Source organism: Mesorhizobium sp. CCNWLY176 (assembly GCF_037153935.1).
Taxonomy (GTDB): Bacteria; Pseudomonadota; Alphaproteobacteria; order Rhizobiales; family Rhizobiaceae; genus Mesorhizobium_M; species Mesorhizobium_M zhangyense.
The window spans coordinates 169,679-277,870 of the sequence record NZ_JBBBDZ010000005.1 but is presented as its reverse complement, the minus strand read 5'-3'; the positions used below and the strand labels follow the sequence as shown (position 1 = coordinate 277,870).

Genomic DNA, 108,192 nt, shown 5'->3' with positions numbered 1-108,192 from the left:
GACAAAACATCTGGTCGCAGGCTTCGCGCTTTTCGACGCCGGAAATCATGGAACGCGCCACCGGTGAGAAGCTGAATGCGGCGTATTTCACGAGCCATTTGAAGGAACGGTACGGGGCGTGAGGTAGACGGCGGAGGCTGGCATCCCACTGGAAGTTCCCCTCTCCGTCTCGGCTTCCCCGAGCCACCTCTCCCCGCAAGCGGGGCGAGGAACCCAAGTCCTGAGGCGTTGCTACCTTGCAGAACCTAGGTTCCTCGCCCCATGAAATGGGGAGAGGTGGCGCGCGAAGCGCGACGGAGAGGGGCCTCTTCCTTTTCCACCCCTTCCCCACCGTCACTCCCTCTCCCTGAATTTCCCCCTTGATCTCGAAAACCATTCCCCCAAACTGCCCACGGCAACAAGCTGCCTTGGGAGGGGAGCAGGATGGCAGAACAGGCAGATGCGATCATCGTCGGCGGCGGGCTGGCCGGGCTGGTGGCGGCAGCCGAACTCGCCGATGCCGGCAAGCGCACCATCATCCTCGAACAGGAAGGCGAAAACTCGCTTGGCGGGCAGGCCTTCTGGTCGCTCGGCGGGCTTTTCTTCGTCAACAGCCCCGAGCAGCGGCGGCTTCGCATCAGGGACAGCCACGACCTCGCCCTGCAGGACTGGCTCGGCTCGGCGCAGTTCGACCGCGCCGAGGATTTCTGGCCGCGAAAGGTCGCGGAAGCCTTTGTCGATTTCGCCGCCGGCGAGATGCGGCCATGGCTTCATGCGCAGGGCATGCGCTGGTTTCCGGTTGTCGGCTGGGCCGAGCGCGGCGGCGCGCTGGCGCATGGCCACGGCAACTCCGTGCCGCGCTTCCACATCACCTGGGGCACCGGCCCGGGCGTGCTGGAGCCTTTCGTGCGCCGCGTGCGCGAGCACGTTACCAGCGGCCGCATCGAACTGAAATTCCGCCATCAGGCAAGCCGGCTGATCAAGACCAAAGGCGCGGTTACTGGCGTGGCCGGCGAAATCCTCGAGCCCTCGACGGTCGAGCGCGGCCAGCAATCCGGGCGCGGCGTCATCGGCGAATTCGAGTTCAACGCCAATGCCGTCATCGTCACCTCCGGCGGCATCGGCGGCAATTTCGATCTGGTCAGGAAGAACTGGCCGAAGGATCGCCTCGGCCCGCCGCCGAAAAACATGATCGCCGGCGTACCGCATCACGTCGATGGCCGCATGGTCGCGATCACGCAAGATGCCGGCGGCGCGGTCATTAATGGCGACCGCATGTGGCACTACACCGAGGGCGTCAAGAACTGGGCGCCGATCTGGCCGAACCATGGCATCCGCATCCTGCCCGGCCCATCCTCTCTATGGTTCGACGCGAAAGGCAACCGCCTGCCGGCACCTTATCTGCCAGGCTTCGACACGCTTGGCACGCTGAAGCACATTCTTGGCACCGGCTACGACTTTTCCTGGTTCGTGTTGACCCAGAAAATCATCAAGAAGGAATTCGCCCTTTCCGGCTCCGAGCAGAACCCGGACTTCACCTCGAAGAGCTGGCGCGCCGTGCTGAAGAGCCGCCGCGCCAAGGGCGCGCCGCCGCCGGTCGAGGCCTTCAAGCAGCATGGCGAGGATTTCATCGTCAGGGACAATCTCGGCGATCTGGTCGAGGCCATGAACGCGCTGGCCGGCGAAAAACTGATCGACCACGACCATTTGCTGATGCAGATCGAGGCGCGCGACCGCGAGATCGACAACCCCTTCGCCAAGGACGCGCAGATCACCGCCATCAACGGCGCGCGCACCTATCTCGGCGACAAGCTGATCCGCACCGCCAAGCCGCACAAGATCCTCGACCCGGCCAACGGCCCGCTGATCGCCGTGCGGCTCAACGTGCTGACCCGCAAGACGCTGGGCGGCCTGCACACCAATCTCGACTCACAGGTGCTGGCCAAGAACGGCGAGCCGATCCCCGGCCTTTACGCGGCCGGCGAAGTCGCCGGCTTCGGCGGCGGCGGCTATCATGGCTACAACGCGCTCGAGGGGACTTTTCTTGGGGGGTGCATTTTTTCGGGCAGGAATGCTGGAAGGCATGCGGCAAGGTAGAGGTGCATAAAGGCCCCCTCTCCGTCTCGGCTTCGCCGAGCCACCTCTCCCCATTTCATGGGGCGAGGAACCCAAGTTCTGTTATGCCTCGATCTCGGAATTCTCGCGACATCTGCAAGTGCCGGTTCCTCGCCCCCGCTTGCGGGGGAGAGGTGGCGCCACGAAGCGGTGACGGAGAGGGGGAACTCACACGCGACTGCGCCCCGGCCCCTTTCGATCCCTCACCAAACCGCCCCATCCAGCGCATCCAGCGGAAACTTCAGATAGCGCTTGCCGTTGGCCTCAGGCTCCGGCAGGCGCGCGCCGTTGATGTTGACCTGCAGCGCGTGAAGAATGAGTTTGGGCATCGGCAGCGTCCTGTCGCGCGCCTCGCGCACGGCGACGAACTCGGCCTCGGTGCGATTCTGCGTCAGGTGGTTGTTCCCGCACTTCTGCTCCGCCACCGTGCTCTCCCAGCGCGGCTCGCGCCCGCCGGGCTGGTAGTCATGGCCGGTGAACAGCCGCGTGTCCTCCGGCAACGCCAGAATGGCCTGGATCGACTGCCACAGCCGGCTTGCGCTGCCGCCGGGAAAATCCGCCCGCGCCGAACCGCTGTCGGGCATGAACAGCGTGTCGTGGATGAAGGCGGCATCGCCGACGACATAGGTGATCGACGCCAGCGTGTGCCCCGGCGAATGCATGACGGAAACATCGAGATTGCCGATCTTGAACCGCTCTCCATCGGCAAAAAGCCGGTTCCATTGCGATCCGTCGACCGCCAGTTCCGGCCAATTATAAATGTCGCGCCACAGCTTCTGGACTTCGACGATTTTCGCGCCGATCGCTATCGGGGCGCCGGTCTTGGCCTTCAGATAGGAAGCCGCGGAAAAATGGTCGGCATGGGGATGGGTATCAAGTATCCACTCCAGCTCCAGCTTTTCCGCGGCGATATGATCCAGCAGCCGGTCGGCATTGCGGGTACCGGTCGCGCCGGACTTTTCGTCGAAATCCAGCACCGGGTCGATGATCGCGCATTTGCGCGTCTCGGGATCGGCCACGACATACTGGACCGAAAACGTGCGCTCATCGAAAAACGCCGCAACAAGAGGATTATTTTCCACGAATCTTCCCTGCTATGCAAAGCCATGCCAATTTTTACCCGGAATGAAGCATATCGGCCATGGAAAAGGCAATCGCCACGATCGACGCAGGGTCGTCTTGAAGGCGTAGGTTCTGGCCGCACCTAGGATGTGTTGAGATTCAGGTCAGGACGAGTCGAAAGCCGCCATTTGCAGGCCGTCATGGCCTGAATATCAACGTATCCTACTCGGCTGCCTGGAAAGCGGTCGCCCCCGTCTCGAACTGCAGCTTGGCAAGACCGGCATAGACGCCGCCCTTGCGCACGAGGCTGCGATGGGTGCCTTCCTCGACGATACGCCCGCCATCCATCACCAGAATGCGGTCGGCTTTCAGCACGGTCGCCAGCCGGTGCGCGACGACGATTGTGGTGCGGCCCTTCATCAGCCGTTCGAGCGCGGTCTGCACCAGCGTCTCGCTTTGCGCGTCGAGCGCCGAAGTCGCCTCGTCCAGCAGCAGGATCGGCGCGTCGCGCAGGATGGCGCGGGCGATCGCCACGCGCTGGCGCTGGCCGCCCGACAGCATGACGCCACGCTCGCCCACCTGCGTATCATAGCCGTTGCCAAGCTTTTCGATGAACTCGTCAGCCAGCGCATCCTTGGCCGCCGCCTCGATCTCGGCCTGCGCGGCGCCGGGTCTGCCGAAGCCGATATTCTCGCCCGCTGTCGCCGCAAAGATGGTGACGTCCTGCGGCACGATCGCCGTGCGGTCGCGCACTGCCTGCGGATCGGCCTTGGCGATGTCGACGCCGTCGATCAGGATGGAACCGGAAACGGGGTCGTAGAAGCGCAGCAGCAGCGCGAAGATCGTGCTCTTGCCGGCCCCTGACGGCCCGACGATGGCGACCGTCTCGCCCGGCTTGATGGTGAAGCTGACGTCGTGCAGCGTCGGCCGGTCTGGCCGCGCCGGATAGGCGAAAGAAACGTCGCGGAACTCGACGAGACCCCGCGCCGGCTTGGGCAGCGGCAGCGGGTTCGCAGGCGCTGCGATTGCCGGTTCTTCAGCCAGGATCTCGGTCAGCCGCTCAGCCGCACCTGCCGCCTGCGCCAGTTCGCCCCACACTTCCGACAGCGCGCCGAGCGCACCGGCAGCAAACACCGAATAAAGCAGGAACTGGCCGAGCGTGCCCGCCGACAGCGTGCCCGCAAGCACGTCGCGCGAGCCGAACCACAGCACAGCCACGACGGAAGCGAAGATGGTGAAGATGGCGAAGAAGGTGAGGAACGACCGCGCAAACACCGAAGACCGCGCCGCCTCGAAGGCAGTATCCACGGCCTTCGCAAACCGCCCGGTCACCAGCTTCTCGTTGGTGAAGGCCTGCAGGATGCGCATCGCGCCGATCTGCTCGCTGGCATAGGCGGTCGCTTCGGCCAGCGTGTCCTGTGCCGCGCGCGACTTGCGCCGCACCGAACGGCCGAAAGCGACCAGCGGCAGCACGATGACGGGGATGGCAACGAGCACGAGGCCCGAAAGCTTGGGGCTGGTCACCACCATCATGCCGACCGCGCCGAGGCCGAGAATGACGTTGCGCAGCGCAACCGACGCCGTTGCCCCGACCGCCGATTTCACCTGCGTCGTGTCCGCCGTCAGCCGCGAGATGATCTCGCCCGACTGTGCCGTGTCGAAGAAGGATGGCGAAAGCTTCGTCACATGGGCAAAAACGTCGCGGCGCACATCCGCCACCACCCGCTCGCCCAGCGTGATGACGAAGTAATAACGGCAGGCCGAGGCCAGCGCGAGCAGCGCCGCCATCACCACCAGCATCGAGAAATAATTGGCGATGAAGCCGGAATCGGAGGTCGAAAAACCGTGGTCGATCATGCGGCGCACGGCAATCGGCAAGGCCAGCGTCACGCCGGCAGCGGTTGCCAGCGAGACCAACGCACCGGCCACCATGCCGCGATAGCGCAAGATATAGGGCGAAAGCCGTCGCAGCGGCTGCAGCGAACGCCGGCGATCTTCCTCCGCGCTGCGCCCTGTCTCAGCCATGTTGCCATCCCTGTGCGACCGCATCTGGCAAAAGCGCCGAGTGCGGCCTTGTGATTCATTTTCGCCTGATGTATAGGCACCGCGACCGTTTTAGAAGCCGTGGCTCTTCAATAGCTGCGGCTTCGAGTTTTCAAAAGAGGCGCATCGCCGCAGGCGCAAGCCGTGAGTCGCAGCGCGACAGCCAGGAACAGACCGATGAAGACCGATATCCATCCCGACTACCACACCATCAAGGTCGTCATGACCGACGGCACCGAGTACCAGACCAAGTCGACCTGGGGCAAGGAAGGCGACACGATGAACCTCGACATCGACCCTTCGACCCACCCGGCCTGGACCGGTGGCCAGCAGACACTGCTCGACCGCGGCGGCCGTCTCTCGAAGTTCAAGAAGCGCTACGAAGGCCTCGGCATGTAAGCCTGAGTGCATTACGGATTTCGAAAAACCCCGCTTCGGCGGGGTTTTTTGTTTTGGGACGTCAGGTGAGGATAACAGCGATCTGGTTGGCCAATCCGCACAGGCAGGTGCTGCCCCTCACCCTTACCCTCTCCCCGTAAGGACGGGGAGAGGGAGGCGTCAGCGTCACAGCTTCCTCCTTCTCCCCGTCACTATACGGGGAGAAGGTCGCGGCAGCGGGATGAGGGGCAGCGCCTGCGTGGCCGAAGAAGCCTTTTTCCCCTCACCCCGCCTCCATCTCCCGAAGCACCATGCGCTTGTAATTCTCCACCAGCGCATCGCCCTCGGCACGCTCGACGGAAATCGCCAGCCGCATCGTCGATTCCCCCAGCGACATGATCAGGAAGGCCGAGCGATCGAGCTCTGCCTCGTCCGCATCGGGCCGCAGCCGCTTCAGCACGGCAGCAAGCAGCGCCCCGTTGAGCCGGCCGCTTTCGAGCTCGACATCGCGCAGGCCCTTGTCGGCCTGCATGCCGAACCAGATGTCGCGGATCACCGGCTCGGCCAGGAACAGCCCGTAATAGATGTCGATCAGCCGGCCGAAGGCCACGCGCATCCCTTCGAGGTCGCGCACGTCGGCAAGCTCGGCCTCGATGCATTCGCGCCCTTGCGCGTTGTAGCGCTCGGCCAGAGTGCGCAGGATCGCGCCCTTGTCAGGAAAATACTGGTACAGCGAGCCGATCGAAATCCCGGCATTTTCAGCCACTTCGCTCATGCGCATGGCATCGCTGCCGGTTGCCGCGATCAGTGCCGAGGCGACTTCGAGGATGCGCTCCACCCGCTCGCGGCTGCGCTGCTGCGTCGGCGCGCGGCGCGTGATAGTCGGCGTGTCTTCGGCAGGTGCTGGGGTCGGCTCCATGATGTCCTCGATGCGATTCCGGTTGACAGCCATAATATGAGGGTTTATCACATTTGCAAATGTGAGGATTACTCACATTATGGAGGAAGTGATGAACACGATCAATGACACCACCAAACCGACCCTCATTCTCGGCGGCACCGGCAAGACCGGAAGCCGCGTCGCCCAACGCCTGGCCGCCCGCGGCCTGCCGGTGCGCATCGGCTCGCGTTCCGGCCAGCCGCCCTTCGACTGGAACGACGAAAAGACCTGGAAGGCAGTGCTTGACGGCGTCGGCGCCGTCTACATCACCTATTATCCGGACATCGCCGTGCCGGGTGCCACTGAGGCTGTCGGCGCCTTCTCGCGGCTGGCGGTGGAAAGCGGCGTGAAGCGGCTGGTGCTGCTTTCCGGCCGTGGCGAGCCGGAGGCACAGCGCGCCGAAGAGGAACTCAAGGCCTCCGGCGCCGACTGGACCATCCTGCGCTGCTCTTGGTTCGCCCAGAATTTCAGCGAGGGTTTTCTGCTCGACTCCATCCTGGCCGGCGAGATCGCCCTGCCCGCCGGTGATGTGAAGGAACCCTTCATCGATGCCGACGACATTGCCGACGCCGCCGTCATCGCGCTGACCGAGCCCGGCCATGTCGGAGAACTCTACGAAATGACAGGCCCGCGCCTGCTGACCTTCGCCGAGGCCGCCGCTGAAATCGGCAAGGCGAGCGGGCGGAACATTCGCTATGAGCAGATTTCCCACGAAGTCTTCTTCGAGACACTGAGGCAGGCCGGCATACCGGCCGAGTTCTTCGGCCTTATGACGGAGCTGTTCACCGAAGTGCTCGACGGCCGCAACACCTACGTCACCGACGGTGCGCAGCGTATTCTGGGCCGCGCCCCGAGGGATTTTTCCGATTATGCTCGCGACACCGCCGCCACCGGCATCTGGGAGGAGAAAAAATGATCGCGCCGTTCTTCATCGTCCTCACCTTCGCCGCCGCGCTGGGCAGCGGCATCATGGCAGGGCTGTTCTTCGTCTTTTCGACCACCATCATGGCCGCACTCGCGCGCTTGCCCGCCGGCGACGGCGCGGCTGCGATGAACGCCATCAACGTCGTCATCATCAACCCGTTGTTCCTCACGGCCTTCATGGGGACGGCGCTGATCTGCGCGATCCTCGCCGTCAAGGCGATCATCGGCTGGAGCGAGATCGGCTCGGCCTGGCTGCTTGCCGGCAGCCTGCTCTACATCGTCGGCATTCTTCTGGTGACGATGATCTTCAACGTGCCGCTGAACGATGCGCTGGCTGCGGCCGGCCCCGAAACGGCCGAAGGCGCAAACCTTTGGACCCGCTACCTTGCCGAATGGGTGCCCTGGAACCATGTTCGCACGGTGAGCGGCATCGCTTCGCTCGCCTGCTTCATCATAGCGCTGCGGTAGACGGCCTGGCGCGTTCGATTGCGCATATCGTCTTTGGTCCGTGCGAGGGCAAATGATCGAATGGGCCGCTACTTGCGGTCCGAATGCCCGAGATCGCGTTCGGGATCGATGATATCGCGAACCCGCTGCTTCAGCACCTTGGCCTCGGGAAAACCCCCGTCGCGCTTGCGCTCCCAGATCAGTTCGCCATTGCAGGTGATCTCGAACACGCCGCCGGTGCCCGGCACCAACGCGACCTCGCCAAGCTCGGTGCCAAAGGTCGAAAGAAGCTCCTGCCCCAGCCACGCCGCGCGCAGCAGCCACATGCATTGGGTGCAGTAGGTGATTGCTACGCGGGCTTTTGGCGCGGCTTCGGTCATGCCGCGCTGAGCTTGGCCATCGTCTCTTCGTCGACCTCGAAATTGGCGTAGACGTTCTGCACGTCGTCGTCGTCTTCGAGGGTGGCGACGAGTTTCAGGATCGACTGGGCGCGGTCCTCGTCGACGGGAATGTTGTTCTGCGGCTTCCAGATCGCTTTCACAGATTCGGCTTCGCCGAGCGAGGCTTCGAGCGCCTTGGACACTTCGCCGAGATTCTCGAAGGCGCAGAGGATGGTGTGGCCGTCCTCGTCCGACTGCACGTCGTCGGCTCCCGCCTCGATTGCCGCATCCATCAGCTTGTCGGCGCTGCCGGCAGACACCGGATAGAAGATTTCGCCGACGCGGTCCCACATGAAGGACACCGAGCCGGTTTCGCCGAGCGCGCCGCCGGACTTGGTGAAGGCCGCGCGCACGTTGGATGCCGAGCGGTTGCGGTTGTCGGTCAGCACCTCGACGATGACGGCAACGCCGCCGGGGCCATAGCCCTCGTAGCGCACTTCATCATAGTTTTCCGCATCGCCCGCCGACGCCTTGTTGATGGCGCGCTGGATGTTGTCCTTCGGCATCGACACGGCCTTGGCGTTCTGCACGGCCAGGCGCAGGCGCGGGTTCATCGCCGGGTCGGGAACGCCGACCTTGGCGGCAACGGTGATTTCGCGCGCCAGCTTGGAAAACATTTTCGAGCGCACCGCGTCCTGACGGCCCTTGCGGTGCATGATGTTCTTGAATTGTGAATGGCCGGCCATGGGACCCCTTAGTCTTTACTCGGCTATCTGGAATGGGCCGGCTTATAAACCAGAATGACGGTGAACGTCCAGAAGTACCGGCGTTTGCCGCCCTCGCGAAAACGTGACTCCCGATAATGCCCTTTCGCCGGTCATATTGCATTGCCGCATCATTCATCGCCGCCTGCGACGGGAGCCTTGGAATGCCAGCTTTTCGCCTTGCCTTTCTGCTCGCCTTCCTGCTCTGGCCGCTGGCCGCATTCGCGCAGGAAGACCCGGTGCCGAGCCGCTGCATCGCCATCGCGCAGGCGCTGCCCGGCGTCACCTATGCCAATTTCACGCCGGCGCAGGCGAGAACCAGCGGCGAGGTGAAAATCACCTATGCCGGCCATTCCACCTATGTCATCGAGAGCCCTGCCGGCGTGCGCATCGCCACCGACTTCAGCGGCATCTATGGCAGCGACCCGCTGCCGCGCGTCGTCACCATGAACAAGGCGCACCGCACACACTACACGAACGCGCCCGATCCCGGCATCGAACATGTGCTGCGCGGCTGGAACCCGGAAGGCGGGCCGGCAAAGCACCGGATCGTGGTCGACGATGTCTATATCCGCAACGTGCCGACCGACATCCGCAGCTGGGGCGGCGAACTCGAACGCGATGGCAATTCGATCTTCATCTTCGAGGTCGCCGACCTGTGCATCGGCCACCTCGGCCACCTGCATACGCGCCTCAGCGACCAGCAATATGGCCAGATCGGCCGGCTCGACATCGTCATGGTGCCGATCGACGGCGGCCTGACCCAGTCCATCGGCTCGATCAGCGAGATCACGGAACGGCTCTATTCCTCCGTCGTTCTGCCCATGCACCGCCACGCGACGCCGCTTGACGAATTCCTCCGCCGCGTGGGCGAAGGCTTCGCCGTCGACTTCCGCGACAGCCCCTCGCTCACGGTGTCGCTGAAGACCCTGCCGCGCCAACCGACGATTGTGGTGCTGGAGGGGATTTGAGGGGGTCAGCGGCGGCCTGACGACCAGAATGCCAATGCTTTTGGAAAGTTCTTGCCCCTCATCTCCCTGCCGGGACCTTCTCCCCGTGAACGGGGGAGAAGGAGGAACCTCCAACGCTGGCGTCTCCCTCTCCCCGTCCTTACGGGGAGAGGGTAAGGGTGAGGGGCAATCTATCTGCCAGCGAAGTGGCTAAGCAGCGACCCGCCGCTCAAGCTCCGCCAACGTCACATGCCCCAGAAACCCGCCACTGCTGGTCGCCGGCTTCTCGTCCTCGATCGCATGGGCGAAGATCACACCGGAATCAGCCTCCAGCCTAGCTATATGCCTGTGAAGCTCCGGATACTCTTTCGCGATATCGAACAGCCCAAGGTCCTCACCCCAGCGCGCAATGCCGATGAAATAGGCGTCGGCGACGGTCTTCGTATCGCCCGCCAGCCATTCGCGATCCGCCATCATGTCCTGCAGATGGGCATAGCTCCGTGCAGCCTTCTCGCGCGCCAGCGCCCGCAGCACCTCGCGGTTGGGATCGTCCTCGGCCAGCTTGTAGGCCGTCCAGGCCGGCGAGAAGGCCGAATGGAACGTCGTGTGCAGATAGGCAAGCACGCTGTTCAGCCGGTCGAACTCTTCAGACCCTTGCCCAAACCTTCTGTCGCGGCCACGCGCCACGATGTTTTGCATGATGGCGAAACTCTCGACCAGCGGTCGGCCATCCTCCAGCAGCAGCGCCGGCGTCTCGCCGAGCGGGCTGACGCCGCCAAAGGTCTCGCTTTCCTTCTTGGCCAGCATGTCGACGCGGCAGAGGCGATAGGGCTGTCCGAGCCATTCGAGTGCGACGATCGAGCCGAACGAGCAGCCATACGGCACGCCGTAGAAGAGTACAGGTTCCATCTTGATTTCCTTTCGGGTTGGCTCACCGCACCGACCGGAAAGGCCAGCGCGACGCTGACCGGAACCTATGCAATACTTGACCATGAGCAAGTACCTACAATATCGTAAGGTACTAACCTGATAGTAAGTATTGAGGATTTCCATGGCAAAAAAACAGCCGGACAGCTGCGGGCTCGGCCCCGCATTCCAGGTTATCGGCGGAAAATGGAAGGCCCTGATCCTGTGGCTGATCCACACCGAGCCGCGCCGCTTCGGTGAATTGAAGCGGCTGGTGCCGGACATCAGCGAGAAGATGCTGATCCAGCAGTTGCGCGAAATGGAAGCCGACGGCCTCGTTCATCGCAAGATGTTTCACGAGGTCCCGCCGCGCGTCGAATATTCAGCGACCGCACTTGGCGTCTCGCTCGACGATGCGCTGATCCCGCTTGCCGAATGGGGCAAGACATATGGCGACGTGATCGCGGCCCGGCGCCAGGCCGCGGAATAGACCTCAGGCGAACAATAGACGATGGCGGGCGAAAGCCCGCCCCGCCATTACTCGCCGTGCCCTTTGACCTTGCGCTTTCTGGCCAGCATGTTGAGCCCCTCGACCAGCGCAGAAAAACCCATGGCGGCGTAGATGTAGCCCTTGGGCACATGGTAACCCATGCCGTCGGCGATCAGCGTCATGCCGATCATCAGCAGGAAGCCCAGCGCCAGCATGACAATGGTCGGGTTCTTGGCGATGAATTTCGCCAGCGGGTCGGCAGCCACCATCATCACCGTCACCGCCGCGATAACGGCGATATACATGATGACGATCTCGTCGGTCATGCCGACGGCGGTAATGATCGAGTCGACCGAGAAGACCAGGTCGAGCAGCAGGATCTGGAAGATCGCGGCACCCATCGAAAGCTTGACCGTGGCACCGACCATCGAATCCTTGTGATCTTCCGGATCGACCGTGTGATGGATTTCCTTGGTCGCCTTCCACACAAGGAACAGGCCACCCGCGATCAGGATGATGTCGCGCCAGGAAAAGCCATGGCCGAAGGCCGAGAAAACCGGCGTGGTCAATTGCACGATGAAGGAGATCGTCGCCAGAAGCACCAGCCGCATGATGAGTGCAGCACTTATGCCGAGCTTTCGCGCCCGCGACTGCTGCTCGGCCGGCAGCTTGTTGGTCAGGATCGAGATGAAGATCAGGTTGTCGATGCCGAGCACGATCTCGAGCACGACAAGCGTCACAAGCGCGACCCACGCCGTTGGATCATTCACGAAGGCGAAGTGCGGCGCCAGAAAGTCGATGATCGGCATCTGCTGAATGTCCCCTGACAATCTGAAAGAAAAATAGTCCGGCAGAAGTAGGTAGGCTACAGGCTCACTTCAACGTCAAGACCAGAAAGAAGGCACGGTTTCTTCTAGGCGCGGCCCGAGCCGCAACGGCGCAACCTTCTCGGCAAGCCCGGTACGGTCGGATATATCGACGCCGAGCCCGCAAATCGTCGCAGGGCCGTTCGCGGCCTCGAACCGTCCCTTCGGCACTTTCGAAAGAAACCGGTTCAGCGGTTCTTCCTTGTCCATGCCGAGCGAGGAATCATAATCGCCGCACATGCCGGCGTCGGTCAGGTAGGCGGTGCCGCCATTCAGAATCTGGTGGTCGGCGGTCGGCTGGTGCGTATGGGTGCCGACAACGAGACTGGCGCGCCCATCGACGAAATGCGCAAAGCACATTTTCTCGCTCGTCGCCTCGGCATGAAAATCGATAACCACCGCATCTGCCTGCTCGCCGAGTGGGCAGGCTGCAAGCTCGCGCTCCACCGCCTGAAAAGGATCGTCGAGTTCGGGATGCATGAACACCCGGCCCATGATGTTGGAAACGAACACCCGCGCGCCGTTCTTTGCGATATACACGCCCGAACCGCGGCCCGGCGTACCCTTCGGAAAATTGACCGGGCGCAGGAAGCGATCCTCGCGCGGCGCAAATGTCAGCGCCTCGCGCTGGTCCCAGACATGGTTGCCGGTTGTGACGACATCAGCGCCGGCATTCAGCGTCTCGCGAAAAATCTCTTCGGTTATGCCGAAGCCGCCGGCAGCGTTCTCGCCATTGACGATGACGAAATCGAGCTTGAAGTCGGAAATCAGCCCCGGCAGCTTTTGCCACACTGCCGTGCGGCCGGATTTACCCACCATGTCCCCGAGAAAAAGAAGTCTCATGCAGCGCGATCCAGCAGCCATCGTCGGCGTAAACAAAAAGAGCGTGACCTTGGGATAGGTCACGCTTCTGCGAACATCCTTCTACAGAGTAGAGGCAAACCGGCGCAAGCCGCTTTCGGTCAGGATTTCCGGGATGATCACGTCGTGCGGCTCGTCGGGCACCAACTGCACTTCCTGGCAGTCGAAGGCGATGCCGATCATGCGCGGGTCGAGGCCCTTGTCGTGCAGGCGCGAAATCGCCCGGTCGTAATAGCCGGCGCCATAGCCGATGCGATGGCCGCGCGCGTCGAAGGCGGCCAGCGGTATCAGCATCAGCGAAGGGTCTAGCACTTCTGCATCCTCGGGGGGACCGGCAGTGCCAAAACTCATCTGGACGAGTTCCGCACCACGCACCAGTTCGCGAAAGACGATCGTCGTCTTGTCGAGGATTGCCGGCAGGCAGAGCCGCGCGCCTTTTTCGCGCAGGGAAAACATCAGCGGTCGGATATCGACCTCGGAACGCATCGGCCAGAAAGCCGAGACTATCTGCCCCGGCTCGACCGGAATGGACCCGGCCATATCCGCCATCTGCAGCGACGCCTCGATGCGCCACACCACAGGCAGCGCGTCGCGGCGCGCCAGCGCTTCCAGGCGCAGTTGTTTCTTGAGTGCTTTTTCCATCATCGCGCCCCTTATGCCGGGGCAGGATAAAAAATGCCAGTTGGGGGATGCCATCGCGGAAGCGACGTTTTTGAAAAGCGCAGCGAAATCGGGGAAGTGACGATCCACACAACCGGTGGAGAGAGCGATCCCGGGAACCTACAAAGTAGGTGGGCGCCGTATGAAAAGACCCACGGGTCTTCCCAGGGACAGCTCCCTAAGGATCGTTAAGGCCCCGGGGAAAATGTTCTCCTGCCGGGAAGCACAGACCGTCATCGATGAATATAGGACGCATCGAGGGTGCACGCCAGAGAATTGCCGGCTTTGAAAAAATTTAGATGAAAGCGCCGCCCTACCTCCTCCCTCGCCCCGTTTACGGGGAGAGGGAAGGCGAAGCCCGGCTTGCCGGGCGAAGCAGGGTGAGGGGCAGCGCCAACGTTGATCGTTAGTGCTCGACGTTGGCGCCGCCCCTCATCCGCCCTTCGGGCACCTTCTCCCCGTAAACGGGGAGAAGGAAGAGGCGCCACCAACCCTTGCCCCCATGCCGCCCCGCCCCTACTGTCGCGGCCAACACCAATCTGGAGTTTGGAATGCGTTTTGAAGGCACCTCGGCCTATGTTGCCGAAAAGGATCTGATGGTCGCGGTCAATGCGGCGATCGCGCTGGAGCGGCCCTTGCTGGTCAAGGGCGAGCCCGGCACCGGCAAGACCGAGCTTGCCAAGCAGGTGGCATCCGCCCTTGGTCTCGACCTGATCGAATGGCACATCAAGTCGACCACCCGCGCCCAGCAGGGCCTTTACGAGTATGACGCCGTCTCGCGCCTGCGCGACAGCCAGCTCGGCGACGACCGCTTCAACGACATCAAGAACTACATCAAGCGCGGCAAGCTGTGGGAGGCCTTCGCCGCCGGCAGGAAGGTCGTGCTTTTGATCGACGAGATCGACAAGGCCGACATCGAGTTCCCCAACGATCTTTTGCAGGAACTCGATAAGATGGAATTCTTCGTCTACGAGACCGGCGAGACGATCCGCGCGGATGTGCGCCCCATCGTCATCATCACCTCCAACAACGAAAAGGAACTGCCCGACGCCTTCCTGCGTCGCTGCTTCTTCCACTACATCCGCTTCCCCGATGCCGATACGCTGACCAAGATCGTCGAGGTTCATTACCCCGGCATCAAGCAGAACCTGGTCCGCGCCGCCCTCACCCAGTTCTACGAAATCCGCGACGTGCCCGGCCTGAAGAAGAAGCCCTCGACCTCCGAGGCGCTCGACTGGATCAGGCTGCTGGTCGCCGACGACATCGATCCAGCCGATCTACGCGCCGACCCGAAGAACGCCCTGCCCAAGCTGCACGGCGCGCTTCTCAAGAACGAGCAGGATGTGCACCTGTTCGAGCGGCTGGCGTTCATGGCGAGACGGCAAGGGTAGAAATTTCCCCTCTCCGTCTCGGCTTCGCCGAGCCACCTCTCCCCTCAAGCGGGGCGAGGAACCGGCGCCCATTGAGGTCGCGGCTTTACAGAACTGGGGGGTTCCTCGCCCCATGAAATGGGGAGAGGTGGCTCGCGTAGCGAGACGGAGAGGGGTTCTTAAGCGCGGACAACGCTTTTCCAGCTCTGGACCGTTGGTAACAGCTTCGTACTCGGGCAGGTTGCCTTCGACACCAAGCGATCGATGAAAGCGAAAGCCAATGACCGAAGTCACCATCCGCCCGCTCGAACAGTCCGACCACGCCGAATGGCGCCGCCTCTGGACCGACTATCTGGTCTTCTACAAGGCGACGGTGCCGGAAGAGGTCTACCAGACCACCTGGAAGCGGCTGTTCACGCAAGGCGAGTACGAGCCCAAGGGTTTCATCGCGCTTCTCGACGGTAAACCGGTCGGCCTGACGCATTATATGTACCACCGCTCATGCTGGTCGGTGGTCAACAACTGCTATCTGCAGGATCTGTTCGCCGACCCTGACGTGCGCGGCAAGGGCGTGGGCGCGGCTCTCATCGAGGCAGTCAAGCAGGAAGCCGCCAAGATCGGCGTGTCGAACGTCTACTGGATGACGCACGAGACCAACGCCACCGCGCGCAAGCTTTACGACTACGTCGCGCGGCGCACCGGCTTTATTGAGTACGACCTGCTGTAGCCACCTCGGTCTGGCCGGTCACCCGGTCGACCCAGCGGTGCCAGTCGCTCTCGCTGCCGTGGAAGACGTTGAGGTCGATCTTCCCGGCAACGCCGTGCGAAAGCCCGGACCCAGAATACTGCCAGAACACCCACTTGCGGCCGGGATACACCTTGGACGGGTGCTGGGCGACGGCGCGGAGCCAGAACGGATAGTCAAGGAATTCGCCCCTGAGATTGTCGCGATAGAAATCCGGCGCGGTGTAGATGATCGGGCGCTGGCCGTAATGCCGCTCCAGCTTGTCCATGAAGACCTGCATTTTCTCCCGCACCTTGGCGGGCGACAGGCGGCGCTGGCATTTCGACTCGCCATTGTATTCGACATCGATGACCGGCGGCAGCGCGCCTTCCACCTTCGGCACGTTGCGGATGAACCAGTCGGCCTGTTCGCCGGCGGTGCGGCACCAGTAGAAGAAGTGATAGGCGCCGCGCTTCAGCCCGGCCTCCTGGGCACCGCGCCAATTCTTGCGGAACATCGGGTCGAGGTGGTCGCCGCCGTCGGTCGCCTTGATATAGGCGAAGTTCGCGCCCTGGCTGCGCAGTCTCTGCCAGTCGATGTCGGCCTGCCAGCGCGACACGTCAACACCGTGGACAGCCAGCGCCCTTGGCGAGGCCTTTCCGAAATTGATCGGCTTGGCATCGCGGAACTGGCGGCTGTAGACGCGGCTGCGTTCGCGGGGCACAGTTCTGCTGCCCGACGGGTCTGACGGCACCATCAGTGCGACCGGTTTCAGCTCGGGCACCGGCATTCCCGCCGACTTGGTTTCGACCGCAAGCGCCACCGCTGCCGGCGGGATCGGAGCGGCCGCAGCCAATGCCTGATGAGGCAGCGTTTGCTGGGGATCGGGACTGACGGCACCGACGCTTGCCGCAGGCACCGGACCGCTTGGCCTAACGACGGAACTCGTCGTTTCGAGCGATGGCTGCGCCAGAATGTCGCCCACGCCCGAACTGGATGTGCAGCCGGCCAAAGCCATGCAGGCGAAGAGAATTGCTGGAACCCCTGAAAAACGCATAAACACCCGCACGCAAGCAAACACGTCGATAGGCAAGAAAAACGCCATCGAACCCCACTGACGCAAATTCCTAACGACAAATTACCAAGAAAGGTTGAATCCCACTGTTAACCACGACGACTCGATAGAGGCTGGCACCAACTGCGCACCGGGCGATTTCATTGGATGCGATTTGCTGTAGCATCGGCCGGCTTTTGGCCGCGCAAGGCCCAGCGGCTTAATCGGAGGAATGCATGACTGAATTCACGCCGTTCTCGTCACTGATCGGCGGTGCCCTGATCGGCCTTTCCGCCGTGCTGCTGATGGCACTGGAAGGCCGGATCGCCGGAATCAGCGGCATAGCCACGCGCCTGCTGCCGCCCTATCGGGAAGGCGCCGGCAGCCTGTCCGCGCTCGCTTTCGTGGCAGGCCTGTTATGCGCTCCCTTCGTCGTGATGGCGGTGACTGGCCAGCCTGTCCTGCAGACGGTTTCATCGAACCTGCCCTTGATGGCCATAGCAGGCTTGCTGGTCGGCTTCGGCGCAAACCTCGGCGGCGGCTGCACCAGCGGGCACGCCGTCTGCGGCATCTCGCGTCTCTCGACACGCTCGATCGTCGCCACCGCCACCTTCATGGCCACCGCCTTCGTCACGGTCTTCGTCATGCGTCACATGGTCGGAGGCTGAGCCATGACATTCGTCGTCAATCTGCTGCTCGGCCTGCTCTTCGGCATCGGCCTTGTCGTCTCGGGCATGTCCGACCCCGCCAAGGTGCTCAATTTCCTCGATCTGGCCGGAACGTGGGACCCATCGCTCCTATTCGTCATGATCGGCGCCGTGCTCGTCACGTTTCTTGGCTACCGTATCGTGCTGAGACGTGACCGCCCGCTTCTGGCGAATATATTCCGGCTGCCAACGGCCAAGGACGTGGATGCGCGCCTGCTTTCGGGTGCTGCGATCTTCGGCGTCGGCTGGGGGCTTGGTGGCTTCTGTCCGGGCCCGGCGCTGACGGCACTTGGTCTTGCCGCGCCCGGAGCGCTGGTATTCCTGCCCGCAATGTTCGCAGGTTTATGGGCTGCCCGCATGTTGGCACTTGCCCGACCACCCCTGAAGGAGGCATGAAACAAGCCATGTTCATTCCCTTCTTTCTCGAACTCAAGGCCGCCAAAGTCCCCGTGTCCCTGCGGGAATATCTGTCCCTGCTCGAAGGGCTGGAAGCGGGGCTGGTCGACTACGACGTCGAGGGCTTTTACTATCTCGCCCGCGCGGCTCTGGTGAAGGACGAGCGCCATATCGACCGCTTCGACCAGGTCTTTGCGCACGTCTTTAGGGGCGTCGAGGCGCTGGCCGGCGAAGGCGCCATCGATGTCGAAAACCTGCCCGAGGAATGGCTGCGGCGGCTTGCCGAAAAGCACCTGAGCGACGACGAGAAAAAGCTGGTCGAGGCGCTGGGCGGCTTCGACAAGCTGATGGAGACGCTGAAGAAGCGCCTCGAAGAGCAGAAGGGCCGTCATCAGGGCGGCTCGAAATGGATCGGCACCGCCGGCACCTCGCCCTTCGGCGCCTATGGCTACAATCCCGAAGGCGTGCGCATCGGCCAGAACGAAAGCCGCCACCGCCGCGCGGTTAAGGTGTGGGACAAGCGCGAGTTCAAGAATTTCGACGATTCCGTCGAACTCGGCATCCGCAACATCAAGGTTGCGCTGAAGCGCCTGCGCCGCTGGGTGCGCGAGGGCGCGGACGAGGAATTCGACCTGCCCGGCACCATCCACGCCACCGCCGAGCACGGCTATCTCGACGTTCAGACCCGGCCGGAACGGCGCAACGCGGTGAAGCTGTTGATGTTCTTCGATGTCGGCGGCTCGATGGACGACCACATCAAGGTGGTGGAGGAGCTGTTTTCAGCCTCGCGCGCCGAATTCCGCCAGCTCGAATATTTTTACTTCCACAACTGCCTTTACGAAGGCGTCTGGAAGGACAATCGCCGCCGCCATTCCGAAGTCATCCCGACCCACGACGTGCTCCATAAATACGGCCACGACTACAAGGTCATCTTCGTCGGCGACGCCTCCATGAGCCCCTACGAGATCGCCTATGCCGGCGGTTCCGTCGAGCATTGGAACCCCGAGCCCGGGGCGGTCTGGCTGCAGCGCGTTATCGCGCAATGGCCCAATGCCATCTGGATCAATCCAACGCGCGAAAAGCACTGGAGCTACACCCATTCGATCAAGACGATCAACGACATTTTTTCCGGCCGCATGTACCCTCTGACGCTTTCGGGGCTGGAAAGCGCGACCAAGGAGCTTTCCAGGAAGCATTGAGGCACTTGGTAAACCCGGCTTTCAGTCTTACATTCGGCCGGAACAAAACTTCCCCTGGAGGCGGCCTCATGGACACCCACACCTATCCCGTCACCCGCACCGACGCAGAATGGCGCGCCAAGCTGACACCGGAACAATATGCGGTCATGCGCGGTCACGGCACCGAGCGGCCGGGAAGCTGCGCCCTGCTTTACGAGAAGCGCGCCGGCACCTTCACCTGCGTCGGCTGCGACCAGCCTTTGTTCGAAGCAAAGCTGAAGTTCGAGAGCGGCACCGGCTGGCCGAGCTTCAACGACCCGGTCGAGGGCTCGGTCGAAACAACCGTCGACCGCAGCTACGGCATGGTCCGTACGGAATGCCATTGCGCGCGCTGCGGCAGCCATCTCGGCCATGTCTTCGAAGACGGCCCGCCGCCGACCGGCCTGCGCTATTGCATCAACGGCGTGGCCCTGAACTTCCAGCCTGCCTGAGGCATGGCCGGCAAGATCCCGGCGGACAGGATCAGGCTCAAGCGGGCCTATGAGCCGCCGTCCGCCGATGACGGCGCTCGCATCCTGGTCGACCGGCTCTGGCCTCGCGGCGTGAGCAAGGCGGACGCCAGGCTCGATCAGTGGATGAAGGAAATCGCGCCGAGCACCGAACTGCGAAAATGGTTCGGGCACGATCCTGAAAGATGGCAGGAGTTCCGCAGGCGATACATTGCGGAACTCGAAACGCATCAAGAGCAGATCGAACATCTGCGCGAATTGGCCAAGACCGGCGTGGTGACGCTGGTCTATTCCGCCCGCGACGAAACGCACAATGATGCCGTTGTTCTACGTGAAGTGCTGCTTGGCTGAAGGTTAGCGCTCGCTGAGCAGTTCTGTCACGACGCGCTCAAAACGCGAGGCCTCGGTCACCAGCCAGTCGGCCATGGCCGGCCAGTTGTCTTCGGCAAAGCAATTCACCCGCCATGTGCAGCCGAGGCTTGTCCCATCGAAACGCTGCTCGGGCCTGATCTTCAGCCGTTCCTCGATAATGGCCTGGAAAGGCTTCAGCCGCGCTTGGGCATCGACCGCGCCAAGCTTCTCGTTGCGGCCGAAGAAGACGCCGACGAGATTTGGCTCCGGCGCCACATACATCGTGATGACGAGGCCGATCTCGGCCAGCCCGCGTTGCCAGAACCACGGCCCATGCCGCGCCCGGCGAGACTTTTCTTCGGGATGCCGCTCCTCGAACACTGCCCAGAAGGCCCGATGCCGGAATTCTGAAGCCCGGCGAGGTCCAAAATCAAATTCTTCCATCGCTCGCCGCTCCCTCAACACCTGCAAGCCCAAGGGCTATGAGCAGGCCGGGTTGAAGCACAGGATCAGTCCAACCCGAGAACAGTTGGGCTAGACAGCCGGCGGCAATCCGCCGGTGACAACAATAGGCGTGCCATCGGGAACCCGGTCATAGAGATCGATGATGTCCTGGTGCATTAGCCGCACGCACCCCGACGAGACCGACTTGCCGATCGACGCCCATTCCGGAGAGCCGTGGAGGCGATAGAGCGTATCCTTGTCGTTCTGGAAGATGTAGAGCGCGCGGGCTCCGAGCGGGTTGCTGACGCCGCCCTCCATGCCACCCTCCCAATCGTTCGTGCGGGGTATCTGCCGGGCTCGATATTTTTCCAGCTCGGGTTGGCGGTCGATCATTTCGTTCGGCGGAAACCAGCGTGGCCATTTCTGTTTCCACTGGATCACACCCTGGCCCGACCACTCGAAACCCTGACGGCCGAGGCCGACACCATAGCGGATTGCTTGCCCCATGTTGCCGACGAGAAAGAGGAAATGGTTTGCCGTGTCGACGACGACGGTTCCCGGCTGCTCTCCGGTCGGGTCAGGCACGACCTGTCGATAGAATTTCGGGTTGATCTTTTCGAAAGGCACGGCAGGAATGTCATGACCGTCGTCGGACATGGCGGCATACATCATGCGAGGATCGCCGAAGCTGGGACTGACGACGGGCTGTGGCAGCGGCTCCGGCAGCGGTTCTGCGGTTTGGACGAACCCTCCCGCCTGGCGTGGAGGACCACTCGTGCAAGCGGCCAGCGCGGTTGACGCGGCGCTCGTCGCAGCCATTACCAGGATTTTGCGGCGGTTGAATTTCGGCATGCGACTTTCTACCCATGTTCAGGGTGGAAGCAAAGCCGGGTTTCACAATTTCCCGTTCATCCCAACCCGATGCCGGGAGTCAGCCGCCCAGTGGCGGCCGAAGTCAAATTATTCCATCGTCCGCTCCCGGCTGCGTTTCACCGCTGAGCCGGGCGGGCGAAATGGCTCACTCCATGCCGAGGGCAGCCTTGTAGAGATCGAGGATCGCTTCCTCTTCCTGCCGCTCGGCCTGGTCCTTCTTGCGCAGGCGGATGATGGTGCGCACGGCCTTGGTATCGAAGCCCGTGCCCTTCATCTCGGCGAAGACGTCCTTGATGTCGTCGGCAATGGTCTGCTTCTCTTCCTCGAGGCGCTCGACGCGCTCGATGAAGGCGCGCAGCTGGCCCGCGGCAACGGTCTGGCTGGTTTCGGTGATGTCGTCGGCCATTTTTCCTGCTCCGAATGAAAGGCGGCGACTCGGGCCGCGGATGGGTCGCGTTCGATTGCCTTACCCAGCCGGAGGGGTCAAGGGCGGAAAAAGCAGCATATCGTCACTGTTGCCAAAGTTGAACGTCAGAGCATCGGACCGAAAAGTGGAATCCGGTTTCGGAATTTCCGATGCTCATTCCAAGTGCTGGATCGTCCTTCGTGCGTCCGAATGGACGCACGCGATCTAGTGGTCTTTCGGCCGACGCGCCTCGAATTCGGCCTTCTTGGCTTCAGAGGCCTCGGTCTGGTGCAGCGCCTGCCATTCGGCATAGGGCATGCCGTAGACGATTTCGCGCGATGCGTCCTTCGAAAGCGCCACCCCGTCCGCCTCGGCCGCCTCGCGATACCAATTGGACAGGCAGTTGCGGCAGAAACCGGCCAGGTTCATCAGGTCGATGTTCTGGACATCGCCACGCTCGCGCAGATGTTCGACCAGCCGGCGGAAGGCGGCCGCCTCGAAATCGCGTTTCTGGTCTTCGCTGAGATCGGTCATGGAAGGCTCCTTCATACTGGCCCCGTGCGCGAGCCGAATAGCTTGACCTCATGTATATCGGGGCGCGCATTGACCGCGTCAACGATAGGCGCGAGCCGGATTGCCCAATCCTCGGCAGTCGCATCGTCGGCGATCAGGTCCTGGCGGATCTCGATCAGCGCATGGGCATAGCCGTTGACGATGGCGTGCTTGAACATTGTGTCGCCGCGCAGCGCGCCATCATAAGGCTCGTTGTCGCCGACGGTCAGGGTACCATCCTCGGCCAGAAGCTCGATCAGCGGGCGCACGGCACGGTCGTCGCGATCCCACAGCAGGCCGACATGCCATGGCCGGACGTACCCTTGCATCACCGGCGTGAAGGAATGCACTGAAAACAGGAAAGGCGCCTTGCCGGATTCCCGCGCGACGGAGGAAACCATGGCGCCGACGGCATCATGATAGGGCCGGTAATAATTATCGAGCCGGCGTTCCCGCTCCTCCGGCGTCATCGGATAGTTTCCGGGCACGACGGTGCCGTCATAGAGCTGGCGAATCAGCGTCGGGTCATCCTCGCCGCGATTGGGATCGATCAGCAGCCGCGAGAAATTCGCCAGCACCGCCGGCGCGCCGAGAAGGGCCGCCAGCTTGCGCGTGACCTGCTCGACGCCGATGTCATAGGCGATGTGACGCTGGAATTCGGCCGGCGGCAGGCCAAGATCGCCATATTCATCCGGCAAAGCACGTTTCGCATGGTCCCCAAGCAGGACTATGCCGCGTTTGCGGTCTCCCTCGATGTTTTCATAGGGGGCAAAAACTGCGGATCGCGTCATGGGCTTGCAAACGTCCCGTCTGCCGGTGTTGATGGGGATAGGCCCGTCATTTCATGAAGTTAGGCTGGGTGCAATGTCGTTGTTTGGTCAATGTTCTGGCAGAAATCATGCGAGAGCGATCAAGGATGCGACATGAAGCCACTTAAATCGATTGGATTGACGTGCTTGGGCGCGTTGACATGCGCACGGACTTTTCCGAAAAGGGGCATCCAACAATGCTGACAGCAGACAAGAGGGGTTCGAGGATGGATTTCGCCGGGGCATCGCGCATGCGTTCTGCATGGACCGCGCTGCTTCTTTTCCTCGCCATCCCGGTATTTTCAATTGCCACCGCAAGCGATGCGCGCGCCGATTTCCGGGTCTGCAACGCCACGCAGAGCCTGATCGGCGTCGGCATCGGCTATCGCGCCAAGGCCGGCTGGGTCACCGAAGGCTGGTGGCATATCGAAGGTTCGACCTGCAAGACCCTGATCGAGGGTCCTTTGTCATCACGGTTTTACTATCTTTATGCAGAAGACGCCGAGCGCGGTGGGCGCTGGGACGGTCCGATCAACATGTGCGTCGCCGAAAAGGAATTCAAGATCGCGGGCGTGACCGATTGCGTCGCCCGCGGGTTCCAGCGCGCGGGCTTCCAGGAATATGACACGGGCGAGCAGGCAAGCTGGATGGTCCAGCTGACCGACGAGCCCGCAACGGGCGGCGCTGCAGCCGTCACGGGAACGAATTCTCCATGAGACGTAGCCGCAAGGTAAAAATCCTCGCAACGATCGGACCGGCCTCCTCTTCCGAGGAGATGATCCGAAAGCTTTTCGAGGCCGGCGCGGATGTCTTCCGCATCAATATGAGCCACACCGACCACCCGCTCATGCGCGAACTTGTCCGCCGCATTCGCGCGGTAGAGACCGAACTCGGCCGGCCGATCGGCATTCTGGCCGACCTGCAGGGTCCGAAGCTGCGCGTCGGCAAATTCGCCAACGGCAAGGAAACGCTTGAGCTCGGCCAGGAGTTCACGCTCGACGACAATCCCGCACCGGGCGACGCCAAGCGCGTCCACCTGCCTCACCCTGAGATTCTTGCTTCGGTCCAGCCCGGGCACCGCCTGCTGATCGACGACGGCAAGCTGGAACTGAAGGCCGTCAAATGCGATGGAAAGTCCATCGTCTGCACGGTGATTGCCGGCAAAGGCATCTCCGACCGCAAGGGCGTCAGCCTGCCCGACACCGAACTGCCGGTCGGCGCACTGACCGAGAAGGATCGTGCCGATCTCGACGCCGTCCTGGCGACCGGGGTCGACTGGGTCGCGCTGTCCTTTATCCAGCGGCCCGAGGATCTTGCCGAGGCACGCAAGATCGCTCGCGGCCGCGCTCTCCTGATGTCGAAGATCGAAAAGCCGCAGGCCGTGGCACGGCTGGCCGAGATCATTGAGCTTTCAGACGCGCTGATGGTGGCGCGTGGCGACCTCGGCGTGGAAATGCCGCTCGAATCCGTGCCCGGCATCCAGAAGCAGATCACGCGCGCAGCCCGCCGCGCCGGCAAGCCGGTGGTCGTCGCCACCCAGATGCTGGAATCGATGATCTCAGCCCCCGTCCCGACCCGCGCCGAAGTGTCCGACGTATCGATCGCCGTGTTCGAAGGCGCCGATGCAATCATGCTGTCAGCCGAATCCGCGGCGGGCGAATATCCAGTCGAAGCCGTGTCGATGATGAACCGCATCGCCGAGCGGGTCGAGCAGGACCCCACCTATCCCGGCATCATCAACGCCCAGCGCTCCGAGCCCGAAGCGACGGGAGCCGACGCCATTTCGCTGGCCTCGCGCCAGATCGCAGAAACGCTGAAGCTTTCGGCAATCATCACCTACACGGCCTCCGGCACGACCGGCCTGCGCGCCGCGCGTGAACGGCCGCAAGTGCCGATCATTGCTCTTTCGCCAGTGGTCGAAACCGCGCGCCGGCTTTCGCTGGTGTGGGGCACGCATTGCGTCGTCACCGAAGATGCCTTCGATCTCGACGACATGGTCGATCGCGCATGCCGCATCGCCTTCGAGGAAAATTTCGGCCGGCCGGGCGACCGCGTCATCATCACGGCAGGCGTGCCGCTGCGCACGCCGGGCGCGACCAACATGCTGCGCATCGCCTATATCGGCGCCGAGGGCCGCGGCGGCGCTTGAGCGCCACTCGCTGACCCTGTGGGCGCGCCGGTTACTCCGGCGCGAGCTCACTGTCCAGAACCGTCTCATCGATGCAGCCGGCGCCATAGGCGTCGCCGGCGATGCGTGCCTCCACAGCCCGCGCCGCGACCTGCACATCGACAGGCTTCCCCGCAAGCTTTTCGATAGCTGCAACCACCAGATCAGGAGCGATCCAGTCAGGCTTGTGGCCGAGATTGTGGACCCATACGAGTTCCGAATTCGGAATGTCGCGGGCGAGCCCGACGGAATGGATTTCCTCGTAAACCACCGTATCGCGATCGCCCGAGATCACGACCGTCGGCGCCTTGATCTCCCTGTAGCGCGGTGCGGTGGCCAGGGCGTAGCGATAGAGGCCCTCGACATCGATGGCATTGGCGCGGAAGGCGCTCGGACGCAGCACCAGCGGGATCGACGCCCTTTTCACATAATCGTCCGGCACCTTGTTGGGTGCGAAGACGCAGGTCGTGGCACCATTGAGCTGCATCAGCCCGGCTGGCGTGGTGACGGTTTCGGCAAACAGCCGGCCGATCACCGGAACCGATGTCAGGCTGTAGTACCAGGACGTTGCTCCACCCGGCCAGGGATGGGTCGCCGCCGACAGAAACACCAAGCCCCGCACCTTGTCCGGGTGTTCGAGGCCGAGTGCCGTGGTGGCGGCACCGCCGAAGGAATGGCCGACGATGATAGCGTCTTTGATGCCGAGCCGGTCTATCAGCTTTGCGATCGTATCGGCCTGCGCGCTCGGGCTCTCGTTGTTTCCCGACCCTCGGCTCGACCAGCCATGGCCGGGCCGGTCGAAAAACAGCATTTCGGCACGCCCTTCGAGCAACGGCCGCAGCGGCACCATCTGATCGTTCAGATTGGCGCTGGCACCATGAATGAAGACGATTGGCGGCAGGTCCGGTTTCTCTGGCCCCGGCACATGGACGTAATGGATGCGCGCGCCGTCGATGTCGACAAAACTTCCCACCGGCGGGTTTCGGCGCTCGATCAGCCACGAGCCCACGCGCGTGACGCCGACCATTATCAAGAGAAGCGCAAGCAGAAAGGCAGCGGCGGCGTAGAGCAGGTTCATTTCAGGATTGTTCGACGGGCGGCGTGGAAAACGGGTACCTGAAAATCAGCATCACCGGCGGGCCGATGCATCAGATGCCTTCACCGGCCAGCTCTTCCGAAAGGGTGGAAACCTCGTTCTGGGCGCTGCGCATCATCGGATAGATATCGAGCACGCGCTGCCAGGCGTTGAGCGCCAGCTGCTTGTTGCCCCGCTCCTTCATGATCTGCGCCATGCCGGCCAGCGCCCCGAAATGCCGCGGCTCCAGCCGCAAGGTCTGGTTGATGTCAGACATCGACTTGCCGAAGTTCTGCATCATGAAATGCACCGTCGCGCGGCGGTTCCAGCCTTCGGAATATGAGGGATCGAGCGTGACGACCTGATCGAGGAAATCGAGCGCGATGTCGAACTTCTGCTCTTCCATCGCCTTTTGCGACCACTGCATCATCAGGTCGATGGAGGCGCTGCCGGACCTGTTCCATTCCTCGCGGATACGCTGGGCGATACGCTGTGCGGCGCGCTCGTTGCGCTCGCGCTTCAACTCGCCGAACAGCGCGTCGAGCCGATCGGGCTTTGCGACAACCTGCGTGCTTGTCGCCGGTCCGGTCTGCTGTGCGTGAACCACCGGCACGAAGGCACCGGCCAGAGCAAAGGTAAGAAAAAACGCAAAAACGTTCCGCATGCGAGAGAATCTATCCCCTCGCATCGGAACGTCAAACTGAATTTCGCGTGAAGGCCTGAGCCTTAAACCGATCATCCCCGAAAAGCCTTGCTTCCGGGGGTCGGCCAATCAGCCCTGGCGAGCCTTGTAACGCGGGGCGGTCTTGTTGATGATATAGACGCGGCCCTTGCGGCGAACCAGCTGGTTGTCGCGGTGGCGGCCTTTCAGGGCCTTGAGCGAGTTCTTGATCTTCATGGTCTTGCCTGTCGAATGCGGCCCGAAGGCCTAATCAAAAAGCGCGCCAACAGCGCGCCTCAAATTTGTAGCTGGCTCTTAGACGAGATGGTTTGCCGATGTCAACCTCCGGCATGCACCAGTCCGGCAAATTTAGCGCATCAATCGCGTGAAATGACCCATCTTGCGGCCGGGGCGGGCTTCCGCCTTGCCGTAGAGGTGCAACACCACTTCCGGCTCGGCGAGCAGGCTCTCAGCGCGCTCGACCTCGTCGCCGATGAGGTTTTCCATCACGCAATCCGAATGCCGTGCGGCAGAACCGAGCGGCAGCCCGGCAATCGCGCGGATATGCTGCTCGAACTGCGAATTGGCGCAGGCTGCTTCCGTCCAGTGGCCGGAATTGTGGACGCGCGGCGCGATCTCGTTGACGAGCAGCGAGCCGTTTGGAAGCACGAAGAATTCGACGCCGATGACGCCGACATAGTCGAGCGCTTCGAGAATGGCGAAGGCAGCTTCTGTGGCACTCCGGGCGGTCTGTGGCGAAATCGTCGCCGGCACGGTTGAGCTGTGCAGGATGCCACTGCTGTGGACATTCTCGGCGGGGTCGTATGCCGAAAGCGCACCGTCACGACCGCGCGCGGCGATAACGGAAACCTCGCGGTCGAAACTCACAAACGCTTCCAGGATCAGCGGCACGCCGCCCATGGCGGTGTAAGCGCCGTCGGCGACTTCCGGTGCGGCATTGCGGAACAGGCGCTGGCCCTTGCCGTCATAGCCCATGCGGCGGGTTTTCAGCACGCCGGCGCCGCCGAAGGCACCCAGCGCAGCGCCAAGATCTTCGTCACTGTCGATGGCGCGAAAATCGGCGGTTGGAATGCCGATGCCGTTGAGAAAGCTCTTTTCCACGACGCGGTCCTGCGAGACCTCGAGGGCACGCGCCGGCGGGTAGACCGGGACCGAGCGCGCAAGAAACTCGGCAGCGGACACCGGCACGTTTTCGAACTCGTAGGTTACGACAGCACTTGTGCGGGCAAGCTCGGCAAGGGCTGAGCTGTCATCATAGGCAGCGACGATCTGGCTGTTGGCCACCTGCGATGCCGGGCAATCGGCCTGCGGCTCAAGGATCACCGTGCGATAGCCAAGGCGGGCGGCAGCCATCGCCAGCATGCGGCCGAGCTGGCCGCCACCGATAATGCCGATCGTCGAGCCGGCGGGCAGAGGTCCGCTCATGCCTCGTCCATGGGATGGTCCGCGACCTTGGCGGTCTGCTCGGCGCGCCAGGCATCCAGGCGCTCCGCGAGCTTGTCATCGCCAAGCGCGAGCACGGCAGCGGCCAGCAGGGCTGCATTGACCGCGCCGGACTTGCCGATGGCCAGCGTTCCGACCGGTATGCCGGCCGGCATCTGCACGATCGACAGAAGCGAGTCCTGTCCCGACAGCGCCTTCGATTCGACCGGCACGCCGAACACCGGCAGCGACGTCAAAGCAGCCGTCATGCCGGGAAGATGCGCTGCACCTCCAGCGCCTGCAATCACGATCTTGAAACCTTCCGCCTTTGCGCCCCTGGCGAAATCGTAGAGCCGCTGCGGCGTGCGATGGGCCGACACGATGCGCGTGTCATGCGCAATGCCGAGCGCTTCCAGCGTCTCGGCGGCGTGGCGCATGGTTGCCCAGTCGGACTGGCTTCCCATGATGATGGCGACGTCGGCGCGCACTGTGCTCAAATCTCTGGCCTCTGCTTTGCTGGAAACAGGCACGATAGAAAATTGCTGCCAGCCGATTAGCGAAATGAACGGCGTCCCGCAAGAAGCCTTGGCGAATGAGAAACGACTGCGCTGCCGCTAGGCGATGATGTCGGGAATCATTTTGTCTTCCAGCTGCGACAGCCGGTCTTTCAGCAGCAGCTTCTTCTTTTTCATGCGCTGAATCTGCAGCGGATCACAAGCCATCGCAATCATCGCGTTGATCGCCGCGTCGAAATCGGCGTGCTCCTGCTTTAGCTTTGCAAACTCGAGACGAATCTCGGTCTGTTCCTGATCTGACATGTCCACCGTCTGCAAAATTTCGGGTGCCCGAAAGCACCCAGAGGCAAGGCCGGACGTGCAATTCCCCCCGGCGCGAAGCCCATACCACATTTCAATCTTTCAGGAAATGCTACCACGCCACATTCGACATCCAGGCTATCTGGTGGCAGACTGTCATCGTGCCGTCACAGAGCGGGACCTGCGGAGGAACCGTGTGTGGCGTGCAATCGAGGAAACCATGAAAGGGAGCTCCAATCATGTCTCTTGCCAACCATCTTGAAGAGTTGCAGCGGAAGCACGGCGACATCGAGCGCGAAATCGACACAGCGCTGAACCATCCATCGGTGGACGACCTCGAAATCGTGAATCTGAAGCGGCGCAAGCTGGCACTCAAGGACGAGATTGAAAAACTGAAGGCAAACCCGACCACCCACTAAAATCAGTTTTGCATAGACGCGCGCTCTGCGCGTTCTTCCGCCGGCGGTGCGGTTAGCCGCCGGGTCAGTAGGTTTTTTTATCCCTGTCAGAAATCCAGAGCGGCCTGCGACCAGATGGAAGCACGGCCGCTCTGTTTCTCTGGAGCCTCCGAAAGACGCTTCATGCGTCGGAACCGTGACGATCCAGGGCTGAGATTTCCCCGCTATTCACAGCCCGATATCCACTAAGGCCGAAGCGGTGGCACATCGCGCGTCAAGTTTCCCAGAATTGGTCGAGCCAGACATTGAGCTGGAGGAAGCCACCGGCGCTGACGGCGTAGACCCGCCTTGTGCCTTCGGCCGTTGCGTTGACCAGGCCGGCATCGAGCAGGACTTTCAGATGTTGCGAGACGGCGGGGCGGGAGACGGGCAATCCCGAAGCCAGTTCGCCAACCGTCTTGGGGCCGCGCCGCAACTCCTCCAGGAGGTGACGCCGGTTGGGATCCGCAATGGCCAGGAACGCATCGGAAAGGATCATTCCCTATTTGTGCGGCAATCCGCCGCCAATCTCAACCGCCTTGTTATTCTGCTGGTTCTGGCGGCGTGCGCGGATCGAGCCTGCCGGCTTCCGGAGTCACGCCGCGCTCGGACGGCAGCGTCTTGAAGGCCTCGCGATCCTCCACCGGCACAGGCGCGCGGCGGCTGATGCGCAGCAGCGTGTAGCCGGCGAGCGAGAAATGCGCGAGCGCTGTCGCCAGGAACAGGCTTTCCGGGGTGAGATAGCCCATCAAAGCGGCGCCGATGATCGGGCCGATCATCGTGCCGAAGCCGTAGAGCAGCAGCAGGCCGCCCGACACCTTGACGAAATCCTCCGGCTTGGCGTGGTCGTTGGCATGCGCCACCGCCAACGAATAGAGCGTGTAGGCGAAAGCGCCGTAGGCAGCCGTCATGGTGATGACCAATACGCCCGAGCGTGGCCCGGTCAGGAAAATCAGCACGCCGACGATCGCACACGCGAAGCCCGCCGCCGCCAGCACGAAACGCCGGTCGGTCTTGTCGGAAATGCGGCCCATCGGCAGCTGCATCGCAGCACCCGCAACCACGACAATGCTCATCATCAGCGCGATCTCGGGTGTCGAAATGCCGATTCGCGCGCCATAGACCGCACCCAGCGTGCCCCAGGCGCCATTGGCGACGCCGGTGAGGAAACAGCCGACGCAGGACACCGGCGAGTTGGCGTAGAGCCCTTTCAGGTCGAGCGAGACATCCTGCAAGGGCTGCGGCGTCGACGCGGTCGAAACCGCGGTCGGGATCAAGGACAGGCAGAAGAAGATGCCGGCGACCATGAACAGCGAGGCCGATTTCACGTCGCCGAAGGCGACGATCATCTGGCCGGCCATGATCGAGGCATAGGTGACCATCATGTAGAGGCCGAAGACGGTGCCGCGATTCTCGTTGGTGGCTTTTTCGTTGAGCCAGCTTTCGATGACCATGAAGGCGCCGGCCATGGTGAAGCCGGTGAAGGCGCGCAGCAGGATCCAGATATACTCGTCGATCATCAGCCCGGTGAGCAGTGCGACGATCGCGCCCGATGCGGCAAAAGCCCCGAAGGCCCGCACATGCCCCGCCCGTCGGACGAGACGTGGCGCAAAGAAGCAGCCGGCGACGAACCCGCCGGCCCAGGCCGTGCCCATGAGGCCGAGGGCGGCGGTGGAAAAACCTTCTTCCTGGCCGCGCAACGGCAGGAGCAGGCCGTGAAGCCCCGATGCCGCCAGAAGAAACGCCGTGCCGCGCAGGAGCGAGAGGATCGGTCTGTAGGCTGCGAACATGCGTCTCCCCGGCTTTGCTTTCCGCCACCTGAAAATACCGATAATCGGGTTTTTCCACGGCGTGCTTACGACATCTTTCGACTATTTCAGCCGAAACAGTGCCTCCGCTGCATTCTTGGTGGCATCCTTCGTCTTCAGCTCTGCCTCCAGCCGCACTATCTCGGCCTGAAGCAGACTGATTCGCTCCGACAGGTCCGACACCGACAGCAGCGAAAGATCCTGCCCGAGCACATGCGCGCTCGCCGGCTTTTTCGGCTCGTCCTCGAAGATCGCCATGATTGCATCTCCCTGTTGCTTGATCCGAAAGCCCGACTTCTTCGGGCAGGATCATACGTCGGAACAAGAGCTTAGGGCAGCCGTGACGAATTGGAAGCCTCGGTTCGACGGTTTGCGCATTTGCCTGTCGTGGCGACACGCTCCATAAGGACGGGCAAGAACGTAGGCCGACACCACACCGGTGGGAAGGGAGACAAAAATGGCGAACAAGGCGGCAATTCCGGACAAGATGACGGCGGTGGCGATCTCGACGCCCGGCGGCCCGCTGGTGCTGAAACCCGAAAGGCGCGACGTGCCCAGGCCGGAAGCCGGCGAAATCCTGATCCGCGTCAAGGCTGCCGGCGTCAACCGGCCCGACGTGCAGCAGCGCAAGGGCGCCTATCCGCCGCCGCCCGGCGCCTCCGACCTGCCCGGCCTCGAAGTGGCGGGCGAAGTGGCGGCCCTTGGCGAGGGCGTGACGCGCTGGCGCGTCGGCGACCGCGTCTGCGCGCTGACGCCCGGCGGCGGCTATGCCGAATACGCCAAGGTTCACGAAACCAACACGCTGCCGGTGCCGGCCGGCTTCACCTTCTCGGAAGCGGCCGCCGTGCCCGAAACCTTCTTCACCGTCTGGCACAATGTGTTCGAGCGCGGCGGGCTGAAGGCCGGCGAGACGCTGCTGGTCCATGGTGGCTCCTCGGGCATCGGCACTACGGCGATCCAGCTTGCCTCGGCCTTTGGCGCCTATGTCATCACCACCGCCGGCAGCGCCGAGAAATGCGAGGCATGCCTGAAGCTCGGCGCCGACCGCGCCGTGAACTACCGCGAGGAGGATTTTGTTGAAGCGGTCAAGGAAGCGACCGAGGGGCGCGGCGCAAATGTCATCCTCGACATGGTCGGCGGCGACTATGTCGCCCGTAACTACAGTGCAGCGGCAATCGAAGGCCGCATAGTCCAGATCGCGACGCAGGGTGGAGCGGTGGCGAGCACCGACTTCTCCAAGCTGATGGTCAAGCGGCTCACTCATACCGGCTCGACTATGCGGCCCCGGCCGATCGAGGTGAAGGCGCAGATTGCAGCCGGGCTTGAAGCACAGGTCTGGCCGCTTCTCGCCAGCCGCCGCGTCGCCCCGGTGATGGACATGATCTTTCCACTGACCGACGCCTGGCGCGCCCATGAGCGCATGGAGGAAGGCGAGCATATCGGCAAGATCGTGTTGGATGTGGGGTAGGCGTTCGTCTGGAAAAAGGCTGGCGCCGCCCCTCACCCTTACCCTCTCCCCGTAAGAACGGGGAGAGGGGGCGCCAACGTTGCGGCCAGCCTCCTTCTCCCCGTCACTATACGGGGAGAAGGTCGCGGCAGCGGGATGAGGGGCAGCGCGGCATCGGACAGGATGCTTCGAAACAACGACGCCAAAACGCATCAAACTTTTCCACCCGACGGAAAGTTCGTCCAGCGATTTCCCCGTCAAATATTGATGGAAAACTTCGCAAATATTTTGAATCCTGGAAAAGTCGAAACCAGATTGAGGCATGTAAAGCCGCAATTAAACCTCAATTGACAACTAAGAAAATTACATCGATTTTTTGGGCCAGGTTTGGCTTTTGCGGGCGCAAAGATCTTCGGCGCGCCAATCTCTTCCAGATTTCCGATAGATATAAGCCGGCGATAATGATCGCCGCGCGGGTTTTTCTTTGCGAGGGCAGACCAATGGCCTCGACATGCACCAGGCATTCAATCGTGCACTTCTCGGCGCCTTTCGCGCCGCGGGGTCAGCCGGCCGTTCGAGCCGCTTGGCTGCCGATCGAATCCCGCCGAATGCGACGCTGCATTGCGCCAGGACAAGGAACAAACCTGAACGCTACCCGCATGCGCTTGGCGTGCGGCTGACAAAGAACGGGCTCGAACATGTCTAACCATCGTTTCGTTATCGACCAGCTGGTTCGCCTCAAGGGTGGGCTTGGCCTGTCACCGACGACTGCGGAGGTCTACCGCATTACCGGCACTCTGCCGGAAAGAAACAATTCGCCTCAATACCGCATTCGCAACGACGAAGAGCGTTACGAGCGCGTGACGACGGAAGACAGCATCGAGGCATGCGAAGCCGCTCCGGTTTCGCAGGAGCCCGTGCAATGAAAGGAGATTTTCGCCATGGCGAAACAGCAACGCAGTAATCGTGAAGCCAGGAAGCCCAAGAAGGAAAAAGTGACGGCGAAGGTGGAAACGTCATCCGGCTCGCAGGTCAAGGCTGCCACCAGCGATCTCCTGCGCAAGCCGCACAAGATGTGAGTGTCGCGAAAGTTCGGTTCCCTTCGACTGCTTCGCCTCAACGAAAGAAAGACAACGATGCCTGATGTGAACGCGATACCTGTCGTGAAGATGCCCGTCATGAAAACGAGGTTTCTGACGAAACTGCCGGAGCCGGGACAGAGAATGTCGGCCGAGCAGTGGAAGCGTTACGAAAAGGACGCGGCAGCCAGACGCAAGAGAGCCGACAGCGACGGCACGCTGCGGCGCATGCGGCAGCTCGTTGAGAACAGCCGATTACTTTAGGGTCCATTGCCATGGCATTGCAATTTCCCAACCGCAGCCGGAGCTATGACGACACCGCCCGGCGCATCCGCTTCAGCGGCTATGACGGCATGGCCGAGATTGCCTTCTTCATGGAAGCAGGCGCATTTTTCCCGCCGGCGGCAGCGGCCACCGAAAGCGAGCTTCTTGCGGCTTTCGACGAGGCCCGTACTTCCGTTTACGAGGCCGCTCAGAAGGCCTATGCCCGCGATCGCAAGAACCGGCACATATTGACGTCCGCCGATCTCAGATAGTCTCTTCCGTCTCAGCCGGCCGGCGCTGTCACCCCGATCTTGCGGGTTCCGGAAATCAGGCTGTTCCCCAATTCCCTATATGTTAGAGCATGTCGCGCAATGAAGTTCGACTGCGGGGATTCGCGTGACGACAGCTTTCCGTTTTTGCTTGCTGGCAGCAGGCCTCGCCGCATTGCCGACCCTTGCTCGCGCCGACTGGAAGGCGGTCGAAAAGGTGCAGACCTACGCCGTCACGGGCAAGACCGGGCCTGAGCTCTATGAATCGATCGGCCAGAACGGCCCCAAGGTCAGTGTCGGGCGCACCATTGCCCTTACCAATTTCAAGCTGACCTGGCGCAGGGATTACCGTCCGCAAAGCGACGGCAGCTGCATGCTGGCATCGGCGCAGCCAAACCTCGTGATCACCTACACATTGCCCAAACCGGCCGCAAAGCTCTCAAGCCCCATGAAGGAGCACTGGGACGTCTTCGCCGGGGGCCTGCGCAGGCACGAGCTGGTGCATGGCCAGCGCATCAAGGACATGGTGACGGAGATCGTCGCCTTCAGCGTCGGTTTTTCCGCACCCAACGACCCCGGCTGCAAGAAGATCAGGATCGAGCTGACGAAGCTGCTGGCGGCCGCTTCGCAGGCGCAACGCCAGCACAGCCGCGATTTCGACCGCGTCGAAATGAGCGATGGCGGCAATGTCCACCAGCTCATCCTGCGGCTGGTGAACGGGCAGTAGCGCGCCGGCCGCCGGCGCCGATCACATTTTCCGTGTTCTTTGACGCCTCACTTCACGATCTCGCGATTGGGCGCGTGAACGCTTGTTGGCGTGACGGCGTGGCCATAAGTTGGGCGTTGCAACCCAATTCGAATAACGCCGGTTCCCCCACCGGCGAAAATGCTACGCGATAGCCAGCTCAAACATAAGGAGAGCAAGCCATGGTCGCTTTCACACTCAATGGTGAAGCCAAAACGCTCGACGTCGATCCGGACATGCCTCTGCTCTGGGCGCTCCGCGACGTCATCGGGCTGACGGGAACGAAATTCGGCTGCGGCATGGCCCAATGCGGCGCCTGCACGATCCATATCGACGGCACCGCGACGCGCTCGTGCCAGACCAGCGTCAGCGACATCGAAGGCGCCTCGATCACCACCATCGAAGGCGTGTCCGGCAAGGTCGGCGAGACCGTCCAGGCCGTATGGGCCGAGATGGACGTGCCGCAATGCGGCTATTGCCAGTCCGGCCAGATCATGTCGGCCACCGCCCTTCTGGCCGAGACGCCAAAACCCACCGACGACGACATCGATTCGGCGATGAGCGGCAATCTCTGCCGCTGCGCCACCTATCACCGCATCCGCGCCGCGATCCACGAAGCCGCGCACCGGCTGGAGGCATGACCATGTTGCAATTTCGTATGAAGAAAGAAGCCGTTCAGACGACGCGCCGCCAGTTCCTCATCGGCACGGCGGCAGCTGCCGGTCTCGCCGTCGGCTACCGGCTGCTCGCCACTGAGCCGGCACTCGCGCAATCGGCACCCGCCGCTGCAGCGGCCAATCCGTTCCAGGCCTATGTCGAGGTCACGCCAGACAACAAGATCATCATCCACTCCTCGCAGTTCGAGATGGGGCAAGGTTCTTACTTCGGCATCGCCACGCTGGTGATGGAAGAGCTCGACGGCGACTGGGCGCAGGTCGATGTCATCGGCGGCGCCGGCAACACCGCGCTCTACGGCAACCTCGCCTGGGGCGGGGCCATGCAGGGCACCGGCGGCTCCACCTCCATGACTTCGTCATGGGAGCGCTACCGCAAGGCGGGCGCTGCAGCTCGGACCATGCTGGTGGCGGCTGCCGCCAAGAACTGGAACGTGCCGGCGGGTGAAATTACCGTCGCCGGCGGTGTCGTCTCGCACGGCACCGACAAGCGCGCCACCTTCGGCGAACTGGCGCAGGCGGCAGCTGCCTTGCCGGTCCCCGAAGTCGTCGAACTGAAGCCGCGTGAAAAATGGACCCAGATCGGCTCGGACAGCCTCAAGCGCTACGATTCGCACGGCAAGACCAACGGCACCCAGACCTACACGATCGACCTGAAGATGGATGGGCTGGTGACGGCCGTGATGATCCATCCGCCGAAATTCGGTGCCGAGGTCGAGAGCTTCGACGCCGCCAAGGCCAAGGCGCTCGACGGCGTCGTCGATGTGGTGCAGACGCCGCGCGGCATCGCCGTGGTCGGCACCAATATGTGGACCGCGATGAAGGGCCGCGATCTGGTCGAGGTGAAGTGGAACGAGGCCAAGGCCGAGAACCGCGGCACTGCCGAGATCATGGCCGAATACAACAAGACGGCCGACGGCCCGGGAAAAGCCACCGCCCGCAATGACGGCGACGTGGCGGGTGCGTTGGCAAGTGCGGCCAAGGTGATCGAGGGGCATTACGAATTCCCCTATCTCGTCCACGCCTCGATCGAGCCGCTCAACGCGGTCGCCCGCGTCAATGAGGACGGCACGATCGACGTCTGGGGCGGCCACCAGATGCCCGACATCTATCAGGCTGCCGCAGCGCAGGTCGGCGGCACGACGCCCGACAAGGTGAAGCTGCATGTGATGAAGACCGGCGGCAGCTTCGGCCGCCGTGCGGTCTCGGATGCCGACCTCGTGGTCGAGGCAGTCGCGACCGCAAAGGCACTCGGCCCCGGCAAACCGGTGAAGGTGCAGTGGACGCGCGAAAACGACATGCGCGGCGGGCGCTACCGTCCGGCCTATGTCCATGCCATCAAGGCCGGTCTCGACAAGGACGGCAAGATCGTTGCCATGCACGACCACATCGTCGGCCAGTCGATCCTGGGCGGTTCGCCCATGGCCGCGATGATCAAGGACGGCGTCGACGCCACCTCGGTCGAGGGCGCATCGAACCTGCCCTACACGATACCGAATATGAAGGTCGAACTGACGACGACGGATGTGAACATCCCGGTGCTGTGGTGGCGTTCGGTCGGCTCGACCCATACCGCCTATGTCATGGAAACCTTCATCGACGAACTCGCCGCCGCTGCCAACCGCGACCCGATCGAGTTCCGCCTGTCGATGCTGGGCGATCATCCGCGCCATGCCGCCGTGCTGAAACTGGCCGCCGAGAAGGCCGAATGGGACAAGCCGCTGCCGGAAGGCCGCTTCCGTGGCGTGGCGCTTCATGAAAGCTTCTCGACCTTCGTCGCCGAGGTGGTGGAGATCACCTACAAGGGCGGCAGCGACTTCACCGTCGACCGCGTCGTCTGCGCCGTCGACTGCGGCACCGCGATCAATCCGGACCAGATCCGCGCCCAGATGGAAGGCGGCATCGGCTTCGGGCTCGGCGCGATCCTGCAGGAAGAGCTGACGCTGACGGGTGGCGTCGTCGACCAGGAGAACTACGACACCTACACGCCGCTGCGCATCGACCAGATGCCGCGCATCGAGGTTCACATCGTGCCCTCGACCGAGCCGCCGACCGGCGTCGGCGAGCCCGGTGTGCCGCCGATCGGCCCGGCGGTCGGCAATGCGCTGCGCGCCGCGACCGGCAAGACCATCCGCAAGCTGCCGCTGATCAAGAACCTGTCGGCGTAGTTCGACGCAAGACATGCAAACGGCCGCGATGAGAATCGCGGCCGTTTTGGTTTGGATTAAGGCCCCTCTCCGTCTCGGCTTCGCCGAGCCACCTCTCCCCATTTCATGGGGCGAGGAACCTGGGTTCTGGGAGGCCGCAACACTTCAGGACTTGGGTTCCTCGCCCCTGCGAAGCGGGGGAGAGGTGGCTCGGCGAAGCCGAGACGGAGAGGGGGGTTATGCGCCGAGCACGAAAATGACGCCCCTCGCACCAGCAACGGACGCCCTACCCCGCCGCCGACCCGGCCGAAGGCGCACGCACGCCGGTGGGCATCGCCTCTTCGGCAACATCACCCATCACCCTGTCACGGCCGGCATCCTTGGCCATGTAGAGGCGCTTGTCGGCCACTGCGAAGAGTTCACCAAGGCTCGTCTTGCCGGCATCGACCGTCGCAACCCCGATGCTGACGGTGAGGCTGACGGGACCCGTTTCGCTTGCGGCGCGGATCGACTGGCGGATGTTTTCGCCAAGCAGGCGGGCGACATTGTGCGGCAGCGGGCACAGGATGGCGAACTCCTCGCCGCCGATGCGGAAGACATGATCCTGCACGCGCACCGCGCCGGTCAGGTTTTCGGCGATCCATTTAAGCACGCGGTCGCCCTCGGCATGGCCGAAGCGGTCATTGATGGATTTGAAGTGATCGACATCGACGATCAGCAGCGTCAGCGGCGTGCCGGTCTTGACGCTCACCGTCACGGCCTGCTCGCCCATGGTCTCGAAGCGGCCGCGGTGAAGAAGGCCGGTGAGGCTGTCGCGCCCGGCGAATTCGACCAGTTTTTCGTAGCGCTCGCGATAGGTCAGCGTCTCGAAAACGTCCGACAGACCGCGCTGGGGGCGCAGGCTCGGCCGCTCGAACCAGCGGAGATAGCCGACCGTCATGGCGCTGAAGACGAGGCCGGCGCCCATCTTGGCGATCCAGCCGCCAACCAGCACCGAGGGCGGCGCGCCGGTGACGATGTGCAGCACGGAATAGAAGCCGAGCTGATCGAAGGTGAGCACGAGGCAGACGCTGACGGCGATGCGCGCGAACAGATGCTGGCCCAGGCTGCGCCCGAGCCGCTCGTAAAGCAGGATGATGGCGATGGCGTCGATATAGAGCAGCGTCGTGCCCCAGACCATCAGCCAGCCCATCTCGTCGAGGAAACCGATGTCGGGCGACTGGCCGTTGGGGAGATCGACCACCTGATGCTGGCGCAGGATGAGGCCAAGGCCGACCATCAGGAAATTGCCGACGAGAAGGCCGTAGATCGGCTGCCTGACGGTGGCGGCGTCCTCCTTCATGTAGAGAAGCAGGAGCATCACCAGCTTGCCGGAGAACATCACGGTGGAGCCGGGCGAAACCATGCCGAAGGGCAATTCGATGTAGAAGACGCTGGCGAGATAGGTCTCAAGGAAATGCATGACGCCGAGCGCGCAGACGAACAGGCCGAGGCCGACGCGGGCGCGCAGGCGAAACAACGCTGCCATGACACCGAAATAAAGAACCGCCTCGGCCAGAAGCAAAAGACTATTCGCCACGTCCACCCACCCAACTCAAGACGCGGTCAGCGTCCAAACCACCATTCTTTGTGACGATTAATGGTTAATCCGCCCTTTCTTTGGTGCAAGGCAAATAAAAATGGCCGCAACCGAGTTTAGGGTCGAGACCTGTTACCAGAGATTTATGTTGCAATGCAATAAATGCATTCCCGCCATGCAAAAGCGTCTGTTCAAGTCGGATCGGGGCATTCCCATCTACAGGTTACCGAAACAATGGAGGCTACCATGAACCCGATCCGCACTTTCCGTAACTGGCGCCGCTACAGCGAAACCGTCCGCGAACTGAACCGTCTTACCGATCGCCAGCTTGGCGACCTGGGCATCAATCGCGGCAACATCGCAAGCATCGCCCGCACCTCGATCTAACGCGATCGAAAGCAGAGCCGGCCTAGTAGGGATTGTTCATCCCGCCGGTTCCGAGCCCGCCGGACCCTGTCCGGCGGGTTTTGTCGTTCTTGGCTTGGGCCGGCTTGGCGACATGAAAATTGTCACCGCGCACTTCTGCCGACCATTGCGACAATCGTCTCGAAAAGCTCGTCCTGCGCCTGCGCGGCGGTGATTTCTCCGGTAGCGGCAGCATTGGACAGCGCCTCGGCCGCCCCGAGCATCGCCCAGAGACCAGCCGACGCAACGGCACGACCGCCCGCGAACGGACTGAGCGCGACGCGGCATTTCTCGATGAATGCCGCCTGATAGTCGCGTTTGATCTTTTCGAGTTCTGGCGAACCCGCCAGCGCCGCGGTCACTCCAGGTATCTCGCGCCCCTGGAGAAGCACGCAGTCGACATAGGACGATGCGATAACCCCGGCCCTGCTCGCCAAATTCGGCTCGCTTGCCTGAAGTGCGGCGTCCATGAGCGCTGTTTGGCGTGCATCGTATTCCCGATAGAGCACCGCCAGCAGCCCGTTGCGCGTACCGAAATGATCGTACACGACCGGCTTCGTGACATTCGCCCGCTCGGCGAGCCACCCAAGCGTCAAGGCGTCCGTTCCCTCTTCCCGAACCACCCGCCATGCAACATCCAGAAGCTGGCGATGCCGATCCTCCCGCGACAGGCGACGACGCGGCGGCGAGTTGGAACCCTGTTCATTCGTTTTGGTGCTTGACATCGCTATATACCAAGAGTAACTTACTAAAAGTATATAAGCCTCATTCATCAACTGCAATCATTCAGCCGGAGCTTTCAACATGCACGCGCTCATCGTCGTCGCGCATCCCGATCCCAAATCGCTCACCCATAGCGTCGTCGCGCATGTCGCCGAGGGCTTGTCCCTGTCCGGCCCCGGCAATTCCTTCGAAATTGCCGACCTTTCGGCGGAAGCTTTCGATCCGAGGTTCAGCGCGACCGATATCGCGGTTCACCTCAGGCAGACGCCGATCTCTGCGGACATTGCCGCCGAGCAGGCGAGGATCGATCGCGCAGACGCACTTGTCCTGGTCTATCCGGTCTACTGGTGGTCGATGCCGGGGCTTCTCAAGGGATGGATCGACCGCGTGTTCACAAACGGCTGGGCCTACGACGAAGGCCCGGACACCAAGCCGGCAAAGAAGCTTCGCCATCTGAAAGTTCATCTGGTCGCCATCGGAGGCGCCAACCTGCGAACCTATGCGCGACATGGCTATTTCGGCGCGATGAAGACGCAGATCGATCATGGCATCTTCGACTATTGCGGCGCTAGGGTGGTAACGTCCGAACTCCTGCTGCCATCGGAAACGCAGGATATGAGTTCTCATCTGGACACGGCCCGCGCCATTGGCCGCAATCTCTTCGATGCATCAGGGCAACGCCTAATGGCCAACGTAGCATGAGCGCGTGGCCTGCCGTATCCAACAAAAACGGCCGCAGCTTTCGCCGCGGCCGTTTCGTTGCCGGCTAAGTTTCCGCAATCAGTTGATCGCCGCGATATTGCCCAGGCGCAGGAACAGGGTTTCGCCCGAGGAGTCGTCGACGCCGTCATTGTCGGTGACGACATAGGCGTCGCCATTGGCGTCGATGGCAAAACCTTCGACCTTGTCGACGACATAGCCGTTGGTGGCGGCCTTCAGGTCGGGCACGAGGTCGCGCACCAGCGTCTTTTCGACCAGCGGCAGCTCGCCGTCGAGCTTGGCCGGCTTGAAGGCGTCGAGCGAAATGGACTGGACGCTCTTCAGCCTGGCTTCCGCGCCGATCAGGTTGTCGCGCTCGATGATGTAGAGCTTGCCGTCATGGGCGGTGATTTCCGACAGGCCTACCCAGCCCTTTTCGGTCTTTTCGAGCGGGTAGCGCACGCCCGACCATTCCTTGGCCTTTGGCTTGTAGGCGAGCAGCTTGACCTGGTCTTTCGGATCGTCGGCCCATTCACGCTGCACGGCCATGACCAGTGTCAGGTCGTCGCCCTCGCCGATGGTGGTGATGCCTTCATAGCCGAAGCGGCCGTCCTTGCCGAGGAGTTCGGCCGGCAGCGGGATCTCCTGCTTGATCTCGCCCTTGGCGTTGACCTTGTAGATCGCGTTTGCCGTCAGCTTGGCGGCATCGCCTTCCGAGGCCAGCCAGAAACCGTCATCGCCGTCCGACGCGATACCTTCGATGTCGAGCTTCTGGGCCGGCGCGCCGTCGCGAGTGACGACCAGCTTGCTGGTGATCACGGCCGGCGTCTTGGTGGCATCGATGGTGAAGATCGACGGCTGCGAGCGGTAGACCGAGTCTGACACGGCATAGAGCTTGCCGGCCTCCTTGGGATCGGCGGCGAGGCCGGAGAGCGCGCCCCAGCCGATCGGCTTGCCGTCTTCGGCGGTGCTGGAAACGATCATCGGATAGGCGGCTGCGCCTTCGCCCATCTCATAGACCATGACATGCGAGCGCACGCCGCCGTCCTCGACCAGATCGGTCTCGTTGGCGGTGACGAGCAGGTTGCGCGAGGGGATCGCGACCAGACCTTCCGGACCGATGCCCGAGGGCAGGAGCTGGACGAATTCCGGCTCGGTGCCGGTGTCCTTGTAGACGGCGATCATCGAAGCGCGCTCACTGGCGATGAAGATGTACTGCGTGTCGCCGAACCTGGCGACTTCAGCGCCTTCCAGCTCGACGCCCTTCTTGTTGCGCTTTTCCGGGTAATGGCCGGCAGCGGCGATCTTCATTTCGAGCGACGGGCCGGATTCGTAGAGCACCTTGCCGGTCTTGTCGAAGATGGTGAAGGAGCGCGAACCGCCCTTGTAGTCGCCTTCATTGGCGATGACGAAGCGGTCGTTGTCGAGCCACTTGATCGCGTCGGGCTCGCGAGCCACGCCCTTCATACTGCCGGTGAAGTTCAGCGCGCCGTCGTTCTTGGTGTCGACGCCTTCGAGATCGACCGTGCCGGCGGAGAAATGCGCCGTGACCTTGCCGGTTTCGGCATCGACGATGGCGATGTGGTTGTTTTCCTGCAGCGTGACGGCGATTTCATTGGCGTCGTTGAAGTCGACGAATTCCGGCTCCGGGTCTTCCGGTGCGATTTCCGACAGGCCGGTCATGTCGACGGTCTTGATGGTGGCGCAGTCGGGCGTGCCATCCTTCAGCGAGACGATCTTCAGGAAGCCGGCCGGGAGCTGCGGCAGCTCGCCGTCGTTCAGCTCTTCGTCGCGTTCGTTTTCGATGGCGATGGCCGCGAACTTGCCGTCCTTGCTGACGGCGACGGAATCGGGCTGGCCGCCGAGATCGCAGGTGGCTTCGATCTTCCTGGTGGCGGCGTCGATGACGGTGAGGTTGCCCGATGGCTTGGCCTTGCTCTCCGACGTGTTGACGCCGGCCAGGACTTTCGTGCCGGCGAAGACGACGGAAGTCGGCTCACCCTCGATCTTGACGATGCCGCCGGCCTTGGGTGCCCTGGCGTCGGAAATGTCGATGAAACCGACCGCGCCGAGCGGGCTGTCGGAATAGACCAGCGTCTTGCCGTCTTCGCTCGCCTTGATGATTTCGGACGAGGTCGGCGTCTTCTGCTCGATGTCGGCGGGCAGGTTCGAGGCGACCGGGAAGGAGGCAACCCTGTTGAAGAAACTGTCGGCATGGGCCGGCAACGAGACCGAAGCGGCAAGTGCCGCCGTGAGTATCAAAAGGCGGGAGTGACGGGGCATCATGGACCTCTCCTGGTTGATGGTTTCCATGCTGCTTTGGGCGATCGATATTTCAGCGCGATGACGGACGGGTGACAGTTCGATGACAACGACAGGTCATCGAAGCCTGCTGCGAAGTTTTCTTGCTCCCAGCCGCGAACAAGGTTATATACGCCTCGAATTTCCCAATTCCGGTGGTCTGAACCACCGCCCGCGCACAAGGGACGCGGGCGAACGAGAGGATATTATCTGATGGCCAACACGCTTCTGATGCCCAAGGCGACCGCAGTCTGGCTGGTCGACAATACAGCGCTTTCCTTCGAGCAGATCGCCCAGTTCTGCGGCCTGCACCCGCTGGAAGTGAAGGCGATCGCCGACGGCGAGTCCGCGCAGGGCATCAAGGGCATGGACCCGATCATGACCGGCCAGCTCACCCGCGAGGAAATCGCGCGCGGCGAGAAGGACGGCAACCATCGCCTGAAGCTTTCCGAGCCGAAGGTGCGGGTGCCCGAGAGCAAGCGCAAGGGCCCGCGCTACACGCCGCTGTCCAAGCGCCAGGATCGCCCCAACGCCATTCTGTGGCTGGTGCGCAACCACCCCGAGCTGAAGGACGCACAGGTTTCGCGCCTCGTCGGCACGACCAAGGCGACCATCGAGCAGATCCGCGAGCGCAAGCACTGGAACTCCGCCAGCCTGCAGCCGATGGACCCGGTGACGCTGGGCCTGTGCTCGCAGATCGACCTCGACATCGAAGTGCAGCGCGCCTCCAGCGGCCGCCCGGCTGCCGCCCCGTCCGGCGACACGCTGCTGCCGGCTTCCATGACCGAAAGGCTGGAGCCGAAGATCGAAGCGGTTGCCGACGAGGACAAGGAACTCGACGCCAACGCCGTCTTCGCCAAGCTCTCGGCGCTGAAGTCCAAGACCCCCGACGAGGACGAAGACGACCGTCCCTGATTGCAAGGCATATCAGCCCGCAATCGATGGATTCAAAGGCCCCGCAAGCGGGGCCTTTTTCATGACAGGACCGGATACCGACCGCATGAGCGCAGCACTGTTCCGTTTTTTGCGAGGGCCACTTCTCCTCGCATGGCTGATGCTGGCATGCGTCACCGCCTTTGCAGCCGAAACGCCGCCTCAGAAAACGAAAATCCCGACGCCGGCAGGCAATGTCCTTGTCGAAAAATATGGCGCAGCCGGCGGATCGACGCGGCCTGCCATAATCATGCTCAGCGGAAGCCGGGGATTGGCGGCGCCTGCCTATGGCGAGATCGCGCACAAGTTCCAGGCGGCTGGGATGGATGTCTTTCTCTTGCACTATCTCACGCCGGAGGACATCGACGCGATCGAGCGGGCCGGAAGCGCATCGGCGCGCAAACGATATTATGACAAACGCCTTCCTCATTGGACCGCATCGGTTCGGGCGGTCGTGGCGACGTTGAAAAGAGAGCCGCTATACGGCGATAGAGTAGGACTGCTCGGCATATCGCTTGGCGCGAATGTTGCCGCAGCGAGTGCCGCAAATGCTTCCGGCGTAAGCGCCCTTGTGCTGGTCGATGGCGGTTTTCCCGAAAGCCATGCAGGCCAGGTGCGGTCGATCCCGCCGCTCCTGTTGATATGGGGGAGCGCCGATCAGGTGTTTCCGCTGTCGACCGGACGTAGCCTGCAAAGAACAGCCGCCGCCCTCGGCGGCACCGCCATCCTCGACATCTACGACGGCGCCCGGCACGATTTCTTCATTCGACCGGGCCATCAGGCGCAAACCGCCCGCGAGCGCGTCACGAGGTTCCTGCTGGAGCGTCTTGCCCCGAAACCTTAGAAGCCGCGTGCCCGCCTCTGCCGCTCACATTCGTTCGCCGGGCAACTGGCTGGCCTGCTTCACCCAGTCGGCGAACCGGGCCTCGTCGAACTGATCGTCCTCGTGGATGTCGAGATAGCGCACATCCTTCTGCTTGGAGGTGCCGGGCGGAAGAGGGTGCAGGGACGCGCCCTTGAAGAAGGCAACCTTGATGTACCTGGTCATGCAGTGAAAGCTGAGAAACCAGTTTCCGCTCTCGACGCCGTAGAAAGGCGAGTTCCATTTGACGGCCTTGCTGACGCCGGGGACGATGCGTTCGATGAGCGCGTCGAGACGCCGCCCAAGGTCGCTTTTCCAGCCCGGCATGGCCGCTATATAGGCCTGCACCGGGGCGTCTCCGTATCCCTTGGCGATCTGCGGGTTGCCGCCCGAGAGGAGCACGACCTTGCCGGGCTCCGGCTTAGGTGCTGGTTTTCGCGGCTTGCCGGGCGCGCTCAGTGATGTGCCGGACTTTTCATCGGCCATTGTATTCACGCCTCGCTGGCGGTGCTTTGCCCGTTACGCCACCTGGCGGCATAGGGCAGCGCAAACAAATACAGCCCGGTGAGCAGGAGCAACGCAAGCGGGAACAGCGGCAGGAAATACACCCACTGGACGGGCTCCTTCCCGGCGCCCAATGCGATGAAGATGGCGGCGACGATCACCGTAAAGATGATCGACGTCCAGCGGTGGAACTGCCGAATCCAAAAATTCCACTTCATGAGATCCTCCTTTCACATGGGTAAAGCTTGGCAGCGCGCTTCAATCGGGCCGTGCCAGGACCTGCTCCAGGGCTGCAAAGAACCTTTGCCAGCCAACCGTGGCGCCCCGGTAGTAAGGCTGCTGATCCGGCCGGAAGCCTGTCTGCTCCATGCGCAGGCGCGTCCCCGTGCTCGTCGGAATGAGCGACCATGTGACGACGCTTTCGAGATCCTTGGTCTCCCAGGTGTAGGACAGCTTCCTGTTCGGCTCGACTGCCTGCACCCGGCAGTCGACGGCGCCCCAGTCTGCGCTGAGATTGAAGCGGTGATCCACGACCGGCTTGAAATCGTTCTTCATAAGCCACTCCTCGATGAGGTGCGGCTGGGTTAGCGCGCGCCAAATCTTTTCCGGCGCAAAAGGAACCTCCCGTTCGACAATGACGGAGAGTGTTTCGGTCGCTGTATCGTTCATTGATCCATCCTTTTAAGCAGGTCTTCGAGGTCGTCGAACCGGCTTTGCCAAAACCCGCCCATCTGGTTTGTCCAGTCGATCAACGGGGCCAGGGCGCCGAGCTGCGCGCTGTAATGCGTCTGGCGGCCTTCGTGGCGGTCGTGCACCAGCCCGGCCCGCTTCAGAACCCCGAGATGCTTTGATACGGCAGGTTGCGAGACTCCGGCCTGGGCCGTCAGGGCGACCACCGTCTGGGCTCCGTCGCGGCACAGCCGCTCAAAGATGGCCCGCCGCGTCGGATCGGCGAGCGTTCTGAAAAGGACATCGTGGGGCTGCGTCATCGCCATCCATAACTCTCTGGCTATTGATTGAAATCAATAACCGCCGAGATATGGATGTGTCAAGGGATGCCTTTGAGCCTCGAACCGTTCAGGCTATCTGTTCGCACTTTCTCGGCGCGACGTTCTAGCGACGCGCCTCCAGCATGATCGGCATGCGGCCGCCGACATGCATGCCCTGGAAACCGCCTGTCGAAACGGCCGGGAACGCATGGCCGGGGAAACCCGGGCCATGATGATGCGGCGGTGGTGGCATGTGGTGGCAGCGCCAGCCGCAGCGGACTCCGCCGTCGAATGCAAAGCCGTCGTAGCCGTCATAGTAGCCCAGTGGCGCGTAGGCGGCGTAGCCGGGTCCGTAGACATCTTCCGTTACGCAGCCCGCCAGCGGTGCCAACAGGCCCAGTGAAAGTAGCAAGGCCATACGCATAGTCCTTACCTCCTGATGTAGGCAAAGATTGCGCCCCGATGGTGCTACAACTGTGATGATGACAGGGCCTGGGCAATCACGAACCGATCAAATTTGCGGTGTTGGAGCGTGTGGTTTCAGGGCCTTAAGCGGCTCGGGATTCGGCTCTGAGCTTGACATCGAGATACTAAACGTAACAATAAAAGTTACATGACTAGAAACGACGATCTCCCCTCCGTGCCCGAAAGAGAAGCAGCCGCTTTCAACGCCGCCCATGCGCGTTCCTATGCGGAGGGGCCGCCGCGTCAGGTGCCCGGCTTCGCCGGCCTGCATCGCATGACTTCGATGCTCCTTTCGGAGCGCGTCCCCTCGGACGGCCGGGTTCTGGTCCTCGGGGCGGGCGGCGGCCTCGAGCTGAAGGCTCTCGCCGACGCTCATCCCGGCTGGACGTTCGACGGCGTCGACCCGTCGGCCGAGATGCTCCGCGTGGCCGAGCAGATCGCGGGACCGCACGCCGAGCGCATGCGCCTTCACGAGGGCTACATCGATGCCGCGCCGGGAGGACCGTTCGACGGCGCCGCCTGCCTGCTGACGCTCCATTTCGTTCCCCGCGACCAGCGCATCGAGACGCTCCGGCAGATCCACCGCCGCCTGATGCCCGGTGCACCGTTCGTCGTCGCGCACATCAGCTTTCCGCAGACCGAGCCCGAGCGATCAATGTGGATAGACCGCCACATCGCATTCGCCGGAACCGACCCCGCCAACGCAGAGAACGCCCGGCGGGCGATCGGCAACAGGCTGTCCATTCTGTCGCCCGAGGAAGACGAGGCGATGTTGCGCAAGGCCGGGTTCTCGAACGTCAGCCTGTTCTATGCGGGGCTCAGCTTCAGGGGCTGGGTGGGCTACGCCTAGGCCAACCAGTCAGCCCCACGACCCGGCGATCTGCCGCGTCGTCACGTTGAGGCGGTTAAAGACGTTGGTGGTGGCGATCGACAGGATCAGCGCCGACAGCGCCCGCTCGTCATAGTGGCGGGCGGCCTCTTCCCAGACCTCGTCCGGCACCGGATCGGCGCGGTCACTGAGCCGCGTGACGGCTTCGGTGAGCGCGAGTGCTGCGCGCTCGGCATCGGTGAAATAGGGCGCGTCGCGCCAGGCTGCGACGGCAAACAGCCGCTCGTCCGTCTCGCCGGCCTTCTTGGCCGATTTCGCGCCCATGTCGACGCAGAGGCCGCAGCCATTGATCTGGCTGGCGCGCAGATGGGCGAGTTCCAGCGTCTTGGCCGGCACGTCGCCCTTTTCCGTCGCTGCCTTGAGCGCCAGAATGGCCTGCATGGCGTTGGGGATGATCGCTACCGGGTTCTTCATACGGGATTGCATTGTCGGTCTCCTCTAGTGTCTTTCAAGCTTCGATCTGACGGGCCCGGACCGTCTCGTCACATTGGCCGGGTTTCGTTCGTCATGGCTATGACGGACCGCAAGGAGGAAACGTGACAGATGACCGAAGAAAAATTTCTGGCTGATCGCTTCGAGGCAAATCGCGCCCATCTGCGGGCAGTTGCCTACCGCATGCTCGGCTCGCAGAACGAGGCCGACGACGCAGTGCAGGAAGCCTGGCTGCGGCTCAATCGCTCCGATGCCGGCGCGGTGGAAAATCTCGGCGGCTGGCTGACGACGGTGGTGGCGCGCATCTGCCTTGACATGCTGCGCTCGCGCAAATCGCGGCGCGAGGAACCGCTGGAGGTGGATGGCTCCGCGCCGATAGCCATACCGGACACTTCGGCCGATCCCGAACGCGAGGCGATCATGGCCGATTCGATCGGCATCGCACTTCTGGTGGTGCTGCAGACGCTGGCGCCGGCCGAGCGCGTCGCCTTCGTGCTGCACGACATGTTCGACCTGCCCTTCGACGAGATCGCGCCCATCGTCGGGCGCACGCCGGAAGCGTCGCGGCAACTGGCAAGCCGCGCCCGAAGGCGGGTGCAGGGCGCGGATGCCAAGGCTGAAACCGATCGCAGCCGGCAGCGCGAAATCGTCGATGCTTTTCTTGCCGCTTCGCGCGGCGGCGATTTCCAGGCACTGCTGACCATGCTTGCCCCCGATGTCATCTTCCGCGCCGACCCGACCGCTGCGCGCATGGGCTCGCAGGCCGAGATTCGCGGTGCGCAGGCCGTGGCCGCCACCTTCAATGGACGCGCCCAGGGCGCGCAGACGGCGCTGGTCGACGGCGGCGTCGGGGTTCAGGTCGTCGTCGGCGGACAGCTGCGCGTTGCGCTGCGCCTGACCATCGCAGACGGCAGGATCACAGCCATCGATGCCATCGCCGACCCGGACCATCTCGCCCGGCTCGGCGTGACATCGCTCGATTGAGGGCAACCGCCATCGTCACCGACGGGCGGTGGCGATGGCGCCGACGAAGTGCCTCAGGCCGTCCTCGACGAAATCAGCGACGCTGCCCTGTGGGTCGAAACCCCACCACAGCAGCGAGCCCTGCCATTGCGAGGCCATCAGCAGGCCGATGCCGGCGGGTGCATCGGGAACGCCGTCAAAGCAATCCTCAAGTGCGCCGGAAAGGGCCGCCTTCCACGCTGCACCGCGCGCCCGCAGTGCGGGATCGCGAAGGTCCTCGCGCAGCACCAGCAGGCCCTCGGCATAGGTTTCGATGCCGCCATAGTCCTGCGACAGCCCGACCAGCAGCGCGATGGCCCCGTCGGGCGTCTTCGGCGTGGTGGCGGCAAGCCGCGCGGTCTTGTCGTCCAGCCCGTCCCAGGCATGCAGCAGTGCCTTCTGCTTCAGCGCCGCCTTGGTGCCAAAACGCTGCACCAGTGTCGCCGGCGAAAGGCCGCAGGCGCGGCCGAGGCTATCGAAGGTCAGCGCCTCTGGTCCCCTCTCGTGAATGATTTTAAGCGCGGCTTCCAGCACCTGCTCGTCTGACAGCATCTTGCGGCGGGGCATCTTGACTTCCATTTATAAACGAATATTCACTTATAAATAATTCCGGCCGCGAAGGCCAGCGCTGATGGTGGTTGATCACAGGAGAGTTCGATGACGCTTGCCGGAAAAGTCGCTCTTGTCGCGGGTGCTACGCGCGGTGCCGGCCGGGGCATCGCGGTGGAACTGGGCGCGGCGGGCGCGACCGTCTATGTCACCGGGCGCACGACGCGCGAACGGCAGTCGGAATATGCCCGGCCCGAGACCATCGAGGAGACCGCCGAACTGGTCACCGCCGCCGGCGGCAAGGGCATCGCGGTGCGCGTCGACCATCTGGTTTCCGATGAGGTCCGCGATCTGGTCGCGCGCATCCGCACCGAGCAGGGCCGGCTCGACGTGCTGGTCAACGATGTCTGGGGCGGCGAAAAGCTGTTCGAATGGAACAAGCCGGTGTGGGACCACGATCTGGAAAACGGCCTGCGCATGCTGCGGCTGGCCGTCGACACCCATCTCATCACCGCGCACCACGCCCTGCCCCTGCTGATTGAGCGACCGGGCGGCCTGCTGGTCGAGGTGACGGACGGCACCGCCGAGTATAACGCCGAGCACTACCGGCTGTCGCCCTTCTACAACCTCTGCAAGGCCTCCGTGCTGCGCATGGCCTGGGCGCACGCCAAGGATCTTGCGCCGCACGGCGCGACGTCCGTTGCGATCACGCCCGGCTGGCTGCGCTCCGAAATGATGCTGGAAGCCTTTGGCGTGAAGGAGGAAAACTGGCGCGACGCCACCGCCAACATCCCCCACTTCATCATCTCCGAAACCCCGCGCTTCGTCGGCCGCGCCGTGGCAGCGCTCGCCGCCGACCCCGACCGCGCCCGCTGGAACGGCCAGTCACTGTCCAGCGGTGGCCTGGCGCAGGTCTACGGTTTTACAGACCTCGACGGCTCAAGGCCGGATGCCTGGCGCTATGTGCCGGAGGTGCAGGATGCGGGCAAGCCGGCGGATGCGACGGGGTATCGGTGAGGGGGTGGAGATATCTTCGCGCAGTGACCATGTTGCTAGCCACGAGGTCAGCGACGCCCCCTGCCGGGCCCCCCCGAATCCCCGCGTAGGCTGGAAGCGTTAAACCAAAGTCAAAAGGCATCGCCTATCTTAAATAGGTCACATGAGCTAAGAGGCATGGGCTATTCAAACTAGCCCCAGAATGAGGAGTAAGGGCTACTCCATGGAAATCGACCAACAGCAGATCGATGCTCTCGCGGCTAATCCGACAGAGTCCCTCAGTGTCGAGGTGAAGAGGTGGATCGATCCCAACACCGTACCGGGGCAAGCAAAGATCATCAAAGCCGCCTTGGCCTTGCGGAATCGCAACGGAGGATTCCTCGTGGTCGGGTTCGATGACAACGGGGCTCCGGATGTCGCCAACCAGCTTGCCGATCCGCGCGCAGGCTTCCACATAGATGTTATCCAAGGGTTGGTTTCGCGATATACTCAGGAATTCTTCGAGGTTGGCGTTGGCTTTTCGACGCGTGAGGGTTTTGAATATCCAATTATCGTAGTGCCGGCGGGTGTCCAAACTCCCGTAGCCGCTAAGCGCGTTTTGGATGGCCCCAACAATCGACTTATCAATCTTGGCGATGTCTACTTTAGAACGTTAGCCGCCAACGGCACGCCGAGCACCAGCGTAGCGAGGCCCGAGGACTGGCGCGAAATCATCGGAATCTGCTTCGATAATCGCGAAGCTGACGTCGGCCGATTTCTTCGCCGGCAACTGGCAGGTCAGGATCCCGCCGCACTAGCATCGGTGCTTTGGGGAATCACGGCGAGCGCACCAGCTGTCAGTGTCGGTTCGACTTTGGAGGAAAGAGCGAAGAGGCTGTTTGACGATGAGTGACGCGCGGTTTCGGGAAGCACTCAGGAGGGCGGGACTCGCCGACCACGACGTCGTTAGGAAGATGGCCGAGTCCCTCACCTGGGAAATTGCGCTCGTTGTTGATCCTGAATGGGAGGCGCGCGTGCCCGATAAGGACTTCCTTGCAAAGGTATTGGGCAGCAATCCTAATTACACTGGATGGCCAATCTGGCTTGACTCACGATCCTTCCGAGAAGCGAAGGACCGTCCCGTGGTTCATGATGGGGCTTGGGAGGCGATCATAGCGTCAACCGTCGAAGACTGGTCGGCCCACTTGGACTTCATGCGGCTCGACCCCCGCGGGAGGTTCTACCTTCGGCGAGCGTTGCAAGATGACCAAACGCCAAAGGTTGCCCCGGCGACCGCCTTAGACCCTATTCTAATGATCGTCCGCGTCGCCGAAGCGATAGCGGTGGGCATCGCCATCACCAAAACACTTATTGGCGAAGGAGCGCCACGTCGGCTGGGCTTTGCCTTCAAGTGGACGGGACTTGCCAATAGGATACTGAAGACTTGGGCAACTCCATCGGTCTTGATGATCGGCGAACGTCGCGCGCACGACAACGAGGTTTCAACCTATGTCGAGCTCCCTTCGGACACGCCTGTCAACGCCATCGCCCCAGCAGTACAAACCGCAACTCGCGGTCTCTTTGCTTTATTTGACGGAGAAGTGATCCCGTCGCACGTCATCGAAGATTGGTCAAACAGGCTAATCGAGCGGCGTTTGACATAGAGGCTGTCTGAGGAGCGATGAATAGCAGATCGCGTTGCCGTCAGCTTTGCTTGGATCGGACAGAGCGCCAGAACACCTCGATCACCCACTCCTTCACGGAGTTGAGTCGCACTCAGATTAAGCCCCCGCCGATCTCGCCCCACTCCCGTCATACTCATTCCTTTCCACCCGCCGATAAAAGTCCGCCAGTTGCTTGCCGCGTTCGTGGCGGAAGGGGCGGCCGGAGGGGGTGATTGCGCTGATGCGGTCTATGCGGAAGGCGCGGAAATCGTCGCGCATCTCGCACCAGGCGACCAGCGTCCAGACCTTGCCCCAGAACCACAGGCCGAGCGGGCGCACGTCGCGTGCGGTGGTGCGGCCGGCTTCGTCGCGATAGTCGAGCGTCAGCACGTCGCGCTTTTCGACGGAGCGCTCCAGAATGTCGATCGCCTTGCGGTCGGCGTCGCTGACCACCCACATCGGCGTGTGGATTTCCGTGCGGGCGATGCGGTCCTTCTCGGCGTCTGGCAGCACCGCGCCGATCTTGACCAGCGCCTCGTCTGCGGCCCGCGCCATGGTCGCGCCGCCGAAGGCCCTGACCATGCGCGCGCCGGCGACGAGTGCTACGATTTCATCTCTTGTGAACATGAGCGGCGGAAGGTCGAACCCTTCCCTCATTATGTAGCCGACGCCGGCCTCGCCATCGATCGGCACGCCCGTCGACTGAAGGTCGGCGATGTCGCGATAGATCGTGCGCTCCGACACTTCGAGCCACTGGCCAAGTTTCTGCGCGGTGACCAGCCGGCCGCCGCGGAAATGCTGAACGATCTGAAAAAGCCTGTCGGCGCGCCGCATGGTGTTATCCCGTCAATCCTTCGCGCTGCCGCTGCTCGGCAACGAAGCCCGCGCCGAAGGTCAGCCGCTTCGTCGTCGGTGTCTTTGCATCGAGCACCCGCCAGAACGGCGTGATGTCATTGAGGTCCGCGCCGCGCTCCAGCGCCTCATGTGCCGCCTCGGCCACCGTGCGCAGATGATAGCCTGTGTAGATCGGGCAGGTAACTTCCGCCTTGTGGGCCACAGCCAGCGTCTTGCGCATCGTCACCACGTCGACATGGTGGCCGGCGGGAATGGCGCGAATGAAATCGTCGACCAGCTTCGGCGTCGGCACCAGCATGACCTCGCCCTTGCGCATGCCGGCAATGTTCACCGGCGCGGGCTTGATCTCGACTTTCGCCGGCGCGTTGAGCCTGTCGGTCCAGCTTTTCATGTCGAGCATCCTCCACGATCCCGAAATGGCAACATGGCATGATCCTCCTGACAGCATAATGTCAGGAGCCTCGTCGGGATAGTCAGGAATATTCGCGCGCAAACAGCGAGCGCATTTCGCTGACCGTGTCCGCGCGCTCGGGATAGAGCGTGCGCAGGAACTCCAGCGCGAATGTGCCGGAAGCGGAACCGGCGGCAGAGACGACGCGGCCATCAACCACTGCGTGCGGCACGTCCTGGTAGTTTTCTCTGCCTGCATAGTCCGGCTCGTGCTGAAGGATCCAGTCGCGGCCGTTGCTGGTGTGCTTTGTGCCCTCGAACAGGCCGGCGCGGGCCAGTGCCAGCGTGCCGGCGCAGATGCCGCCGACCACGCCGCCGCGTTCCTCGACGGTGTGCAGCAGTGCCGAGACATCCGGCGCCTTTTTCGAGGCCCAGCCGTCGGACCCGATGACGGCAATGGCGTCAAGATCGGCATTTTCCGCGGGATCGGCGCCCCGGTCGGGCGTAAGACGGAAACCGCTCATCGATGTCACCGGCTCGCCGGTCGGGGTCAGCGACACGGCGCGCGCGCTGAACCACTCGACCGCCGAACCGGAAAGCAGGCCGTACTCCCAGTCGGCAAGACCCTCGATGAACAGGAACCCTATCGTTTTCCCTGCGGACATGAGCATCACCTTTTCCGCTCAACCGCGACGTGCGCGGAATGCACGGCGGGCGGCGTAGTTGTCCGGCCAGCCTATATCCTTCTGGATGCTGTGCGGAAGGGAATTGATGAGGCGCTCGGTGCGGATATCCTCGTGCAGGGTCTGGAACTTGCCAGCGTAGTGCCTGATGGTGTTGAAAATATCGGTGGTAAACATGACAGTTCTCCTTCGTTGATGGAGACACTATCCCACACCCGTACTGACAGCAGTCTGTCAGGAGGGTGGCAGCGTTGGTGGAAAGGTTTGTTGCGGTCGTTTCAGGCGATCAAATGCAGCCCCCTCTCCGTCTCGCTACGCGAGCCACCTCTCCCCATTTCATGGGGCGAGGAACCCAAGTCCTGAAATGTCTCGGCCTCTGCGGGTACCGGTTCCTCGCCCCGCTTGCGGGGAGAGGTGGCTCGGCGAAGCCGAGACGGAGAGGGGCCTTGCTTAAGCCTAAGCCCCCTTCACCGGCACCGTATAATTCAGCGGCAGGCGGCCGCCATCGGCGTAGATGGTCTGGCCGGTGATGTAGCTGGCGTCATCACCGGCAAGGAACGCCGCGATCGCGGCGATTTCCGAAGGCTCGCCGACGCGGCCCATCGGCGTACGCGACAGGATGCGGTTCTTCGCCTCCGCGTCGTTGTTCACGCTGGACAGCATGTCGGTCATGATCGAACCCGGCCCGATGGCGTTGACGCGGATGCCGTAGGGTGCCAGCGACAGCGCCATGACCCTGGTGAGTTGGTTCACGCCGCCCTTGGAGACGGAATAGGGCAGCTGGTTGGCGATGGCCAGCACGGCGTTGATCGACGACATGTTGACGATCGAACCAGGCGAACCGCCATTGCCGACCTTCTCGACCATATATTTCGCCACCGCCTGGCCGGCAAGGAATGAGCCTTTCAGATTGACCTGCAGGACGCGGTCGAAATCTTCTTCCTTGAGGTCGAGGAAATCGGCGCCGTGGACGATGCCGGCATTGTTGACGAGGATGTCGATGTCGCCGAAGGCATCGATGGTGGCGGCGACCAGATTGTGGATGTCGAGGCGCTTGCCGACATCGGCCTTGACGAACTGGACCTTGCCGAGCTTGGCGAGATCGCGTTCGGCCTTTTCGCCCTTCTCGTGATCGACATCGGCGATCATCACCCGGGCGCCGTCATGCAGGAAGCGCTGGGCAATCGCCAGCCCGATGCCACCCGCCGCACCCGTTACGATCGCTGTCTTGCCGGTAAGGGCCATGGAATTCTCCTGTCAGTCAGCCGTCCAGCGGCGCTTGTGACGGACACTTATCGCAAGGACAGACCCGGTCAACCGCTCGGCGTCAGATGACCGGCAGGGCAGAGTCCGCGGGCAGTCTCTCAGACGCCGATCCCGCGCGCGTTCAGCACCGCCTTGATCTCATCAAGGATGGCGGGATCGTCGATCGTGGCCGGCATCTTCCATTCTTCGCGGTCGGCGATCTTCTGCATGGTGGCGCGCAGGATTTTTCCCGACCGCGTCTTGGGCAGGCGCTTGATCGCCACCACGATGCGGAAGGCAGCGACCGGCCCGATGCGATCGCGCACCAGCGCCACCACTTCCTTTTCGATCTCGGCGGTGTCGCGGGAAACGCCGGCGTTGAGCACGACGAAGCCGCAGGGCACCTGCCCCTTCATGGCGTCGGCAATGCCGATGACGGCGCATTCGGCAACATCGGGATGCTCGGCCAGCACCTCCTCCATGCCGCCGGTGGAAAGCCGGTGGCCGGCGACGTTGATGATGTCGTCGGTGCGCGCCATGATGAAGAGGTAGTTCTCATCGTCGATATAGCCGGCATCGGCGGTTTTGTAATAGCCAGGGAATTCGATGAGATAGGCCTCGCGAAAGCGCTCGTCGGCGTTCCACAGCGTCGGCAGGCAGCCGGGCGGCAGCGGCAGCTTGACCACGACATTGCCGAGCGTGCCACGCTCCACCGGGTGGCCGGCATCGTCCAGTATCTGCACGTCATAGCCTGGCATCGGCACGCCGGGAGACCCGTATTTGACCGGCAGCTGCCCGAGCCCGACCGGATTCTGGCTGATCGGCCCACCGGTCTCGGTCTGCCACCAATGGTCGATGACGGGAACCTTGAGATTACGCTCGGCCCATTTGATCGTCTCCGGATCGGCGCGCTCGCCGGCCAGGAACAGCGTGCGGAACTTCGACAAATCGTATTTCGGCACGAACTCGCCCTTGGGGTCCTGCCCCTTGATGGCGCGGAAGGCGGTCGGCGCGGTGAACAGGGCAACGACGCCGTGCTCGGAAATCACCCGCCAGAAGGTGCCGGCATCGGGCGTGCCGACCGGCTTGCCCTCGAACAGGATGGTGGTGCAGCCGTGCAGCAGCGGCGCATAGACGATGTAGGAATGGCCGACCACCCAGCCGACATCGGAAGCGGCCCAGAACACTTCGCCGGGCTTGACGCCGTATTCGTTTTCCATAGACCATTTCAGCGCCACCATGTGCCCGCCATTGTCGCGCACGACGCCCTTGGGCTGGCCGGTGGTGCCGGAGGTGTAGAGCACATAGAGCGGATCGGTGGCAGCGACCGGCACGCAGGGGACCTCGCGGCCGGCGGCTTTCGCAGCTTTGACCGTCTCGGCGTAATCGACATCGCGGCCGGGGATCAGGTCGCAGGTCAGCTGCTCGCGCTGGAGGACGATGCAGGCGGACGGCTTGTGCCGCGCCAGCTCGATGGCGCCGTCGAGCAGCGGCTTGTAGGCAACGACGCGCCCCGGCTCGATGCCGCAGGAAGCGGATATGATCAGCTTCGGCGTCGCATCGTCCAGCCGGGTTGCAAGTTCGCGCGCGGCAAAGCCGCCGAACACCACCGAATGGACAGCCCCTATGCGGGCGCAGGCAAGCATGGCGAAGGCAGCTTCCGGCACCATCGGCATATAGATGATGACGCGGTCGCCTTTCTCCACGCCTTGATCCTGGAGCACGGCGGCGAGCGCTGTCACTTCCGCCAGAAGCTCGGCATAGGTGAATTTCTTCTGGGTGCCGGTGATCGGGCTGTCGTAAATCAGCGCGATCTGGTCGGCGCGTCCCCCGGCGACGTGACGGTCGACCGCGTTGAAGCAGGTGTTGCATTCGGCGCCTGAAAACCAGCGGCCATAGACGCCGGCGTCGGCGTCGAAGACCTTGTCCCACGGTTTTACCCAGTCGATGTCGCGCGCCGCCTCGGCCCAGAACGCCTCCGGGTCCTTTTCCCAGCTTTCGTAGACTTCATGATAACGCGAACGCATCGCAACACCTCCCAAGCGGCGACAGACTGTGGGCGTCTTAGATGAAGATCAGGGCCGGCGTCCATCTGACTAAGGGATAGATGTGAGATTTTTGACCCGTGGAATGCTCCACTTAAGGTCCCCTCTCCGTCTCGGCTTCGCCGAGCCACCTCTCCCCGCAAGCGGGGCGAGGAACCCAAGTCCTGAAGCGTTGCGGCCTCGCAGAACCTAGGTTCCTCGCCCCCATGAAATGGGGGAGAGGTGGCGCGCGAAGCGCGACGGAGAGGGGGAACTACGGCATCCGCCAGCGCACCACCTCTACTATTGCAATCCCCGCTTTGACAGCCACCCCCATTGCTGCTCAAACACGCGCATGTCCAAGGCGCTGTCGCTCGTCATCATAGCCATCATGGCAATCCAGCTCATCAAGCCGCTCGGCTTGCCGGGCCTGAGGCAGCGGCGCGATTTCTGGAAGCTGGCGGTGCTGGCGCTGGGCGCGATCGGGATCACTGTATTGCTGAGCCACGCCGTCTGAAGAACACGTTGCGAAAAATAAAACGCATCGCATTCGCGCGCCGCAAACACTAACTCATCCTTAACCATAACAGTTCATGAAGAAGATCGTTAGGAATGCGTCTTTTTTTAACGCCTTCCTTTGACCAAATTTCGCCCCGAAAAGGCCGGGTAACGGCGCATTTTGGGGCACTTCCGGAAGCTTCGCGCGAACGGACCACATGGGATGATGCGCAAGGGCGAGCCGCGAGCGGCGCCCGGAAATATTAAGGACTGTCTTATCATGGAAAATCTCGCACTCGCCGAACCGAGCGCACAACTGTCCATCTGGGCGCTTTTCTGGCAGGCCGGCTGGGTCGTCAAGCTGGTCATGCTCGGCCTGCTCGGCGCTTCCGTCTGGACCTGGGCGATCGTCGTCGACAAGCTCATCGCCTATAACCGGATGCGCGCGGCGCTGAACCGCTTCGAGCAGATATTCTGGTCGGGACAGTCGCTGGAAGAGCTTTACCGCACGCTGTCGGACCGCAAGACCACCGGCATGGGCGCGATTTTCGTCGCTGCCATGCGCGAGTGGAAGAAGAGTTTCGAGAAGGGCGCAAAGGCCCCACTCGGCCTTCAGACCCGCATCGACAAGGCGATGGACCTGGCGCTGACCCGCGAGATGGAGCGCATGGAAGGCCGGCTCGGCTTCCTCGCCACCATCGGTTCGGCAGCCCCCTTCATCGGCCTGTTCGGCACCGTGGTCGGCATCATGACCTCGTTCCAGGCCATCGCCGGATCGAAGTCGACCAACCTCGCCGTCGTCGCGCCCGGTATCGCCGAAGCGCTGCTGGCGACCGCTATCGGCCTGCTCGCCGCTATCCCGGCGGTCATCGCCTACAACAAGCTGTCATCGGACGCGAGCAAGATCGCGGTGCGCATGGAAGGGTTCGCGGATGAGTTCTCCGCCATACTCTCGCGCCAAATCGATGAAAAAGTCGCGGCCAAGGCCTGAGGTAGAGCAATCATGGGAATGTCTGTAGGAGCGGCGGGAGGCGGACGCGGAGGGCGCGGCCACAGGCGGCGCGGCCGCCATCACGGCCTGATGTCCGAAATCAACGTCACGCCCTTCGTCGACGTGATGCTGGTGCTGCTCATCATCTTCATGGTGGCGGCCCCACTGATGACGGTCGGCGTTCCGATCGACCTGCCGGAAACGCAGGCCAAGGCGCTGAATTCCGAAACCCAGCCGATCACCATCTCGATCAACCAGGCCGGCCAGATCCACATCCAGGAAACCGAGATCCCGATCGAGGAACTGGTGCCCAAGCTCGGCGCGATCGCGCAGGCCGGCTATGAGGAACGCATCTATGTGCGCGGCGACAAGACCGCCGACTACGGCACGGTGATGCGGGTGATGGCGCGCATCCAGGCGGCCGGCTACACCAAGATCGGCCTTGTGACGCTGCAGGAACAGGACCAGTAGAATCCGATGAAGGCCGGTCTCACCACATCGGTTATCATGCATGCCGCGGTCCTTACCTTCGGCCTGCTGACGCTGTCGGCACCGAGCGCCCTTGAGGTCGCCGATGTCGAGGCGTTTCCGGTCGACATCATTCCGATCGAGGAAATCACGCAGATCCAGCAGGGCGACAAGACCGCAGCGGTAAACGAAAAGCCTGCGCCCAAGCCGACGCAGCGCCCCGACATCGTGCCGGACGCGCAGAAGGTCGGCGAAAACACCGTCGACACCGACAAGAAGGTGACGCCGGAAGCCAAGCCCAAGCCGGTCGAAGCAGCCGACGCGCCGCCGCCCTCGCCCGAGCCGACCCCGAAGCCTGCGCCCGAGCAGCCCAAGCCCGAGCCGGTCAAGCAGGAAGAGCCCAAGCCGACGCCGGTGCCCGCCACGGAAGTGACGCCGCAGCCGCAGCCCAAGCAGGAAGTGAAGCCGGACCCGGTGGCCGAGACGATCGCGGCTGAAAAGCCCGACGCCGAGACGGTACAGTTGCCCAACACGGCGCCCTCGCCGGCCGCAAAGCCGCAGCCGCCGCAGGCCCAGACGGCAAAGACGCCCGACCGCAAGGAAGCGGAAAAGCCGGCCAAGGAAGCAGCCGCCAAGCCGAAATCGACGGAAAAGTCGTTCAACGCCGACGAGGTCGCAGCGCTCCTCAACAAGGACAAGGCTTCCGGCGGCGGCGCCAAGCGCTCGACCGAACAGGCATCGCTGGGCGGCGAAAAGACCACCGGCGGCTCGAAGCTGTCGATGAGCGAGATGGACGCGCTGCGCGGCCAGGTACAACGGTGCTGGAACATTCCGGCCGGCGCGCTCGACGGCGACACGCTGAAAGTTTCGGTCAAGTTCAAGCTCGACCGTTCCGGCGCGCTGGAAGGCAGCCCGGAGATCATTTCCGGCGGCGGCAGCTCCGGCGTCGAACGCGCAGCCGCTGAAGCCGCCCGCCGCGCCGTCTCGCGCTGCTCGCCCTACAATCTTCCCGCCGATAAGTATGACGCCTGGGCTGACGTCATCGTCAATTTCGACCCCAGCGAGATGTTCTGACCCACATCCGCGCATCTGGACCAAAGAGGCCGAACTTCATGAAGAATTTTTTCAAGACGATCATGCTGATGGGCGCGCTTGCCACGGGGCTGAGCGCGGTCGCCACTCTGCCGGCCCATGCGCTGGTCGAGATCGACGTCAACAAGGGCACCGTCGAGCCGCTGCCGGTCGCCATCACCGACTTCCTGTCGGGTGACGCCGTCGGCGCCGAGATTTCGGGCATCGTCGCAGCCGACCTCAAGCGTTCCGGCTTGTTTGCGCCGATCGACAAGGGCGCTTTCATCGAAAAGATCTCCAATCCCGACGCCGCCCCGCGCTTCGAGGACTGGAAGGTCATCAACGCGCAGGCGCTCGTCACCGGCCGGGTCACCCAGGAAGCGGACGGCAGGCTGAAGGCGGAATTCCGGCTGTGGGACACCTTCGCCGGCCAGCAGCTCATCGGCGAGCAGTTCTTCTCCTCGCGTGCCAATTCGCGCCGCGTCGCCCACATCATCGCCGACGCCATTTATGAGCGCCTGACCGGTGAGAAGGGTTATTTCGACACCCGCGTCGTATTCATCGACGAGTCGGGCGCCAAGAACCAGCGCAAGAAGCGCCTCGCCATCATGGACCAGGACGGCGCGAATATCCGCTATCTGTCCGATGGCCGCTCGATCGTGCTGACGCCGCGCTTCTCGCCGACGCGCCAGGAAATCACCTACATGTCCTATGAGAGCGGCCAGCCGCAGGTCTATCTGCTGCAGATCGAGACCGGCCAGCGCGAACTCGTCGGCAATTTCCCCGGCATGACCTTCGCCCCGCGCTTCTCGCCTGACGGCCAGAAGGTCATCATGAGCCTGCTGCGCGACGACGGCAATTCCAACGTCTTTGCCATGGACTTGCGTAGCCGCACCACCACGCGCCTGACCAATTCGAACTCGATCGACACCTCGCCGTCCTATTCGCCGGATGGCTCCAAGGTCGTCTTCACCTCCGACCGCGGCGGCCGTCCGCAGATCTACGTCATGGGCGCGGACGGCTCCGGCCAGACCCGCATCTCCTTCGGCGACGGCACCTATTCGACGCCGGTATGGTCGCCGCGCGGCGACCTGATCGCCTTCACCAAGCAGGCTGGCGGCCAGTTCCAGATCGGCGTGATGAAGACCGACGGTTCGGGCGAGCGTATTCTTTCCTCGGGCTTCCAGCAGGAAGGCCCGACCTGGGCGCCCAATGGCCGCGTGCTGATGTTCTTCCGCGATGCGGCAGGTGCCGGCGGACCGAAGCTCCACTCGATCGACCTGACGGGCCGCAACGAACAGGCCATTCCGACGGCGAATTTCGGCTCTGACCCGGCCTGGTCGCCGCTTCTCGAATAGGACGAAGGCATTCAGAACGCGGCGCTTCATAGGATCGCCGCGTTTCCGCCGCATTTCGGCCTACGGTGCGCGGGAAATGAAATGTGGGTCGTATGCCGAACGCGGACGGGCGTCGGCAACCAATCATTAACCCTGTTTCTTGACCGGCGGTTAACTGCGATGTGGTTACTGATCGATCAACGAAATCACTCGAATACGAAGGAGAGGCGGGATGCGCCGCATCGCTAAACTAGCAACCAACCCTGTGGTCATCGCCTTGATGATGTCGCTGGCTATCGCCGGCTGTGCTTCCAAGAAAACCCCTAACAGTGCTGCCGATCTCGGACTGGGCGGCGCGGGCGCTGCAACGCCTGGCTCGGCCCAGGACTTCACCGTCAATGTCGGCGACCGTATCTTCTTCGATACCGACTCCTCGTCGATCCGCGCCGACGCGCAGGGCATCCTGAGCCGTCAGGCACAGTGGCTTAACAAGTACGGCAACTACGCCATCGTCGTCGAAGGCCATGCCGACGAGCGCGGCACCCGCGAATACAACCTGGCGCTCGGTGCACGCCGCGCCGCCGCCGCCCGCGACTTCCTCGTCGCCCGTGGCGTCGCCTCGAACCGCCTGAAGACGATCTCCTACGGCAAGGAACGCCCGGTCGCCGTCTGCGACGACATCTCCTGCTGGTCGCAGAACCGTCGCGCCGTCACCACGCTCGGCGGTGCCGGCAGCTAAGCGCTTGATCCCGTAAAGTTGCAGACTTTACGAACAAGATCATGCGCAAGCAGAAAGCCTGATCTCCCGCTACACGCGGTAAATTAGCAACACCTGTTTTGGAAAGGCGGCTCAAGGGCCGCCTTTTTCATTGCCACATTTTGCAAACAAAATTTGGCCGAAGTCTCGCTCCCTGATAAAAGGCGGTGCGCAACCGCGCGATTTCCCGTTTTTCAATGGCGAGAGGCACATGTATTTTCGATCCATCCTGAGCGGCACACTTGCCGTGCTATTGCTTTCAGGCGCGGCTTTTGCGCGTGACGCTGGGCCGGGACACGGCCCGGGCAGAAGCGACGGCGCGGGTATTTCCTCGCCTTCGCCGAAGGCGGACCTGCCGGGCGTTTTCGGCAACCGCAGCAGCGGCACGTATCAGGTCGCACAAGCCGGCGACCCGCGCGTCAGCGGCCTTGAAGAGCAGATCCGTTCGCTGAACGGCAAGGTCGAGGAACTCAACTTCCAGATCCTGCAGATGCAGGAACAGATCCGCAAGATGCAGGAAGACAACGAGTTCCGCTTCCAGGAGCTGGAAGGCAAGAAGAAGTCGGACGCCGGCTCGGGCAAGACAAACAGAAGCGTCGCGGAGAACTCCGCGACGTCTTCCGACAAGCAGACGACCGCCGCCACCGGCGGTTCGTCATCACAGAGCGTCGAGCAGGTCATCGGCGAAAACGGCGGCAGCCCTACCCCACCCGGCAACGGAACGGGAAAGGCACCGTCGACCTTCGGCACGATCACCTTCGACGCTGACGGCAACGTCACCAGCGGCAGCGTCGGCGACCAGGCTTCGGTCGGCGGCAGCGACCTGGACGCGCCCGCCGACAACGACGCGGCACCTTCGAACGGCGCGGTCGTTGCAGCATTGCCCGCGACCGACGATCCGGACGAAGTCTACCGCAACTCCTACCAGTTCATTCTTTCGGGCGACTACAGCACGGCGGAATCCGGCTTCCGCGATCACATCGCGCGTTTCCCGGCCGACCCCAAGACGGCTGATTCGCGCTACTGGCTCGGCGAAGCCCTGCTCGGGCAGCAGAAATATCGCGATGCGGCTGAAATCTTCCTCGCCGCCAACAAGGAATTCCCCAAGGCCAAGAAAGCGCCCGACATGCTGTTCAAGCTCGGTGTCTCGCTGGTCGGCCTGCATCAGCGCGACGTTGCCTGCGCCACCTTCGGCGAGATCGGCAAGCGCTACCCCGAAGTTTCCGGCGCACTCAGGGAGCGCATCAAGCAGGAACAGGCGCTTGCCGCGTGCTGACCGCTCCGGTGGGCATCGACCCACTTCAGCTCTTCTCGAATTTTGATGTCGCGCCGCGCCCCGCGCTGATCGCAGCGGTTTCCGGCGGCAGCGACTCCCTCGCCCTCCTTCTCCTGGCAAAATCCTTTCTCGACCGGACCGCCCCCGCAACCCGGCTGGTGGCGGTGACCGTCGATCACGCCTTGCGGCCGGGCTCGGCAGACGAGGCCATTGCTGTGGCACAGCTTGCTGCCCGCCACGGCATCGCCCACCGCACCATGACATGGACGGGCGAAAAACCCGCAACCGGCATTCCCGCCGCCGCCCGCGAGGCGCGCTATAGGCTGCTGGCGCAGGCAGCAGCGCTCGAAGGCACAGACCTGATCCTCACCGGCCACACCGCCGACGACCAGGCCGAGACGGTGCTGATGCGCAAGGCGCGCCAAGACGACGGTCGCGGGCTGGCCGGCATGGCGCCCGCGACCCTGTTCGATTGCCACGTCTGGATCGCCCGGCCCCTGCTCGCCACACGCCGCGAAGCCTTGCGCGATTTTCTGCGCGCGCAAGGTCTTGCGTGGCTGGACGACCCGACCAACACCAACGAGACCTTCGAGCGCCCGCGCATGCGGGCAGAGCTCCGGCAGGACGGCGAGCGGGTGGCCGAAGCACTGGCGAGCGCCACGGACGCTGCCGGCAAGCGTATGCGGCTGGGAGCCGAAGCAGCCGCCCTGATCGGTGCCTTTGCCAGCCGGCCAGCACCCGGACTGCTCCGGCTCGACCGCGACTTCGCGGCCCCCAAAAATCGCGACGCCGCCGTCTATGCACTGCGCACCCTGCTTGCAGTCGTCGGCGGCACGCCTTTCCTGCCCGACGAAGCGCGATCCGCCGAACTTTTCAGCCATCTTGCGCGGGACACTTTTTGCGCCACATTGTCGCGGACGGTGATCGACAAGCGGCGGATCGGCATTTTTCTCCACCGCGAGGCGCGCGGACTGCCTGCCCCATCGACGCCCGAGGACGGGATGATCTGGGACGGCCGCTACCGCATCTCGGGCGCCCCTTCGATCGGCGGCATCAACGTCGCACCTCTCGGCTCATCACCGGCCAAGTCCTTGGCAACGCAGCCGGAAAATGCGCCGGCAAGCCTTGTCCGTTCTGCCCTGGCCGCCGAGCCGGCGCTGTGGCAGGGCGAGGAATGCCTCGGCCGGATTGCGGCCGACGCCTCCTTGCGAGGGCTCAAGGCGACGCCCGTTGCGGCTCCGTGGGCGCGTTTTCTGCCAGCTTTCGATCTTGAACCGGCACGCGCCGTGGTTGCGCTGCTGGGTGCAACACCCCTGCCCGCTTCGCCATGGCTAGGCCACAAAGCTAAAGCTTAACCGATCCGTGCTCTTCTGCTTGGCATTGGCCGAGACGGTGCCTATGTTAGAGCCAAGCTTTTCACCAACAATGCGTGTCCGCTTGCGGGCACGAACAGGATAATCGATGAATCCGAATTATCGTAATCTCGCGCTCTGGGCGATCATCGCCGTTCTTCTGATCGCGTTGTTCAATCTGTTCCAGACGCCGCAGACGCGGGGCGCATCGAGCGATGTCGCCTATTCGGATTTCCTGAAGGAGGTCGAGGCTGGCCGCGTCAAGACGGTGACGATTGCCGGTGACCGCATTTCGGGCACCTATAACGACAGCGCGACCGCCTTCCAGACCTATTCTCCGGGCGACGCGACGCTGGTGCAGCGCCTGCAGGACAAGAACGTCACCATCCAGGCACGTCCTGAAAACGACGGTTCCGGCTCGCTGTTCTCGATGCTGCTTTCGTGGCTGCCGATGATCCTCATCCTCGGCGTGTGGATATTCTTCATGCGCCAGATGCAGTCCGGCTCCGGCCGCGCCATGGGTTTTGGCAAGTCCAAGGCCAAGCTTCTGACCGAGGCGCATGGCCGCGTCACCTTCGGCGATGTCGCCGGCGTCGATGAGGCCAAGGAAGACCTCGAGGAGATCGTCGAGTTCCTGCGCGACCCGCAGAAGTTCCAGCGGCTGGGCGGCAAGATCCCGCGCGGCGTGCTGCTCGTCGGCCCTCCCGGCACCGGCAAGACGCTGCTCGCCCGCTCGGTTGCGGGTGAGGCGAATGTGCCCTTCTTCACCATTTCGGGTTCGGACTTCGTCGAAATGTTCGTCGGCGTCGGCGCCAGCCGCGTGCGTGACATGTTCGAGCAGGCCAAGAAGAACGCGCCCTGCATCATCTTCATCGACGAAATCGACGCCGTCGGCCGCCATCGTGGCGCCGGCCTCGGCGGCGGCAATGACGAGCGCGAACAGACGCTGAACCAGCTTCTGGTCGAGATGGACGGTTTCGAGGCCAATGAATCGATCATCCTGATCGCCGCCACCAACCGCCCCGACGTTCTCGATCCCGCGCTGCTGCGTCCGGGCCGCTTCGACCGTCAGGTCGTGGTGCCCAACCCCGACATCGTCGGCCGCGAGAAGATCCTGAAGGTGCATGTGCGCAACGTGCCGCTGGCTCCTAATGTCGACCTCAAGGTCGTCGCGCGCGGAACCCCGGGCTTCTCGGGCGCTGATCTGGCCAACCTCGTCAACGAGAGCGCCCTGATGGCGGCACGCCGCAACAAGCGTCTGGTCACCATGGCGGAGTTCGAGGACGCCAAGGACAAGATCATGATGGGTGCGGAGCGCCGCTCCTCGGCCATGACGCAGGAAGAAAAGACCAACACCGCCTATCACGAGGCTGGTCACGCCGTCGTCGCGCTGAACGTGCCGAAGGCTGACCCGCTGCACAAGGCCACCATCATTCCGCGTGGCCGCGCGCTGGGCATGGTCATGCAGCTGCCGGAAGGCGACCGCTACTCGGTGACCTACACCTGGATGATCTCACGCCTTGCGATCATGATGGGCGGACGCGTCGCCGAGGAACTGAAGTTCGGCAAGGAGAACATCACTTCCGGTGCTTCCTCCGACATCCAGCAGGCGACCAAGCTGGCGCGCTCGATGGTGACCCAGTGGGGTTATTCCGACAAGCTCGGCCGCGTCGCCTATGGCGACAACCAGGAAGAGGTTTTCCTTGGCCACTCGGTAGCCCGCACGCAGAACGTCTCGGAAGAGACCGCACAGATCATCGACGCCGAAGTGCGCCGCCTGATCGACGAGGCCTATGCCGAAGCGATGCGGATCATGACCAAGAAGAAGAAGGAATGGATCGCGATTGCCGAAGGCCTGCTCGAATACGAGACGCTGAGCGGCGAAGAGATCAAGCAGCTGATGGCCGGCAAGAAGCCGTCGCGCGATCTCGGCGACGACACGCCCCCGAGCCGCGGCTCAGCCGTGCCGAAAGCCGGCTCCACCGGCGGCCGCCGCAAGAAGGGCGAGGAGCCCGAAGGCGGCATGGAGCCTCAGCCGCAGGGGTGAGCAGCCGGTTTCGAGCGTAGCGAGAAAATCATGATGCCAGTGGCATCGTGATAGGCCAGCGAACGCCGGGACGCTGCCGTAGGCAGCGGGAACCCGGCCGGGATACGGTCGACCACACCCGGAGCCCTAGCGAAGGGCAGTATTGAAGATTGAAGCGCCGCTGGATGAAAGTTCGGCGGCGTTTTTCGTTTGGACGCTCCCCTCTCCGTCGCGCTTCGCGCGCCACCTCTCCCCCCGCTTCGCAGGGGCGAGGAACCCAAGTTCTGAAATGTCGAGGCTTCGCAGAACCCAGGTTCCTCGCCCCCATGAAATGGGGGAGAGGTGGCTCGGCGAAGCCGAGACGGAGAGGGGGAGCCTCACCAGAAACTAAGCGTTCGCCTCTTCCAGAAACTCCTGCACGACATGGTCGTTGGCGTGGATGCAGACGATCTCCAGTCGACCCTTGCCGACATTGACGAATTTGTGCGGGATGTTGGCGGCGCCCACGACGATATCGCCGGCGGTGGCGCGGGTTTTTTCCCGCCCGACGGTGAATTCGGCCTCACCCGAGCGCACGACCCAGGTTTCCGTATAGGGATGGACATGCAGCCCCGGCCCCTGCCCCGGATCGTTGTCGACCAGAAAGAACGATACCTGCGAACCGTGCTCGTTGCCCTGGAAGAGAACGGTGCGGCTTGCGCCGGGCTTCGGTTCGGTGCGGCGAATGACTTCGTACATCCTGCTTCTCCCGGTTGGTTCGTATTGCTGCAAAACTATCTTGACGTGAAGATATCTAGTCAAAAAATATCTTCACGTCAAGATATAATGCGCCTATAGGCTTTCCATGGAGAAAAGCATGAGCGACAAGCCGAAACCCGACCATGTCGACCGCCTGCGCGGCCAGTGGGCCCGCGAAGCGCCCGACATCGACACAACGCCGATGACGATCCTCGGGCGAGCCTACCGTCTGTCGAACCTCATCCGCCCGAGTATCGAGGCGACCTTCGCCGGCTTCGGGCTCGACCGCGGCGAGTTCGACGTCATCAGCACCCTGCGCCGTTCCGGCCCGCCCTACAGGCTGACGCCGACCGACCTCTACACATCGCTGATGATCTCATCGGGCGGGCTGACCCATCGGCTGGGAAGGCTGGAAAAAGCAGGGCTCGTCACCCGCGAAAAATCACCCGAGGACGGCCGCAGCTTCTTCGTGGCGCTGACCCTGGAGGGCCAGAAGCGGGCGGAAGAAGCGTTCCGCGCCGACATGGCGAGCGAGATGCAATTCCTCGAAAAACTCAGCCCGGAAAAGCGCGCAGCGCTCGCCGATCTGCTGCGCGAACTGGTGCGGGGGGTGGAGGAGGGCGATGCGACGCCTTCCTCATGAGAGAGCTACCGCAGGCAAACGAACACGACGTCCGAGCAGTTATCGCCATTCGTCCAAACCTGAATATGGGTTCGCCGGCTGGGAACCTTTCACTGCCGAACCCGAACCGATTCCTGCCACCGTCGGGCGGTAACGGCTTTCTAGCCAACGCTTACGGCTCTCCCCAACCGATGATAATTCTTTCGGGCCACTTGGGATGGCTGAGCCAAATCTGAACAGATGTCAGGGCAGCCTGTACAGAGGCCTTGAGAATGACCCGCCCATCGACCGTAGTGACCACCAAATGCCTGGTCGGCGTCTCGAGAAATCCGCTGAAGTCGGGCGAACCATCCGGACTGGCCTCGTCCACAGGTCCCATGACAATTTCCGTTGCACCCTCGATTTCCGGAAAGGTTCCAACGGAAATACATGATTGCGTTGCGAGAATTAGGGTGCCTTTTACGGGATACGGCGCATCACCCCCATCGACATCGGAAATGAAGATGAGTGAATTGACAGGCTTTACTCTCTTTTTGAGAAGCATTTCTTCCTTTGCATTAACTGGCGGGTCGAACCCAAGACGATGCGCCCAACAAAAAGCCCGCGAACCTCTCAGTCCGCGGGCTTTTCACTTCTCCTGAAACGGTCGGCGCTTATCCGGACACGCTGGCCTTCAGGCGGGCGTTGCAGAGGCTGTAGTAGCCGCCACCCTTCTGGATCCAGCGTAGGCCGGCCAGCGAATCGCTGTCCTTGTTGTCGTAATACTGCTCGAGGCAGGTGTGCATGCGTGCCTTGCCGGGGGTTTCGGTGGCGAACTTCTTCGACACGGCCTTCGGGAAGCTTACGCCGCGCGGCGCGGTGACGGTTGGCTGGTCCGGCTCGCCATCGTAGGTCGCCTGGTCGAGGTTCGGTACGCTGTCGTCGTCAGCTGCCGATGCACTGCAGGACGACTTGCGGAACTGGTTCCAGCTCTGGCCGCCGAGCGAATTGGCGTCCTTGGCGGCGCTGTACTTGGCGCTGCATTCCTTCATCGTCAGGCCCTTGCCGCCGGTGTCGGCAGCAGCCGTGTCGGACTTCGAGGCTTTCGCCGGCTTTGCCGCCATGGTGGCGCTGGCGCCGGGGCCGCACTGGGCCTTGCGGAAGTCGTTCCACTTCATGCCGTTCAGCGCATTCGCGTCCTTGGCGGCATTGTACTTGGTGCTGCATTCCTGCATCGACAGGCCCTTGCCGTCGTCGTCGGAAGCAGCCGCTGGCTTGGCCGCCATCGTGGCGCTGGCGCCCGGGCCGCATTCAGCCTTGCGGAAATCGTTCCACTTCATGCCGTTCAGCGCGTCGCCATCCTTGGCGGCATTGTACTTGGCGCTGCATTCCTTCATCGACAGGCCCTTGGCCTCGTCACCGGCAGCTGCCGTGTCGGACGACTTGGAAGCCTTTGCAGGCTTGGCGGCGACGGTAGTGCTGGCGCCCGGGCCGCACTGGGCCTTGCGGAAGTCGTTCCACTTCATGCCGTTCAGCGCATCGGCGTCCTTGGCCGCATTGTATTTGGCGCTGCATTCCTTCATCGACAGGCCCTTGGCCTCGTCATCGGAGGCAGCCGTGTCAGAAGCCTTCTTGGTCGTCTTTGCAGCCTTCTTCGTGTCGGCCTTGGCCGGCGCGGTTGCAGCGCTGTCGTCGGCAGCGCATTCGGCCTTGCGGAACTGGTTCCAGGTCTGCCCACTGAGCGACCCGGCGTCCTTGGCGGCGTTATATTTGGCGCTGCATTCCTTCATGGTCAGAGCGCTGGCTGGCGACGCCATGAACAGGGCGAGGGTCGCGAAGCCCGATAGGGTGACTAGTTTGTTGAATAGCATGGCAATTCTCCGTAAATGCTGCCCACAAAACGTCCCTGAGCAAATCTTTACCCTGCAACGGACAGTTGCGCCAGATACTATCTATTTTGGACGTTGTTATGACTAAAACTTCGCCAGCACGATTGCGCCCGCTTTTCAGCCGGAAAGACGCTCGAGCGCCAGCAGCATATGCGCCTCTATCTCTTCGCGCAGCCTTGTCCGATCCGAAGTGTCCGGTGTCACCAGATAGAGATCGACCAGCGTTCCCATCAGCACGCTGAGGAAATGCAGACGGGAGGGATCGGCTGCTAGGCTCCCGTCCGAAAACTTCTGCAGAAACGGCGCCACGATAGCGCCGACGATGCTGGCCTCGTTGCCGCCGCCCTGGTCGGCTTCGATCGGTCGCAGCGCCCGCATGGCGGCCAGAAGACCGGAATGCGCCGGAATAGTCTCGGCCGTATCGAGATAGAGCCCAAGCAGTTGCTTTGCTGCTACCGCCATCGGCATCTCTGCATCGAGATCGCCAAGGGCTTCGCCGCATGTTTCGACGATGCGCGCGACGGTGCCGTCATAGGCGGCGAGCAGCAACTGGTCGCGATCGGAAAAATAACGGTAGATCGTGCCGACCGACACGCCGGTGATCTCGGCGAGCCGCGTCGTCGTCACCGCGTCCGCCCCGTCAGTTGCGACAAGCGCCTCCACCGCAGCCAGCAGGGCCGTGCGCGTGCGCTGCGCCCGCTTCTGGCGCGGCACCACCGGGCCGGTCGCGGGTGCGCCGGTTTCCGATTTCGGCAAAAGCTGAAACTGTTTCATCTTTATTGACTTTGATGGATCACGGGAGCATCGTCAATGCAAAGAGGGAGGATTTTCATGCGTTCATTGTCGCCGCGCGCGGCCTTTCTTGCCGTGCTTTTGACCTCTGCCGCCTGCGGCCCGCTTCTGGCCGCGGAGATCCCTGTCGAAGCCGGAGACGGCGCCGCCGAGCGCCTGACCGAAGCGCTGATCATGGCCAAGCCCGGTGACACGATCGCCATTGGTGCCGGCAAGTTCGAACTCACCGAGGGCCTGTCGCTCGACGTCGACGACGTGCTGGTCAAGGGCGCGGGGCCTGATGCCACCATCCTCTCCTTCAAGGGCCAGACCGGCTCGGGCGAAGGCCTGCTGGTCACCTCGAACCGTGTGGTGCTGGAGGATTTCGCGGTCGAGGATTCCAAGGGCGACGGCGTCAAGGCCAAGGGCTCGGACCAGATAACCTTCCGCAACCTGCGCGTCGAATGGACCAACGGCCCGGACGCCAACAACGGCGCCTACGGCGTCTACCCGGTCACCTCGAAGAATATCCTGGTTGACGGCGTGACGGTGAAGGGGGCGGCGGATGCCGGCATCTATGTCGGCCAGAGCGAGAACATCGTGGTGCGCAATTCGCGCGCCGAATACAATGTCGCCGGCATCGAGATCGAAAATTCGATGAAGGCCGACGTCTACAAGAACACCGCCACCCACAACACCGGCGGCATTCTCATCTTCGACCTGCCCAATCTGCCGGTGCAGGGCGGCCACGACATCCGCGTCTTCGACAATGACGTGGTCGACAACGACACGCCCAATTTCGCGCCCAAGGGCAACACCGTCGCCATGGTGCCGAAGGGTATGGGCATCATGGTCATGGCCAACCGCAACGTCCACGTCTTCGGCAACCGCCTGTCGGGCAACGCCACCACCCATGTGCTGATCGCCGCCTATCCCAACGAATATGACGACGACAACTACATGTTCGTGCCGCGCGGCGTCTTCGTCCACGGCAACACCTATGGCGAGGGCGGCAACGCGCCGGACGGCGAGGTCGGCAAGACCATCTCCGATGTCTCCGGCACGCCTGTGCCGAGCATCATCTGGGACGGCGTCACCCGCATTCCCGAATATCTCACCTGGGTCTCAGCCGCCGACCGCATCTATATCGACGAGGCCGAGGGCACGACATTCGCCAATCTCAAGATGATCTCGCAGTTGATGCTGCCGTGGTCGACATCGCCGGATAAGGATATTTCGGCCTATAAAGGCAACCTGCCGGAGCCGGCGGCGGTGAAGCTGCCGCAGGAGAATGGGGCTTGAAATGGGCCCCGAGACGCAGCGGCGGTGACCACTGATCGGCGAGATATGCACTCTACGTTGCCCCCCTCTGTCCTGCCGGACATCTCCCCCACAGGTGGGGAGATCAGGCCTTCATCAAAACTTTCGCCAATCTCCAATGGTGCAGGAGATGAGCCGGCATCGCCGCTGCTAATCTCCCCACCCGTGGGGGAGATGTCCGGCAGGACAGAGGGGGGCAACGTAGGGCTCCGTCTCTGGTCGCATTTTCTCGTTCAGATATTCGCGCTGGTGACAGCGTTCTGCACGGCCTCCTCCCCCGCCCTCGCCGTCTCCCCCGACGCCGTCCTCGCCGACACTCCGCCAAAGCTCCTCTCCGAATTCGGCTTCTTCACCGATATCGCGAAGCAAACACCTGCCGAGAACGTCATCCCCTTCGCGCCGATCACGCCGCTCTTCTCCGACAACGCCCTGAAATACCGCTTCGTCTACGTTCCCGAAGTCCAGTCAGCGCAGTACAACGACACCGAAGCCTTCGACTTCCCCGTAGGCACCGCGCTCATAAAAACCTTCGCCTTTCCCGCCGATTTCCGCGCGCCCGACAAAAATGTCCGCCTGATCGAAACCCGCGTGCTGCTGAAGCATGAAACCGGCTGGCAGGCATGGGCCTATCTGTGGAACGACGAGCAGACCGAGGCGACGCTGAAGATAACCGGCGCCAAGGTCGACATAGCGACAGTAAAGGCCGATGGCACGCCGCTGACCTTCACCTATGCCGTGCCCAACAAGAACCAGTGCAAAGGCTGCCATGCCTTCAACGGCGAAATCGTGCCGCTGGGCCCCAAGGCGCGCAACCTCAACGGCGATTTTCCCTATGCCTCAGGCCCGCAGAACCAGCTGGCACACTGGGCCGAGGCCAAAATCCTGTCGGGCCTGCCGGCGTCGTTACCCGCCGTGCCGAACTGGCGCGATGCATCGGCCCCGCTCGATGCCCGCGCCCGCGCCTGGCTCGACGTCAATTGCGCCCATTGCCACCGTGCGGAAGGGGCGGCCAGCAATTCAGGGTTGTTCCTGACCTATGGCGAGAAGGACAGAGTGCGCTACGGCGTCGGCAAGCGGCCGGTGGCTGCCGGCAAGGGTTCGGGCGACCGATCCTTCGACATCAAGCCCGGCGATCCCGACGGCTCGATCCTGCCCTACCGCGTCGAAAGCACCGAGCCCGGCGTCATGATGCCGGAACTTGGCCGCCATGTCGCAGACCCGGAAGCGGTAGCCTTGTTGCGCGACTGGATTGCCTCGATGCGTTAGCCCATCCCCCGAAAATCGGAATCGATTTCCCGGCCGGATCATGCGCCAATGCAAGTGTCGGAGCACCCTCGCGCATTCGAATGGAGATGTGGCACTCCGGCGATGAAGGGTCTATGCAATCAAAGTCACTGAAAATGAAAGAATTTCGAAGGATTCATGACAGATAATCACATAATGTGATATCGGGCGGCCGGCTTGTTATGGCAAGAGCAGCGCCGGGACATGAGTTCTCGGCCGGGGATAGTAGAGTATGAGCAGACGATATTTCGGAACCGACGGAATCCGCGGACGCGCCAACAAATTTCCGATGACTGCCGAGATCGCCATGAAAGTCGGCATGGCAGCCGGCCTTTCCTTCCAGCGCGGCAATCATCGCCATCGCGTCGTTCTCGGCAAGGACACGCGCCTTTCTGGCTACATGATCGAAAACGCCATGGTAGCCGGCTTCTGCGCCGCCGGCATGGATGTGTTCCTGCTCGGCCCGGTGCCGACACCGGCGGTCGCCATGCTGGCGCGCTCGCTGCGCGCCGACATCGGCGTCATGATCTCGGCCTCGCACAACCCTTATTACGACAACGGCATCAAGCTGTTCGGCCCGGACGGCTACAAGCTTTCCGACGAGATCGAGATGCGCATCGAGGCGATGCTCGATCAGGACATTGACCTCGCCCTTGCCGATGCAGACGCGCTCGGCCGGGCCAAGCGCATCGACGGCGTGCATGACCGCTACATCGAGTTCGCCAAGCGCACCTTGCCGCGTTCCATGTCGCTGGCGGGCCTGCGGGTCGTGATCGACTGCGCCAATGGCGCTGCCTACAAGGTAGCACCCGCAGCTCTGTGGGAACTCGGCGCCGAGGTCATCGCCATCCACGACAGCCCCAACGGCTTCAACATCAATGAGGACTGCGGCTCGACCCATCCGGAGAGCCTTGCCAGGAAGGTGCATGAAGTTCGCGCCGACATCGGCATCGCGCTCGATGGCGACGCCGACCGCATGATCATCGTCGACGAGAACGGCACGGTGGTGGACGGCGACCAGATCATGGCGCTGGTGGCCGAATCCTGGAACCAGAACGACCGCCTCGTCGGTGGCGGCGTCGTTGCCACAGTCATGTCCAATCTCGGGTTGGAGCGTTTCCTCGGCGATATCGGCCTGCAGCTTCACCGCACCCAGGTCGGCGACCGCTACGTCGTCGAGCATATGCGCGCCCACGGCCTCAACATCGGCGGCGAGCAGTCCGGCCATATCGTGCTTTCGGATTTCTCCACCACCGGCGACGGCCTCGTCTCGGCCCTGCAGGTGCTGGCCTGCATCAAGCGCCAGAACAAGCCGGTGAGCGAGCTGTGCCGGAAGTTCGAGCCCGTGCCGCAGCTTCTCAAGAATGTCCGCTTCTCCGGCGGCAAGCCGCTGGAAGCCGCGCCCGTCAAGGCGGCGATCGAGGACGCGCGCAACCGCCTCGGCAAGTCCGGGCGGCTCGTCATCCGCCCTTCCGGCACCGAGCCGCTGATCCGCGTCATGGCGGAGGGCGACGATCCCAAGCTGGTCGAGACCGTGGTCAACGACATTGTCGGCGTGATTTCGGACCTCAAGACGGCTGCCTGATCTGGAGTAGCAATGCCTTTGAAAAGCCCGCCTCCGGCGGGCTTTTTCCGTTCGGGAAACGCCTGCCGGTTGCTCGCCATGGTTAAGGAACAGGGTTAAGCACAACTTAACCTTTGGACTCCATTATCCACGTCGAATTCAACCGATCTCGCCCCGGTGGGGGTGCGAGGGATTCGCAGGGGTAATGAAAATGCTCAACATTTCCAAGCGGGTGTTTGCCGCGCTGCTGGTGACCGGCTTTGCCGCGCCCGCGGTCGCTGCCGACATGTATGAACCGGTGGTCGAGCCGCAGCCGCAAGTCGTCTACCAGCCGGTCGAGACGGGCGGATGGTATCTGCGCGGCGACCTCGGCTACCGCTGGTCGAAATTCCGCGGCGCCGACTACATCACCTACGGCGTCTGCGACGCGGGCTGCGGACCTGTTCCGGTTCCCGGTTCGAAATCATTCGATTTCGGCGACCTGAAGGGCGCAATGTCGTTCGGCGGCGGCGTCGGCTACCAGGTCAACAACTACTTCCGCACCGATGTGACGGCCGATTACTGGTTCAAGTCGAAATTCAACGGCCAGACCTCGGACGGCGTCAACGTCTCGACCGACACTTCGTCCTACAGCGCACTTCTGCTGCTCGCCAACGCCTATGTCGACCTCGGCACCTGGCACCGCGTGACGCCTTATGTCGGCGCCGGTATCGGCGGCGCCTATGTGAAGTGGGACAATCTGCGCAACCAGTTCCCGGGCGTCGACGACAGCCATAAGGGCGGCAAGGAATGGCGCTTCGCCTATGCGCTCATGGCCGGTGCTTCCTACTGCATCACCAAGAACCTGCAATTCGACGCCGGCTATCGCTTCACCCGCGTCAACGGCGGCAAGATGTTCGACTATGTCGACTCCTCGGCCGGCGGCCCGGGCGCTGGCCCAGGCTACGACAAGGGCTTCAACGTGCATGAAGTGCGCGGCGGCCTGCGCTACCAGTTCGGCGGCGGCAAGGCCGATTGCGCCGAGCCGGAGCCGGTGGCCTACGAGCCACCCCCGGTCGAGCCCGTCTACAAGTAATTACCCTGCCCACCACATTTGACCGCCCGGCCTTAGCCGGGCGGTTTTTTCTTGGTCGAAACAACGATCAATGGCCTGCCCAAACCTTAACAGGGCCGCCAAAACGACAAATCCGCTAACCATCCATTAGCCTTAACCGCAACTTAACCCCTATGGTTAACAATGCTCTCGGGTGGCGGTTGCACGACAGTCGGTCGTGCCGCATTTGCGGGAGTTTGGCGTGATGAAATCGCATGGCATTTTGATCTTTTCGCTTGCCGTAGCGGCGGCGCTAGCGGGCAACGCGGCAAATGCCGCCGACTACGATCCTCCGATCTTCGTCGACAACGCGCCCGAATATGTCCCCGTGGAAGTCGGCTCCGGCTGGTATCTGCGCGGCGACCTCGGCTACAACTTCAACAAGCCGTTCAAGAACACCGAGATCGGGCCGAGCCCGATCTACTCCTTCGACCAGGACAACACGGCTCTCGCGGGAAGCATCGGTGCCGGCTATCACTTCAACGATTTCCTGCGCGGCGAAATCAACCTCGGCTTCCTGTCGAAGAACGACTCGTCGCTGGACTACCTGATTGCCAACGATGCCGACGTCGTCATTTCCGAAGTGGGCGTCAACGCCAAGAATGAAGCCTGGAGTGGCATGGTCAACGCCTATGCCGATCTCGGCACCTATGTCGGCCTGACGCCCTATATCGGCGCCGGTGTCGGCGCAGTCTATTCGAAGAGAAGCTACACGCTGAAAGAGGACATTCGCGATCCGGCCTTCGTCGACGTCGACTTCGCCGACAAGAAGAGCCAGGTCAGCTTCGCCTATTCGCTGAACGCCGGCGTCGCGTATCAGCTGTCGAAGAATATCGCCCTCGACGTCGGATACCAGTATCTGGCAGCACCGAGTGCGCAATATGTCGAGATGACAGGCCTGGACAGCTACCGGATATCGAAAGGCATCGACTATCACCAGCTCAAGGTCGGCCTGCGCTACGATTTGTGGTGAGCTCCAACATCGCTACCGGCAACAAAAGGCGGGCTTCGGCTCGCCTTTTTCCGTTCCGGACCACGGCAAACATTTCCTTGCAAAATAAAGTCGGATTCGAGCGGCCGAATTAACCGGTCATTGACCATGAAGGTGCATCCTCCGGGTCCAGCGGCAGAGTATTGAGTACCGCGGCGCGCAAGCGCCCAGGCAACAACCCGCCACCCTCTCGGGTGGCGGGATTTTTATTGCTCAGGCGGTCGGAGTTCAGACGATGAAGAACTCGCCCGCATTCATGCTCAGGCCTGCCGACAGTTGGGCGAACTTGACCGCGGCAGTGCCGCCTATGCCATCCTTGTCGAACAGCAGTGCACCAGTCGTGCTGTTGTAGATGATGCGATCGCTGGCATCATGCGCCGCACTTCCGGTATGGAAGGCGCCCGCCGTCAGCCATCCGGCAGCAAGGCCGGTGAAGATGCCCTTGTCGAGCTGGATGAGATCGTCAACCACGGTGTAGTCGGTGATCTTGTCTATATTGGTCGGGCCGAGTGTTGCATTGAAGTGGAAAGCATCGATGCCGGTGCCGCCGACCAGGGTATCGTTGCCGGCTCCACCCGCAAGCAGATCATTGCCGGCAGCGCCGCGAAGGATGTTGTTGCCGCTATTGCCGACAAGCGTGTTCTTCAGACCGTTGCCGTTTCCGGTCAGATTGGCGGTACCCTGCAATTCGAGCCGATCGACATTGGCCGCGAGTGTCCAGTCGATCAGCGACCGGACAGTGTCCGTGCCCTGCCCCACCTCCTCGATGGTGCGATCGTCGGCCGAAGAAACGAAATAAATATCGTTGTCGCCCCCGCCGTACATTGTGTCCTTGCCGGCGCCCCCATTCAGGAAATCATTGCCGGCCTCCCCAAAAAGTATGTCGTTGCCGGCCAGGCCGTTGAGCGTGTCATCGCCGCCATTACCATGCATCTCGTCGACGAGAGCATACCCGTTAATGGTATCGCTGGCGGCATCGCTGCTGGAGAACCTTACCGCCTGATGTATCTCGGCAACGACATCATTGTTTGAACCGTTGTGCCAGGATACGACGAACCGCCCGTCATTCAGAGCCGCGATCGAGGTGTCCTGCTCGTTGCTGACCGAACTGTTCAAGCGAAGCCCGCTTGGCGAAAGCAATGCACCACTATTGCCGTCAACGAATGAAACCATCGGATCTGTATCTCCGAAGACATCATCATGATAGCTGATGGCGACAACTCCATTCGACAATTGCACCACGCTGGGCTGAAACTCGGACTGCGTGTTGGTGTTGAGCCTCGTAAACCCCTGGAACGTGCCGGCGATGTCGAAACGGGCATAGGTTATTTCTCGCTCGACACCATCCCACCCATTATCGGCGTAAACGACGGCGAAGCCACCGTTGGCGAGTGCCACGATATCCGGGTTTTCATTGATCGTCCCGGCCGAATCGAAGAGAGCGGCGGCCGCGCGAACCGAGCCATCGGCATTATAGACCGCTCGCCACACCTCGGTCTCGCCTGCTACAAGCCGCTGCCATGTTACCGCGAAGCCGCCGTCAAGGAGACCCGCCACTTTCGCGTTGGTGTCGTGCGCGCCGCTGCTGTCAACTGCAAATGCGTTCGACACCACGCCCAGGTTATTATAAATTCTGACATCGATATCATTATCGGTAGCGGAAAAATTGTCCTGATTGACGATCACAAAGCCGCCGCCCGTCAGGGCGGTCACATCCGGATTGCTGCTATTGGTGTCTCCGATGTCAACATCGGAGACGACGATCGCCCCTGTCGGCGAATTGACCTGAAAAACGATGCTGTCCGTATCCTGGAAAACGACGACATTGTTGCCGTTCGTCAGGTGCGCGATTGCCGGGTTTGCAGCGTTTACGCCGAGATTGCTTATCTGAAAACTGGAAGTTGTCGGATTGCCTGACAAATTGTAGAGCTGCCCGAAAACAGTATTGCCCGAGCTTGTAGAGGCAACACCAAAGCTTCCGCCAGGCAAGCTGACCAGGGAACCCTGCGAACCGTCCGAATTGAGCGTGATTGACTTGACGAAGTTGGTCGTGAACGTTGTTGTGACAGTCATCTCGAAGCCCCCTTGTGGCCTAACTGTGTTCATCTGAATTGCCACGGCCTTGCTCAAACGAAAGGCCGAGCGGTTTATTCATGCGAAAAAGCCACCCAAATGATGCCACGCGACAAGTCTGGAACCGTTATCTCGCTCCATTTGTCCTCGTGTCGATGACGCAATTACATTGCGTCTTCTTTTGTTATTTTGAATATTATCAATAGACCTGCGACGCCATGCTTTCATGGAACCCAAATCTTCTGCAGACTCCCCTGCTCTTATCGCATTCAGGCCGGATGAACTGCCTCAAAAGAGGCCCACGTACTTCTGAACACCAACAGATTGCATAATATTCTCATCGCAATCAATAGGTATAAATCGGATGATGAGTATACCTATTTACGATAAAGCACCGCTTGGAAAAATTATTTCAAAAAGCAAAACCACTTTCTTATGTAAATTTCATCACATCAAGAAAATTTGCGGAGAGGATTCATTTCCTCTTGATTTCATCATGTGATGCATTCGCACTGCGCCTGATACCCTTCGGTCCGGCCGGCACGCCGATTCCCTCTTGCGATCCCCAGCGTCTTTCTGTATTTTCCGCCGTGGGCCACCCCTCCCCAACGAGGGGCCAGCTATCTGGAAGGATAGAACCACGATGACGACGCTTTCCGCGCCAGGACTCCGTCCGGCAAACCCCAATTTCTCCTCAGGTCCCTGCGCAAAACGCCCCGGCTGGTCTCTTGAAGGCCTCCGCGACGCAGCCCTTGGCCGTTCGCACCGCGCCAAGATCGGCAAGGCCAAGCTTGCCCGCGCCATCGACCTTACCCGCGAAGTTCTTCAGGTCCCGGCCGACTACCGCATCGGCATCGTACCGGCTTCCGACACCGGCGCGGTCGAGATGGCGCTTTGGTCGCTGCTCGGCGAGCGCGGCGTCGACATGGTCGCTTGGGAATCCTTCGGCGCCGGCTGGGTGACCGATGTGGTCAAGCAGCTGAAGCTGCCGGACGTCCGCACATTCGATGCGCCCTATGGCGCGCTGCCCGATCTCGCAGCCGTCGATTTCGACCGCGACGTAGTCTTCACCTGGAACGGCACGACCTCGGGCGTGCGTGTCGCCAATGGCGATTTCATTCCGGCGAACCGCAAGGGCCTGACCATCTGCGACGCCACCTCGGCGGCGTTTGCGCAGAAGCTCGATTTCGACAAGCTCGATGTCGTCACCTTCTCCTGGCAGAAGGTGCTGGGCGGCGAAGGCGGCCACGGCATGCTGATCCTGAGCCCCCGCGCCGTCGCGCGGCTCGAAAGCTACAAACCGGCCTGGCCACTGCCGAAGATTTTCCGCCTGACCTCCGGCGGCAAGCTGATCGAAGGCATCTTCAAGGGCGAGACCATCAACACGCCGTCGATGCTGGCGGTTGAAGATTATCTCGACGCACTCGACTGGGCGAAATCCATCGGCGGGCTCGATGCGCTGATCGCCCGCGCCGATGCCAACGCCAAGGTGCTGGCCGACTGGGTCGCGAACAATCCGGCAGTGGCATTCCTCGCCGCTGAAGAAGACACGCGCTCGAACACGTCAGTCTGCCTGCGCTTCGTCGACCCGGCGGTCTCGGGTCTCGACGACGCCGGCCAGCAGGCTTTCGTGAAGACGTTTACCGGTCTTCTGGAAGCGGAAAAGGTCGCCTATGACATCGCCAGCTATCGCGATGCCCCTCCCGGCCTGCGCATCTGGTGCGGCGCCACCGTCGAGGCGTCTGATCTTCAGGCGCTGACGCCCTGGCTCGACTGGGCTTTCGCAACGGCCAAGGCATCGCTGAAGGCGGCTGCCTGACGCTGCGCGCGCCTCCCCCTTGAGGGGAGGGTGGCGAACGAAGTGAGCCGGGTGGGGTCATCTCCACCTCGCCAGCCTCAACAAAATCCAGACGGCATCACAGGACTTACGTCGAGCACTGCCGCAACAACCCCACCCGGTCGCTTCGCGACCACCCTCCCCTCGAGGGGGAGGGAACCAGCGCCAAGGAACCCAACCATGCCTCGCGTTCTCGTATCCGACAAACTCTCCCCCACCGCAGTCCAGATCTTCAAGGATCGCGGCGTCGAAGTGGACTACCTGCCCGATCTCGGCAAGGACAAGGAAAAGCTGCTCGAAGTCATCGGCCAGTATGACGGCCTCGCCATCCGCTCGGCGACGAAAGTCACCGAAAAGCTGATCGCGGCCGCGACCAATCTCAAGGTCATCGGCCGCGCCGGCATCGGCGTCGACAATGTCGATATCCCGGCTGCCTCGCGCCGAGGCATCATCGTGATGAACACGCCTTTCGGCAATTCCATCACCACTGCCGAGCACGCCGTCGCGCTGATGTTTGCGCTGGCCCGCCAGATCCCGGAAGCCAATGCATCGACCCATGCCGGCAAGTGGGAGAAGAACCGCTTCATGGGCGTCGAGATCACCTCGAAGACGCTGGGCGTCATCGGCTGCGGCAATATCGGCTCGATCGTGGCGACGCGCGGCGTCGGCCTGAAGATGCATGTCGTGGCCTTCGACCCGTTCCTGTCGGAAGGCCGCGCCGAAGAGCTGGGCGTCGAAAAGGTCGAGCTTGAAGAGCTGCTCAAGCGCGCCGACTTCATCACGCTGCACACGCCGATGACCGACAAGACGCGCGGCATCATCAACGCCGAAGCCATCTCCAAGATGAAGGACGGCGTGCGCATCATCAACTGCGCGCGCGGCGGCCTGATCGTCGAGGCAGACCTCATTGCAGCCCTGAAGAGCGGCAAGGTTGCGGGCGCCGGCATTGACGTGTTCGAGACCGAACCGGCGACCGAAAACGCACTGTTCGGCATGGAAAACGTCGTCACCACCCCGCATCTCGGCGCATCGACCAGCGAGGCGCAGGAAAACGTCGCGCTGCAGGTGGCCGAGCAGATGTCGGATTACCTCGTCAAGGGCGCGGTCTCCAACGCCATCAACATGCCGTCGATCACCGCGGAAGAAGCGCCGCGCCTGAAGCCGTTCGTCAAGCTGGCCGAAGTGCTCGGCGCCTTTGTCGGCCAGGTCACCGAAGATCCAATCAAGGAAGTCGAGATCCTGTTCGACGGCGCCACCGCCACGATGAACACCCGCGCGCTGATCAGTGCCGCCCTTGCCGGCCTGATCCGGCCGCAGGTTTCCGACGTCAACATGGTGTCGGCCCCGATCATGGTGAAGGAGCGCGGCATCATCGTCGCCGAGGTCAAGCGCGACAAGTCGGGCGTCTTCGACGGCTATATCAAGCTGACGGTGAAGACCGAAAAGCAGGAGCGGTCCATCGCCGGCACCTGCTTCTCCGACCACAAGCCGCGCTTCATCCAGATCAAGGGCATCAATCTCGATGCCGAAGTCGGTCAGCACATGCTCTACACGACCAATGCCGACGCGCCGGGCATCATCGGCCTGCTCGGCACGCTGTGCGGCAAGAACAACGTCAACATCGCCAACTTCCAGCTCGGCCGCAACCGGCCCGGCGGCGATGCCATCGCGCTGCTCTATCTCGACGCGCCCTTCCCGGAAAAGGCGCTGGCCGAAGTCCGCGCCAACCCGTCGATCGACTCAGCCAAACCGCTGCAGTTCGACGTCAACGGTATTTGATAGCGGATTATCCGCTGTTCGATTAAAGAAAGGCGCCGGGTGACCGGCGCCTTTTTCAATCCTGCCAGGGATTGACCAGCGAAATATCGAGATCGTTGAAGTCCTTGATATTGCGCGTGGCCAAAACTGCTCGCCTTGAAACGACAATACCTGCGATCTGCGTATCCATCCTGTCGATGTTGCGACCAACGGCGATCCGCGCGGCGCTTAAAATCGAAGCGGCTTCGGCAGCATTTCGGTCAAACGGCAGAACGCGACCTACTATCTCATCTCGCAAAAACTGATCGAACCGCTCCAAGAGGCCGTTCTTGCGCCTGCCGTCTGGCAAAAGAAACAGTCCCGATCGTATCTCAAGGACACTTATGGCGGTTATCCAGACGATGGTCGACGTTTGACGATCGAGCCAGGATACCACTGCAGAGTTCATGTCCGGTCGCATAAGCGCCGAAATCACATTCGTATCCAGAACGATCATTCGCCGAAATCGACCGGCTTGAACGGTTGACGAGGAAATTCCGGCAGCGGCTCGTCATTGTCGGGGATGTCGCGAAACAATTCGGCTATCCTGCTCCCCAGGCCAAACTCCTGCCCATCATCCTTCAGCACGGTCGCCCGCAGGATCATGCGGACCTCTTCCTCCATGCTGACGCCATGCTTCGCCGCGCGCTCCTGAAGGCGCTGCTTTACGTCGTCATCGATCTGCCTGACCAGCAATTGCGCCATCGCGGCTCTCCTTTGCTATCATGATAGCAAATTTGGCGATGCGGGTCCACACATTCAACCTGCCATCTTCCGCCCGCCATATTCTGCAAGCCAGATGCCACCGAGCACCAGCACCATGGCGACCGCGTGATAGAGGTGAAAATCCTCGCCGAGCAGGACAATCGACAGGAGCATGCCGAAGATCGGCACCAGGTTGAAAAACAGTCCAGCGCGATTTGCGCCGATCAGTTCCACGCCCCTGATGTAGAACGCCTGCGCCAGCACTGAGGGAAACAGCACGGTAAAGAGGACGATCCCCCAGCCCCGCGCATCGGGGACGATCATGCTGCCGGTCCAGAACTCGGCAGCCGTGGCCGGAATGCTGGTGACGAAGGCCGCGCCCGTCAGCATGATCATCAGGCTCTGCCAGTGGATTGCCGGCTTGAAGCGCAGCATCACCGTGTAGATGGCGTAGACAAGCACCGCGACCAGCATCAGCGCGTCGCCGATGTTCACCTCGAGCCCGAGCAACCCAAGGGGCCGTCCATGGGTGGCGGTCAGGATCACTCCTGCCATCGACAGCAGGAACCCGACGATCTGCGCCCAGGTGACGCGCAGGCGAAACAGCAGGAAGTTGGCCGCGAAGATAACCATCGGCGTACCCGCCTGCTCGATGCTGGCATTGATCGCAGTGGTGTGGATCAGCGCCGTATAGAGCGCCATGTTGAACACGGTGAAACCAAGCCCGCCGAGCGCTACCAGCAGCCACAGATGCCCGCGAACCACCGGCCAGTCATTTCTCAGCCGCGACCAGCCGATGAACAGAAGAATCGCCATCGCCAGCCCCCAGCGCATGGTGGTGAGCAGCATCGGCGAGACGTGGCCGACCGCCAGCTTTCCCGCCACCGCATTGGCGCCCCAGAACAGGGCGGTGAGCACAAGCAGCAGATAGGCGTTTCTATGCATGGGATTTCCGGCGGTGGACGCGATACACCGGCGTAGAATGGATGCAAGTTCAGGTAAACAGCGCCAAACGCGGAAATTGTTGTGCCTGATTACCCACAACTACCGAGAAACCGTGCAAAGAATGGTCGCCTTCCAAAACGCTTGACGCTATAGAGGCCTGTCATTTTTACGTGTTCGCCGCCTGCTTCGCGGCGCTGGAAGGGAAGAAAACATGGCCAATGTGGTTGTCGTCGGCTCGCAATGGGGCGACGAAGGCAAGGGCAAGATCGTCGACTGGCTGTCGGAACGCGCCGATGTCGTGGTGCGATTCCAGGGCGGCCACAATGCCGGCCACACGCTCGTCGTCGACGGCAAGGTCTACAAGCTGTCGCTGCTTCCTTCCGGCATCGTGCGCGACGGCAAGCTCTCGGTCATCGGCAACGGCGTGGTCTTCGATCCACACGCCTTCGTCGCCGAAGCGGAGAAATTGCGCGCATTGGGCGTGGAAGTAACGCCCGAACGCCTGAAAATAGCCGAAAACACGGCGCTTATTCTTTCCCTCCACCGGGAACTCGACGGATTCCGCGAAGACGCGGCCTCCAATTCCGGAACGAAAATCGGAACGACCCGCCGCGGCATCGGCCCTGCCTATGAAGACAAGGTCGGCCGCCGCGCCGTGCGGGTGATGGACTTGGCTGATTTGGATACACTGCCCCTGAAGGTCGACCGGCTGCTGACGCATCACAATGCGCTGCGCCGCGGGCTCGGTCATCCCGAAGTTGCGCATGAGACGATCATGCAGGAGCTGACCTCCGTTGCCGACGCGATCCTGCCCTATATGGACCGGGTCTGGAAAATCCTCGACGACAAGCGCCGCGCCGGCGCGCGCATCCTGTTCGAAGGCGCGCAGGGCACGCTGCTCGATATCGACCACGGTACCTATCCCTTCGTCACCTCGTCCAACACTGTTGCCGGCCAGGCATCGCCCGGCTCGGGCGTCGGCCCCGGCGCGATCGGCTATGTGCTCGGCATCACCAAGGCCTACACGACCCGAGTCGGCGAAGGCCCGTTCCCGACCGAGCAGGACAATGAAGTCGGCGAATTCCTCGGCACGAAAGGCCATGAATTCGGCACCGTCACCGGGCGCAAGCGCCGCTGCGGCTGGTTCGACGCCGTGCTGGTGCGCCAGGCTGTCGCCGTCAACGGCATCAACGGCATCGCGCTGACCAAGCTCGACGTGCTCGACGGCCTCGACGAGATCAAGGTCTGCACCGGCTACACGCTGGACGGCGAGGCGATCGACTATCTGCCGGCGAGCCAGGGCGCGCAGGCGCGCGTCGTGCCGGTCTACGAGACGCTGGAAGGCTGGAAGGGAACCACAGCCGGCGCACGCAGCTGGAACGATCTGCCGGCACAGGCTGTTAAGTATGTTCGGTATATAGAAGAACTGATCGGCGCGCCGGTGGCGCTTCTTTCAACCAGCCCTGAGCGGGACGACACAATACTTGTGACCGATCCCTTTCAAGACTAATTTTGCCCCTTCCCGCCGCTTTGCGGCTAGGCGGGAAGGAAACCACAGGTCGACAAAGCATGGCAGATTTCGTTGCGGTTCTGAAAAAGACGCTGGATGGGTTGAGCGAAGCTACGCCCGAACTGCGCCAGAAGGTCTACGACAAGGCCCGCGGAACAATTGCCGCGAAGCTCGCGGCGATAAACCCGCCGCCGCCGCAGGCCGTCGTCGACCGCCAGAAGCGCGCGCTGGAAGATGCCATCGAGGCGGTGGAGAAGGAATATCCGCCGCGTCCCGGTCCGAAAATCAGCAGCGATCCGCTGGAAGAGCTGGAAAACGTCTTCGCCTCCATCGAGCGCCAGAAGACCGAGCCGCCAAAGCCGCGTTTCGACAATACATTCAAGGCCGACAGCGCGCCGAAGCCACCCGTGCCGGCAGCGCCCGCACCGGCTGCATTCAACCCTGCGCCCAGAATGGAACCCAAGGCCGAGCCTGCCCCCAAGGGTGAATTGTGGCCAAAAACCACGCCGGTCGTGGCGCCGCCTCCTACCGCAGCGCCGGCCCGAAGCGAAGCCCCTGTCCGGGAAGACGTGTTCGGTCCAGAAAATGACGACGACGACATTCAAACCGACGAGCGGGAAAACGAAACCCGCAAGCGCGGCTATGGCGGGCTCATAGCGGCTGTGATCGCCCTTGCCGTGATCGCTGGTGGCGGCTACGGCGTCTGGCTCAACAAGGATGCCTTCGCCAGCCTGTTCGGCATGAACGGAAGCAAGACGGCGACGACGACGCCTTCGGTGACACCACCGGCAACGAGCCCGGCAAAGCCCGAGACCAACACCGCTGCCAATCCGCCGGCCGGGGAGCAACCCTCGCCCGCGGCACCGCCACCGGCCAATGGCGGCACAGACAGCGAGCCCAAATTCACCCAGCGCCTGAACGCCGACGGCTCCGAGATCGATCCCGGCCCCGCCGGCGGACCTGCCGCCATCGGCGAGGGAACCTCCGTCGCCGCCGTTACCCAGCCGCCGGAGACGCCCGCCCCCGCAGCACCTGGTGCAACCACGGACCCGGCAGCGCCACCTGCCGCGCAAGGCCAGACACCTGCCGCCCCCGGCGCGCCGGCTGCCCAGCCTGGCGTTGCCGTCGGGCAGCGCGCGATCTTCTACGAGGAACGCACCAACGTCGCCGAAGGTTCGGCCGAACCGGGCAGCATCGTCTGGTCGGTGGTGCAGGAATCGCCGGGCGGCGACCTGCCGCCTGAGCCGGCGATCCGCGCCGAGGCGACCATTCCCGGCAAGGATCTGCAGTTGCGCATGACCATCCGCCGCAACGCGGACCAGACGCTGCCGGCGAGCCACATCATCGAGGTCATCTTCCTGACGCCCGACGGCTTCGAGGGCGGCGGCATCGAAAACATCCTGCGCGTGTCGATGAAGGGATCTGAACAGGAAGCCGGCAGCCCGCTGATCGGCATTCCGGCCAAGATCGCCGACGGCTTCTTCCTCGTCGCGCTCAACGACGGCAAGCAGGAGATGGACGCCAACATGGCCCTGCTGCGCCGCCAGAGCTGGATCGACGTGCCGATTGTCTACAAATCCGGCCGCCGCGCCCTGTTCACCATGGAAAAGGGCATTCCCGGCCAGAAGGCCTTCGACGAGGCGATGAAAGCCTGGGACGCTGCCCGCAGCGGGTGATTGGGTTATCCTGAATAGGGATGGAGCAAAGGTCGCGGGGGCTTCTTCTCCCCGCGAACAGCAAGGCAATCGCGTATAAACTGCGATCACGCCGCCTTATGAAGCACCCCCACCCTAACCCTCCCCACAAGGGGGAGGGAATTTTGCGGCTGCCATGCCGCACGACACCATCAATGATTGGCGCCTCGCTCAGGCGTAACCAGATCCCCCTCCCCCTTGTGGGGAGGGGTTAGGGGTGGGGGTGTTCATACACGATCGCCCTGCCGTTTACGGGAAGAAGGCGTGCCGCATACAATCGCGGCGTCGCAGGGGCACAGCGCTCCTCGATGAAACGCCTCCCGGCCCTCCGCTAGGGCTCTTCGGCCCTTCGGGCGTTCGATGCCCTTTGAAACGTCCACTGGACGTTTCAATCTGCTTCGCAGACCGGGCTCTCACCGTTCGTCGCTTCAATCGACAAATCGTTGTCGATTGATCGGCCTTGCGGCCGACCGCTCCTCACCCCTCCAACTCTTCCCTCAGCATCTCGAGCTCAAGCCATTCCTCTTCCATCGAAACCAGCGTCGCGCGCTCCTTGTCGAGGGCGGCGATGGTTTTCTGGAACCCCTTCGGGTCGCGTTCGTAGAAGGCAGGATCGGCGATGTTGTTTTCCAGCGTCGAGATTGAGGCAGACACCGCAGCCATCTTTCCCGGCAGGCTTTCCAGCGCGAATTTCTGCTTGAAGGACAGTTTCTTCGCCGGTCCCTTCGGCGCTTCCGGCGTGCTCTCGGCGCGCGGTGCATCGCCGGCCTGCTTCTGCACGGCACGGCGATCGTTCAGCCGCGTGCCGCCGCGCTGGGCCAGCATATCGGCATAGCCGCCGGCATATTCGATCCAGCGCCCCTCGCCGTCCGGCGCGATGATGCTGGTGACGGTGCGGTCGAGGAAGTCGCGATCGTGGCTGACGAGGATGACGGTGCCGGCAAAACCGGCGACGAGTTCCTGCAGCAGTTCCAGCGTTTCCATGTCGAGATCGTTGGTCGGCTCGTCCAGCACCAGAAGGTTGGACGGACGCGCCAGTACCCGCGCCAATATAAGCCGCGCCCGCTCGCCGCCGGAAAGCTCGCGCACCGGCGTGCGCGCCTGCTCCGGCTTGAACAGGAAGTCTTTCATGTAGGAGACGACGTGGCGCTCCTCGCCATTGATGACGAGGTTGTCGCCGCGCCCGTCGGTGAGATAATGCCCAAGCGTTTCCTGCGGATCGACCGCCTCGCGCTTCTGGTCGAGGGTGGCAATCTCCAGATTGGTGCCGAGCCGCACCGAACCGGAATCCGGCTTCAGCTCTCCGGTCAGCATCTTCAGCAGCGTCGTCTTGCCGGCGCCGTTCGGCCCGACAAGGCCGATGCGGTCGCCGCGCTGAATGCGCGTCGAAAAACCCTTGACCACACTGAGGTCGCCAAAGCTCTTCTCGATGTTCTTGGCCTCGATGACCAGCTTGCCGGATTCTGCGGCATCGCTCGCCACCATGGTCGCGACACCCTCCGCACCCTTGTGGCCACGAAAGCGCTGGCGCATGGTCTGGAGCTCGCCCAGCCGGCGCATGTTGCGCTTGCGCCGCGCCGTCACGCCATAGCGCAGCCAGTGCTCCTCGCGCACGATCTGGCGGCCAAGCTTATGCTGTTCGCGCTCTTCTTCCTCGAGGATGGTGTCGCGCCATTCCTCGAAATGCGCGAACCCCTTGTCCAGCTTGCGCGTCTGGCCGCGATCGAGCCAGACCGTGGCGCGCGATACGCGCTCGAGAAAGCGCCGGTCGTGCGAAATGACGACCAGCGCCGAGGACGAGCGGTTGAGCTCGTCTTCCAGCCATTCGATCACCTGCAGGTCGAGATGGTTGGTCGGCTCGTCGAGCAGCAGGATGTCGGGCTCCGGCGCCATCACGCGGGCCAGAGCCGCACGCCGCGCTTCGCCGCCGGAAAGATCGTCGGGGCGCTCCTCGCCGGTCAGGCCGAGATGCTCCATCAGGTAGGTGGCGCGGTAGGGATCATCAGCCGGCCCAAGACCGGCCTCGACATAGGCGCGGACAGTCGCAAAACCTTCCATGTCGGGCATCTGCGGCAGATAGCGGATGGTCGCGGAAGGCTGGCGGAACACCTCGCCGTCCTGCGGCTCGATCAGGCCGGCAGCGATCTTGAGCAGCGTCGACTTGCCTGAGCCGTTGCGGCCGACCAGCGCGATACGCTCGCCCGCCGAGGCCGACAGGGCGGCACCGTCGAGCAGCGGCGTGCCGCCAAAGGTCAGCCGGATACCGTCGAGATTGAGAAGCGGTGGCGCCATGTCTTTTCAGTGTTCCGGAAGAGGATAAGGATGGGCGAGCAGCAGCGCGCGGCCACGTTCGAGCGTGATGCGCAGGCTGCCGCGCACCTCGTTGGAGAGCGTCAGCGAGGAGCCGAAGGCGACCTCGACATTGTCGAGCGGCCACTTCGCGCCCTGTTCGGTGAGGCCCGAAAGCTCGGAAAAGCCGAGCACCGAAAACAGCGTGCCGTCGGCATAGTCGAAATCGGTCGTGCCCGGCAGTAGCGGGTGACCTTCCTGCGCGCCGCTGGTCAGCATCGTCTGCGTGCCTTGCTCGGCCAACCTCAGAGCCAGCGCCAGGTGCAGGAAGGCATGGTCGGCCCGCGGGCCGCCGAAGGCGCCAGCCAGCACCAGCGAAGTCGCGCCACGCTTGAGCGCTGCCGCGATCGCCAGCTCGCCGTCGGTATTATCCTTTTCCGCCGGAAAGGTCTCGCGCGGGATCGCGGCGTAGCTTTCGGGCAGGTTTTCGGGCACCGAGTCGAAATCACCGACCCATAGCTCCGGCGTCACGCCAAGCATCGCCGCATGGCCGATGCCGGCATCGGCCGCGATGATGCGGCTGCCTTCGAGTTGCGCGTCGATGCGGGGCGTCCGGACGAGTTCGCCGCCAAGCAGGATAAAAAATCGGCTCATGGTGGCTCGCCTCTATCACGCCGCGCGGCCATACGGGAAGCCGCCAATGCGCCGCGCAGCCCGAAACTACCGCTTGCGCGCCTCTTCGCTTGGTCCTATGTCTGATCCCGCTCTAACGGGGTGCCGGACACGATTTTTCGTGAGCCGGCTGAGAGGCAAAGGGGAAACCCGGCCAACCCGCTGAACCTGATCCGGTTTGTACCGGCGGAGGGATTAGATGCTTCGGACGCCCGGCGCTTCAAATTCCCTTTCAACGCATATGAAGGAGGCGCCGATGCGCACGCTGCTATTCTCGCTTGTTTCCACTCTTGCCGTGGCTGCCGCCCTGCCGGCGCTCGCCGCTGAAAAACTTACCGTCTACACCTATGAGAGCTTCACCGCCGAATGGGGCCCGGGCCCGCAGGTGGAAAAGGCCTTCGAGGCTGAGTGCGGCTGCGATGTCGAGTTCGTCTCGGTGGCCGACGGGGTGGCGCTGCTCAACCGCGTCAAGCTGGAAGGCGCTTCGACCAAGGCCGACGTCGTGCTCGGCCTCGACACCAACCTCACCGCCGAGGCCAAGGCCACTGGGCTGTTTTCGCCATCCGGCATCGATCTCGCCAGCATCAAGGTGCCGGGCGGCTGGACGGACGACACCTTCGTGCCCTTCGACTACGGCTATTTCGCCGTCGTCTACGACACCGAGAAACTCAAGAACCCGCCGAAAAGCCTGAAGGAACTGGTCGAGGGCGACCCGTCCGAAAAAATCGCCATACAGGACCCACGCACCTCGACGCCGGGCCTCGGCCTGCTGCTCTGGGTCAAGGCGGTCTATGGCGACAAGGCGCCGGAAGCCTGGGCCAAGCTGAAGAACCGCGTGCTGACGGTGACGCCGGGCTGGAGCGAGGCCTACGGCCTGTTCACCAAGGGCGAAGCGCCGATGGTGCTGTCCTACACCACCTCGCCGGCCTACCACATGATCGCCGAAAGCAGCGAAAAGTATCAGGCGGCCGCCTTCGAGGAGGGCCACTATCTGCAGGTCGAGGTCGCCGGCATCACCACCACCGGCGCGAAGAACCCGCTGGCCAAGAAATTCATGGAATTCATGACGGGTCCCGGCTTCCAGGACGCCATTCCCGAAACCAACTGGATGTTCCCCGCCGGCAAGACCGACAAGCCGCTCAACCCCGCCTTCGACAAGCTCGTAAAGCCGGCCAAGTCCTTGCAGATCAGCGCCGAAGACGTGGCAGCCAACCGCAAGGCCTGGGTGGACGAGTGGTTGGGGGTTATGAGCAAGTAATACTCAAAGAATGATCGGAAGATGAGCGCTCTACGTTGCCCCCCTCTGGCCTGCCGGCCATCTCCCCCACAAGTGGGGAGATCAGCTGGCCGCTTGGCTTTCGCCAATCGTCAGCGTAGCAGAAAAAGCGGAACATCGAAGCTGCTGATCTCCCCACCTGTGGGGGAGATGGCCGGCAGGCCAGAGGGGGGCAACGTAGAACACAAATCTCGACAAGCATCTCCTGTTGCCAGATCAACGGCGCGCTCGGCGTAAACACAGGATGCACCCCGCCCACCCCGCAGACTCGCGCATCACCGCCGGCATCATCGCCCTCGCCGCGATAGCCATCCTCATCGGCGGGGCATTCCTCGGCCTGATCCTCGAAGGCGCGCGCGATACGTCCGGCGCCGTCGCCGCCTTCGATTCCTACCTCTTCCGCGTCGCCCGCTTTACGCTGTGGCAGGCGCTTCTTTCGACCGCGCTCTCCATCATCCCCGCGATCTTCGTCGCGCGCGCCCTCTCCCGGCATCCAACATTTCCCGGTCGCAACCTGATCCTGCGCCTGTTCGCCGTGCCGCTGGCGTTGCCGGCCATCGTCGTGGCGCTTGGCGTTCTCGCTCTCTATGGCCGCGCCGGCTATTTCTCCGGCCTGTTCTCGACCATCGGCGGCGGCGATTGGCCCGGCATCTACGGCCTGTCGGGCATTCTGGTCGCGCATGTCTTCTTCAACCTGCCGCTGGCGACGCGTCTCTTTCTGGAAGCCCTGAACACGGTGCCGGCAGACCAGTGGCGGCTGGCAAGCCAGCTCGGCATGGGCGCAAGGCCGGCTTTCCGCCTGATCGAATGGCCGGCCTTGCGGGCCAGCCTGCCGGGGATCGCGGGTCTGGTGTTCATGCTGTGCATCACATCCTTCACCATCGTGCTGACGCTGGGCGGCGGCCCGCGCGCCACCACGCTGGAAGTCGCGATCTACCAGTCGCTGCGCTTCGACTTCGATCCCGCCCGCGCGGTAGCGCTGACGCTCTTGCAGATCGCGCTCACCATGGCCGTCGTCTTCGCGCTGATGCGGCTTGGCGCAAACACCACCGGCGACGCCAATTTGTCGGTGACGCAGCGCCGCTATATCTCTGCCGGTTGCGGCGAAACCGCCCTCAACGCGATCCTTCTCATCGCAGCACTCGCCTTCGTCGCCGGGCCGATGCTGGCGACCGTGCTTGCCGGACTCGATGCCGATCTTTTCCGCCTCGCTGGCGAAAGCACGGTGCGGCAGGCGACGATCACCAGCCTCGTGCTGGCAACGCTTTCCGCCTGCCTGTCGGCGATGCTGGCGCTGTCGCTGATCATGGCGCGACGCGCGCTGGCGCTGCGGCGCGGGGCCGGCGAAAAGACCTTCCTGGAGCGCATGACCGACACCGGCGCCGGCTTCGTGCTGGTGGTGCCGCCCATCGTCATCGGCGCTGGTTGGTTCGTGCTGCTGCGCCACACCGGCGATGTCTTCACTGTTGCGCCGATCATGGTCGTCACCGTCAATGCGGTGATGGCGATGCCCTTCGCCATACGCGCCATACGCCCGGCCTATGACGCCGCCAGCGAGCGGCACGAGCGCCTCTGCGCCCAGCTTGGCATCAGCGGGTGGAATCGCCTGAAACTGGTCGACTGGCCCGTTTTGCGCCGGCCGCTCTCCACCGCCTTTGCCTTCGCCACGGCGCTGTCGCTTGGCGATCTCGGCGTCATCGCGCTGTTCGGCAGCGATTCCGTGCAGACGCTGCCCTATCTTCTGCTCGCCCGCATGGGCAGCTATCGTACCGCCGACGCCGCCGGGCTCGCCCTGATGCTCGGCCTTCTCTGCCTCGTGCTGATGCTCGTCGCCGACCGGCTCGGAAAGGATGCTTCGCAATGACCGACAGGACAGGCGCCGGCATCAGGCTGGACAAGGTCGCCTTCAGCTATGGCGAGACAGGCGTCGATTTCGACCTTGCGATCGAGCCGGCCGCGATCACCACGGTGATGGGGCCAAGCGGCGCCGGCAAATCGACCTTGCTCAATTTGATAGCCGGCTTCGAATTGCCACGCTCGGGCCGCGTGCTGATCGGGGGCATCGACGTGACCGCTACGCCGCCGTCAGACCGGCCGGTCTCCATGGTATTCCAGGAGAACAATCTCTTCGCCCATCTGACGGTCGAGCAGAATGTCGGCCTCGGCCGTTCGCCGGCCCTGCGCCTCACGGAAACTGACCGTGCCGCCATAGCCGAAGCGCTTGACCGCACTGGCCTTGGCGACAAGCCAAAACGCCTGCCGCGCGAGCTTTCCGGCGGCGAACGCCAGCGCGTCGCGCTGGCCCGCGTGCTGGTGCGTGACCGTCCGGTGCTGCTTCTCGACGAGCCTTTTGCTTCCCTTGGGCCCGCCTTGCGCGAAGACATGGTCGATCTGGTTAAGGCGCTTCAGGCCGAACGCGGCATGACTGTGGTTTTCGTGACACATCAACCCGAGGATGCTCGCAGAATCGGCGGAAACATGGTGTTTCTCGACCGAGGAACGGTGGCAGCAACGGGTGAAACCGTTACATTCTTCACCAAAGATGGACCTGCGGCGTTCCGGGACTATATTGGTTTTGATGCTGGCGCGTAGCGATTCGACTGAATCGCCCGGAAGCGGACATAATTTGCGGCCAGAGCAGTTTCAGGGGCTTATCCGCATTCTTGTTTTGCCAGGAAGAGTATGGCTAGGTCCGCGTAACACTGGGCTGCCGTTGATGGCAGTCATTGCCCGACGAAAGGAAGCCGTTCTGTCGACCTGCCGGATCACAGCCAGAGAGATGCTCTCGCCGGTGCGCCCTGCAGCGCGCTTCGGCTTTGCCGTGGCTTTTCTGGCGCTGTTGGCCGGCTGCCAGGCGCTGACCGGCGACAACATCACGGAATCTGCTTTCCGCCCGTCCGACAACCCGGTCACCGTCGACAGCGTTTCGCGCAACAACCGGCTGGCCGAGCTCGCCAAGAGCCAGCATCCGCGCATTCTGGCGACCTATGGCGGCGAATATTCCGATCCGAAGCTCGAGCGCATGGTCGCCAAGGTCGTCGGCAGCCTGACCACGGTTTCGGCCAACCCGACCCAGACCTATCGCATCACCATCCTCAATTCGCCCAACGTCAACGCCTTCGCGCTGCCCGGCGGCTATCTCTATGTGACGCGCGGGCTTCTGGCGCTCGCCAACGATTCCTCCGAGCTTGCCGCCGTCATCGCCCATGAAATGGGCCATGTGACCGCCAATCACGGACTTCAGCGCCAGCAGAAGGAAGCCGAGGAGGTTCTGGCCAACAAGGTCGTCACCGACGTTCTCGGCGAAAGCCAGACAGCCAAGGTGGCGCTGATCCGCGGCAAGCTCCGGCTCGCCCAGTTCTCGCGCAACCAGGAGCTGGAAGCTGACGCCATCGGCATCAAGGCGATTGGACAGGCCGGCTTCGATCCCTATGCCGCCGGCCGCTTCCTGCAATCCATGGCCGCCTACAGCGATTTTCGCTCGATCAGCGGCGCGACCGATCCAAGCCTCGACTTCCTGGCCAGCCATCCCAACACGCCGCAGCGCATCGAACTGGCGCAGCGCCATGCCCGCCTGATCGGCCCTCCCGGCACCGGGGTCAAGGATCGCGATTCCTTCCTTGCCGGCATCGACGGACTTTTGTTCGGCGACACGCCGGAAGAAGGCTATGTGCGCGGCAACACGTTCATGCATCCGCGTCTTGGCGTGTCGTTCTCGGTCCCCGCAGGCTTTGCCATCGACAATACGGCAGCAGCCGTCACCGCGACCGGCCCCGGCGACATGGCAATCCGCTTCGACGGCGTGACCATCGAGCCGAAAATGTCGCTGACCGACTATCTGCGCAGCGGCTGGGTTGCCGGACTGGTGGATTCAAGCGTGCGCACCGAGACCATCAACGGCAATGAGGCGGCAGTCGCCCAGGCGCGGGCCGACGGCTGGCAATTCGACGTCACCGTCATCCGCGCCAACGGCCAGGTCTATCGCCTGCTGACGGCAGCACCGCTGGCCGGCAATTCGCTCGACGCCGTGGCGCGATCGGTCGGTGGCAGTTTCCATGTCCTGAGCGAGGCGGAAAAGGCAGCGCTCAAGCCACTGCGCATCCGCGTCGTTACCGTCAAGCCCGGGCAGACAATGGGCACGCTGGCTGCCGGCATGATCGGCGTCGACCGCAAGCTCGACCTGTTCAGGGTGCTCAACGGCCTTGCGCCCGGCGCCACCGTGTCGGCCGGCGACAAGGTGAAGATCGTTTCGGATCGGTGAATGAAGCCGCCGCTTCCTTCTCCCCTTGTGGGAGAAGGTGGATTGGCGCGCAGCGCCAAGACGGATGAGGGGTGCTGGAAGAAACTCCAGCGTCTGCACTCCGTCCAACACCCCTCATCCGCCTTCACTGCGTTCAGGCACCTTCTCCCACAAGGGGAGAAGGAGGAGCGTCGCCTCAAGCGCTCAGAAACGCCGGGCTTTCCTTGACGAGCGCAACCCTCAGCTTCTGCAGCGCGCGGCTTTCGATCTGCCGCACGCGCTCCTTGGAGATGCCAAGCGTTTCGCCGAGCGATTCCAGCGTTGCGCCCTCGTCCTGAAGCCGGCGCTCCTCGATGATGCGCAGCTCGCGCTCGTTCAACACATGGAGCGCATTCTTCAGCCAGCCAGAGCGCCGTTCATCGTCGATCGCCTCCCCGACGACTTCATCTGGTAGGGGATCGTCGGAGACGAGGAAATCCATGCGGTCGGCCGAGCCGCCGCCATCATCGACCAGGGGAGCGTTGAGCGAGGTATCCGGACCGGAAAGCCGCGAATCCATCATCGCGACATCGGATTCCGAAACGCCAAGTGCGGTGGAAATCTCCTTGTAGAGCGCCTCTCCCGAAAGCATTCCCGGGCCTTGCGCCAGCTTGGCGCGCAGCCGGCGCAGGTTGAAGAACAGCGCCTTCTGCGTCGAACTGGTGCCGCCGCGCACGATCGACCAGTTGCGCAGGATGTAGTCCTGCATCGAGGCCCGTATCCACCAGGTCGCATAGGTCGAGAAACGCACGTCACGGTCCGGCTCGAACCGCGCTGCGGCTTCGAGAAGGCCGACATGGCCCTCCTGGATCAGATCGCCGATGGGAAGGCCGAAATAGCGGAATTTCGTCGCCATCGAGATGACGAGGCGCATATGGGCGGTGGTGATGCGGTGCATCGCCGCCTGGTCGCGGTGGTCGCGCCACCGCAGCGCAAGTTCGTGCTCTTCGCCACGCTCGAGATAGGGCGCCTTCATGGCCGCCCGGATCATGGTTCGCCTTGCTTTGTCTTCAATCATCCGGGCACTCCCAAACTCCGGCGCAATTGCTCTATACTCGAGGCTTCCGACCCGGGGGTGGACATTAGACGGGGATGGTCGGGGAGGGTTGAAGTCGCCGCACATCGCCCTACAGGCCTTGAAACGTCTCGCGCGAAGGATTGTTCCATGATCTCCGTCGACCGCACCGATCTTGCTTTCCAGCTTTTCGACGCCCTGCCGACCGCCAGCCTGGCGGCGCTGCCGCGCTTTGCCGATTACGACCGGACCGCCATGGAGGAAGTGCTGGACACCGCCGAGCGCATCGCCATGGACCACTTCCTGCCGCATGCGGCAGCACTCGATCTCGACGAACCGCGCTTCGAAAACGGTAAGGTGGCGATGGACCCGCGCGTGGGGCAGGCTTTGGCAGCCTATCGCGAGGCCGGCTTCTTCGGCGCGGGCTTCGATCTGGAATGGGGCGGCGCGCAGATGCCGGAAACCCTGCGCAGCGCCGCAAGCTTCATCTTCTCGATGGCCAATGTCAGCACCGCCGCCTATCCGTTCCTGACGGTCGGGGCAGCGCACCTCATCGCGGCCTTCGGCTCGGACGACCAGAAGGAACGCTTCCTGAAACCGATGATCGAGGGGCGCTTCTTCGGCACCATGTGCCTGTCGGAGCCGCAGGCGGGTTCTTCCCTCTCCGACATCACCACCAAGGCAGAACCGGACAAGGACAGCTATCTCCTGCATGGCCAGAAGATGTGGATTTCCGGCGGCGACCAGGAAATCTCGGAAAACATCATCCATCTGGTTCTGGCGCGGCTTCCCGACAGCCCTCCCGGCGTGAAGGGCATATCGCTGTTCATCGTGCCGAAATACCTGCTCAGGAAGGACGGCAAGCGGGGCAAAAGGAACGGCGTCGAGCTTGCCGGGCTGAACCACAAGATGGGCTATCGCGGCACGACGAATGCAGCGCTCAATCTCGGCGAAAAGACGCCCTGCCGCGGCTATCTGGTCGGCGAGGCCAATCGCGGCCTGACCTACATGTTCCACATGATGAACGAAGCCCGCATCGGTGTCGGCCTCGGGGCAGCAGCCCTTGGCGCCGCCGGCTACCGCGCTTCGCTGGTCTACGCCAGGGACCGCCCGCAGGGCCGCCATCCCGGCCACAAGGACGCGTCGAGCGCCCAGGTGCCGATCATCGAGCACGCCGATGTCAGGCGCCTGCTGCTCGCCCAGAAGGCCGCTGTGGAGGGCGCGCTGGCGCTGCTGCTCTACACAGCCTTTCTGGTCGATGCGACGAAGGCGGCACCGAATGCCGAAACCCGCCACGAAACCGAATTGCTGCTCGATCTGCTGACGCCGATTGCCAAATCATGGCCGTCGGAATTCTGCCTCGAGGCCAACAAGCATGCGATACAGGTGCTCGGCGGCTACGGCTATACGCGCGATTATCCGGTCGAGCGCCTCTACCGCGACAACCGGCTGAATGCCATCCACGAAGGCACGCATGGCATTCAGGGCCTCGACCTGCTCGGCCGCAAGGTGATGCAGGACAACGGCGCCGGCATCAAGACGCTGGCCACCCGGATCATGGCCGACGTGACGCAGGCGCACGCCTTCGAAAACCTCGCCGCCCACGCCGAGGATCTTGCCGCTCATCTCGGCGAGGCGGTCGCCACGACCGGCAAACTTGCCGGCAGGGCCGCCAGCGCCCCCGAAAGCGGCCTTGCCAACGCGACGCTCTATCTCGACATGATGGGCCATGTCGTGGTCGCGTGGATGTGGCTGCGCCAGGCGCTCACCGCCTCGCGCAAGCTGAGGACCGACGGGGCCAACACGGACTTCCTCGAAGGCAAGCTTGCCGCCTGCCGCTACTTCTTCGCCTACGAACTGCCCAAGGCCCGCACCCAGCGCGCGCTGCTCGACAGTCTGGATGACACGACGCTGACGATGAAGCCGGAGTGGTTTTGAAGCAGATTCAGGTCAGCTGGATCTCGCCATCCACGACGTGATTGAGGTCCGTGCCTTCGGCGGTCAGCGTCATGCGCAGCTTGAGCTTGCCGCCTGCCTTGCCGTTGCGCGCTACCGCTTCGATCTCGCGCTGCGAGGTGATGCCGACTTCCTTCAGAAATTTGCGGATCGACATGTTGAGGGCGTCTTCGTCCATTGCCGGCACTCCTATAGCGGATTGGACGGGATTCTATACCGTTATGAGGCAAGGGCAATAACGATCGATCCTCAGTGCCTCCGGATGGCGGCAACAAAAAACCCGGCGTCTCCGCCGGGTTTTTCAAATGTCGAAAGCCTGAAAGCCGGTGCTTACGCAGCTTCTTCCTGCTCGGCTTCTTCGTTGTCGGCCTCGGCCTTGGCGCCGCGCTTGGGGCCCTTGGCAAGGTTGATCTCGATCATGCGAACCGCTTCGGTTTCCGAAAGGCGGTTCACGGCTGCGATTTCACGGGCCATGCGGTCCAGCGCTGCTTCATAGAGCTGGCGCTCGGAATAGGACTGCTCGGGCTGGTTCTCGGCGCGGAAAAGGTCGCGAACGACTTCCGAGATCGAGATCAGGTCGCCGGAATTGATCTTCGCATCATATTCCTGCGCGCGGCGCGACCACATGGTGCGCTTCACGCGAGCACGGCCCTGCAGCACTTTCAGCGCACGGTCGACATAGTCGGTTTCCGAAAGCTTGCGCATGCCGATGGAGGTCGCCTTGGCGACCGGCACCTTCAGGCGCATCTTGTCCTTCTGGAAATCGATGACGAAAAGCTCCAGCTTGTGGCCCGCGACTTCCTGCTCGTCGATGGACATGATCTGGCCGACGCCATGTGCCGGGTACACAATGTATTCGCCGGTCTTGAAGCCGTGGCGGCCAGTTGAGGAAGGCTTCTTCTGCGGGGTTGTGGTTGCCATTACGCCCTGAACTCCTTTTGCGGTCCCGGCTAGAGCGCCGGCGGACCTGATGGGACGGCCAACTGGCCGAACTGGGAATGCCACACACAGGCTAACGCCCTCCGGTAAAGCAGGGCCTGGCAAATCGCATCAAAAGCGTTTGCCTGGCCCAAGATGCCTTGGTCCGGAGTTCGTGTTCACCTTTCAGTGATTAGGGCGTTGCGCCATAAATCGACAGCGTGTCAGCGGCATGTTGCAGCAGTGGTACCACAAAAAGTTGAAAGAATCAAGGTTTTGCTGCATGCGCGAAGACCCGACCGCCGGAGATGTCCGCCGGAAGGCTTAAAAAGCGCCCGCCCTATGCCCTTTTTGGACTAGCCTTCAATCGCCTTCGCCAGGCTCCGCCGAAAAATACTTCTCGAACTTGCCCTCGACGCCGTCGAATTCCTTGGCGTCGGCCGGCGCATCCTTCTTGGCCGTGATGTTGGGCCATTTGGATGCGTATTCATCGTTGATCTGAAGCCATTTGTCCAAGCCCGGCTCGGTGTCCGGCTTGATGGCGTCGGCCGGGCATTCCGGTTCGCAGACGCCGCAGTCGATGCACTCATCCGGGTGAATGACGAGCATGTTGTCGCCTTCATAGAAGCAGTCGACCGGACAGACCTCGATACAGTCCATGTATTTGCATTTGATGCAATTGTCGGTCACGACATAGGTCATGCTGCTACTGCTCCGGGACGGCCCCTTCGAACTTAAGATGGGGTGAGGTAGCGCCTTTGCCAATGTCTTGCAAGGGTGGCTTTTGCGCGCAATTGCCTCACGCCGGAATGCATTTTCACACCACCCAAGCTGCGGTGGCAACCGATACCGTCAATCGCCGCCGCGCAACCGGTCCGTTTCCCGGCGCTGGCGCTTGGTCGGGCGGCCGCTGCCGGCGTCGCGGACGGGAACGAGCGCGTCGGGAAGTGCGGCATCCTTCGGCGCAGGTGCGGGCGAAAGATCCTCGTAGAGCAGCCGTGCTTCCTCAGCCGGTCCACGGCGCGAACCGCAGGAAAGCACCTTGTAGACGAGGATACGACGCTCCAGCGTGATGGTCAGGACATCGCCTGGCTTAACCGAATCCGCAGCCTGGCTGGTCTTGTCGCCATTGATGCGCACGCGGCCCGCCTGGGCGAGTTTCGCGCCCAGCGAACGCGATTTCACCGCGCGCGAAAAGAACAGCCATTTGTCGATACGCTGACGACCGTCGGCGGGCATCGACCCTGCAGCCTACTTCTTGAGCTGGAGCTGGTCGCGCAGCGCGGCGAGCTTGGCGAAGGGCGAGTCGGGATCGACACGCACCGGGCGCTCCTCGCGCGGCTTGGACTGGAATGCAGGCTTGCCCTGGAACCCGCCCTTGCCGCCGCCGCGATCGTCGCGGCGGTCATGCCTGCCGCCGTCGTTGCGTCCACCCTCGGTGTTCGGCTTGCCGGACTTGCCCTTGAACTTGCTGCGATCGAAACGCTCCTTGCCGCCCGGCTCGCGTGCCGGCCTGTCGCCTTCGCGGGCCGGACGCTCGCCATCCCGGCGCGGTTGGCCGGGTGCGCCGCGCGCTTCCGCCTGGCCACCGCGCGAGCGGTTGTCATGGCGTGGACGCGGATGACGCTCGAAGCGCGCCGGGCGCCACAAAAGAATGGGCTTGGGCTCTTCGACCGGCGTTTCGGGCTGCGGCGCTGTCGCTTCGACGGCAGGCGTAGCCTCGGCAGAGGTTTCGGAAGTCACCTCCGTGGCGGCTTCTGCGCTTTCGTCATCGGGCGCAGCAACCGGCGCGGATTCCGCGACCGGTTCTTCCACGGACAATTCAGATGCCGGGGCATCAAGCGGCTCAGTCGCGACATCCGTTTCCATCGCCGTGGCCACAGAAACAGCCTCAACGTCCGGTGTTGCTTCCGCAGTTTCCACAACAGCCGCATCGCCTTCGGGCTCAGCAGCAGCAATCACCGCCGCGACCTCACCTTCCGGCTCGGCAGTCTCAGCCGCCGGCACTTCGGTTTCCGGCGTGGCGGCATCGGCCTCCAGCGCAGCATTGGCTTCGTCGGCGACGGCCTTTGCAGCAGCCTCCTGCGCTTCGATCTTTGCGGCGGCTGCCTTTTCGGCGGCTTCGCGCGTGGCGGTGTCCAGCGCTTCCAGCCGCGCCTTGACCTCGACGGCCGGCTTCGGCTCGGCGCGGTAGCCGAGGCCCTTCAGGATTTCCTCGATGTCGTCGGCGGTGGCGCCGAGGATCGACATCATCGCCGGCGTCACCAGGAAGGCGCTCCCGTCGAAGGCGCCATCGGGCCGCGCGCCGATGCCGGCCTTCCAGGCAAGGGCGGGACGAATGAGATCGGCCAAGCGTTCAAGTATGTCGACGCGCACGGCGCGGCGGCCGAGATTGCGGAAACCGGCAAGCTTGTAGAACGCCTTGTCGAACGTCTGGTCGATGACGACCGAGGTGCGGCCGGCAGCCAGCGCGTGAACCACATCGCCAAAGCCCGGCTTGTCCTTGCCGTCGTTCTTCAGCGCCCACAAGAGCGTCACCAGCCCGGCAGGACCGGGCTTCAGCAGCGACGGCACGAAGACATGGTAGGCGCCGAAGCGCACGCCGAGGCGGCGCAGGCCGGCGCGGCCTTCCTGATCGAGCGTCTTGATGTCGTCGGCGATATCGCGGCGATTGATCAGCCCGAAATTCTCGACGAGCTGGAAGGCGATGCCGCGCGCGATGCCGGAAAGCTGCTCGGCGTTCTTCAGGTCGAGCAGCGGCTTGAGCAGCGTGTCGATCTGGAAATTGACGAAGCGTTCGGCGCGTGCGGCGACCTTGTCGCGCGCCGGGCCGGTCAGTTGCTCGTCGGCAAGCAGGATGACGCGTGGACGCAGCGCGTCGTCGGTCGACACCAGCGTGCCGATCGGCGCGCCGATCCAGCGCAGCGTGCCGTCGGAACCAAGCGCGAGATCGCCATTGGCGCAGGCCGAGAAGCGCTCGGCACGCGTTTCGAACTCGACGCCGAGCGCCTTTTGCGCTGCCGCCTTGATGGCCTTGCCGTCTTCACCGGCCGCACTCTGGTCGGCGGTGAAACGGAACCCCTGCAATTCCCCGACATGGTGGCCTTCGACGAGGACCGTTCCGGTTGGGCTTATTTCGGCTTCAAGCATTGTATTTTCTCTAAGGCGGCGCATGAGGACGGAAGTCCTGCGGTCTACGAAGCGTTTCGTCAACCGTTCATGCAGCGCATCCGACAATCTGTCTTCGATTTCCCGCGTCTTTTCCTGCCAATGGGCCGGATCGGCAAGCCAGCCAGGCCGATTGGAAACATAGGTCCACGTCCGTATTTGGGCGATGCGGTGCGAAAGCGTGTCGATATCGCCCTCGGTCGAGTCGGCGCGGCGCACCTGCTCGGCCATGTAATTTTCATCGACATGGCCTCGATCGGCGATGTCGACGAAGATCGAGGAAATGAGATCGGCATGCTGCGCCGGCGCGATGCGGCGATAGTCCGGCAGCGCGCAGACTTCCCACAGCAGCGCGACGCGGTCGCGGCTGGTCACCAGGGCACGGATGTCGGGATCCTTCGACAATTGCTCCAGCGCCTGCGCGTCCACCGCCGGCAAGGCGCGCGTCAGGCCTTCGACGGGCGCTGTCGTCTCGATCGAACGCTTGAGCGCGTCAAGGCTGGAAAAATCGAACTGCGACGTGCGCCACTGCAGCACCTTCACCGGGTCGAACTCATGCCCCTCGATCTTCTCGATCAATTCGTCGGAGAGCGGATCGACCTGGCCGGTGACGCCGAAGGTGCCGTCACGCAGATGCCGTCCGGCGCGGCCGGCGATCTGGCCAAGTTCGGCAGCGGTAAGATCGCGAAACTGGAAACCGTCGAATTTGCGGTTCTGGGCGAAGGCGACATGATCGAGATCGAGATTGAGGCCCATGCCGATGGCATCGGTTGCGATGAGATAATCGACATCGCCGGACTGATAGAGCGCCACCTGCGCGTTTCTGGTACGCGGGCTGAGCGCGCCGAGCACGACGGCGGCCCCGCCGCGCTGGCGCCGGATCAGCTCGGCAATGGCATAGACCTCGTCGGCCGAGAAGGCGACGATGGCCGAACGCCGGGGAAGACGGGTCAGCTTCTTGGAACCGGCATAGGCGAGATGCGACAGCCGCGGGCGCGTTACGACGGAGACTCCCCGCAGCAGCCGCTCCAGAATGCCGCGCATGGTGGCAGCGCCCAGCAGCAGCGTCTCCTGCCGGCCCCTGAGATGCAGGATGCGGTCGGTGAAGATGTGGCCGCGCTCAAGATCGCCGGCAAGCTGTACCTCATCGATAGCGACGAAGGCGGCGTTGGTCTCGCGCGGCATCGCCTCGACGGTGCAGACTGAATATTTGGCTCCCGGCGGCAGGATCTTTTCCTCGCCGGTGACGAGCGCGACCTTGTGCGCCCCGACCTTTTCGCAGACGCGGCCATAGACCTCGCGCGCCAGCAGCCGGAGCGGCAGGCCGATGATGCCGCTTTCATGCGCTACCATGCGCTCGATCGCCAGATGCGTCTTGCCGGTGTTGGTCGGACCGAGCACGGCCGTCACGTCGCGGCCGGAAAGCACGAGCGGGTCATTCTGTTTGGGATGAATGTTCATCGGCGGCGGTGGCGGCCTTTCTGGCGCGGTTTGTCGCGAAAGACCCGACTGGCCGGCTATCGCGGCAATTTCCGGGCAAGCACGTTCGTTTCGACAGATAGGCACTTGGGCGCGGAAACGAAAGCCTGAATTTTCGCGAAAATTAAGAGGTGGAACGAGTCTGGAACGAATCGGCTACGAATCGCTGACTCCAGCAGATTCAGCTTTTGTTCACCCCCACATGTAGCCTGACTCCCGGCGAATCTCACCACATGCTGAATCGCTGATATTTGCCGAACGCGAGATTCGCTCCCTAGCGTTAACTTTTGGCCGGGCGGACACCATCGGAAACGATTAACATATTGAAAATGCTACATTTTACAGAATTCTTCCTCGAGAACAGCAGACGTCACGCATTCCGAAATTAACGTTCCGGCCAAACACGGAACGAATCAGCGACGAATCACTGATTTAGCCGGATTCATGGTTTGTTCGACGCAACATGTAGGACTTGACAGGGTTTCGGCATCCAGATGCAGGAGGGCGCATTCACCCGATTACGCCTTTTTCGCTACTGTTGTTAACCTTTGCCCGGCGCAGCACTTCCCTGGCCGAAGGCGCGGCTCGCGCCTTAAGGCTTTCGTAAAAATGCTTAAGCGGAAATGACCGCGGAGAGCCCCGCGGCGAGCATTTCCGTTAACGTTCCGCTCAAAGGAAGAACGAAGCAGCGACGAATCGCTGATGGAGCTTGTTTCCCGGTTTGTTCACCACAGCATATGGTGAGGCTTGCGCGACGAGGCACAATTATCCCCTGTCGACGTCAATCCGGTAGGCCGGCCAGGAATTGGGAATTAACCAAAATGCCCCGTTCCGGCACAGCTTTGCAAACGCGGAGCCTGACCCAACGTAAATAGCTGTGACAATCGTTGAAGTGGCAGGCCCCACCGCGTGTCTCGCCATTGCGTTGTGCCCGATTTCGTGAATCTCTAGGCCATTGGTACTAGGAGGGTATTACCATGTCCAAACGTCTCTTCGCCGAGTTTCTCGGTACTTTCTGGCTTGTCTTCGGTGGCTGCGGCAGCGCCGTTATTGCCGCCGCTTTCCCCGATCTCGGTATTGGTTTTCTTGGCGTTGCGTTTGCGTTCGGTCTGACGGTTCTCACCATGGCTTATGCCGTGGGCGGGATTTCCGGCGGCCACTTCAATCCGGCCGTGTCCGTCGGCCTCACCGTGGCCGGGCGCCTGCCGGCCAAGGACCTCGTGCCCTATGTCATCGCCCAGGTCATCGGTGCCATCGTCGCCTCGGCAATCCTGTATTTCATCGCCAGCGGCAAGGCGGATTTCTCGCTTTCCGGCGGCTTTGCATCGAACGGCTATGGCGAGCATTCGCCGGGCGGCTATTCGATGGGTGCAGCACTCGTCGCCGAAATCGTGCTGACCTTCATGTTCCTGATGATCATCCTCGGCGTCACGACGAAACGCGTTCCGGCCGGCTTCGCACCGATCGCCATCGGCCTGGCGCTGACCCTGATCCACCTGATCTCGATCCCGGTGACCAACACCTCGGTCAACCCGGCCCGCTCCACCGGCCCGGCACTGTTCGTCGGCGGCTGGGCGCTGCAGCAGCTCTGGCTGTTCTGGGTCGCCCCGATCGTCGGCGCCATCCTCGCCGGCATCGCCCACAAGTCGCTGTTCGGCGACGAGTGATTTTTGCGGCAGATCAAACGGAAACGGCGCCCTCGGGCGCCGTTTTGTTTTTGCCAACATCAACGACCGTCATCCCGGAAGCTGATCGAAGCAAAGCGAAGATCGGCTATCCGGGACCCATTCCGTGGCATCGCAAGGTTCCAGGATGGGTCCCGGCTCTGCCTTCGCTTTGCTCAGTTGGCCGGGATGACGCCGCTTAGCTGCGCTCACTGCCGGGGACAGTTACTTAGCCCTCACACGAAATATTGCCCGCCATTGGCCGTAATCGTCGAGCCGGTGATGAAGCCGGCATCGTCGGACGCCAGGAACACCACGCAGCGCGCGATCTCGGCAGCCTCCCCGAGCCGGCCGACCGGGATCTGCGCAATAATCGACTCGCGCACCTTTTCCGGCACCGCCATGACCATGTCGGTCCCGATATAGCCGGGGCAGATGGCGTTGACGGTGATGCCGGCGCGCGCGCCTTCCTGTGCCAGCGCCTTGGTGAAGCCGATGTCACCGGCCTTGGCCGCAGAATAGTTGGCCTGCGCGAACTGGCCCTTCTGGCC

General features: G+C 62.8%; 116 protein-coding genes, 1 other RNA gene and 1 riboswitch (2 of these 118 only partly in view). Of the genes, 59 read left to right on the top strand and 58 right to left on the bottom strand.

Going from position 1 to position 108,192, the window contains the following annotated elements; translation table 11 throughout:
• Positions 1-122, top strand: partial view of a carboxypeptidase M32 gene (locus tag WBQ96_RS11110; protein ID WP_336549778.1) — the 3' portion only. It extends 1,363 nt beyond the left edge of the window; 122 of the gene's 1,485 nt are visible here — the last part of the coding sequence; the start codon falls outside the window, past its left edge; its stop codon occupies positions 120-122.
• A 301-nt stretch (positions 123-423) separates the two neighbouring features.
• Positions 424-2,076, top strand: a complete 1,653-nt coding sequence (locus tag WBQ96_RS11105; protein WP_336549780.1) for an FAD-binding dehydrogenase — start codon at positions 424-426, stop codon at positions 2,074-2,076.
• A 221-nt stretch (positions 2,077-2,297) separates the two neighbouring features.
• Here WBQ96_RS11105 and WBQ96_RS11100 read toward each other — a convergent pair whose 3' ends face one another.
• A complete protein-coding gene (locus tag WBQ96_RS11100; RefSeq protein ID WP_336549782.1) occupies positions 2,298-3,176 on the bottom strand; it encodes an MBL fold metallo-hydrolase in 879 nt (292 codons plus the stop codon).
• A gap of 202 nt (positions 3,177-3,378) precedes the next feature.
• Positions 3,379-5,181: an ABC transporter transmembrane domain-containing protein gene (locus WBQ96_RS11095; RefSeq protein ID WP_336549784.1), complete on the bottom strand. Its 1,803-nt coding sequence runs from the start codon at positions 5,179-5,181 to the stop codon at positions 3,379-3,381.
• A 195-nt stretch (positions 5,182-5,376) separates the two neighbouring features.
• Between WBQ96_RS11095 and rpmE the strand changes: the two genes are divergently transcribed.
• The gene (gene rpmE, locus WBQ96_RS11090) at positions 5,377-5,598 is read left to right on the top strand and encodes a 50S ribosomal protein L31 (RefSeq protein WP_091909459.1); all 222 of its coding nucleotides are present in this window, start codon (positions 5,377-5,379) and stop codon (positions 5,596-5,598) included.
• Between the two features lie 262 nt (positions 5,599-5,860).
• Here rpmE and WBQ96_RS11085 read toward each other — a convergent pair whose 3' ends face one another.
• Positions 5,861-6,496 carry a TetR/AcrR family transcriptional regulator gene (locus tag WBQ96_RS11085; RefSeq protein WP_336550285.1) on the bottom strand — a complete coding sequence of 212 codons (636 nt, stop codon included), beginning with the start codon at positions 6,494-6,496 and terminating at the stop codon, positions 5,861-5,863.
• 91 nt (positions 6,497-6,587) lie between these two features.
• Here WBQ96_RS11085 and WBQ96_RS11080 point away from each other — a divergent pair, with 91 nt between their 5' ends.
• Both WBQ96_RS11080 and WBQ96_RS11075 read left to right on the top strand, forming a co-directional pair.
• Positions 6,588-7,433, top strand: coding sequence for an NmrA family NAD(P)-binding protein (locus WBQ96_RS11080; protein WP_336549788.1), 846 nt, complete (start codon positions 6,588-6,590; stop codon positions 7,431-7,433).
• On the top strand, positions 7,430-7,909 hold the full coding sequence (locus WBQ96_RS11075; RefSeq protein WP_165118492.1) for an anthrone oxygenase family protein: 480 nt from the start codon (positions 7,430-7,432) through the stop codon (positions 7,907-7,909). The genes WBQ96_RS11080 and WBQ96_RS11075 overlap by 4 nt, the downstream gene beginning before the upstream one ends.
• A 68-nt stretch (positions 7,910-7,977) precedes the next feature.
• Here WBQ96_RS11075 and WBQ96_RS11070 read toward each other — a convergent pair whose 3' ends face one another.
• Both WBQ96_RS11070 and WBQ96_RS11065 read right to left on the bottom strand, forming a co-directional pair.
• A complete protein-coding gene (locus tag WBQ96_RS11070) occupies positions 7,978-8,268 on the bottom strand; it encodes a SelT/SelW/SelH family protein (protein ID WP_165118490.1) in 291 nt (96 codons plus the stop codon).
• Complete coding sequence (locus WBQ96_RS11065) at positions 8,265-9,014, bottom strand: YebC/PmpR family DNA-binding transcriptional regulator (protein WP_165118488.1); 750 nt, start codon at positions 9,012-9,014, stop codon at positions 8,265-8,267. Before WBQ96_RS11065 ends, WBQ96_RS11070 begins: the two co-directional genes overlap by 4 nt.
• Before the next feature lie 182 nt (positions 9,015-9,196).
• Here WBQ96_RS11065 and WBQ96_RS11060 point away from each other — a divergent pair, with 182 nt between their 5' ends.
• Positions 9,197-10,003 (top strand): MBL fold metallo-hydrolase, encoded by an 807-nt coding sequence (locus WBQ96_RS11060; protein WP_336549792.1) that lies wholly within the window; start codon positions 9,197-9,199, stop codon positions 10,001-10,003.
• Positions 10,004-10,192: 189 nt separating this feature from the next.
• On the opposite strand, the gene WBQ96_RS11055 is transcribed toward WBQ96_RS11060, so the two are convergent.
• A complete protein-coding gene (locus tag WBQ96_RS11055) occupies positions 10,193-10,891 on the bottom strand; it encodes a glutathione S-transferase family protein (RefSeq protein ID WP_336549794.1) in 699 nt (232 codons plus the stop codon).
• 142 nt (positions 10,892-11,033) lie between these two features.
• Here WBQ96_RS11055 and WBQ96_RS11050 point away from each other — a divergent pair, with 142 nt between their 5' ends.
• Positions 11,034-11,378 (top strand): winged helix-turn-helix transcriptional regulator, encoded by a 345-nt coding sequence (locus tag WBQ96_RS11050; protein WP_165118482.1) that lies wholly within the window; start codon positions 11,034-11,036, stop codon positions 11,376-11,378.
• A gap of 47 nt (positions 11,379-11,425) precedes the next feature.
• On the opposite strand, the gene WBQ96_RS11045 is transcribed toward WBQ96_RS11050, so the two are convergent.
• The 4 genes from WBQ96_RS11045 to ssrS form a co-directional block, all read right to left on the bottom strand.
• A complete protein-coding gene (locus WBQ96_RS11045) occupies positions 11,426-12,187 on the bottom strand; it encodes a TerC family protein (RefSeq protein ID WP_165118480.1) in 762 nt (253 codons plus the stop codon).
• Positions 12,188-12,262: 75 nt separating this feature from the next.
• The gene (locus WBQ96_RS11040) at positions 12,263-13,087 is read right to left on the bottom strand and encodes a TIGR00282 family metallophosphoesterase (RefSeq protein WP_336549798.1); all 825 of its coding nucleotides are present in this window, start codon (positions 13,085-13,087) and stop codon (positions 12,263-12,265) included.
• 81 nt (positions 13,088-13,168) lie between these two features.
• A complete protein-coding gene (locus WBQ96_RS11035) occupies positions 13,169-13,750 on the bottom strand; it encodes a 5-formyltetrahydrofolate cyclo-ligase (RefSeq protein WP_336549800.1) in 582 nt (193 codons plus the stop codon).
• A gap of 94 nt (positions 13,751-13,844) precedes the next feature.
• Positions 13,845-14,000: non-coding RNA, 6S RNA (ssrS, locus tag WBQ96_RS11030), on the bottom strand.
• Between the two features lie 316 nt (positions 14,001-14,316).
• On the opposite strand from ssrS, the gene WBQ96_RS11025 reads away from it, so the two are divergent.
• Together WBQ96_RS11025 and WBQ96_RS11020 are read left to right on the top strand one after the other, a co-directional pair.
• Entirely contained in the window at positions 14,317-15,156 is an 840-nt protein-coding gene (locus WBQ96_RS11025) for an AAA family ATPase (protein WP_336549802.1), read from the top strand.
• A gap of 259 nt (positions 15,157-15,415) precedes the next feature.
• Positions 15,416-15,862 (top strand): GNAT family N-acetyltransferase, encoded by a 447-nt coding sequence (locus WBQ96_RS11020; RefSeq protein ID WP_336549803.1) that lies wholly within the window; start codon positions 15,416-15,418, stop codon positions 15,860-15,862.
• Here the strand turns inward: WBQ96_RS11020 and WBQ96_RS11015 are convergent.
• Positions 15,840-16,916, bottom strand: coding sequence for a glycoside hydrolase family 25 protein (locus WBQ96_RS11015; protein ID WP_165118866.1), 1,077 nt, complete (start codon positions 16,914-16,916; stop codon positions 15,840-15,842). The genes WBQ96_RS11020 and WBQ96_RS11015 overlap by 23 nt on opposite strands.
• Before the next feature lie 233 nt (positions 16,917-17,149).
• Between WBQ96_RS11015 and WBQ96_RS11010 the strand changes: the two genes are divergently transcribed.
• The 5 genes from WBQ96_RS11010 to WBQ96_RS10990 all read left to right on the top strand — a co-directional run bounded on the left by WBQ96_RS11010 (position 17,150) and on the right by WBQ96_RS10990 (position 20,054).
• A complete protein-coding gene (locus WBQ96_RS11010; protein WP_336549806.1) occupies positions 17,150-17,581 on the top strand; it encodes a YeeE/YedE family protein in 432 nt (143 codons plus the stop codon).
• Between the two features lie 3 nt (positions 17,582-17,584).
• Positions 17,585-18,016 (top strand): DUF6691 family protein, encoded by a 432-nt coding sequence (locus WBQ96_RS11005; RefSeq protein ID WP_336549808.1) that lies wholly within the window; start codon positions 17,585-17,587, stop codon positions 18,014-18,016.
• Positions 18,017-18,024: 8 nt separating this feature from the next.
• Positions 18,025-19,215, top strand: a complete 1,191-nt coding sequence (locus tag WBQ96_RS11000) for a vWA domain-containing protein (protein WP_336550287.1) — start codon at positions 18,025-18,027, stop codon at positions 19,213-19,215.
• A gap of 68 nt (positions 19,216-19,283) precedes the next feature.
• Positions 19,284-19,685, top strand: a complete 402-nt coding sequence (gene msrB / locus WBQ96_RS10995; protein ID WP_165118464.1) for a peptide-methionine (R)-S-oxide reductase MsrB — start codon at positions 19,284-19,286, stop codon at positions 19,683-19,685.
• Positions 19,686-19,688: 3 nt separating this feature from the next.
• Positions 19,689-20,054, top strand: a complete 366-nt coding sequence (locus WBQ96_RS10990) for a DUF488 domain-containing protein (RefSeq protein ID WP_165118462.1) — start codon at positions 19,689-19,691, stop codon at positions 20,052-20,054.
• Positions 20,055-20,057: 3 nt separating this feature from the next.
• Here the strand turns inward: WBQ96_RS10990 and WBQ96_RS10985 are convergent, their stop codons facing one another.
• The 5 genes from WBQ96_RS10985 to WBQ96_RS10965 form a co-directional block, all read right to left on the bottom strand.
• Positions 20,058-20,498, bottom strand: coding sequence for a hypothetical protein (locus WBQ96_RS10985; RefSeq protein ID WP_336549812.1), 441 nt, complete (start codon positions 20,496-20,498; stop codon positions 20,058-20,060).
• 90 nt (positions 20,499-20,588) lie between these two features.
• Entirely contained in the window at positions 20,589-21,350 is a 762-nt protein-coding gene (locus WBQ96_RS10980; protein ID WP_336549813.1) for a L,D-transpeptidase, read from the bottom strand.
• A 166-nt stretch (positions 21,351-21,516) separates the two neighbouring features.
• The gene (locus WBQ96_RS10975) at positions 21,517-21,777 is read right to left on the bottom strand and encodes a DUF2312 domain-containing protein (RefSeq protein ID WP_091909407.1); all 261 of its coding nucleotides are present in this window, start codon (positions 21,775-21,777) and stop codon (positions 21,517-21,519) included.
• A 225-nt stretch (positions 21,778-22,002) separates the two neighbouring features.
• Positions 22,003-22,311: a DUF1244 domain-containing protein gene (locus WBQ96_RS10970; protein WP_165118456.1), complete on the bottom strand. Its 309-nt coding sequence runs from the start codon at positions 22,309-22,311 to the stop codon at positions 22,003-22,005.
• Positions 22,312-22,322: 11 nt separating this feature from the next.
• Positions 22,323-23,120 (bottom strand): N-formylglutamate amidohydrolase, encoded by a 798-nt coding sequence (locus WBQ96_RS10965; protein WP_336549818.1) that lies wholly within the window; start codon positions 23,118-23,120, stop codon positions 22,323-22,325.
• Positions 23,121-23,299: 179 nt separating this feature from the next.
• Between WBQ96_RS10965 and WBQ96_RS10960 the strand changes: the two genes are divergently transcribed.
• Positions 23,300-23,854: a DUF1036 domain-containing protein gene (locus WBQ96_RS10960; protein WP_165118452.1), complete on the top strand. Its 555-nt coding sequence runs from the start codon at positions 23,300-23,302 to the stop codon at positions 23,852-23,854.
• A complete protein-coding gene (pyk, locus tag WBQ96_RS10955) occupies positions 23,851-25,287 on the top strand; it encodes a pyruvate kinase (protein WP_091909401.1) in 1,437 nt (478 codons plus the stop codon). The genes WBQ96_RS10960 and pyk overlap by 4 nt, the downstream gene beginning before the upstream one ends.
• Positions 25,288-25,318: 31 nt before the next feature.
• Here the strand turns inward: pyk and WBQ96_RS10950 are convergent, their stop codons facing one another.
• From WBQ96_RS10950 to WBQ96_RS10925, 6 genes are all read right to left on the bottom strand, one after another.
• Complete coding sequence (locus WBQ96_RS10950) at positions 25,319-26,383, bottom strand: alpha/beta fold hydrolase (protein ID WP_336549822.1); 1,065 nt, start codon at positions 26,381-26,383, stop codon at positions 25,319-25,321.
• A 70-nt stretch (positions 26,384-26,453) separates the two neighbouring features.
• Positions 26,454-27,044, bottom strand: coding sequence for a tetratricopeptide repeat protein (locus tag WBQ96_RS10945; protein WP_165118448.1), 591 nt, complete (start codon positions 27,042-27,044; stop codon positions 26,454-26,456).
• Between the two features lie 108 nt (positions 27,045-27,152).
• The gene (gene ykgO / locus WBQ96_RS10940; RefSeq protein WP_047568381.1) at positions 27,153-27,278 is read right to left on the bottom strand and encodes a type B 50S ribosomal protein L36; all 126 of its coding nucleotides are present in this window, start codon (positions 27,276-27,278) and stop codon (positions 27,153-27,155) included.
• Between the two features lie 132 nt (positions 27,279-27,410).
• Positions 27,411-28,487, bottom strand: coding sequence for a 5-(carboxyamino)imidazole ribonucleotide synthase (locus tag WBQ96_RS10935; protein ID WP_336549828.1), 1,077 nt, complete (start codon positions 28,485-28,487; stop codon positions 27,411-27,413).
• Positions 28,484-28,948 (bottom strand): 5-(carboxyamino)imidazole ribonucleotide mutase, encoded by a 465-nt coding sequence (purE, locus tag WBQ96_RS10930; RefSeq protein ID WP_442920818.1) that lies wholly within the window; start codon positions 28,946-28,948, stop codon positions 28,484-28,486. Before purE ends, WBQ96_RS10935 begins: the two co-directional genes overlap by 4 nt.
• A gap of 150 nt (positions 28,949-29,098) precedes the next feature.
• Positions 29,099-29,302, bottom strand: coding sequence for a YdcH family protein (locus WBQ96_RS10925; RefSeq protein WP_165118442.1), 204 nt, complete (start codon positions 29,300-29,302; stop codon positions 29,099-29,101).
• Between the two features lie 236 nt (positions 29,303-29,538).
• Here WBQ96_RS10925 and WBQ96_RS10920 point away from each other — a divergent pair, with 236 nt between their 5' ends.
• Positions 29,539-29,718, top strand: coding sequence for a YdcH family protein (locus WBQ96_RS10920; protein ID WP_091909384.1), 180 nt, complete (start codon positions 29,539-29,541; stop codon positions 29,716-29,718).
• Positions 29,719-29,971: 253 nt separating this feature from the next.
• Here WBQ96_RS10920 and WBQ96_RS10915 read toward each other — a convergent pair whose 3' ends face one another.
• From WBQ96_RS10915 to WBQ96_RS10905, 3 genes are all read right to left on the bottom strand, one after another.
• The gene (locus tag WBQ96_RS10915; protein ID WP_336549835.1) at positions 29,972-30,235 is read right to left on the bottom strand and encodes an ArsR/SmtB family transcription factor; all 264 of its coding nucleotides are present in this window, start codon (positions 30,233-30,235) and stop codon (positions 29,972-29,974) included.
• 43 nt (positions 30,236-30,278) lie between these two features.
• Entirely contained in the window at positions 30,279-31,526 is a 1,248-nt protein-coding gene (locus WBQ96_RS10910) for an MFS transporter (protein ID WP_165118440.1), read from the bottom strand.
• Positions 31,527-31,607: 81 nt separating this feature from the next.
• Complete coding sequence (locus WBQ96_RS10905) at positions 31,608-31,802, bottom strand: DUF1192 family protein (RefSeq protein ID WP_165118438.1); 195 nt, start codon at positions 31,800-31,802, stop codon at positions 31,608-31,610.
• Between the two features lie 229 nt (positions 31,803-32,031).
• Between WBQ96_RS10905 and WBQ96_RS10900 the strand changes: the two genes are divergently transcribed.
• The 8 genes from WBQ96_RS10900 to WBQ96_RS10865 all read left to right on the top strand — a co-directional run bounded on the left by WBQ96_RS10900 (position 32,032) and on the right by WBQ96_RS10865 (position 38,190).
• Complete coding sequence (locus tag WBQ96_RS10900) at positions 32,032-33,012, top strand: NAD(P)H-quinone oxidoreductase (protein WP_442920819.1); 981 nt, start codon at positions 32,032-32,034, stop codon at positions 33,010-33,012.
• 677 nt (positions 33,013-33,689) lie between these two features.
• Entirely contained in the window at positions 33,690-33,917 is a 228-nt protein-coding gene (locus WBQ96_RS10895) for a hypothetical protein (protein ID WP_336549839.1), read from the top strand.
• A 15-nt stretch (positions 33,918-33,932) separates the two neighbouring features.
• Positions 33,933-34,070 (top strand): hypothetical protein, encoded by a 138-nt coding sequence (locus tag WBQ96_RS10890; protein ID WP_336549841.1) that lies wholly within the window; start codon positions 33,933-33,935, stop codon positions 34,068-34,070.
• Positions 34,071-34,127: 57 nt separating this feature from the next.
• Positions 34,128-34,334 (top strand): hypothetical protein, encoded by a 207-nt coding sequence (locus WBQ96_RS10885; protein WP_165118428.1) that lies wholly within the window; start codon positions 34,128-34,130, stop codon positions 34,332-34,334.
• A gap of 11 nt (positions 34,335-34,345) precedes the next feature.
• Positions 34,346-34,606 (top strand): DUF1488 family protein, encoded by a 261-nt coding sequence (locus tag WBQ96_RS10880; RefSeq protein WP_165118426.1) that lies wholly within the window; start codon positions 34,346-34,348, stop codon positions 34,604-34,606.
• Positions 34,607-34,730: 124 nt separating this feature from the next.
• Positions 34,731-35,330: a DUF922 domain-containing Zn-dependent protease gene (locus tag WBQ96_RS10875; protein ID WP_336549845.1), complete on the top strand. Its 600-nt coding sequence runs from the start codon at positions 34,731-34,733 to the stop codon at positions 35,328-35,330.
• Positions 35,331-35,530: 200 nt separating this feature from the next.
• Positions 35,531-35,989, top strand: coding sequence for a (2Fe-2S)-binding protein (locus tag WBQ96_RS10870; protein ID WP_336549846.1), 459 nt, complete (start codon positions 35,531-35,533; stop codon positions 35,987-35,989).
• Between the two features lie 2 nt (positions 35,990-35,991).
• Positions 35,992-38,190: a xanthine dehydrogenase family protein molybdopterin-binding subunit gene (locus WBQ96_RS10865; protein ID WP_336549848.1), complete on the top strand. Its 2,199-nt coding sequence runs from the start codon at positions 35,992-35,994 to the stop codon at positions 38,188-38,190.
• A 265-nt stretch (positions 38,191-38,455) separates the two neighbouring features.
• On the opposite strand, the gene WBQ96_RS10860 is transcribed toward WBQ96_RS10865, so the two are convergent.
• Entirely contained in the window at positions 38,456-39,748 is a 1,293-nt protein-coding gene (locus WBQ96_RS10860) for a GGDEF domain-containing protein (RefSeq protein ID WP_336549850.1), read from the bottom strand.
• Between the two features lie 246 nt (positions 39,749-39,994).
• Between WBQ96_RS10860 and WBQ96_RS10855 the strand changes: the two genes are divergently transcribed.
• A complete protein-coding gene (locus WBQ96_RS10855; protein ID WP_091909351.1) occupies positions 39,995-40,135 on the top strand; it encodes a DUF1127 domain-containing protein in 141 nt (46 codons plus the stop codon).
• Between the two features lie 122 nt (positions 40,136-40,257).
• Here the strand turns inward: WBQ96_RS10855 and WBQ96_RS10850 are convergent, their stop codons facing one another.
• Entirely contained in the window at positions 40,258-40,878 is a 621-nt protein-coding gene (locus WBQ96_RS10850; RefSeq protein WP_336549853.1) for a TetR/AcrR family transcriptional regulator, read from the bottom strand.
• 79 nt (positions 40,879-40,957) lie between these two features.
• Between WBQ96_RS10850 and WBQ96_RS10845 the strand changes: the two genes are divergently transcribed.
• The gene (locus WBQ96_RS10845; protein WP_165118412.1) at positions 40,958-41,578 is read left to right on the top strand and encodes an NAD(P)H-dependent oxidoreductase; all 621 of its coding nucleotides are present in this window, start codon (positions 40,958-40,960) and stop codon (positions 41,576-41,578) included.
• Positions 41,579-41,656: 78 nt separating this feature from the next.
• Here WBQ96_RS10845 and WBQ96_RS10840 read toward each other — a convergent pair whose 3' ends face one another.
• Complete coding sequence (locus WBQ96_RS10840) at positions 41,657-43,858, bottom strand: esterase-like activity of phytase family protein (RefSeq protein ID WP_336550289.1); 2,202 nt, start codon at positions 43,856-43,858, stop codon at positions 41,657-41,659.
• A gap of 231 nt (positions 43,859-44,089) precedes the next feature.
• Here WBQ96_RS10840 and WBQ96_RS10835 point away from each other — a divergent pair, with 231 nt between their 5' ends.
• On the top strand, positions 44,090-44,791 hold the full coding sequence (locus WBQ96_RS10835; protein WP_336549855.1) for a DUF1013 domain-containing protein: 702 nt from the start codon (positions 44,090-44,092) through the stop codon (positions 44,789-44,791).
• Positions 44,792-44,852: 61 nt separating this feature from the next.
• The gene (locus tag WBQ96_RS10830) at positions 44,853-45,653 is read left to right on the top strand and encodes a dienelactone hydrolase family protein (RefSeq protein WP_336549858.1); all 801 of its coding nucleotides are present in this window, start codon (positions 44,853-44,855) and stop codon (positions 45,651-45,653) included.
• Positions 45,654-45,677: 24 nt separating this feature from the next.
• Here the strand turns inward: WBQ96_RS10830 and WBQ96_RS10825 are convergent, their stop codons facing one another.
• The 5 genes from WBQ96_RS10825 to WBQ96_RS10805 form a co-directional block, all read right to left on the bottom strand.
• Positions 45,678-46,157: a DUF1801 domain-containing protein gene (locus WBQ96_RS10825; protein WP_336549860.1), complete on the bottom strand. Its 480-nt coding sequence runs from the start codon at positions 46,155-46,157 to the stop codon at positions 45,678-45,680.
• A gap of 5 nt (positions 46,158-46,162) precedes the next feature.
• Positions 46,163-46,393 (bottom strand): hypothetical protein, encoded by a 231-nt coding sequence (locus WBQ96_RS10820; RefSeq protein WP_336549862.1) that lies wholly within the window; start codon positions 46,391-46,393, stop codon positions 46,163-46,165.
• Positions 46,394-46,433: 40 nt separating this feature from the next.
• Positions 46,434-46,844 carry an SRPBCC family protein gene (locus WBQ96_RS10815; protein WP_336549865.1) on the bottom strand — a complete coding sequence of 137 codons (411 nt, stop codon included), beginning with the start codon at positions 46,842-46,844 and terminating at the stop codon, positions 46,434-46,436.
• Positions 46,841-47,164: an ArsR/SmtB family transcription factor gene (locus WBQ96_RS10810; protein WP_091916311.1), complete on the bottom strand. Its 324-nt coding sequence runs from the start codon at positions 47,162-47,164 to the stop codon at positions 46,841-46,843. The genes WBQ96_RS10815 and WBQ96_RS10810 overlap by 4 nt, the downstream gene beginning before the upstream one ends.
• A gap of 124 nt (positions 47,165-47,288) precedes the next feature.
• Positions 47,289-47,582 (bottom strand): hypothetical protein, encoded by a 294-nt coding sequence (locus WBQ96_RS10805; protein ID WP_337035889.1) that lies wholly within the window; start codon positions 47,580-47,582, stop codon positions 47,289-47,291.
• 195 nt (positions 47,583-47,777) lie between these two features.
• Here WBQ96_RS10805 and WBQ96_RS10800 point away from each other — a divergent pair, with 195 nt between their 5' ends.
• Entirely contained in the window at positions 47,778-48,479 is a 702-nt protein-coding gene (locus WBQ96_RS10800; protein ID WP_336549869.1) for a class I SAM-dependent methyltransferase, read from the top strand.
• Between the two features lie 9 nt (positions 48,480-48,488).
• On the opposite strand, the gene WBQ96_RS10795 is transcribed toward WBQ96_RS10800, so the two are convergent.
• Positions 48,489-48,944 carry a carboxymuconolactone decarboxylase family protein gene (locus WBQ96_RS10795; protein WP_336549870.1) on the bottom strand — a complete coding sequence of 152 codons (456 nt, stop codon included), beginning with the start codon at positions 48,942-48,944 and terminating at the stop codon, positions 48,489-48,491.
• Positions 48,945-49,061: 117 nt separating this feature from the next.
• Between WBQ96_RS10795 and WBQ96_RS10790 the strand changes: the two genes are divergently transcribed.
• The gene (locus tag WBQ96_RS10790) at positions 49,062-49,934 is read left to right on the top strand and encodes a sigma-70 family RNA polymerase sigma factor (RefSeq protein ID WP_336549872.1); all 873 of its coding nucleotides are present in this window, start codon (positions 49,062-49,064) and stop codon (positions 49,932-49,934) included.
• A 15-nt stretch (positions 49,935-49,949) separates the two neighbouring features.
• Here the strand turns inward: WBQ96_RS10790 and WBQ96_RS10785 are convergent, their stop codons facing one another.
• Positions 49,950-50,519: a helix-turn-helix domain-containing protein gene (locus tag WBQ96_RS10785; protein ID WP_336549874.1), complete on the bottom strand. Its 570-nt coding sequence runs from the start codon at positions 50,517-50,519 to the stop codon at positions 49,950-49,952.
• 90 nt (positions 50,520-50,609) lie between these two features.
• On the opposite strand from WBQ96_RS10785, the gene WBQ96_RS10780 reads away from it, so the two are divergent.
• From WBQ96_RS10780 to WBQ96_RS10770, 3 genes are all read left to right on the top strand, one after another.
• Entirely contained in the window at positions 50,610-51,518 is a 909-nt protein-coding gene (locus WBQ96_RS10780) for an SDR family oxidoreductase (RefSeq protein WP_336549876.1), read from the top strand.
• A 202-nt stretch (positions 51,519-51,720) separates the two neighbouring features.
• Positions 51,721-52,389 (top strand): AlbA family DNA-binding domain-containing protein, encoded by a 669-nt coding sequence (locus tag WBQ96_RS10775; protein ID WP_336549878.1) that lies wholly within the window; start codon positions 51,721-51,723, stop codon positions 52,387-52,389.
• Entirely contained in the window at positions 52,382-53,140 is a 759-nt protein-coding gene (locus WBQ96_RS10770; RefSeq protein WP_336549880.1) for a hypothetical protein, read from the top strand. Before WBQ96_RS10775 ends, WBQ96_RS10770 begins: the two co-directional genes overlap by 8 nt.
• 117 nt (positions 53,141-53,257) lie before the next feature.
• Here the strand turns inward: WBQ96_RS10770 and WBQ96_RS10765 are convergent, their stop codons facing one another.
• From WBQ96_RS10765 to WBQ96_RS10740, 6 genes are all read right to left on the bottom strand, one after another.
• Positions 53,258-53,974, bottom strand: a complete 717-nt coding sequence (locus tag WBQ96_RS10765; protein ID WP_165118386.1) for a helix-turn-helix transcriptional regulator — start codon at positions 53,972-53,974, stop codon at positions 53,258-53,260.
• Between the two features lie 4 nt (positions 53,975-53,978).
• Positions 53,979-54,386 carry a hypothetical protein gene (locus WBQ96_RS10760; protein WP_336549883.1) on the bottom strand — a complete coding sequence of 136 codons (408 nt, stop codon included), beginning with the start codon at positions 54,384-54,386 and terminating at the stop codon, positions 53,979-53,981.
• A gap of 82 nt (positions 54,387-54,468) precedes the next feature.
• Positions 54,469-55,050 (bottom strand): DJ-1/PfpI family protein, encoded by a 582-nt coding sequence (locus WBQ96_RS10755; RefSeq protein ID WP_336549885.1) that lies wholly within the window; start codon positions 55,048-55,050, stop codon positions 54,469-54,471.
• Positions 55,051-55,068: 18 nt separating this feature from the next.
• Positions 55,069-55,245 (bottom strand): hypothetical protein, encoded by a 177-nt coding sequence (locus tag WBQ96_RS10750; RefSeq protein WP_336549887.1) that lies wholly within the window; start codon positions 55,243-55,245, stop codon positions 55,069-55,071.
• A 279-nt stretch (positions 55,246-55,524) separates the two neighbouring features.
• A complete protein-coding gene (locus tag WBQ96_RS10745) occupies positions 55,525-56,313 on the bottom strand; it encodes an SDR family NAD(P)-dependent oxidoreductase (protein ID WP_336549889.1) in 789 nt (262 codons plus the stop codon).
• Positions 56,314-56,432: 119 nt separating this feature from the next.
• Complete coding sequence (locus WBQ96_RS10740) at positions 56,433-58,340, bottom strand: propionyl-CoA synthetase (RefSeq protein WP_336549891.1); 1,908 nt, start codon at positions 58,338-58,340, stop codon at positions 56,433-56,435.
• A 352-nt stretch (positions 58,341-58,692) separates the two neighbouring features.
• Here WBQ96_RS10740 and WBQ96_RS10735 point away from each other — a divergent pair, with 352 nt between their 5' ends.
• From WBQ96_RS10735 to ftsH, 9 genes are all read left to right on the top strand, one after another.
• Positions 58,693-58,854, top strand: coding sequence for a hypothetical protein (locus WBQ96_RS10735; protein WP_091909320.1), 162 nt, complete (start codon positions 58,693-58,695; stop codon positions 58,852-58,854).
• Between the two features lie 261 nt (positions 58,855-59,115).
• The gene (tolQ, locus tag WBQ96_RS10730) at positions 59,116-59,826 is read left to right on the top strand and encodes a protein TolQ (RefSeq protein ID WP_336549894.1); all 711 of its coding nucleotides are present in this window, start codon (positions 59,116-59,118) and stop codon (positions 59,824-59,826) included.
• 12 nt (positions 59,827-59,838) lie between these two features.
• Complete coding sequence (tolR, locus tag WBQ96_RS10725) at positions 59,839-60,297, top strand: protein TolR (RefSeq protein ID WP_165118372.1); 459 nt, start codon at positions 59,839-59,841, stop codon at positions 60,295-60,297.
• Between the two features lie 6 nt (positions 60,298-60,303).
• The gene (locus WBQ96_RS10720; protein ID WP_336549897.1) at positions 60,304-61,368 is read left to right on the top strand and encodes a hypothetical protein; all 1,065 of its coding nucleotides are present in this window, start codon (positions 60,304-60,306) and stop codon (positions 61,366-61,368) included.
• 38 nt (positions 61,369-61,406) lie between these two features.
• A complete protein-coding gene (gene tolB / locus WBQ96_RS10715; protein WP_165118368.1) occupies positions 61,407-62,723 on the top strand; it encodes a Tol-Pal system beta propeller repeat protein TolB in 1,317 nt (438 codons plus the stop codon).
• Positions 62,724-62,934: 211 nt separating this feature from the next.
• Complete coding sequence (gene pal, locus WBQ96_RS10710) at positions 62,935-63,441, top strand: peptidoglycan-associated lipoprotein Pal (RefSeq protein ID WP_336549899.1); 507 nt, start codon at positions 62,935-62,937, stop codon at positions 63,439-63,441.
• A gap of 229 nt (positions 63,442-63,670) precedes the next feature.
• On the top strand, positions 63,671-64,735 hold the full coding sequence (gene ybgF, locus WBQ96_RS10705) for a tol-pal system protein YbgF (RefSeq protein ID WP_336549900.1): 1,065 nt from the start codon (positions 63,671-63,673) through the stop codon (positions 64,733-64,735).
• A complete protein-coding gene (tilS, locus tag WBQ96_RS10700) occupies positions 64,729-66,090 on the top strand; it encodes a tRNA lysidine(34) synthetase TilS (RefSeq protein ID WP_336549903.1) in 1,362 nt (453 codons plus the stop codon). The genes ybgF and tilS overlap by 7 nt, the downstream gene beginning before the upstream one ends.
• A 106-nt stretch (positions 66,091-66,196) precedes the next feature.
• On the top strand, positions 66,197-68,134 hold the full coding sequence (gene ftsH / locus WBQ96_RS10695; RefSeq protein ID WP_165118362.1) for an ATP-dependent zinc metalloprotease FtsH: 1,938 nt from the start codon (positions 66,197-66,199) through the stop codon (positions 68,132-68,134).
• 366 nt (positions 68,135-68,500) lie between these two features.
• Here ftsH and WBQ96_RS10690 read toward each other — a convergent pair whose 3' ends face one another.
• The gene (locus WBQ96_RS10690) at positions 68,501-68,851 is read right to left on the bottom strand and encodes a cupin domain-containing protein (protein WP_336549905.1); all 351 of its coding nucleotides are present in this window, start codon (positions 68,849-68,851) and stop codon (positions 68,501-68,503) included.
• A gap of 118 nt (positions 68,852-68,969) precedes the next feature.
• Between WBQ96_RS10690 and WBQ96_RS10685 the strand changes: the two genes are divergently transcribed.
• Positions 68,970-69,494, top strand: a complete 525-nt coding sequence (locus WBQ96_RS10685; RefSeq protein ID WP_336549907.1) for a MarR family winged helix-turn-helix transcriptional regulator — start codon at positions 68,970-68,972, stop codon at positions 69,492-69,494.
• 151 nt (positions 69,495-69,645) lie between these two features.
• Here WBQ96_RS10685 and WBQ96_RS10680 read toward each other — a convergent pair whose 3' ends face one another.
• The 3 genes from WBQ96_RS10680 to WBQ96_RS10670 all read right to left on the bottom strand — a co-directional run bounded on the left by WBQ96_RS10680 (position 69,646) and on the right by WBQ96_RS10670 (position 72,115).
• Positions 69,646-70,017 (bottom strand): hypothetical protein, encoded by a 372-nt coding sequence (locus tag WBQ96_RS10680; protein ID WP_336549909.1) that lies wholly within the window; start codon positions 70,015-70,017, stop codon positions 69,646-69,648.
• 109 nt (positions 70,018-70,126) lie between these two features.
• Positions 70,127-71,323: a hypothetical protein gene (locus WBQ96_RS10675; RefSeq protein ID WP_336549911.1), complete on the bottom strand. Its 1,197-nt coding sequence runs from the start codon at positions 71,321-71,323 to the stop codon at positions 70,127-70,129.
• Positions 71,324-71,458: 135 nt separating this feature from the next.
• The gene (locus WBQ96_RS10670) at positions 71,459-72,115 is read right to left on the bottom strand and encodes a TetR/AcrR family transcriptional regulator (protein ID WP_336549913.1); all 657 of its coding nucleotides are present in this window, start codon (positions 72,113-72,115) and stop codon (positions 71,459-71,461) included.
• Positions 72,116-72,172: 57 nt separating this feature from the next.
• Here WBQ96_RS10670 and WBQ96_RS10665 point away from each other — a divergent pair, with 57 nt between their 5' ends.
• The 5 genes from WBQ96_RS10665 to WBQ96_RS10645 all read left to right on the top strand — a co-directional run bounded on the left by WBQ96_RS10665 (position 72,173) and on the right by WBQ96_RS10645 (position 78,346).
• Complete coding sequence (locus WBQ96_RS10665; RefSeq protein ID WP_336549915.1) at positions 72,173-73,414, top strand: parallel beta-helix domain-containing protein; 1,242 nt, start codon at positions 72,173-72,175, stop codon at positions 73,412-73,414.
• A gap of 192 nt (positions 73,415-73,606) precedes the next feature.
• The gene (locus tag WBQ96_RS10660; protein ID WP_336549917.1) at positions 73,607-74,698 is read left to right on the top strand and encodes an SO2930 family diheme c-type cytochrome; all 1,092 of its coding nucleotides are present in this window, start codon (positions 73,607-73,609) and stop codon (positions 74,696-74,698) included.
• A gap of 250 nt (positions 74,699-74,948) precedes the next feature.
• Entirely contained in the window at positions 74,949-76,301 is a 1,353-nt protein-coding gene (gene glmM, locus WBQ96_RS10655; RefSeq protein ID WP_336549919.1) for a phosphoglucosamine mutase, read from the top strand.
• 190 nt (positions 76,302-76,491) lie between these two features.
• Positions 76,492-77,355: an outer membrane protein gene (locus WBQ96_RS10650; protein WP_336549921.1), complete on the top strand. Its 864-nt coding sequence runs from the start codon at positions 76,492-76,494 to the stop codon at positions 77,353-77,355.
• 223 nt (positions 77,356-77,578) lie between these two features.
• Entirely contained in the window at positions 77,579-78,346 is a 768-nt protein-coding gene (locus tag WBQ96_RS10645; protein WP_336550293.1) for an outer membrane protein, read from the top strand.
• Between the two features lie 246 nt (positions 78,347-78,592).
• Here the strand turns inward: WBQ96_RS10645 and WBQ96_RS10640 are convergent, their stop codons facing one another.
• Positions 78,593-80,494, bottom strand: a complete 1,902-nt coding sequence (locus tag WBQ96_RS10640; protein ID WP_337035887.1) for a calcium-binding protein — start codon at positions 80,492-80,494, stop codon at positions 78,593-78,595.
• Between the two features lie 586 nt (positions 80,495-81,080).
• Between WBQ96_RS10640 and WBQ96_RS10635 the strand changes: the two genes are divergently transcribed.
• Both WBQ96_RS10635 and serA read left to right on the top strand, forming a co-directional pair.
• Positions 81,081-82,256, top strand: a complete 1,176-nt coding sequence (locus WBQ96_RS10635) for a phosphoserine transaminase (RefSeq protein ID WP_336549924.1) — start codon at positions 81,081-81,083, stop codon at positions 82,254-82,256.
• Positions 82,257-82,454: 198 nt separating this feature from the next.
• The gene (gene serA / locus WBQ96_RS10630; protein ID WP_336549926.1) at positions 82,455-84,053 is read left to right on the top strand and encodes a phosphoglycerate dehydrogenase; all 1,599 of its coding nucleotides are present in this window, start codon (positions 82,455-82,457) and stop codon (positions 84,051-84,053) included.
• A gap of 55 nt (positions 84,054-84,108) precedes the next feature.
• On the opposite strand, the gene WBQ96_RS10625 is transcribed toward serA, so the two are convergent.
• From WBQ96_RS10625 to WBQ96_RS10615, 3 genes are read right to left on the bottom strand one after another with little or no spacing between them, the layout of a single operon-like run.
• Positions 84,109-84,528 carry a type II toxin-antitoxin system VapC family toxin gene (locus WBQ96_RS10625; protein WP_336549927.1) on the bottom strand — a complete coding sequence of 140 codons (420 nt, stop codon included), beginning with the start codon at positions 84,526-84,528 and terminating at the stop codon, positions 84,109-84,111.
• On the bottom strand, positions 84,525-84,776 hold the full coding sequence (locus WBQ96_RS10620) for a FitA-like ribbon-helix-helix domain-containing protein (protein ID WP_165118338.1): 252 nt from the start codon (positions 84,774-84,776) through the stop codon (positions 84,525-84,527). Before WBQ96_RS10620 ends, WBQ96_RS10625 begins: the two co-directional genes overlap by 4 nt.
• A gap of 54 nt (positions 84,777-84,830) precedes the next feature.
• Positions 84,831-85,721, bottom strand: a complete 891-nt coding sequence (locus tag WBQ96_RS10615; RefSeq protein ID WP_336549928.1) for a DMT family transporter — start codon at positions 85,719-85,721, stop codon at positions 84,831-84,833.
• 211 nt (positions 85,722-85,932) lie between these two features.
• On the opposite strand from WBQ96_RS10615, the gene WBQ96_RS10610 reads away from it, so the two are divergent.
• Both WBQ96_RS10610 and WBQ96_RS10605 read left to right on the top strand, forming a co-directional pair.
• Positions 85,933-87,231, top strand: a complete 1,299-nt coding sequence (locus WBQ96_RS10610) for an adenylosuccinate synthase (RefSeq protein WP_165118334.1) — start codon at positions 85,933-85,935, stop codon at positions 87,229-87,231.
• Between the two features lie 59 nt (positions 87,232-87,290).
• Positions 87,291-88,907, top strand: a complete 1,617-nt coding sequence (locus tag WBQ96_RS10605) for a hypothetical protein (RefSeq protein ID WP_336549929.1) — start codon at positions 87,291-87,293, stop codon at positions 88,905-88,907.
• Between the two features lie 495 nt (positions 88,908-89,402).
• Here the strand turns inward: WBQ96_RS10605 and WBQ96_RS10600 are convergent, their stop codons facing one another.
• The gene (locus WBQ96_RS10600) at positions 89,403-91,217 is read right to left on the bottom strand and encodes an ABC-F family ATP-binding cassette domain-containing protein (RefSeq protein ID WP_336549930.1); all 1,815 of its coding nucleotides are present in this window, start codon (positions 91,215-91,217) and stop codon (positions 89,403-89,405) included.
• A gap of 6 nt (positions 91,218-91,223) precedes the next feature.
• Positions 91,224-91,868 (bottom strand): thiamine diphosphokinase, encoded by a 645-nt coding sequence (locus tag WBQ96_RS10595; RefSeq protein WP_336549932.1) that lies wholly within the window; start codon positions 91,866-91,868, stop codon positions 91,224-91,226.
• A gap of 106 nt (positions 91,869-91,974) precedes the next feature.
• A riboswitch (TPP riboswitch) is annotated at positions 91,975-92,098 on the top strand.
• A gap of 44 nt (positions 92,099-92,142) precedes the next feature.
• Here WBQ96_RS10595 and thiB point away from each other — a divergent pair.
• From thiB to WBQ96_RS10575, 4 genes are all read left to right on the top strand, one after another.
• Positions 92,143-93,144, top strand: a complete 1,002-nt coding sequence (gene thiB / locus WBQ96_RS10590) for a thiamine ABC transporter substrate binding subunit (protein WP_336549934.1) — start codon at positions 92,143-92,145, stop codon at positions 93,142-93,144.
• Positions 93,145-93,406: 262 nt separating this feature from the next.
• On the top strand, positions 93,407-95,026 hold the full coding sequence (gene thiP, locus WBQ96_RS10585; protein WP_336549936.1) for a thiamine/thiamine pyrophosphate ABC transporter permease: 1,620 nt from the start codon (positions 93,407-93,409) through the stop codon (positions 95,024-95,026).
• On the top strand, positions 95,023-95,754 hold the full coding sequence (gene thiQ / locus WBQ96_RS10580; protein ID WP_336549938.1) for a thiamine ABC transporter ATP-binding protein: 732 nt from the start codon (positions 95,023-95,025) through the stop codon (positions 95,752-95,754). The genes thiP and thiQ overlap by 4 nt, the downstream gene beginning before the upstream one ends.
• 187 nt (positions 95,755-95,941) lie before the next feature.
• Positions 95,942-97,423 carry a M48 family metalloprotease gene (locus tag WBQ96_RS10575; RefSeq protein WP_165118857.1) on the top strand — a complete coding sequence of 494 codons (1,482 nt, stop codon included), beginning with the start codon at positions 95,942-95,944 and terminating at the stop codon, positions 97,421-97,423.
• 175 nt (positions 97,424-97,598) lie between these two features.
• On the opposite strand, the gene WBQ96_RS10570 is transcribed toward WBQ96_RS10575, so the two are convergent.
• Entirely contained in the window at positions 97,599-98,459 is an 861-nt protein-coding gene (locus WBQ96_RS10570; protein ID WP_119814640.1) for an RNA polymerase factor sigma-32, read from the bottom strand.
• Between the two features lie 147 nt (positions 98,460-98,606).
• Between WBQ96_RS10570 and WBQ96_RS10565 the strand changes: the two genes are divergently transcribed.
• Positions 98,607-100,394 (top strand): acyl-CoA dehydrogenase, encoded by a 1,788-nt coding sequence (locus WBQ96_RS10565; RefSeq protein WP_336549944.1) that lies wholly within the window; start codon positions 98,607-98,609, stop codon positions 100,392-100,394.
• Between the two features lie 7 nt (positions 100,395-100,401).
• On the opposite strand, the gene WBQ96_RS10560 is transcribed toward WBQ96_RS10565, so the two are convergent.
• The 5 genes from WBQ96_RS10560 to WBQ96_RS10540 all read right to left on the bottom strand — a co-directional run bounded on the left by WBQ96_RS10560 (position 100,402) and on the right by WBQ96_RS10540 (position 105,959).
• Positions 100,402-100,590 (bottom strand): DUF6494 family protein, encoded by a 189-nt coding sequence (locus WBQ96_RS10560; RefSeq protein WP_165118318.1) that lies wholly within the window; start codon positions 100,588-100,590, stop codon positions 100,402-100,404.
• Positions 100,591-100,742: 152 nt separating this feature from the next.
• Positions 100,743-101,333 (bottom strand): CarD family transcriptional regulator, encoded by a 591-nt coding sequence (locus WBQ96_RS10555; RefSeq protein ID WP_165118316.1) that lies wholly within the window; start codon positions 101,331-101,333, stop codon positions 100,743-100,745.
• 360 nt (positions 101,334-101,693) lie between these two features.
• Positions 101,694-102,032, bottom strand: a complete 339-nt coding sequence (gene fdxA, locus WBQ96_RS10550; protein WP_091909217.1) for a ferredoxin FdxA — start codon at positions 102,030-102,032, stop codon at positions 101,694-101,696.
• A gap of 150 nt (positions 102,033-102,182) precedes the next feature.
• Positions 102,183-102,569 carry an RNA-binding S4 domain-containing protein gene (locus WBQ96_RS10545; protein ID WP_336549950.1) on the bottom strand — a complete coding sequence of 129 codons (387 nt, stop codon included), beginning with the start codon at positions 102,567-102,569 and terminating at the stop codon, positions 102,183-102,185.
• 12 nt (positions 102,570-102,581) lie between these two features.
• Positions 102,582-105,959 (bottom strand): helicase-related protein, encoded by a 3,378-nt coding sequence (locus WBQ96_RS10540; RefSeq protein WP_336549952.1) that lies wholly within the window; start codon positions 105,957-105,959, stop codon positions 102,582-102,584.
• 995 nt (positions 105,960-106,954) lie between these two features.
• Here WBQ96_RS10540 and aqpZ point away from each other — a divergent pair.
• Positions 106,955-107,644 (top strand): aquaporin Z, encoded by a 690-nt coding sequence (aqpZ, locus tag WBQ96_RS10535; RefSeq protein WP_336549954.1) that lies wholly within the window; start codon positions 106,955-106,957, stop codon positions 107,642-107,644.
• Positions 107,645-107,877: 233 nt separating this feature from the next.
• Here aqpZ and phbB read toward each other — a convergent pair whose 3' ends face one another.
• Positions 107,878-108,192 carry the end of an acetoacetyl-CoA reductase gene (gene phbB, locus WBQ96_RS10530; protein WP_336549956.1) on the bottom strand. 408 nt of this gene lie beyond the right edge of the window, so only the last 315 of its 723 coding nucleotides appear in the window; its start codon lies beyond the right edge, outside the window; it ends in the stop codon at positions 107,878-107,880.

What these genes read in the sequence shown, in the direction of transcription:
- WBQ96_RS10635 (WP_336549924.1), top strand. Translation starts at nt 81,081, where the DNA reads ATGACGACGCTTTCCGCGCCAGGACTCCGTCCGGCAAACCCCAATTTC.
- purE (WP_442920818.1), bottom strand. Translation starts at nt 28,948, where the DNA reads ATGGGAAGCCAGTCCGACTGGGCAACCATGCGCCACGCCGCCGAGACG.
- WBQ96_RS10905 (WP_165118438.1), bottom strand. Translation starts at nt 31,802, where the DNA reads ATGGCGATCTTCGAGGACGAGCCGAAAAAGCCGGCGAGCGCGCATGTG.
- WBQ96_RS10970 (WP_165118456.1), bottom strand. Translation starts at nt 22,311, where the DNA reads ATGACCGATCTCAGCGAAGACCAGAAACGCGATTTCGAGGCGGCCGCC.
- WBQ96_RS10985 (WP_336549812.1), bottom strand. Translation starts at nt 20,498, where the DNA reads ATGGAAGAATTTGATTTTGGACCTCGCCGGGCTTCAGAATTCCGGCAT.
- WBQ96_RS10690 (WP_336549905.1), bottom strand. Translation starts at nt 68,851, where the DNA reads ATGTACGAAGTCATTCGCCGCACCGAACCGAAGCCCGGCGCAAGCCGC.
- WBQ96_RS10780 (WP_336549876.1), top strand. Translation starts at nt 50,610, where the DNA reads ATGACGCTTGCCGGAAAAGTCGCTCTTGTCGCGGGTGCTACGCGCGGT.
- ykgO (WP_047568381.1), bottom strand. Translation starts at nt 27,278, where the DNA reads ATGAAGATCAAGAACTCGCTCAAGGCCCTGAAAGGCCGCCACCGCGAC.
- WBQ96_RS11085 (WP_336550285.1), bottom strand. Translation starts at nt 6,496, where the DNA reads ATGGAGCCGACCCCAGCACCTGCCGAAGACACGCCGACTATCACGCGC.
- WBQ96_RS11055 (WP_336549794.1), bottom strand. Translation starts at nt 10,891, where the DNA reads ATGGAACCTGTACTCTTCTACGGCGTGCCGTATGGCTGCTCGTTCGGC.
- tolR (WP_165118372.1), top strand. Translation starts at nt 59,839, where the DNA reads ATGGGAATGTCTGTAGGAGCGGCGGGAGGCGGACGCGGAGGGCGCGGC.
- tolB (WP_165118368.1), top strand. Translation starts at nt 61,407, where the DNA reads ATGAAGAATTTTTTCAAGACGATCATGCTGATGGGCGCGCTTGCCACG.
- WBQ96_RS10850 (WP_336549853.1), bottom strand. Translation starts at nt 40,878, where the DNA reads ATGTCAAGCACCAAAACGAATGAACAGGGTTCCAACTCGCCGCCGCGT.
- WBQ96_RS10675 (WP_336549911.1), bottom strand. Translation starts at nt 71,323, where the DNA reads ATGCTATTCAACAAACTAGTCACCCTATCGGGCTTCGCGACCCTCGCC.
- WBQ96_RS11075 (WP_165118492.1), top strand. Translation starts at nt 7,430, where the DNA reads ATGATCGCGCCGTTCTTCATCGTCCTCACCTTCGCCGCCGCGCTGGGC.
- WBQ96_RS10920 (WP_091909384.1), top strand. Translation starts at nt 29,539, where the DNA reads ATGTCTCTTGCCAACCATCTTGAAGAGTTGCAGCGGAAGCACGGCGAC.
- WBQ96_RS10990 (WP_165118462.1), top strand. Translation starts at nt 19,689, where the DNA reads ATGGCCGGCAAGATCCCGGCGGACAGGATCAGGCTCAAGCGGGCCTAT.
- WBQ96_RS10720 (WP_336549897.1), top strand. Translation starts at nt 60,304, where the DNA reads ATGAAGGCCGGTCTCACCACATCGGTTATCATGCATGCCGCGGTCCTT.
- WBQ96_RS10625 (WP_336549927.1), bottom strand. Translation starts at nt 84,528, where the DNA reads ATGATCGTTCTGGATACGAATGTGATTTCGGCGCTTATGCGACCGGAC.
- tolQ (WP_336549894.1), top strand. Translation starts at nt 59,116, where the DNA reads ATGGAAAATCTCGCACTCGCCGAACCGAGCGCACAACTGTCCATCTGG.
- WBQ96_RS10575 (WP_165118857.1), top strand. Translation starts at nt 95,942, where the DNA reads ATGCTCTCGCCGGTGCGCCCTGCAGCGCGCTTCGGCTTTGCCGTGGCT.
- WBQ96_RS11035 (WP_336549800.1), bottom strand. Translation starts at nt 13,750, where the DNA reads ATGATGGAAAAAGCACTCAAGAAACAACTGCGCCTGGAAGCGCTGGCG.
- WBQ96_RS10735 (WP_091909320.1), top strand. Translation starts at nt 58,693, where the DNA reads ATGTCCAAGGCGCTGTCGCTCGTCATCATAGCCATCATGGCAATCCAG.
- WBQ96_RS10775 (WP_336549878.1), top strand. Translation starts at nt 51,721, where the DNA reads ATGGAAATCGACCAACAGCAGATCGATGCTCTCGCGGCTAATCCGACA.
- WBQ96_RS11060 (WP_336549792.1), top strand. Translation starts at nt 9,197, where the DNA reads ATGCCAGCTTTTCGCCTTGCCTTTCTGCTCGCCTTCCTGCTCTGGCCG.
- pal (WP_336549899.1), top strand. Translation starts at nt 62,935, where the DNA reads ATGCGCCGCATCGCTAAACTAGCAACCAACCCTGTGGTCATCGCCTTG.
- WBQ96_RS10565 (WP_336549944.1), top strand. Translation starts at nt 98,607, where the DNA reads ATGATCTCCGTCGACCGCACCGATCTTGCTTTCCAGCTTTTCGACGCC.
- WBQ96_RS10915 (WP_336549835.1), bottom strand. Translation starts at nt 30,235, where the DNA reads ATGATCCTTTCCGATGCGTTCCTGGCCATTGCGGATCCCAACCGGCGT.
- fdxA (WP_091909217.1), bottom strand. Translation starts at nt 102,032, where the DNA reads ATGACCTATGTCGTGACCGACAATTGCATCAAATGCAAATACATGGAC.
- WBQ96_RS11005 (WP_336549808.1), top strand. Translation starts at nt 17,585, where the DNA reads ATGACATTCGTCGTCAATCTGCTGCTCGGCCTGCTCTTCGGCATCGGC.
- WBQ96_RS10600 (WP_336549930.1), bottom strand. Translation starts at nt 91,217, where the DNA reads ATGGCGCCACCGCTTCTCAATCTCGACGGTATCCGGCTGACCTTTGGC.
- WBQ96_RS10975 (WP_091909407.1), bottom strand. Translation starts at nt 21,777, where the DNA reads ATGGCCGACGACATCACCGAAACCAGCCAGACCGTTGCCGCGGGCCAG.
- WBQ96_RS10755 (WP_336549885.1), bottom strand. Translation starts at nt 55,050, where the DNA reads ATGTCCGCAGGGAAAACGATAGGGTTCCTGTTCATCGAGGGTCTTGCC.
- WBQ96_RS11070 (WP_165118490.1), bottom strand. Translation starts at nt 8,268, where the DNA reads ATGACCGAAGCCGCGCCAAAAGCCCGCGTAGCAATCACCTACTGCACC.
- thiB (WP_336549934.1), top strand. Translation starts at nt 92,143, where the DNA reads ATGCGCACGCTGCTATTCTCGCTTGTTTCCACTCTTGCCGTGGCTGCC.
- WBQ96_RS10795 (WP_336549870.1), bottom strand. Translation starts at nt 48,944, where the DNA reads ATGCAATCCCGTATGAAGAACCCGGTAGCGATCATCCCCAACGCCATG.
- WBQ96_RS10685 (WP_336549907.1), top strand. Translation starts at nt 68,970, where the DNA reads ATGAGCGACAAGCCGAAACCCGACCATGTCGACCGCCTGCGCGGCCAG.
- WBQ96_RS10880 (WP_165118426.1), top strand. Translation starts at nt 34,346, where the DNA reads ATGGCATTGCAATTTCCCAACCGCAGCCGGAGCTATGACGACACCGCC.
- WBQ96_RS10945 (WP_165118448.1), bottom strand. Translation starts at nt 27,044, where the DNA reads ATGCGGAACGTTTTTGCGTTTTTTCTTACCTTTGCTCTGGCCGGTGCC.
- WBQ96_RS10820 (WP_336549862.1), bottom strand. Translation starts at nt 46,393, where the DNA reads ATGAAGTGGAATTTTTGGATTCGGCAGTTCCACCGCTGGACGTCGATC.
- WBQ96_RS10670 (WP_336549913.1), bottom strand. Translation starts at nt 72,115, where the DNA reads ATGAAACAGTTTCAGCTTTTGCCGAAATCGGAAACCGGCGCACCCGCG.
- WBQ96_RS10645 (WP_336550293.1), top strand. Translation starts at nt 77,579, where the DNA reads ATGAAATCGCATGGCATTTTGATCTTTTCGCTTGCCGTAGCGGCGGCG.
- WBQ96_RS10855 (WP_091909351.1), top strand. Translation starts at nt 39,995, where the DNA reads ATGAACCCGATCCGCACTTTCCGTAACTGGCGCCGCTACAGCGAAACC.
- WBQ96_RS10750 (WP_336549887.1), bottom strand. Translation starts at nt 55,245, where the DNA reads ATGTTTACCACCGATATTTTCAACACCATCAGGCACTACGCTGGCAAG.
- WBQ96_RS10620 (WP_165118338.1), bottom strand. Translation starts at nt 84,776, where the DNA reads ATGGCGCAATTGCTGGTCAGGCAGATCGATGACGACGTAAAGCAGCGC.
- WBQ96_RS10825 (WP_336549860.1), bottom strand. Translation starts at nt 46,157, where the DNA reads ATGGCCGATGAAAAGTCCGGCACATCACTGAGCGCGCCCGGCAAGCCG.
- WBQ96_RS10610 (WP_165118334.1), top strand. Translation starts at nt 85,933, where the DNA reads ATGGCCAATGTGGTTGTCGTCGGCTCGCAATGGGGCGACGAAGGCAAG.
- WBQ96_RS11080 (WP_336549788.1), top strand. Translation starts at nt 6,588, where the DNA reads ATGAACACGATCAATGACACCACCAAACCGACCCTCATTCTCGGCGGC.
- WBQ96_RS10570 (WP_119814640.1), bottom strand. Translation starts at nt 98,459, where the DNA reads ATGATTGAAGACAAAGCAAGGCGAACCATGATCCGGGCGGCCATGAAG.
- WBQ96_RS10925 (WP_165118442.1), bottom strand. Translation starts at nt 29,302, where the DNA reads ATGTCAGATCAGGAACAGACCGAGATTCGTCTCGAGTTTGCAAAGCTA.
- WBQ96_RS10830 (WP_336549858.1), top strand. Translation starts at nt 44,853, where the DNA reads ATGACAGGACCGGATACCGACCGCATGAGCGCAGCACTGTTCCGTTTT.
- WBQ96_RS10900 (WP_442920819.1), top strand. Translation starts at nt 32,032, where the DNA reads ATGACGGCGGTGGCGATCTCGACGCCCGGCGGCCCGCTGGTGCTGAAA.
- WBQ96_RS11025 (WP_336549802.1), top strand. Translation starts at nt 14,317, where the DNA reads ATGCGTTTTGAAGGCACCTCGGCCTATGTTGCCGAAAAGGATCTGATG.
- WBQ96_RS10950 (WP_336549822.1), bottom strand. Translation starts at nt 26,383, where the DNA reads ATGAACCTGCTCTACGCCGCCGCTGCCTTTCTGCTTGCGCTTCTCTTG.
- WBQ96_RS10615 (WP_336549928.1), bottom strand. Translation starts at nt 85,721, where the DNA reads ATGCATAGAAACGCCTATCTGCTGCTTGTGCTCACCGCCCTGTTCTGG.
- WBQ96_RS11095 (WP_336549784.1), bottom strand. Translation starts at nt 5,181, where the DNA reads ATGGCTGAGACAGGGCGCAGCGCGGAGGAAGATCGCCGGCGTTCGCTG.
- WBQ96_RS10805 (WP_337035889.1), bottom strand. Translation starts at nt 47,582, where the DNA reads ATGGCCTTGCTACTTTCACTGGGCCTGTTGGCACCGCTGGCGGGCTGC.
- WBQ96_RS10865 (WP_336549848.1), top strand. Translation starts at nt 35,992, where the DNA reads ATGTTGCAATTTCGTATGAAGAAAGAAGCCGTTCAGACGACGCGCCGC.
- WBQ96_RS10960 (WP_165118452.1), top strand. Translation starts at nt 23,300, where the DNA reads ATGCGCACGGACTTTTCCGAAAAGGGGCATCCAACAATGCTGACAGCA.
- aqpZ (WP_336549954.1), top strand. Translation starts at nt 106,955, where the DNA reads ATGTCCAAACGTCTCTTCGCCGAGTTTCTCGGTACTTTCTGGCTTGTC.
- WBQ96_RS11015 (WP_165118866.1), bottom strand. Translation starts at nt 16,916, where the DNA reads ATGCGTTTTTCAGGGGTTCCAGCAATTCTCTTCGCCTGCATGGCTTTG.
- WBQ96_RS11020 (WP_336549803.1), top strand. Translation starts at nt 15,416, where the DNA reads ATGACCGAAGTCACCATCCGCCCGCTCGAACAGTCCGACCACGCCGAA.
- WBQ96_RS11010 (WP_336549806.1), top strand. Translation starts at nt 17,150, where the DNA reads ATGACTGAATTCACGCCGTTCTCGTCACTGATCGGCGGTGCCCTGATC.
- msrB (WP_165118464.1), top strand. Translation starts at nt 19,284, where the DNA reads ATGGACACCCACACCTATCCCGTCACCCGCACCGACGCAGAATGGCGC.
- ftsH (WP_165118362.1), top strand. Translation starts at nt 66,197, where the DNA reads ATGAATCCGAATTATCGTAATCTCGCGCTCTGGGCGATCATCGCCGTT.
- WBQ96_RS10835 (WP_336549855.1), top strand. Translation starts at nt 44,090, where the DNA reads ATGGCCAACACGCTTCTGATGCCCAAGGCGACCGCAGTCTGGCTGGTC.
- WBQ96_RS10540 (WP_336549952.1), bottom strand. Translation starts at nt 105,959, where the DNA reads ATGAACATTCATCCCAAACAGAATGACCCGCTCGTGCTTTCCGGCCGC.
- WBQ96_RS11045 (WP_165118480.1), bottom strand. Translation starts at nt 12,187, where the DNA reads ATGCCGATCATCGACTTTCTGGCGCCGCACTTCGCCTTCGTGAATGAT.
- ybgF (WP_336549900.1), top strand. Translation starts at nt 63,671, where the DNA reads ATGTATTTTCGATCCATCCTGAGCGGCACACTTGCCGTGCTATTGCTT.
- pyk (WP_091909401.1), top strand. Translation starts at nt 23,851, where the DNA reads ATGAGACGTAGCCGCAAGGTAAAAATCCTCGCAACGATCGGACCGGCC.
- WBQ96_RS10605 (WP_336549929.1), top strand. Translation starts at nt 87,291, where the DNA reads ATGGCAGATTTCGTTGCGGTTCTGAAAAAGACGCTGGATGGGTTGAGC.
- WBQ96_RS11000 (WP_336550287.1), top strand. Translation starts at nt 18,025, where the DNA reads ATGTTCATTCCCTTCTTTCTCGAACTCAAGGCCGCCAAAGTCCCCGTG.
- WBQ96_RS10555 (WP_165118316.1), bottom strand. Translation starts at nt 101,333, where the DNA reads ATGGCAACCACAACCCCGCAGAAGAAGCCTTCCTCAACTGGCCGCCAC.
- WBQ96_RS10980 (WP_336549813.1), bottom strand. Translation starts at nt 21,350, where the DNA reads ATGCCGAAATTCAACCGCCGCAAAATCCTGGTAATGGCTGCGACGAGC.
- WBQ96_RS10885 (WP_165118428.1), top strand. Translation starts at nt 34,128, where the DNA reads ATGCCTGATGTGAACGCGATACCTGTCGTGAAGATGCCCGTCATGAAA.
- WBQ96_RS10650 (WP_336549921.1), top strand. Translation starts at nt 76,492, where the DNA reads ATGCTCAACATTTCCAAGCGGGTGTTTGCCGCGCTGCTGGTGACCGGC.
- WBQ96_RS10760 (WP_336549883.1), bottom strand. Translation starts at nt 54,386, where the DNA reads ATGAAAAGCTGGACCGACAGGCTCAACGCGCCGGCGAAAGTCGAGATC.
- WBQ96_RS10595 (WP_336549932.1), bottom strand. Translation starts at nt 91,868, where the DNA reads ATGAGCCGATTTTTTATCCTGCTTGGCGGCGAACTCGTCCGGACGCCC.
- WBQ96_RS10935 (WP_336549828.1), bottom strand. Translation starts at nt 28,487, where the DNA reads ATGAGCGGACCTCTGCCCGCCGGCTCGACGATCGGCATTATCGGTGGC.
- WBQ96_RS10815 (WP_336549865.1), bottom strand. Translation starts at nt 46,844, where the DNA reads ATGAACGATACAGCGACCGAAACACTCTCCGTCATTGTCGAACGGGAG.
- WBQ96_RS10890 (WP_336549841.1), top strand. Translation starts at nt 33,933, where the DNA reads ATGGCGAAACAGCAACGCAGTAATCGTGAAGCCAGGAAGCCCAAGAAG.
- WBQ96_RS11040 (WP_336549798.1), bottom strand. Translation starts at nt 13,087, where the DNA reads ATGAGACTTCTTTTTCTCGGGGACATGGTGGGTAAATCCGGCCGCACG.
- glmM (WP_336549919.1), top strand. Translation starts at nt 74,949, where the DNA reads ATGAGCAGACGATATTTCGGAACCGACGGAATCCGCGGACGCGCCAAC.
- WBQ96_RS10910 (WP_165118440.1), bottom strand. Translation starts at nt 31,526, where the DNA reads ATGTTCGCAGCCTACAGACCGATCCTCTCGCTCCTGCGCGGCACGGCG.
- WBQ96_RS10765 (WP_165118386.1), bottom strand. Translation starts at nt 53,974, where the DNA reads ATGCGGCGCGCCGACAGGCTTTTTCAGATCGTTCAGCATTTCCGCGGC.
- thiP (WP_336549936.1), top strand. Translation starts at nt 93,407, where the DNA reads ATGCACCCCGCCCACCCCGCAGACTCGCGCATCACCGCCGGCATCATC.
- WBQ96_RS10660 (WP_336549917.1), top strand. Translation starts at nt 73,607, where the DNA reads ATGTCCGGCAGGACAGAGGGGGGCAACGTAGGGCTCCGTCTCTGGTCG.
- WBQ96_RS10680 (WP_336549909.1), bottom strand. Translation starts at nt 70,017, where the DNA reads ATGCTTCTCAAAAAGAGAGTAAAGCCTGTCAATTCACTCATCTTCATT.
- WBQ96_RS10845 (WP_165118412.1), top strand. Translation starts at nt 40,958, where the DNA reads ATGCACGCGCTCATCGTCGTCGCGCATCCCGATCCCAAATCGCTCACC.
- WBQ96_RS10560 (WP_165118318.1), bottom strand. Translation starts at nt 100,590, where the DNA reads ATGGACGAAGACGCCCTCAACATGTCGATCCGCAAATTTCTGAAGGAA.
- WBQ96_RS11065 (WP_165118488.1), bottom strand. Translation starts at nt 9,014, where the DNA reads ATGGCCGGCCATTCACAATTCAAGAACATCATGCACCGCAAGGGCCGT.
- WBQ96_RS10810 (WP_091916311.1), bottom strand. Translation starts at nt 47,164, where the DNA reads ATGACGCAGCCCCACGATGTCCTTTTCAGAACGCTCGCCGATCCGACG.
- WBQ96_RS10785 (WP_336549874.1), bottom strand. Translation starts at nt 50,519, where the DNA reads ATGCCCCGCCGCAAGATGCTGTCAGACGAGCAGGTGCTGGAAGCCGCG.
- WBQ96_RS10840 (WP_336550289.1), bottom strand. Translation starts at nt 43,858, where the DNA reads ATGCCCCGTCACTCCCGCCTTTTGATACTCACGGCGGCACTTGCCGCT.
- thiQ (WP_336549938.1), top strand. Translation starts at nt 95,023, where the DNA reads ATGACCGACAGGACAGGCGCCGGCATCAGGCTGGACAAGGTCGCCTTC.
- WBQ96_RS10545 (WP_336549950.1), bottom strand. Translation starts at nt 102,569, where the DNA reads ATGCCCGCCGACGGTCGTCAGCGTATCGACAAATGGCTGTTCTTTTCG.
- WBQ96_RS10800 (WP_336549869.1), top strand. Translation starts at nt 47,778, where the DNA reads ATGACTAGAAACGACGATCTCCCCTCCGTGCCCGAAAGAGAAGCAGCC.
- WBQ96_RS11105 (WP_336549780.1), top strand. Translation starts at nt 424, where the DNA reads ATGGCAGAACAGGCAGATGCGATCATCGTCGGCGGCGGGCTGGCCGGG.
- serA (WP_336549926.1), top strand. Translation starts at nt 82,455, where the DNA reads ATGCCTCGCGTTCTCGTATCCGACAAACTCTCCCCCACCGCAGTCCAG.
- WBQ96_RS10740 (WP_336549891.1), bottom strand. Translation starts at nt 58,340, where the DNA reads ATGCGTTCGCGTTATCATGAAGTCTACGAAAGCTGGGAAAAGGACCCG.
- WBQ96_RS10770 (WP_336549880.1), top strand. Translation starts at nt 52,382, where the DNA reads ATGAGTGACGCGCGGTTTCGGGAAGCACTCAGGAGGGCGGGACTCGCC.
- WBQ96_RS10870 (WP_336549846.1), top strand. Translation starts at nt 35,531, where the DNA reads ATGGTCGCTTTCACACTCAATGGTGAAGCCAAAACGCTCGACGTCGAT.
- WBQ96_RS10895 (WP_336549839.1), top strand. Translation starts at nt 33,690, where the DNA reads ATGTCTAACCATCGTTTCGTTATCGACCAGCTGGTTCGCCTCAAGGGT.
- rpmE (WP_091909459.1), top strand. Translation starts at nt 5,377, where the DNA reads ATGAAGACCGATATCCATCCCGACTACCACACCATCAAGGTCGTCATG.
- WBQ96_RS10665 (WP_336549915.1), top strand. Translation starts at nt 72,173, where the DNA reads ATGCGTTCATTGTCGCCGCGCGCGGCCTTTCTTGCCGTGCTTTTGACC.
- WBQ96_RS10965 (WP_336549818.1), bottom strand. Translation starts at nt 23,120, where the DNA reads ATGACGCGATCCGCAGTTTTTGCCCCCTATGAAAACATCGAGGGAGAC.
- WBQ96_RS11050 (WP_165118482.1), top strand. Translation starts at nt 11,034, where the DNA reads ATGGCAAAAAAACAGCCGGACAGCTGCGGGCTCGGCCCCGCATTCCAG.
- WBQ96_RS10745 (WP_336549889.1), bottom strand. Translation starts at nt 56,313, where the DNA reads ATGGCCCTTACCGGCAAGACAGCGATCGTAACGGGTGCGGCGGGTGGC.
- WBQ96_RS10790 (WP_336549872.1), top strand. Translation starts at nt 49,062, where the DNA reads ATGACCGAAGAAAAATTTCTGGCTGATCGCTTCGAGGCAAATCGCGCC.